108 protein-coding genes, 1 tRNA gene and 1 pseudogene (2 of these 110 cut by a window edge) are annotated in these 112821 nt (G+C 66.4%); 67 read left to right on the top strand and 43 right to left on the bottom strand.

The annotated features are described in order from the left end of the window. Both rpoC and rpoB read right to left on the bottom strand, forming a co-directional pair. Positions 1 to 4230, bottom strand: partial view of a DNA-directed RNA polymerase subunit beta' gene (gene rpoC, locus BR78_RS0105715; RefSeq protein WP_029935578.1) — the 5' portion only. The gene continues 57 nt to the left of window position 1, outside the view; 4230 of the gene's 4287 nt are visible here — the first part of the coding sequence; it begins with the start codon at positions 4228 to 4230; its stop codon lies off the left edge, out of view. A gap of 80 nt (positions 4231 to 4310) precedes the next feature. Beyond that, complete coding sequence (gene rpoB, locus BR78_RS0105710; protein ID WP_029935576.1) at positions 4311 to 8465, bottom strand: DNA-directed RNA polymerase subunit beta; 4155 nt, start codon at positions 8463 to 8465, stop codon at positions 4311 to 4313. 370 nt (positions 8466 to 8835) lie between these two features. On the opposite strand from rpoB, the gene BR78_RS21610 reads away from it, so the two are divergent. The 6 genes from BR78_RS21610 to BR78_RS20845 all read left to right on the top strand — a co-directional run bounded on the left by BR78_RS21610 (position 8836) and on the right by BR78_RS20845 (position 17972). Next, positions 8836 to 10146 (top strand): hypothetical protein, encoded by a 1311-nt coding sequence (locus BR78_RS21610; protein ID WP_156022230.1) that lies wholly within the window; start codon positions 8836 to 8838, stop codon positions 10144 to 10146. A gap of 108 nt (positions 10147 to 10254) precedes the next feature. Then, positions 10255 to 12177 (top strand): CocE/NonD family hydrolase, encoded by a 1923-nt coding sequence (locus BR78_RS0105700; protein ID WP_029935571.1) that lies wholly within the window; start codon positions 10255 to 10257, stop codon positions 12175 to 12177. Between the two features lie 95 nt (positions 12178 to 12272). Then, positions 12273 to 13850, top strand: coding sequence for a hypothetical protein (locus BR78_RS0105695; protein WP_029935569.1), 1578 nt, complete (start codon positions 12273 to 12275; stop codon positions 13848 to 13850). 97 nt (positions 13851 to 13947) lie between these two features. Continuing rightward, positions 13948 to 15336: a M16 family metallopeptidase gene (locus BR78_RS0105690; RefSeq protein ID WP_037565982.1), complete on the top strand. Its 1389-nt coding sequence runs from the start codon at positions 13948 to 13950 to the stop codon at positions 15334 to 15336. Next, positions 15336 to 16745: a M16 family metallopeptidase gene (locus BR78_RS0105685; protein ID WP_029935565.1), complete on the top strand. Its 1410-nt coding sequence runs from the start codon at positions 15336 to 15338 to the stop codon at positions 16743 to 16745. Before BR78_RS0105690 ends, BR78_RS0105685 begins: the two co-directional genes overlap by 1 nt. Positions 16746 to 16814: 69 nt before the next feature. Next, a complete protein-coding gene (locus BR78_RS20845) occupies positions 16815 to 17972 on the top strand; it encodes a hypothetical protein (RefSeq protein WP_231478166.1) in 1158 nt (385 codons plus the stop codon). A gap of 9 nt (positions 17973 to 17981) precedes the next feature. On the opposite strand, the gene BR78_RS0105670 is transcribed toward BR78_RS20845, so the two are convergent. Then, the gene (locus tag BR78_RS0105670; RefSeq protein ID WP_029935559.1) at positions 17982 to 18338 is read right to left on the bottom strand and encodes a VOC family protein; all 357 of its coding nucleotides are present in this window, start codon (positions 18336 to 18338) and stop codon (positions 17982 to 17984) included. Positions 18339 to 18480: 142 nt separating this feature from the next. On the opposite strand from BR78_RS0105670, the gene BR78_RS20840 reads away from it, so the two are divergent. After that, complete coding sequence (locus BR78_RS20840) at positions 18481 to 19005, top strand: TetR/AcrR family transcriptional regulator (RefSeq protein WP_231478165.1); 525 nt, start codon at positions 18481 to 18483, stop codon at positions 19003 to 19005. Between the two features lie 43 nt (positions 19006 to 19048). Then, positions 19049 to 20113, top strand: a complete 1065-nt coding sequence (locus BR78_RS0105660) for a winged helix-turn-helix domain-containing protein (protein WP_037565979.1) — start codon at positions 19049 to 19051, stop codon at positions 20111 to 20113. A 260-nt stretch (positions 20114 to 20373) separates the two neighbouring features. Here the strand turns inward: BR78_RS0105660 and rplL are convergent, their stop codons facing one another. Next, a complete protein-coding gene (gene rplL, locus BR78_RS0105655) occupies positions 20374 to 20754 on the bottom strand; it encodes a 50S ribosomal protein L7/L12 (RefSeq protein ID WP_029935553.1) in 381 nt (126 codons plus the stop codon). A gap of 53 nt (positions 20755 to 20807) precedes the next feature. Continuing rightward, positions 20808 to 21323 carry a 50S ribosomal protein L10 gene (rplJ, locus tag BR78_RS0105650; RefSeq protein WP_029935551.1) on the bottom strand — a complete coding sequence of 172 codons (516 nt, stop codon included), beginning with the start codon at positions 21321 to 21323 and terminating at the stop codon, positions 20808 to 20810. A 622-nt stretch (positions 21324 to 21945) separates the two neighbouring features. Between rplJ and BR78_RS0105645 the strand changes: the two genes are divergently transcribed. Next, positions 21946 to 22455, top strand: a complete 510-nt coding sequence (locus BR78_RS0105645; RefSeq protein ID WP_231478164.1) for a L,D-transpeptidase family protein — start codon at positions 21946 to 21948, stop codon at positions 22453 to 22455. Here BR78_RS0105645 and BR78_RS0105640 read toward each other — a convergent pair. The 10 genes from BR78_RS0105640 to BR78_RS0105595 all read right to left on the bottom strand — a co-directional run bounded on the left by BR78_RS0105640 (position 22452) and on the right by BR78_RS0105595 (position 29825). Continuing rightward, complete coding sequence (locus BR78_RS0105640) at positions 22452 to 22850, bottom strand: GFA family protein (RefSeq protein WP_037565977.1); 399 nt, start codon at positions 22848 to 22850, stop codon at positions 22452 to 22454. The two genes, BR78_RS0105645 and BR78_RS0105640, sit on opposite strands and share 4 nt — an antisense overlap. A gap of 29 nt (positions 22851 to 22879) precedes the next feature. After that, positions 22880 to 23569, bottom strand: coding sequence for a PilZ domain-containing protein (locus BR78_RS0105635; RefSeq protein ID WP_156022227.1), 690 nt, complete (start codon positions 23567 to 23569; stop codon positions 22880 to 22882). A 157-nt stretch (positions 23570 to 23726) separates the two neighbouring features. Further along, positions 23727 to 25463, bottom strand: a complete 1737-nt coding sequence (locus tag BR78_RS0105630) for a tetratricopeptide repeat protein (protein WP_029935543.1) — start codon at positions 25461 to 25463, stop codon at positions 23727 to 23729. A gap of 104 nt (positions 25464 to 25567) precedes the next feature. Then, positions 25568 to 26260 carry a 50S ribosomal protein L1 gene (gene rplA, locus BR78_RS0105625; RefSeq protein ID WP_029935541.1) on the bottom strand — a complete coding sequence of 231 codons (693 nt, stop codon included), beginning with the start codon at positions 26258 to 26260 and terminating at the stop codon, positions 25568 to 25570. A gap of 4 nt (positions 26261 to 26264) precedes the next feature. Beyond that, the gene (rplK, locus tag BR78_RS0105620) at positions 26265 to 26696 is read right to left on the bottom strand and encodes a 50S ribosomal protein L11 (RefSeq protein WP_029935539.1); all 432 of its coding nucleotides are present in this window, start codon (positions 26694 to 26696) and stop codon (positions 26265 to 26267) included. Between the two features lie 225 nt (positions 26697 to 26921). Further along, on the bottom strand, positions 26922 to 27461 hold the full coding sequence (gene nusG, locus BR78_RS0105615; protein WP_029935537.1) for a transcription termination/antitermination protein NusG: 540 nt from the start codon (positions 27459 to 27461) through the stop codon (positions 26922 to 26924). Positions 27462 to 27475: 14 nt separating this feature from the next. Then, positions 27476 to 27682 (bottom strand): preprotein translocase subunit SecE, encoded by a 207-nt coding sequence (gene secE / locus BR78_RS0105610; protein ID WP_037565975.1) that lies wholly within the window; start codon positions 27680 to 27682, stop codon positions 27476 to 27478. 246 nt (positions 27683 to 27928) lie between these two features. Then, entirely contained in the window at positions 27929 to 28198 is a 270-nt protein-coding gene (locus BR78_RS0105605) for a hypothetical protein (protein WP_029935533.1), read from the bottom strand. Positions 28199 to 28214: 16 nt separating this feature from the next. After that, a complete protein-coding gene (locus tag BR78_RS0105600) occupies positions 28215 to 28793 on the bottom strand; it encodes a YqaA family protein (RefSeq protein ID WP_029935530.1) in 579 nt (192 codons plus the stop codon). A gap of 96 nt (positions 28794 to 28889) precedes the next feature. Further along, positions 28890 to 29825: a LysR substrate-binding domain-containing protein gene (locus BR78_RS0105595; protein WP_029935528.1), complete on the bottom strand. Its 936-nt coding sequence runs from the start codon at positions 29823 to 29825 to the stop codon at positions 28890 to 28892. 92 nt (positions 29826 to 29917) lie between these two features. Here BR78_RS0105595 and BR78_RS21940 point away from each other — a divergent pair, with 92 nt between their 5' ends. The 3 genes from BR78_RS21940 to BR78_RS0105580 are packed head-to-tail and all read left to right on the top strand — an operon-like array spanning position 29918 to position 32373. Continuing rightward, on the top strand, positions 29918 to 30994 hold the full coding sequence (locus BR78_RS21940) for a hypothetical protein (RefSeq protein ID WP_197021281.1): 1077 nt from the start codon (positions 29918 to 29920) through the stop codon (positions 30992 to 30994). A 4-nt stretch (positions 30995 to 30998) separates the two neighbouring features. Next, positions 30999 to 31895 carry a TolB family protein gene (locus BR78_RS0105585; protein WP_197021280.1) on the top strand — a complete coding sequence of 299 codons (897 nt, stop codon included), beginning with the start codon at positions 30999 to 31001 and terminating at the stop codon, positions 31893 to 31895. Position 31896: 1 nt separating this feature from the next. Then, positions 31897 to 32373 (top strand): anthrone oxygenase family protein, encoded by a 477-nt coding sequence (locus BR78_RS0105580; RefSeq protein WP_029935522.1) that lies wholly within the window; start codon positions 31897 to 31899, stop codon positions 32371 to 32373. A 10-nt stretch (positions 32374 to 32383) separates the two neighbouring features. Here BR78_RS0105580 and BR78_RS0105575 read toward each other — a convergent pair whose 3' ends face one another. The 7 genes from BR78_RS0105575 to BR78_RS0105545 all read right to left on the bottom strand — a co-directional run bounded on the left by BR78_RS0105575 (position 32384) and on the right by BR78_RS0105545 (position 40657). Beyond that, positions 32384 to 32707 (bottom strand): hypothetical protein, encoded by a 324-nt coding sequence (locus tag BR78_RS0105575; RefSeq protein WP_156022226.1) that lies wholly within the window; start codon positions 32705 to 32707, stop codon positions 32384 to 32386. A 79-nt stretch (positions 32708 to 32786) separates the two neighbouring features. Further along, the gene (locus BR78_RS0105570; RefSeq protein WP_029935518.1) at positions 32787 to 33191 is read right to left on the bottom strand and encodes a MerC domain-containing protein; all 405 of its coding nucleotides are present in this window, start codon (positions 33189 to 33191) and stop codon (positions 32787 to 32789) included. Positions 33192 to 33318: 127 nt separating this feature from the next. After that, positions 33319 to 35505 (bottom strand): TonB-dependent receptor, encoded by a 2187-nt coding sequence (locus tag BR78_RS0105565; RefSeq protein ID WP_029935516.1) that lies wholly within the window; start codon positions 35503 to 35505, stop codon positions 33319 to 33321. 86 nt (positions 35506 to 35591) lie between these two features. Beyond that, positions 35592 to 35948, bottom strand: coding sequence for a DUF2946 family protein (locus BR78_RS0105560; RefSeq protein WP_029935514.1), 357 nt, complete (start codon positions 35946 to 35948; stop codon positions 35592 to 35594). Positions 35949 to 36262: 314 nt separating this feature from the next. After that, positions 36263 to 36339 (bottom strand) — tRNA-Trp (locus BR78_RS0105555). A gap of 47 nt (positions 36340 to 36386) precedes the next feature. Next, entirely contained in the window at positions 36387 to 38744 is a 2358-nt protein-coding gene (locus BR78_RS0105550) for a putative bifunctional diguanylate cyclase/phosphodiesterase (protein ID WP_029935511.1), read from the bottom strand. Between the two features lie 140 nt (positions 38745 to 38884). Then, on the bottom strand, positions 38885 to 40657 hold the full coding sequence (locus tag BR78_RS0105545; protein ID WP_051683198.1) for a fatty acyl-AMP ligase: 1773 nt from the start codon (positions 40655 to 40657) through the stop codon (positions 38885 to 38887). A gap of 121 nt (positions 40658 to 40778) precedes the next feature. Here BR78_RS0105545 and BR78_RS0105540 point away from each other — a divergent pair, with 121 nt between their 5' ends. From BR78_RS0105540 to BR78_RS22345, 5 genes and pseudogenes are all read left to right on the top strand, one after another. Then, on the top strand, positions 40779 to 41327 hold the full coding sequence (locus BR78_RS0105540) for a regulatory protein RecX (RefSeq protein ID WP_029935506.1): 549 nt from the start codon (positions 40779 to 40781) through the stop codon (positions 41325 to 41327). A gap of 84 nt (positions 41328 to 41411) precedes the next feature. Next, positions 41412 to 41996: a cold-shock protein gene (locus BR78_RS0105535; RefSeq protein ID WP_029935504.1), complete on the top strand. Its 585-nt coding sequence runs from the start codon at positions 41412 to 41414 to the stop codon at positions 41994 to 41996. Positions 41997 to 42024: 28 nt separating this feature from the next. After that, positions 42025 to 42504 (top strand): DUF192 domain-containing protein, encoded by a 480-nt coding sequence (locus tag BR78_RS0105530; protein WP_443027667.1) that lies wholly within the window; start codon positions 42025 to 42027, stop codon positions 42502 to 42504. A 53-nt stretch (positions 42505 to 42557) separates the two neighbouring features. After that, entirely contained in the window at positions 42558 to 42950 is a 393-nt protein-coding gene (locus BR78_RS0105525) for an NADH:ubiquinone oxidoreductase subunit NDUFA12 (RefSeq protein WP_029935501.1), read from the top strand. Further along, positions 42947 to 43375 (top strand): annotated as a pseudogene (locus tag BR78_RS22345) (DUF2155 domain-containing protein); the annotation flags it as partial. The gene BR78_RS0105525 and the pseudogene BR78_RS22345, both read left to right, overlap by 4 nt. A 35-nt stretch (positions 43376 to 43410) precedes the next feature. Here BR78_RS22345 and aat read toward each other — a convergent pair. The 4 genes from aat to BR78_RS0105505 form a co-directional block, all read right to left on the bottom strand. Further along, positions 43411 to 44163: a leucyl/phenylalanyl-tRNA--protein transferase gene (gene aat / locus BR78_RS0105520; RefSeq protein WP_029935498.1), complete on the bottom strand. Its 753-nt coding sequence runs from the start codon at positions 44161 to 44163 to the stop codon at positions 43411 to 43413. Between the two features lie 7 nt (positions 44164 to 44170). Next, positions 44171 to 44896, bottom strand: a complete 726-nt coding sequence (locus tag BR78_RS0105515) for a ParA family protein (protein WP_029935496.1) — start codon at positions 44894 to 44896, stop codon at positions 44171 to 44173. A gap of 93 nt (positions 44897 to 44989) precedes the next feature. Next, complete coding sequence (locus tag BR78_RS0105510; protein ID WP_029935494.1) at positions 44990 to 45376, bottom strand: hypothetical protein; 387 nt, start codon at positions 45374 to 45376, stop codon at positions 44990 to 44992. Between the two features lie 114 nt (positions 45377 to 45490). After that, a complete protein-coding gene (locus BR78_RS0105505; protein WP_081855613.1) occupies positions 45491 to 46906 on the bottom strand; it encodes a Y-family DNA polymerase in 1416 nt (471 codons plus the stop codon). Between the two features lie 90 nt (positions 46907 to 46996). On the opposite strand from BR78_RS0105505, the gene BR78_RS0105500 reads away from it, so the two are divergent. After that, positions 46997 to 47482: a hypothetical protein gene (locus tag BR78_RS0105500; protein ID WP_051683197.1), complete on the top strand. Its 486-nt coding sequence runs from the start codon at positions 46997 to 46999 to the stop codon at positions 47480 to 47482. A 180-nt stretch (positions 47483 to 47662) separates the two neighbouring features. Here BR78_RS0105500 and BR78_RS0105495 read toward each other — a convergent pair whose 3' ends face one another. The 5 genes from BR78_RS0105495 to BR78_RS21935 all read right to left on the bottom strand — a co-directional run bounded on the left by BR78_RS0105495 (position 47663) and on the right by BR78_RS21935 (position 52903). Next, positions 47663 to 49105: a CehA/McbA family metallohydrolase gene (locus BR78_RS0105495; RefSeq protein WP_029935487.1), complete on the bottom strand. Its 1443-nt coding sequence runs from the start codon at positions 49103 to 49105 to the stop codon at positions 47663 to 47665. Continuing rightward, the gene (locus BR78_RS0105490) at positions 49105 to 51603 is read right to left on the bottom strand and encodes a TonB-dependent receptor (RefSeq protein ID WP_029935485.1); all 2499 of its coding nucleotides are present in this window, start codon (positions 51601 to 51603) and stop codon (positions 49105 to 49107) included. Before BR78_RS0105490 ends, BR78_RS0105495 begins: the two co-directional genes overlap by 1 nt. A 144-nt stretch (positions 51604 to 51747) precedes the next feature. Further along, positions 51748 to 52254 (bottom strand): DNA-deoxyinosine glycosylase, encoded by a 507-nt coding sequence (locus tag BR78_RS0105485; RefSeq protein WP_029935483.1) that lies wholly within the window; start codon positions 52252 to 52254, stop codon positions 51748 to 51750. Then, positions 52251 to 52640, bottom strand: coding sequence for a type II toxin-antitoxin system VapC family toxin (locus BR78_RS0105480; RefSeq protein ID WP_029935482.1), 390 nt, complete (start codon positions 52638 to 52640; stop codon positions 52251 to 52253). Before BR78_RS0105480 ends, BR78_RS0105485 begins: the two co-directional genes overlap by 4 nt. Next, the gene (locus BR78_RS21935; RefSeq protein ID WP_029935480.1) at positions 52637 to 52903 is read right to left on the bottom strand and encodes a type II toxin-antitoxin system VapB family antitoxin; all 267 of its coding nucleotides are present in this window, start codon (positions 52901 to 52903) and stop codon (positions 52637 to 52639) included. The genes BR78_RS0105480 and BR78_RS21935 overlap by 4 nt, the downstream gene beginning before the upstream one ends. A gap of 69 nt (positions 52904 to 52972) precedes the next feature. Between BR78_RS21935 and BR78_RS0105470 the strand changes: the two genes are divergently transcribed. The 21 genes from BR78_RS0105470 to BR78_RS22300 all read left to right on the top strand — a co-directional run bounded on the left by BR78_RS0105470 (position 52973) and on the right by BR78_RS22300 (position 75877). Beyond that, the gene (locus BR78_RS0105470; protein WP_029935478.1) at positions 52973 to 53302 is read left to right on the top strand and encodes a DUF962 domain-containing protein; all 330 of its coding nucleotides are present in this window, start codon (positions 52973 to 52975) and stop codon (positions 53300 to 53302) included. A gap of 45 nt (positions 53303 to 53347) precedes the next feature. Further along, a complete protein-coding gene (locus BR78_RS0105465) occupies positions 53348 to 54340 on the top strand; it encodes a cysteine synthase A (protein ID WP_029935476.1) in 993 nt (330 codons plus the stop codon). Positions 54341 to 54424: 84 nt separating this feature from the next. Then, the gene (locus BR78_RS0105460) at positions 54425 to 54697 is read left to right on the top strand and encodes a hypothetical protein (protein WP_029935474.1); all 273 of its coding nucleotides are present in this window, start codon (positions 54425 to 54427) and stop codon (positions 54695 to 54697) included. A 496-nt stretch (positions 54698 to 55193) separates the two neighbouring features. After that, positions 55194 to 55679, top strand: a complete 486-nt coding sequence (locus BR78_RS21600) for a division/cell wall cluster transcriptional repressor MraZ (protein WP_029935472.1) — start codon at positions 55194 to 55196, stop codon at positions 55677 to 55679. Further along, positions 55676 to 56620: a 16S rRNA (cytosine(1402)-N(4))-methyltransferase RsmH gene (gene rsmH, locus BR78_RS0105450; protein WP_029935469.1), complete on the top strand. Its 945-nt coding sequence runs from the start codon at positions 55676 to 55678 to the stop codon at positions 56618 to 56620. Before BR78_RS21600 ends, rsmH begins: the two co-directional genes overlap by 4 nt. Then, positions 56620 to 57189, top strand: coding sequence for a hypothetical protein (locus BR78_RS0105445; RefSeq protein ID WP_029935468.1), 570 nt, complete (start codon positions 56620 to 56622; stop codon positions 57187 to 57189). Before rsmH ends, BR78_RS0105445 begins: the two co-directional genes overlap by 1 nt. Continuing rightward, positions 57186 to 58895 carry a peptidoglycan D,D-transpeptidase FtsI family protein gene (locus BR78_RS0105440; protein WP_029935465.1) on the top strand — a complete coding sequence of 570 codons (1710 nt, stop codon included), beginning with the start codon at positions 57186 to 57188 and terminating at the stop codon, positions 58893 to 58895. Before BR78_RS0105445 ends, BR78_RS0105440 begins: the two co-directional genes overlap by 4 nt. Next, positions 58892 to 60307 carry a UDP-N-acetylmuramoyl-L-alanyl-D-glutamate--2,6-diaminopimelate ligase gene (locus BR78_RS0105435; RefSeq protein ID WP_029935463.1) on the top strand — a complete coding sequence of 472 codons (1416 nt, stop codon included), beginning with the start codon at positions 58892 to 58894 and terminating at the stop codon, positions 60305 to 60307. Before BR78_RS0105440 ends, BR78_RS0105435 begins: the two co-directional genes overlap by 4 nt. A gap of 88 nt (positions 60308 to 60395) precedes the next feature. Continuing rightward, positions 60396 to 61772, top strand: a complete 1377-nt coding sequence (locus BR78_RS0105430) for a UDP-N-acetylmuramoyl-tripeptide--D-alanyl-D-alanine ligase (RefSeq protein WP_029935461.1) — start codon at positions 60396 to 60398, stop codon at positions 61770 to 61772. Then, a complete protein-coding gene (gene mraY / locus BR78_RS0105425; RefSeq protein ID WP_029935459.1) occupies positions 61772 to 62842 on the top strand; it encodes a phospho-N-acetylmuramoyl-pentapeptide-transferase in 1071 nt (356 codons plus the stop codon). The genes BR78_RS0105430 and mraY overlap by 1 nt, the downstream gene beginning before the upstream one ends. Next, positions 62839 to 64239 carry a UDP-N-acetylmuramoyl-L-alanine--D-glutamate ligase gene (murD, locus tag BR78_RS0105420; RefSeq protein ID WP_029935457.1) on the top strand — a complete coding sequence of 467 codons (1401 nt, stop codon included), beginning with the start codon at positions 62839 to 62841 and terminating at the stop codon, positions 64237 to 64239. The genes mraY and murD overlap by 4 nt, the downstream gene beginning before the upstream one ends. Positions 64240 to 64328: 89 nt before the next feature. Continuing rightward, positions 64329 to 65465 (top strand): FtsW/RodA/SpoVE family cell cycle protein, encoded by a 1137-nt coding sequence (locus tag BR78_RS0105415; RefSeq protein ID WP_081855673.1) that lies wholly within the window; start codon positions 64329 to 64331, stop codon positions 65463 to 65465. After that, on the top strand, positions 65462 to 66613 hold the full coding sequence (gene murG / locus BR78_RS0105410; protein ID WP_029935453.1) for an undecaprenyldiphospho-muramoylpentapeptide beta-N-acetylglucosaminyltransferase: 1152 nt from the start codon (positions 65462 to 65464) through the stop codon (positions 66611 to 66613). Before BR78_RS0105415 ends, murG begins: the two co-directional genes overlap by 4 nt. Next, positions 66610 to 68028: a UDP-N-acetylmuramate--L-alanine ligase gene (gene murC / locus BR78_RS0105405; protein ID WP_029935451.1), complete on the top strand. Its 1419-nt coding sequence runs from the start codon at positions 66610 to 66612 to the stop codon at positions 68026 to 68028. Before murG ends, murC begins: the two co-directional genes overlap by 4 nt. Next, positions 68025 to 68219, top strand: coding sequence for a hypothetical protein (locus BR78_RS0105400; protein WP_029935449.1), 195 nt, complete (start codon positions 68025 to 68027; stop codon positions 68217 to 68219). The genes murC and BR78_RS0105400 overlap by 4 nt, the downstream gene beginning before the upstream one ends. Continuing rightward, positions 68183 to 69151: a UDP-N-acetylmuramate dehydrogenase gene (gene murB, locus BR78_RS0105395; protein WP_231478162.1), complete on the top strand. Its 969-nt coding sequence runs from the start codon at positions 68183 to 68185 to the stop codon at positions 69149 to 69151. Before BR78_RS0105400 ends, murB begins: the two co-directional genes overlap by 37 nt. Positions 69152 to 69156: 5 nt before the next feature. Beyond that, a complete protein-coding gene (locus tag BR78_RS0105390; protein ID WP_443027670.1) occupies positions 69157 to 70065 on the top strand; it encodes a D-alanine--D-alanine ligase in 909 nt (302 codons plus the stop codon). A gap of 89 nt (positions 70066 to 70154) precedes the next feature. Continuing rightward, positions 70155 to 70961: a cell division protein FtsQ/DivIB gene (locus tag BR78_RS0105385; RefSeq protein ID WP_231478161.1), complete on the top strand. Its 807-nt coding sequence runs from the start codon at positions 70155 to 70157 to the stop codon at positions 70959 to 70961. 4 nt (positions 70962 to 70965) lie between these two features. Further along, positions 70966 to 72228: a cell division protein FtsA gene (ftsA, locus tag BR78_RS0105380; RefSeq protein ID WP_029935441.1), complete on the top strand. Its 1263-nt coding sequence runs from the start codon at positions 70966 to 70968 to the stop codon at positions 72226 to 72228. 110 nt (positions 72229 to 72338) lie between these two features. After that, positions 72339 to 73823 (top strand): cell division protein FtsZ, encoded by a 1485-nt coding sequence (gene ftsZ / locus BR78_RS0105375; RefSeq protein ID WP_029935438.1) that lies wholly within the window; start codon positions 72339 to 72341, stop codon positions 73821 to 73823. Positions 73824 to 73912: 89 nt separating this feature from the next. Beyond that, a complete protein-coding gene (locus BR78_RS22300) occupies positions 73913 to 75877 on the top strand; it encodes an SPOR domain-containing protein (protein ID WP_029935436.1) in 1965 nt (654 codons plus the stop codon). A gap of 39 nt (positions 75878 to 75916) precedes the next feature. Here the strand turns inward: BR78_RS22300 and BR78_RS0105365 are convergent, their stop codons facing one another. Beyond that, positions 75917 to 76759 (bottom strand): hypothetical protein, encoded by an 843-nt coding sequence (locus BR78_RS0105365; protein WP_029935434.1) that lies wholly within the window; start codon positions 76757 to 76759, stop codon positions 75917 to 75919. Next, the gene (locus BR78_RS0105360) at positions 76759 to 76968 is read right to left on the bottom strand and encodes a helix-turn-helix transcriptional regulator (protein WP_029935433.1); all 210 of its coding nucleotides are present in this window, start codon (positions 76966 to 76968) and stop codon (positions 76759 to 76761) included. The genes BR78_RS0105365 and BR78_RS0105360 overlap by 1 nt, the downstream gene beginning before the upstream one ends. Positions 76969 to 77156: 188 nt before the next feature. Here BR78_RS0105360 and BR78_RS0105355 point away from each other — a divergent pair, with 188 nt between their 5' ends. Beyond that, positions 77157 to 78323: a deoxyguanosinetriphosphate triphosphohydrolase gene (locus BR78_RS0105355; RefSeq protein WP_029935430.1), complete on the top strand. Its 1167-nt coding sequence runs from the start codon at positions 77157 to 77159 to the stop codon at positions 78321 to 78323. 49 nt (positions 78324 to 78372) lie between these two features. On the opposite strand, the gene BR78_RS0105350 is transcribed toward BR78_RS0105355, so the two are convergent. Continuing rightward, positions 78373 to 78651, bottom strand: a complete 279-nt coding sequence (locus BR78_RS0105350; protein ID WP_029935426.1) for a hypothetical protein — start codon at positions 78649 to 78651, stop codon at positions 78373 to 78375. Positions 78652 to 78869: 218 nt separating this feature from the next. Here BR78_RS0105350 and BR78_RS0105345 point away from each other — a divergent pair, with 218 nt between their 5' ends. Then, entirely contained in the window at positions 78870 to 80357 is a 1488-nt protein-coding gene (locus BR78_RS0105345; protein WP_029935424.1) for a DUF1800 domain-containing protein, read from the top strand. A 4-nt stretch (positions 80358 to 80361) separates the two neighbouring features. Next, positions 80362 to 81513 (top strand): DUF1501 domain-containing protein, encoded by a 1152-nt coding sequence (locus tag BR78_RS0105340; protein ID WP_029935422.1) that lies wholly within the window; start codon positions 80362 to 80364, stop codon positions 81511 to 81513. A gap of 4 nt (positions 81514 to 81517) precedes the next feature. Here the strand turns inward: BR78_RS0105340 and BR78_RS22120 are convergent, their stop codons facing one another. Next, complete coding sequence (locus BR78_RS22120) at positions 81518 to 82801, bottom strand: HNH endonuclease (RefSeq protein WP_051683192.1); 1284 nt, start codon at positions 82799 to 82801, stop codon at positions 81518 to 81520. A 67-nt stretch (positions 82802 to 82868) separates the two neighbouring features. On the opposite strand from BR78_RS22120, the gene argS reads away from it, so the two are divergent. The 8 genes from argS to tatC all read left to right on the top strand — a co-directional run bounded on the left by argS (position 82869) and on the right by tatC (position 89423). Then, positions 82869 to 84593, top strand: coding sequence for an arginine--tRNA ligase (gene argS, locus BR78_RS0105325; protein WP_029935420.1), 1725 nt, complete (start codon positions 82869 to 82871; stop codon positions 84591 to 84593). Next, positions 84593 to 85318, top strand: coding sequence for an SPOR domain-containing protein (locus tag BR78_RS0105320; RefSeq protein ID WP_029935419.1), 726 nt, complete (start codon positions 84593 to 84595; stop codon positions 85316 to 85318). Before argS ends, BR78_RS0105320 begins: the two co-directional genes overlap by 1 nt. A 46-nt stretch (positions 85319 to 85364) precedes the next feature. Then, positions 85365 to 86372 (top strand): beta-N-acetylhexosaminidase, encoded by a 1008-nt coding sequence (gene nagZ / locus BR78_RS0105315; protein WP_029935417.1) that lies wholly within the window; start codon positions 85365 to 85367, stop codon positions 86370 to 86372. 144 nt (positions 86373 to 86516) lie between these two features. Next, the gene (locus BR78_RS0105310) at positions 86517 to 87254 is read left to right on the top strand and encodes a segregation and condensation protein A (RefSeq protein ID WP_029935415.1); all 738 of its coding nucleotides are present in this window, start codon (positions 86517 to 86519) and stop codon (positions 87252 to 87254) included. Then, positions 87251 to 87829, top strand: coding sequence for an SMC-Scp complex subunit ScpB (scpB, locus tag BR78_RS0105305; RefSeq protein ID WP_029935412.1), 579 nt, complete (start codon positions 87251 to 87253; stop codon positions 87827 to 87829). The genes BR78_RS0105310 and scpB overlap by 4 nt, the downstream gene beginning before the upstream one ends. Before the next feature lie 90 nt (positions 87830 to 87919). Beyond that, on the top strand, positions 87920 to 88162 hold the full coding sequence (locus BR78_RS0105300) for a twin-arginine translocase TatA/TatE family subunit (protein WP_029935411.1): 243 nt from the start codon (positions 87920 to 87922) through the stop codon (positions 88160 to 88162). 62 nt (positions 88163 to 88224) lie between these two features. Beyond that, entirely contained in the window at positions 88225 to 88659 is a 435-nt protein-coding gene (gene tatB, locus BR78_RS21260) for a Sec-independent protein translocase protein TatB (RefSeq protein WP_081855611.1), read from the top strand. After that, entirely contained in the window at positions 88656 to 89423 is a 768-nt protein-coding gene (tatC, locus tag BR78_RS0105290) for a twin-arginine translocase subunit TatC (RefSeq protein WP_029935407.1), read from the top strand. The genes tatB and tatC overlap by 4 nt, the downstream gene beginning before the upstream one ends. A gap of 54 nt (positions 89424 to 89477) precedes the next feature. Here tatC and BR78_RS0105285 read toward each other — a convergent pair whose 3' ends face one another. The 3 genes from BR78_RS0105285 to BR78_RS22115 all read right to left on the bottom strand — a co-directional run bounded on the left by BR78_RS0105285 (position 89478) and on the right by BR78_RS22115 (position 91553). Next, positions 89478 to 89612, bottom strand: a complete 135-nt coding sequence (locus BR78_RS0105285; RefSeq protein WP_029935404.1) for an entericidin A/B family lipoprotein — start codon at positions 89610 to 89612, stop codon at positions 89478 to 89480. Between the two features lie 274 nt (positions 89613 to 89886). After that, positions 89887 to 91455 (bottom strand): sensor histidine kinase, encoded by a 1569-nt coding sequence (locus BR78_RS0105280; protein ID WP_051683191.1) that lies wholly within the window; start codon positions 91453 to 91455, stop codon positions 89887 to 89889. 8 nt (positions 91456 to 91463) lie between these two features. Beyond that, complete coding sequence (locus tag BR78_RS22115) at positions 91464 to 91553, bottom strand: NepR family anti-sigma factor (protein WP_231478160.1); 90 nt, start codon at positions 91551 to 91553, stop codon at positions 91464 to 91466. A gap of 353 nt (positions 91554 to 91906) precedes the next feature. On the opposite strand from BR78_RS22115, the gene BR78_RS0105270 reads away from it, so the two are divergent. The 3 genes from BR78_RS0105270 (at position 91907) to BR78_RS0105260 (ending at position 93657) form a co-directional block, all read left to right on the top strand. Further along, positions 91907 to 92710 carry a response regulator gene (locus BR78_RS0105270; RefSeq protein ID WP_029935400.1) on the top strand — a complete coding sequence of 268 codons (804 nt, stop codon included), beginning with the start codon at positions 91907 to 91909 and terminating at the stop codon, positions 92708 to 92710. Positions 92711 to 92772: 62 nt separating this feature from the next. After that, on the top strand, positions 92773 to 92910 hold the full coding sequence (locus BR78_RS21920; protein WP_197021279.1) for a hypothetical protein: 138 nt from the start codon (positions 92773 to 92775) through the stop codon (positions 92908 to 92910). Between the two features lie 96 nt (positions 92911 to 93006). Further along, positions 93007 to 93657, top strand: coding sequence for a sigma-70 family RNA polymerase sigma factor (locus BR78_RS0105260; RefSeq protein ID WP_029935399.1), 651 nt, complete (start codon positions 93007 to 93009; stop codon positions 93655 to 93657). Between the two features lie 227 nt (positions 93658 to 93884). Here BR78_RS0105260 and BR78_RS0105255 read toward each other — a convergent pair whose 3' ends face one another. Next, positions 93885 to 94139, bottom strand: a complete 255-nt coding sequence (locus BR78_RS0105255; RefSeq protein ID WP_197021278.1) for a hypothetical protein — start codon at positions 94137 to 94139, stop codon at positions 93885 to 93887. A 19-nt stretch (positions 94140 to 94158) separates the two neighbouring features. Here BR78_RS0105255 and BR78_RS0105250 point away from each other — a divergent pair, with 19 nt between their 5' ends. From BR78_RS0105250 to BR78_RS0105215, 8 genes are all read left to right on the top strand, one after another. After that, entirely contained in the window at positions 94159 to 96834 is a 2676-nt protein-coding gene (locus tag BR78_RS0105250; RefSeq protein WP_029935395.1) for a bifunctional [glutamine synthetase] adenylyltransferase/[glutamine synthetase]-adenylyl-L-tyrosine phosphorylase, read from the top strand. Positions 96835 to 96845: 11 nt separating this feature from the next. Further along, complete coding sequence (locus tag BR78_RS0105245) at positions 96846 to 97310, top strand: peroxiredoxin (RefSeq protein ID WP_029935393.1); 465 nt, start codon at positions 96846 to 96848, stop codon at positions 97308 to 97310. Then, a complete protein-coding gene (locus tag BR78_RS0105240; protein WP_029935391.1) occupies positions 97307 to 98104 on the top strand; it encodes a ferritin-like domain-containing protein in 798 nt (265 codons plus the stop codon). The genes BR78_RS0105245 and BR78_RS0105240 overlap by 4 nt, the downstream gene beginning before the upstream one ends. Positions 98105 to 98224: 120 nt before the next feature. Next, positions 98225 to 99409, top strand: a complete 1185-nt coding sequence (locus BR78_RS0105235) for a M23 family metallopeptidase (protein ID WP_029935389.1) — start codon at positions 98225 to 98227, stop codon at positions 99407 to 99409. Positions 99410 to 99511: 102 nt separating this feature from the next. Then, positions 99512 to 99853, top strand: a complete 342-nt coding sequence (gene erpA / locus BR78_RS0105230) for an iron-sulfur cluster insertion protein ErpA (protein ID WP_029935387.1) — start codon at positions 99512 to 99514, stop codon at positions 99851 to 99853. Between the two features lie 4 nt (positions 99854 to 99857). After that, positions 99858 to 100631, top strand: a complete 774-nt coding sequence (xth, locus tag BR78_RS0105225) for an exodeoxyribonuclease III (RefSeq protein WP_029935385.1) — start codon at positions 99858 to 99860, stop codon at positions 100629 to 100631. A gap of 256 nt (positions 100632 to 100887) precedes the next feature. Beyond that, positions 100888 to 101157 carry a hypothetical protein gene (locus BR78_RS0105220; protein WP_029935383.1) on the top strand — a complete coding sequence of 90 codons (270 nt, stop codon included), beginning with the start codon at positions 100888 to 100890 and terminating at the stop codon, positions 101155 to 101157. Positions 101158 to 101205: 48 nt separating this feature from the next. Next, positions 101206 to 101451 (top strand): hypothetical protein, encoded by a 246-nt coding sequence (locus tag BR78_RS0105215; RefSeq protein ID WP_029935381.1) that lies wholly within the window; start codon positions 101206 to 101208, stop codon positions 101449 to 101451. 48 nt (positions 101452 to 101499) lie between these two features. Here the strand turns inward: BR78_RS0105215 and BR78_RS0105210 are convergent, their stop codons facing one another. Then, complete coding sequence (locus tag BR78_RS0105210; RefSeq protein ID WP_029935379.1) at positions 101500 to 102651, bottom strand: hypothetical protein; 1152 nt, start codon at positions 102649 to 102651, stop codon at positions 101500 to 101502. Positions 102652 to 102785: 134 nt separating this feature from the next. On the opposite strand from BR78_RS0105210, the gene BR78_RS0105205 reads away from it, so the two are divergent. Beyond that, positions 102786 to 103889 (top strand): fatty acid desaturase family protein, encoded by a 1104-nt coding sequence (locus BR78_RS0105205; RefSeq protein ID WP_029935377.1) that lies wholly within the window; start codon positions 102786 to 102788, stop codon positions 103887 to 103889. 174 nt (positions 103890 to 104063) lie between these two features. Here the strand turns inward: BR78_RS0105205 and lptG are convergent, their stop codons facing one another. Both lptG and lptF read right to left on the bottom strand, forming a co-directional pair. Further along, complete coding sequence (gene lptG, locus BR78_RS0105200; protein WP_029935375.1) at positions 104064 to 105161, bottom strand: LPS export ABC transporter permease LptG; 1098 nt, start codon at positions 105159 to 105161, stop codon at positions 104064 to 104066. Then, entirely contained in the window at positions 105158 to 106363 is a 1206-nt protein-coding gene (gene lptF / locus BR78_RS0105195) for an LPS export ABC transporter permease LptF (RefSeq protein ID WP_029935374.1), read from the bottom strand. The genes lptG and lptF overlap by 4 nt, the downstream gene beginning before the upstream one ends. 156 nt (positions 106364 to 106519) lie before the next feature. Here lptF and obgE point away from each other — a divergent pair, with 156 nt between their 5' ends. The 3 genes from obgE to BR78_RS0105180 all read left to right on the top strand — a co-directional run bounded on the left by obgE (position 106520) and on the right by BR78_RS0105180 (position 109698). Beyond that, positions 106520 to 107569 (top strand): GTPase ObgE, encoded by a 1050-nt coding sequence (gene obgE / locus BR78_RS0105190; RefSeq protein WP_029935372.1) that lies wholly within the window; start codon positions 106520 to 106522, stop codon positions 107567 to 107569. Positions 107570 to 107585: 16 nt separating this feature from the next. Continuing rightward, positions 107586 to 108692, top strand: a complete 1107-nt coding sequence (gene proB, locus BR78_RS0105185; protein WP_029935370.1) for a glutamate 5-kinase — start codon at positions 107586 to 107588, stop codon at positions 108690 to 108692. 100 nt (positions 108693 to 108792) lie between these two features. Then, positions 108793 to 109698, top strand: a complete 906-nt coding sequence (locus BR78_RS0105180; protein ID WP_029935368.1) for an NAD-dependent epimerase/dehydratase family protein — start codon at positions 108793 to 108795, stop codon at positions 109696 to 109698. A 312-nt stretch (positions 109699 to 110010) separates the two neighbouring features. Here the strand turns inward: BR78_RS0105180 and BR78_RS0105175 are convergent, their stop codons facing one another. After that, on the bottom strand, positions 110011 to 111636 hold the full coding sequence (locus tag BR78_RS0105175) for an NAD(P)/FAD-dependent oxidoreductase (RefSeq protein WP_029935366.1): 1626 nt from the start codon (positions 111634 to 111636) through the stop codon (positions 110011 to 110013). Positions 111637 to 111766: 130 nt separating this feature from the next. On the opposite strand from BR78_RS0105175, the gene BR78_RS0105170 reads away from it, so the two are divergent. Beyond that, on the top strand, positions 111767 to 112009 hold the full coding sequence (locus BR78_RS0105170) for an acyl carrier protein (RefSeq protein WP_029935363.1): 243 nt from the start codon (positions 111767 to 111769) through the stop codon (positions 112007 to 112009). A gap of 1 nt (position 112010) precedes the next feature. Continuing rightward, positions 112011 to 112821: the 5' portion of a serine palmitoyltransferase gene (gene spt, locus BR78_RS0105165; protein ID WP_029935362.1), read on the top strand. Its footprint extends 452 nt past the window's final position; only the first 811 of its 1263 coding nucleotides appear in the window; its start codon is at positions 112011 to 112013; the stop codon falls past the right edge of the window.

Raw genomic sequence — 112821 nt, 5'->3', positions numbered from 1 at the left:
GACCACGCTCGCCAGCGCATCGTCGCCGGTGCCGCCGGCGTCGCGGGTCGAGCGGGCCAGTTCGGCGGCATGCTCTTCCGCGGCGCTGTTCGGCGCGATCAGCGTCGCTTCGTTCATGCGGCGCTGGGCCACACGAAGCGCCGCGTCACGCGACGAGGCCGCCACGCGCAGGCGGTTCATGCCCGCGCCGGTACCGGCGGGGATGAGACGACCGACGATCACGTTCTCCTTGAGGCCGAGCAGGGTGTCCTGCTTGCCCTGGACCGCCGCTTCGGTGAGGACGCGGGTGGTCTCCTGGAACGACGCCGCCGAGATGAAGCTGCGAGTCTGCAGCGACGCCTTCGTGATGCCGAGCAGGATCGGCTTGCCCTGTGCGGGGGCCTGACCCTTTTCGAGCTTGGCGTTCTGCTCGTCCATCTCGTCGCGATCGAGCTGCTCGCCCACCAACAGGGTGGTGTCGCCGGACTCGGTGATCTCGACCTTCTGCAGCATCTGGCGAACGATCACCTCGATGTGCTTGTCGTTGATCTTCACGCCCTGGAGTCGATAGACTTCCTGGATTTCCGACACGAGATATTCCGCGAGCGGCTCGATGCCGAGCACCTCGAGAATGTCGTGCGGATCGGGCGAGCCGCCGATCAGGTTGTCGCCACGCTTGACGTAGTCGCCTTCCTGGACGTCGATCACCTTCGACTTCGGAACCAGATACTCGACGACCTCGCCGCCGTCCTCGGGCTGGATGCCGATCTTGCGCTTGGCCTTATAGTCCTTGCCGAACACGACGCGGCCCGAGACCTTCGCGATGATCGCGTTTTCTTTGGGCTTGCGCGCCTCGAAGAGCTCGGCGACGCGCGGCAGACCGCCGGTGATGTCGCGGGTCTTGGCGGACTCGCGGCTGACACGGGCCAGAACGTCGCCGCCCTGAACCTGTGCACCGTCCTCGACCGAGAGCACTGCGCCTGCCGCCAGCATGTAACGGCCGGCCTCCTCGGCGCTTTCGCCGGTGAGGGTGAGGCGCGGACGCAGATCCTCCTTCTTGGCGGAGATGCCGCGGTTCTCGGTGATGACGCGCTGGGCGATGCCCGTCGCTTCGTCGACCTGCTCCGACATCGTCTTGCCTTCGATCACGTCGACATACTTCACCGTGCCGGGGTTCTCGGTGATCACCGGCATGGTGAACGGATCCCACTCCGCCATGCGGTCGCCCGCAGAGACGATGTGGCCGTCATCCATCAGCACATAGGCGCCGTAGGGGATGCGGTGCACCGCGAGCTCGCGGCCGTCCATGTCGACGATCGCGATTTCGCCCGAACGGCTGAGCACCACGCGGCGGCCACGCTGATCGACGATGATGCGCAGATCGCGATACTCGATCGTGCCGTCGACCGGCGCTTCGAGGTTCGACTGCTCGTTGAGCTGCGCCGCGCCGCCGATGTGGAAGGTCCGCATCGTCAGCTGGGTGCCCGGCTCGCCGATCGACTGCGCCGCAATGACGCCGACCGCTTCACCGATGTTCACCGGGGTACCGCGGGCAAGATCGCGCCCGTAGCACTTGCCGCAGACACCGATGCGCGCTTCGCAGACCAGCGGCGAGCGGATCTTCATCCCCTGGATGCCGATGGCTTCGATCTGCGTGATCATCGCCTCGTCGAGCAGAGTGCCCGACGGGATGATGACTTCGTTGGTCTTGGCGTCGACCACGTCCTCAGCCGTGGTGCGGCCGAGGATGCGCTCGCCGAGCGACGCGATGGTCGAGCCGCCCTGGACGATGGCGCGCATCTCGAGCGCGCGCTCGGTGCCGCAATCCTCCTCCATGACGACGCAATCCTGCGACACGTCGACAAGGCGGCGCGTGAGGTAGCCCGAGTTCGCGGTCTTCAACGCAGTGTCCGCGAGACCCTTGCGGGCGCCGTGGGTCGAGTTGAAATATTCGAGGACGGTCAGGCCTTCCTTGAAGTTCGAGATGATCGGAGTCTCGATGATCTCGCCCGACGGCTTGGCCATCAGGCCGCGCATGCCGGCGAGCTGCTTGATCTGCGCCTGCGAACCGCGGGCACCCGAGTGGGCCATCATGTAGATCGAGTTGATGTCCTTCTCGCGGCCCGTTGCCGGATCGCGCTTCACTGCCTTGATCTCGTCCATCATGGCGCTCGCCACCTGATCGCCGCAGCGGCTCCAGGCGTCGATCACCTTGTTGTACTTCTCCTGCTGCGTGATCAGGCCGTCCTGATATTGCTGCTCGTAATCCTTCACGAGCGCGCGGGTCTCGTCGACCAGGCCTTCCTTCGCGTCCGGGATGATCATGTCGTCCTTGCCGAACGAAATGCCCGCCTTGAACGCGTGACGGAAGCCGAGCGCCATGATCGCGTCGGCGAACAGCACGGTCTCCTTCTGGCCGGTGTGGCGATAGACCTCGTCGATCACGTCGCCCACGTCCTTCTTGGTGAGGAGGCGGTTGACGGTCTCGAACGGCACCTTGTGCGACTGCGGCAGCGTCTCGCCGAGCAGCATGCGGCCCGGTGTCGTCTCGAAGCGCTTCATGTACTGGTTGCCGGCCTCGTCGGTCTGCGGCACGCGGCTGATGATCTTGGTGTGCAGCGTGACCGCCCCGGCGTTGAGCGCCTGGTGGACCTCCGACATGTCACCGATGATCATGCCCTCGCCGGGCTCGCCTTCCTTGAGCATCGACAGATAATAGAGACCCAGCACCATGTCCTGCGACGGCACGATGATCGGCTTGCCGTTCGCGGGCGACAGGATGTTGTTGGTCGACATCATCAGGACGCGCGCTTCCAGCTGGGCCTCGAGGCTCAGCGGGACGTGCACGGCCATCTGGTCACCGTCGAAGTCGGCGTTGAACGCCGAGCAGACCAACGGGTGGAGCTGGATCGCCTTGCCTTCGATCAGCACCGGCTCGAACGCCTGGATGCCCAGACGGTGAAGCGTCGGCGCGCGGTTCAGCAGAACCGGGTGCTCGCGGATCACTTCGTCCAGGATGTCCCAGACTTCCTTGCGCTCCTTCTCGACCCACTTCTTGGCCTGCTTCAGGGTCATCGAGAGACCCTTGGCGTCCAGACGGGCGTAGATGAACGGCTTGAACAGCTCGAGCGCCATCTTCTTGGGCAGGCCGCACTGGTGCAATTTGAGCTCAGGCCCGGTCACGATGACCGAGCGGCCCGAATAGTCGACGCGCTTGCCGAGAAGGTTCTGACGGAAGCGGCCCTGCTTGCCCTTGAGCATGTCGGACAGCGACTTGAGCGGACGCTTGTTGGCGCCGGTGATCGTGCGGCCGCGGCGGCCATTGTCGAACAGCGCGTCGACGGCTTCCTGTAGCATGCGCTTTTCGTTGCGGACGATGATGTCCGGCGCGCGCAGCTCCATCAGCCGCTTGAGGCGGTTATTGCGGTTGATCACGCGGCGATACAGATCGTTGAGATCCGAGGTCGCGAAGCGGCCGCCGTCCAGCGGCACCAGCGGGCGCAACTCGGGCGGGATGACCGGAACGACGTCGAGGATCATCCACTCGGGGCGGTTGCCCGAATCGATGAAGCTCTCGACGACCTTGAGGCGCTTGATGATCTTCTTGGGCTTGAGCTCGGACTTGGTGACCGCGAGCTCGTCGAGAAGCTCCTTGCGCTCGCCTTCGAGGTCGAGGTCCATCAGCATCTGCTTGACGGCCTCGGCGCCGATGCCGGCCGAGAAGGCGTCCTCGCCATATTCGTCCTGCGCGTCGAGCAGTTCGTCCTCGGTGAGAAGCTGGTACTTCTCAAGCGGGGTGAGGCCCGGCTCGATGACGATATAGGCTTCGAAGTAGAGCACGCGCTCGAGCTGCTTGAGCTGCATGTCGAGCAGCAGGCCGATGCGCGACGGCAGCGACTTCAGGAACCAGATGTGCGCGACCGGGGCGGCGAGCTCGATATGGCCCATGCGCTCGCGGCGGACCTTCGAGACGGTGACCTCGACGCCGCACTTCTCGCAGACGATGCCCTTGTACTTCATGCGCTTGTACTTGCCGCACAGGCACTCGTAATCCTTGATCGGACCGAAGATGCGCGCGCAGAACAGGCCGTCACGCTCGGGCTTGAACGTGCGGTAGTTGATCGTCTCGGGCTTCTTGATCTCGCCGAACGACCAGGAGCGGATGCGGTCCGGGGACGCGATGCCGATCTGAATCTGGTCGAAGGTTTCCGGCTTTGCCACCGGGTTTGCGAAGTTGGTCAGTTCGTTCATTTCTGTTTCCTCATGGGAGGACAATTTCTCAGGGAAAGTGGGAACAAGGTGTCAGCCGAAGTTGACACCCTGCATTCCCTTCATTCCGCCGCGATCTGGACGCCGTCCGCGTCGAAGCCCGGCTCGTCGTTCTTGAGTTCGACGTTGAGGCCCAGCGAGCGCATTTCCTTGACGAGCACGTTGAAGCTCTCGGGGATGCCGGCCTCGAAGGTGTCGTCGCCCTTGACGATCGCTTCGTAGACCTTGGTGCGGCCGACCACGTCGTCGGACTTCACCGTCAGCATCTCCTGCAGGGTATAGGCTGCGCCGTACGCCTGCAGTGCCCAGACCTCCATTTCGCCGAAGCGCTGGCCGCCGAACTGCGCCTTGCCGCCCAGCGGCTGCTGCGTGACGAGCGAGTAGGGCCCGATCGAACGCGCGTGGATCTTGTCGTCGACCAGGTGGTGGAGCTTGAGCATGTAGATGATGCCCACGGTCACCTTGCGGTCGAACGCCTCGCCGGTGCGGCCGTCGAGCAGGGTCGACTGGCCCGACGTGTCGAGCCCGGCGAGGCTCAGCATGTCGGAAACGTCGGCCTCACGCGCGCCGTCGAACACCGGAGTCGCCATCGGCACGCCCGGCTTCAAATTGGTCGCCAGCTCGACGATCTGATCGGCGCTGCGTGCCTCGATCTCGGCGACATAGTGATCGCCATAGACTTCCTTGAGGCGCGACTTGACCGCATCGGGCATCTCGCCGCCGACTGCGTCGGGATTGGCATGGCGCCAATCCTCGAGCGCGACGCCGATCTGCTGGCCGAGCTGACGCGCGGCCCAGCCGAGATGGGTCTCGAAGATCTGACCGACGTTCATGCGCGAAGGCACGCCCAGCGGGTTGAGCACGAGATCGACCGGGGTACCGTCCTCGAGGAACGGCATGTCTTCCTGCGGAAGGATCCGCGAGATGACGCCCTTGTTGCCGTGACGGCCGGCCATCTTGTCGCCCGGCTGCAGCTTGCGCTTCACCGCGACGAACACCTTGACCATCTTGAGCACGCCCGGCGGCAGCTCGTCACCGCGCTCGAGCTTCTCGCGGCGATCCTCGAACTTCTCCTTGATGCGCTTCACGGCCTCGTCATACTGGCCCTTCACCGCTTCGAGGTTCGACTGCATCGCGTCGTCCTGGACGGAGAACTTCCACCATTCGTGACGATCGACGCTGTCGAGCAGGTCTGCGTCGATGGTCGAGCCCTTCTTGAGGCCCTTCGGCGCCGCGGTCGCGACCTGGCCGATGAGCATCTCCTTCAGGCGCGACCAGGTCGCGCGGTTGAGGATGTTGCGCTCGTCGTCCGAGTCCTTCTTCAGGCGCTCGATCTCCTCGCGCTCGATCGCCAGCGCGCGCTCGTCCTTGTCGATGCCGTGGCGATTGAAGACGCGGACGTCGACGATCGTGCCGGCAACGCCCGGGGGCAGGCGCAGCGAGGTGTCGCGCACGTCCGAGGCCTTTTCGCCGAAGATGGCGCGGAGGAGCTTCTCTTCCGGCGTCATCGGGCTCTCGCCCTTCGGCGTGATCTTGCCGACGAGGATGTCGCCCGGCTCAACCTCCGCACCGATGTACACGATGCCCGCCTCGTCGAGGTTGCGCAGCGCTTCCTCGCCGACGTTCGGGATGTCGCGCGTGATGTCCTCGGGCCCGAGCTTGGTGTCGCGGGCCATGACTTCGAACTCGTCGATGTGGATCGACGTGAACACGTCGTCCTTCACGATCCGCTCGCTGATGAGGATCGAGTCCTCGTAGTTGTAGCCGTTCCACGGCATGAACGCGACGAGCGCGTTGCGGCCGAGCGCGAGCTCGCCGAACTCGGTCGACGGGCCGTCGGCGATGATGTCGCCGGCGTTGACCACGTCGCCCACCTTCACCAGCGGACGCTGGTTGATGCAGGTCGACTGGTTCGAGCGCTGGAACTTCATCAGCGTGTAGATGTCGACGCCGCTCGCGGTGGCTTCGACATCGCCCGAGGCGCGGATCACGATACGAGTCGCGTCGACCTGGTCGACGATGCCCGAGCGCTTGGCGCCGATCGCGGCACCCGAGTCACGCGCGACGGTCTCTTCCATGCCGGTGCCGACGAAAGGCGCTTCGGCCTTCACCAGCGGCACGGCCTGACGCTGCATGTTCGAGCCCATCAGCGCGCGGTTGGCGTCATCGTTTTCCAGGAACGGAATGAGCGACGCGGCGACCGAGACGAGCTGCTTGGGGCTGACGTCCATCAGCGTGATCTGCTCGGGCAGCGCCATCAGGAACTCGCCTGCCTGACGCGACGAGACCAGCTCCTCGGTGAAGCGGCCTTCGCCGTCGAGCTCGGCGGATGCCTGCGCGATCGTGTGCTTGGCCTCTTCCATCGCCGACAGATAGACGACGTCGTTGGTCACCTTGCCGTCGATGATGCGACGATAGGGCGTCTCGATGAAGCCGTACTTGTTGACGCGGCTGAACGACGCCAGCGAGTTGATCAGACCGATGTTCGGGCCTTCCGGCGTTTCGATCGGGCAGATGCGGCCATAATGGGTCGGGTGAACGTCGCGGACTTCGAAGCCTGCGCGCTCACGGGTGAGACCGCCCGGCCCGAGCGCCGAGACGCGACGCTTGTGCGTCACTTCGGAGAGCGGGTTGGTCTGGTCCATGAACTGCGAGAGCTGTGACGAGCCGAAGAATTCGCGAACCGCGGCGACGGCCGGCTTCGCGTTGATCAGGTCGTTCGGCATGACGGTCGACACGTCGACCGAGCTCATGCGCTCCTTAACGGCGCGCTCCATGCGGAGCAGGCCGACGCGATACTGGTTCTCGAGCAACTCGCCCACCGAACGGACGCGGCGATTGCCGAGATTGTCGATGTCGTCGACTTCGCCCTTGCCGTCCTTGAGATCGACCAGGGTCTTGACCACCGCGAGGATGTCCTCGGTGCGGAGCGTCGTGACGGTGTCCTCGGCATCGAGGTCGAGGCGCATGTTGAGCTTGACGCGGCCGACGGCCGAAAGGTCGTAGCGCTCCGGATCGAAGAACAGGCCGGCGAACAGCGATTCCGCGGTCTCGAGCGTCGGCGGCTCGCCGGGGCGCATGACGCGGTAGATGTCGCTCAATGCCTGCTCGCGCTCCTCGGCCTTGTCGACCTTGAGCGTGTTGCGGATCCACGGACCCGTCGAGATGTGATCGATGTCGAGCAGCTCGAGCCGCTCGATGCCCGCCTTGTCGAGCAGTTCGAGATTCTCGGCCGACACTTCGTCGCCGGCCTCGATGTAGATCTCGCCGGTCGACTCGTTGATCAGGTCATAGGCCGAATAGCGGCCGAAGATTTCCTCGGTCGGGATCAGCAAAGTCTCGAGGCCGTCCTTGGCCGCCTTGTTCGCGGCGCGCGGGCTGATCTTCTGCCCGGCGGCGAACACGACTTCGCCCGACTTGGCGTCGACGATGTCGAACATCGGCTTGGCGCCGCGCCAGTTCTCGGCGGCGAACGGGATCTGCCAGCCACCCGGACCGCGGACATAGGTCACGCGGTTGTAGAAGTGGTTGAGGATGTCCTCGCTGTTCAGGCCGAGGGCGTACAGCAGCGTCGTGACCGGCAGCTTGCGCTTGCGGTCGATACGGACGTTGACGATGTCCTTGGCGTCGAACTCGAAGTCGAGCCACGAGCCGCGATACGGGATCACGCGGGCGGCGAAGAGATACTTGCCGCTGGCGTGGGTCTTGCCGCGGTCATGATCGAACAGAACGCCCGGCGAACGGTGCATCTGCGAGACGATGACGCGCTCGGTGCCGTTGATGAAGAAGGTGCCGTTGCCCGTCATCAGGGGCATGTCGCCCATGTAGACGTCCTGCTCCTTGATATCGAGGACCGAGCGGGCTTCCGTATCGGGATCCACCTCGAACACGATCAGGCGCAGCGTCACGCGCATCGGCGCCGCGTACGTGATGCCGCGCTGACGGCATTCCTCGACGTCGAACTTGGGGTGCTCGAGCTCGTAATTGACGAAGTCGAGTTCGGCGGTGCCGGCGAAGTCGCGGATCGGGAATACCGAGCGCAGGGTCTTCTCGAGGCCCGAGACGTAGCCGATCGAGGGATCGCTCCGCAGGAACTGTTCGTAGGATTCGCGCTGAACCTCGATCAGGTTCGGCATCTGCACCACTTCGTGGATGTCGCCGAACACCTTGCGGATGCGGCGCTTCATCGTGCCGCCCTCGATTGCTTTGGTAGCCATGGGTGTTTTGTGCCTCGTCAGCCGTAAAATCGCTGCCCCTTCCCGGGGCCGGGACGTGCGAAAAGACGCGAAAAGGCCGCGCGACTCCCTTCCGGGTTTCGGCAGCTTTCAGCGTCCTATGAACCCCACAACTCCAATTCGCACGATGCACTGCGCGACGGCGCATCATTTCCCGGTGCTGTGGTGTGGAGGCGATATAGGGAACGGGGTCGCGTCTGTCAAACCGGAAGCGGAACCTTTTTGCCTTTGGAAAGTGCGGCGATTTTGCGGCTGAACGCTGAATTAACGTCGTTATTCGCCGCTCGCCGGCCACGTTTCGGCGCAGGCCGCGGTGCCGAGGCCGGGTTCCATTCATTTAACCTTCGTTATGATGAAGAAACCATCCCTCAGCCCCCGCGCCGCGCTGTTTATCGGTGCCGCGCTTCTCGCAACCCCGGCCTTCGCGCAGGAAACGCCCGCGACCCAGACCGTGACGCCGCCGCCGATCCTGGTGACGCCGGCGCCCGCTCCGGCACCCGCGACGGCGCCGCGCGTCGAGATGGCGCCGTCGACGCCGATCGTCCAGCCCGCGCCGCCCCCCGGGCCGGTCCCCGGTACCGAAGTCGCGCCCCGCGCCGAGACCCGCGCCGCCGCCCGGCCTGCGCCCGCGCGCCAGGCGACGGCGACACGAACGACGACGCGGACCACGACCACGCGTCAGGCTGCTCCGGCACCTGCGCCCGCTGCCGCGCCGGCGGCGCCCGTCACTCAGGCGCCTGCGCCAGCGCCCGTCGCCGAGCCGGCCGCTCCGACCGCGGTGACTCCGGCGCCCGAGGCCGCCGCGCCGCCGCCGGTCGTCGAAACCACGCAGACTGAGACCAGCAACGGCCCGGGCCTCGCCTGGCCGTGGCTGCTCGGCGGCTTGCTGCTCGTCCTCGCTGGCGCCGCCGCTCTGCTGCTGATGCGCCGCCGCCGCGAGGAGCCGGAATATGTCGAGGAGACGACGGTGTATGAGACCGAAGCGCCGGTTGCCGCCGCTCCGATCACCGCACCGCGCCGCGAGCCCGAGCTGAGTCCGTTCATGGCCGCGACCGCTGCCGCCGCCGCGGCGCCCGCGGTCGCCGCCGAGCCGGAAACCGAGATCGTCGAGGCGCGCACCGAGGCCGAACTCGCCGAACCCGAGCGCGAGGACCTTGCCGGCGTCACCGACGCCCCCGCGCCGGTCTCGAACCGCCCGTGGCTCGAATTCGGGCTGCGCCCGGTCCGCGCCGGCACCAGCGAGGAAGAGGCTCTGGTCGATGTCGAGTTGACCGTCGGCAATGCCGGCGACGTGCCCGCCCGCGACGTCCGCAGCTCGACCTTCATGCTCGCCGATGCCGAATCGAGCGAGATGGAGAGCCTGCTGACCGAACATCGCGGCGACACCGCCGTGCCGCCGGTCACGATCGCGCCGGGTGACGGTACGCGCATCGACGCGCACCTCGCCGTGCCCAAGGGAGAGATGGGGCGCGTGTTCAATCCGGTCGTAGTCGCCGAGGCGCGGTACACGCTCCCCGACGGCAGCGAGGGCCGCACCTCGGCCATGTTCAAGATCGGCCGTCCGTCGCCGGTTTCGGAAGGCGTGGGCCCGATCGGCGCCACCCGGCCGCACATGGTCGACGATGTCGAGGCCGAGCTGCTGGGCGCGCCCGAACACGCCTAGAAAAACCGGGGAAACAGGAGCCTGCCCTTGCTGCGCGCGGGGGCAGGCTCTTTCTTTCGATGCGGCTTTGGACGTATCGGTCTGACTTCCCAGGGAGATACGGACCAAATGAAAAAGTCGCTCGTCGCACTCCTCGTCGGCACCGCCGTGCTCGCATCACCGGCGCTGGCGCAGCAGGCCCAGCCCTTCAACGACATCCCCGCCAAGTTCCAGCCGCCCGAGCAGCCCGGCGACTTCATCAAGCGCGAAGTGATGATCCCGATGCGCGACGGCGTGAAGCTCTACACCGTCATCATCATCCCCAAAGGCGCGAAGAACGCACCGATCCTGTTCACCCGCACCCCCTATGACGCCGCCAATCGAGTCAAGCGCACCGCGAGCACGACGATGATCAACGCGTTGCCCCAGGGCGACGAGGTGTTCGTGCGCGACGGCTATATCCGCGTCTTCCAGGATATTCGCGGCAAATATCGTTCCGAGGGCGACTATGTGATCACCCGCCCGCCGGTTGGTCCGCTCAATCCCACCAAGGTCGATCACACCACCGACGCGTGGGATTCGATCGACTGGATGGTCAAGAACATCCCCGAGAGCAACGGCAAGGTCGGCATGCTCGGCTCCTCGTACGAGGGCTTCACCGTCGTCATGGCGCTGCTCCATCCGCATCCCGCGCTCAAGGTCACTGCGCCCGAAAGCCCGATGATCGACGGCTGGATGGGCGACGACTGGTTCCATTACGGAGCGTTCCGGCTCGCCAATATCGGCTGGATCGGGTCGCAGACCGGCTACAAGGGCGACGGCAAGGCGCCCAACCGCCCCGATTGGGATGATTACGACACCTTCCGCCGTGTCGGCTCGGCGGGGGATTGGGCGAAGCAGTTCGGTTACGACCAGCTGCCGGCGTGGAACAAGATGTCCACCCATGTCGCCTATGACGAATTCTGGCAGGGCCAGGCGCTCGACAAACTGCTCGCCGCCAATCCCTCGAACGTGCCCACGCTCTGGGAGCAGGGCATCTGGGATCACGAGGACATGTATGGCGCGATCCACGCCTTCGAGGAACTCCAGAAGACCAATCAGGCCGACAAGAACTTCCTGCTGATGGGGCCGTGGCGCCATTCGGGGTTCAATTATAACGGCTCGTCGCTGGGCGTGCTCAACTTCGAGGGCGACACTGCGCTCCAGGCGCGCCGCGACATCCTGCTGCCTTTCTTCAATGCCTATCTGAAGGACGGCGCGCCCGCGTTCACGCCGGCGAAGGCGAGCTTCTACAATACCGGCGAGAACCGCTGGGATTATCTGAGCAAATGGCCGCTCGCCTGCGAGACCGGCTGCGACGCCAAGCTTACCCCGATCTATTTGAAGCCGGCCGAGGGGCTGGGCTTCGACAGACCGGGGCAGGGCTCCGACAGCTATGTTTCGGATCCCGCCAAGCCGGTTCCGCATCTGCCGCGTCCGGTCAACTTCGAGGACGGTCGCTGGTCGACTTATCTCGTCACCGACCAGCGCTTCGCCGACGGTCGGCCCGACGTGATGACCTATGTCACCGAACCGCTGACCACTCCCGTCCGCGTCTCGGGCGCGCCGCTGGCGGACCTCTTCGCCAAGACCACGGGCACCGACGGCGATTTCGTGGTCAAGGTGATCGACGTCTATCCGGACGAGAACGCCACGAAGAAGGAAATGGGCGGTTTCCAGCTGCCGATCGCGATGGACATCTTCCGCGGCCGCTACCGCAATTCCTTCGCGAAACCCGAGCCGATCCCGGCGAACAAGGTGCAGGAATACAAATTCCGCCTGCCGACGGTGAACCATGTCTTCTTGCCCGGCCATCGGATCATGGTCCAGGTCCAGTCGAGCCTGTTCCCCGTCTATGACCGCAACCCGCAGAAATACGTCCCCAACATCTTCTTCGCGAAGAAGGAGGATTACCAGAAGGCGACCGTGACGCTGATGTACGGCGGCGCGCAGTCGAGTTCGGTGCTGTTGCCGGTGGTGCCGCTCGACCAGTCGGCGGCGAAGGCGAAGTAACCCAGTCTGGAGTTCCGGCGGTCCCGGCTCTCGGGACCGCCGGCTTGCCCGGCACCGCCTTGCCGGATACGCTTTTCCCAAGGGGGAGCAGCGGCATGTTCAAATTTTTGCTGGCGCTGGCGCTGACGATTGCACCGTCCTCGGCGGTCGCCGCATGGAACGTGGCGACGTCCGAGCATTTCACTGTCTATTCGGCGGGCAGCGACGCTTCGGTGCGCGAGGCTGCGGCCCAGCTCGAGAAATTCCATGTCGCATTGCGCTACTTGTCCGGAGCCGGCGCTCCCTCAAGCCCGATAAGAGTGACGGTGTTCCTGGTTTCGGACGTCGACGCGGTGCAGGCGGCCATGCCGTTCGGCGGCGGAGGCGTGGCCGGCTTCTACGCGGCGACGCTCCGCGGGCCGTACACGATCATGTCGCGGACGAAGATCCAGGGAAGCAAGGGTTCGCGCGGCGAGTTCTATGTGGCGGACATGGCTGCACAGCAGATCCTTTTCCACGAACTGACCCATCATTTCATGCGCCAGTATTTCCCAGCGGCGTACCCGGTCTGGTATTCAGAAGGCTTCGCCGAATATCTTGGATCGATCCAGATCGAGTCGAACGACACGGTCGTGGTCGGAAACCTCCTCGATTCCCGATATGCCGCGTTCGAGAACAACGAATGGCTCTCCGTCCGGCAATTGCTTACCGCGAAAAGCTATCGCGACGTCAGTACGAACGTCTACCTGCTCTATTCGGAGGGCTGGCTCCTCGTTCATTATCTCAACAATGCAGGGGTGCGGCAGGGGCAGTTGCGGAAATATCTGGACGCGGTGAACAAGGGCACCGCCTTCGACCAGGCGGCGCGAGAGGCGTTCGGGGATCTGGATCAACTCGATCGAGAGCTGCGGGGCTATGCATCGAAATCGCGACTCAAGGCGCTGGCGTTGCCGTTCAAGAAGCTGGAGTCCGGTGCGATCGCCACGCGCAAGGCGAGCCCGGCCGAAGAGGCGATGCTTTCCTACGACATGCGGATGTACGCGGGCGTACCGGCGCGCGATGTGGGCACCTTTGCCGACAAGGTCGCCGACGCCGCGCGGAGTCATATGGCGGATCCCTATGCGTTGCGGCTCGCGGCCGAGGCGCAACGATTGGCCGGCCGTAACGATCGCGCCGCCGAGTTCGTCGATCATTGGCTGGAGGTCGCGCCCGACGATGGTCGCGCGATTGCGGCAAAGGCGGACCTTCTGATCGATCGGCTCGCTGCCACTGGGGACAAGGATGCCGAGCGCTGGACCGCGGCGCGGAAGCTATATGCCGAGGCCGCGAAGAAGACGCCCGACGACCCCCGCATCCTCCGGGGCTTTTACATGAGCTATGTGAAGGCGGGCCGCCTGCCTCCCGAGGCGGCACAGAACGCGCTCTACCGTGCCTTTGAGCTGATGCCCCAATATGACGATATGCGCGCGCAAGTCGCTTCCGATTTCGAGGCGCGGGGAATGATCGACGCGGCCATCGCCACCATCCGCCCGGCCGCCTTCCTGTCGGTCGATCCGTCGGGACTGAGCGAGTCCGAGAAGCGCAAGCGCGACAAGGAAAAGGTCCGGTACAGGATCGCCGGCGAGACCGATGGAGAAACCGCGCGCGAAATGCTGATTCGTCTCGAAGCGCTAAAGGCTAAATCCGCCAAATGATCTCTGCCCGATGCCAGCCGGCATCCGCCGGACAACCCGCTTCCACGCGGTGTGGCGGTGAGATAAACCGGTACGACTCACCCGAGGGGAGATTCGAATGAAGAAGTGGCGCATCGCGCTGGCTCTGGCGGCTGCCGTGGTTCCGGCGGCGGCCTCCGCCCAGCCGGCGGGGCAGGCGGCGAAGCTGCATGTCGACATGCAGTATTTCACGCTGCCCAATGGTCTCAAGGTCGTGCTGGCCAAGGACCAGATCGCGCCGACGGTGACGATCGCGGTCTATTACGGCATCGGCTTCCGCGTCGAACCCAAGGACCGCACCGGCTTCGCGCATCTGTTCGAGCATCTGATGTTCCAGGGATCGAAGCACGCGCCCAAGGGCGTGTTCGACAAGACCGTCACCAATTCGGGCGGGATCAACAACGGCTCGACCCGCTTCGATTTCACCAATTACTATGAAGTGCTGCCGTCGAGCGCGCTCGAGCGGATGCTGTGGCTCGAGGCCGATCGCATGGCGAACCCGGCGATCGACCAGACCGTACTCGCCAACCAGCAGGGCGTGGTGGGCAACGAGGTCAAGGTCAACGTCCTCAACCAGCCCTACAGCACCTGGCCGTGGATCGACCTGCCGATGCTGGCCAACACCAACTGGTATAACAGCCACAATTTCTACGGCGATCTGAAGGAGATCGAAGCGGCGACGGTGCCCGACGCCAAGAGCTTCTCCGAGGCATTCTATCGCCCCAGCAACGCCGTGCTCGTGATCGCCGGGGACATCGACTATGCCGCCACCCGCGCGATGATCGAGAAATATTTCGGCCCGATCGCCAAGAAGCCCGCGGTGGTCCAGCCCGACATCTCCGAGCCGCGCCAGACCGCGGAGAAGTTCAGGAGCCGGGTCGACGCGCTCGCGCCCAAGCCGGGCTATGCCGCCGGCTATCATGTCCCCGATCGGGGGACGCCCGAATGGTATGCGATGGGGCTGATCGACCAGATCCTGCTTCAGGGCGACGACAGCCGGCTGTACCGCAAGCTGGTGCAGGAAGAGGGGATCGCCGGCGAAGTGGGCGGCGGGATCAATGCCGATCTCGGCGACATGTTCGATTATCGCGGGCCGATGCTGTGGAGCTTCAGCTTCACGCACGATCCGACGCACAGCCGCGCGCAGATCACCAAGGCCGTGGACGAAGTCATCGAAGGCATCCGCACCAAGCCGGTGACTGCTGCCGAATTGGAGCGCGCGCGCACGAAAATGCGCTCGGATCTCTATGGCACGATCGACAGCGGCGGGCGGATCGGCCTGATCAACCTACTCGCGGTCTATGCCCTGTTCGACAATGATCCGCAGGCAGTGAACCGCATCGAGGAGGGCTTCGCCAAGGTGACGCCCGCGCTGATCCAGAAGACCGCGCAGGAATATCTGCGCAGCACCAATCGCTCGATCTACGTCATCGAACCCGGCGCCGCTGCCGCCAAGGGAGGCAAGTGATGAAGCGCGTTCTGCTCGCGAGCCTGCTGGCGCTCACCGTCGCTGCTCCTGCGCTGGCGCAGGATTTCCCGCCGCCCCCGCCGGTGGGCGAGCCCAAGCCGTTCAAGCTGCCCGCGACCGAGACCTTCACGCTCGCCAACGGCATGCAGGTGACTTTGGTGCCCTATGGCATCGCCCCCAAGGCAGTGGTGTCGCTCCGCATCCGCGCGGGCAACGCCGTCGAGGGCGAGCAGACCTGGCTCGCCGATCTCACCGCCGAGATGCTCAAGGAAGGGGCGGGGGGCCGCTCCTCGGCCGATCTCGCCACTGCCGCGGCGGGCATGGGCGGCGAGCTCGGTGTCGGCGCCGGCACCCAGACCACGCAAATCGCGATCAACGTGCTGTCCGAGCATGCGCCCGAAGCGATCGCGCTGATCGGCGACGTCGCGATCCGACCGACTTTGCCGCCCGGCGAGCTCGCCCGGATCAAGGCGAACCTCGCCCGCCAGCTCTCGGTCGCCTTGTCGCAGCCGGGCACGCTCGCCGATGCCGCGCTCGCCCGGACGATCTATGGCCCCAACCATCCTTATGGCCGCACCATTCCGAGCCAGACGCAGCTCGCCGCTTATACGATCGACGATGTGAAGCGCTTCCATGCCGGCCAGTTCGGGGCGAAGCGCGCGCATCTCTACATCGCCGGGCGCTTCGATGCTTCGGCGGTCAAGGCGGCGGTGACGAAGACGTTCGGGGGCTGGGCCGCGGGCCCCGCGCCGCTCGAACTGGCCGCGCCGCACCAGCCGGGTCCCCGCGTGGTCCTGATCGACCGCCCCGATGCACCGCAGACCACGCTCCGGCTTGCTTTCGATGCCTCGCTCGCGGGCAGCGAGGCGGACATCCCGCAGCGCGTGACCAACGAACTGCTCGGCGGGGCGTTCAGCTCGCGCATCACGACCAATATCCGCGAGAGCAAGGGCTATACCTATTCGCCCAATTCGGGAGTGGCGTTCGGCCCCAGCGACGCATTGTGGAGCTTCGACGCCGATGTGACCACCAACGTCACCGGTGCGGCGCTGACCGAGGTTTTCAAGGAAATCCGGCGGATGCAGACCGAACCCGCGCCCATCGATGAATCGAAGGGTATCCGCACCTATATGGCGGGGCTGTTCGCGATCTCGAACTCGACCTCGTCCGCTTTGGTCAACACGCTGGCGACGCGCGACATGCTCGGACTGCCGGGCGACTGGACCGATCGCTACGTGCCATCGGTGCTCGCGGTCGAGCCCGCGGCGATGATGGCATCGGCCAAAGCGGGCTATCCGCTGGAGAAAATGACTCTGGTTGTGGTCGGCGATCTCAAGACCGTCGAGCCCCAGCTCAAAGCGCTGCCCGAGCTGGCCAATGTTCCGTTCCAGCGCGTAACCGTGCCATAAGCGGCGAAGCGGTGCACGAATGCGCCGCGTGCAGCTGAAATTCACGTTGGAACGGCTAGAGACGCTGTGGTGAATCGCGGGAGGTATCGGATCGGCGGCCAGTTCGGGCTCGCCGCGGCGGCTTTGGCTGTGAGCATCGCCGCGCCCGTCGTGCATGCGCAGCAGACCGCCACGCCAGCTCCGACGCCCACGCCAGCGCCCAGCCGCCCGCCCAACCTGATGTACTTGCCCAATGTGACGCCCGAGCGCTTCACCTTGGGAACGCCGTCGCCGACTCCCGCGCCGACACCGGCGATCGTTCCGCCCCCGGCGCCTGTCGCGACGGATACCCCGCGCGCAAGTGCACCGGCCCGCACCGCGTCGAGGCCGAGCGCCGCCCGGGCGCCTGTCGCCCAGCCGACACCCTCCGCCAGTCCGACGGCCGTCGAGACACCGGCCCCGGTCCCGAGTCCGCTTGCCACGGCCGCGCCGATGCCCGCGCCCCAGACTGTTCCGGCGGCGCAGCCGGCTGGAACGCCCGGCTGGCTATGGATGCTGATCGGGGCGGGCGCGACTGCGTTGGTGTTCGGCGGCGTCTGGGCGTTGCGCCGCCGCCGCGGCGTGGAGCAGGTCGAAGCCCATGAAGCTCCGGCCGCTTCGCCTCCGCCCCCGCCTCCACCAGCGCGACCCGTCGCGCCGCCCCCGGGACTAGCGCCCAAGGCCGCGTCGCCGCCTGCCGCCGCGCCCTCGGGCGAGCCCTTCGAGATTGTCCTCCGCCCTGCGCGCATCGAAGTGACCGAGCGCGACATCATGCTCGAATGCGAGCTGCTGATCGGCAACACGCATGGCTCGGCGGCCGAGAATGTCCGCGTCACCCTGGCGATGATGACCGCCAGCCCCGATCAGGACCGCAACATAGCGGGTTTCCACGCCAATCCGATGGTCGATCCGGCGGGGACGCCGTTCGATCTCGCCGCAGGCGCGGGCGGGCGGATGCCGGTGCGGCTGGCGCTGCCGCGCGAGCTGGTGCACGTCGTCGAGGTCGCAGGGCGTCCGATGTTCGTGCCGATGGTGATGATCGAGCTCAAATGGCGCGCCGGGATCAGCATCCGCCGCTTCGGCGTCGACTTCATGGTCGGCACCGCGGGGCAGGGCGGCAAGGTCGGGCTGATCTGGCTCGATCGCAACCAGCAGGCGCGCGAACTGGCCGCCACCCGCTACCTCCCGCGTCAGGCCGTGGCGGCTTGAGGGTTCTCGTCAGTCGAGCACACGGCCGATGCGAACCAGCGTTCCGCTCGGGTCGCTGACCGCGAACTCATAGGTGCCCCACGGCTTTCGGTGCGGTGCGCCTTTCTCGATGATCAGCTCGCGCACCCGATCGGCGACTGCATCGACATCCTCGACATAGAGATAGAGGCCGAACGGGTTGTCCTCGACGTTCTCCGGCCATCCCTCCATTTGGTTGAGGTGCAGATGCCAGCCGCGGCCGTCGGCGAGAATGCGGTAGTGGCCGTGGTCGCTGGTCACCTCGAAGCCGAGCCGCTGGTAAAAGGCTTCGCTCGCGTCGAGATCGCTGCTCGGCACGATCGCTACCACGCGATGTTCGTCGGTCATTGGCTCGCTCCCGTGAATTCGTGCGCACCGTGCATCAGAGGCGGGCTGGGGGCGAGGGCGAAACCGAGCGAAAGCACCGCTGCCGGACGGAACCATGCAAAAGTCCGGAATTCGCACAGGCGGATGCGCTATGGGTCTCACGATGGACAATCGCCAGGATCCGCGCACGAGGCGCACCCGTGACGCGGTCGTTGCTGCATTCGTAGAGCTTGCCTTCCGCCAGCGCTACGACACGATCCGCACCGCCGACCTGATCGCAGCGGCGGGCGTCGGCCGCTCGACCTTCTACGAGCATTTCCGCGGCAAGGACGAAGTCCTGCTGGCGGCAGTGGCACCGATCCTGCAGCCGCTGGCCAGCGCGGCGTTGGGCCGCGCGAGCAAGGTTCAGGTGCGCGTGATGCTCGAGCATGTCTGGGAGCGAAGGGGTTTTGCGCGGATCCTCCTCGCCGGCGGGACGGGGATGAAGCTCCAGCGCCGGCTGGCCGCGATGATCGAGGCCCGGCTGGTGCCGACTCCGGGCGCCGCACCCCCGGCGATGATTGCGATGTCGGCTGCGGCGGCGCAACTGACGATGCTGCGGATGTGGATCGCCGGCGAAGCGGCGTGCCCGCCTGCGGACCTCGCGGTGCAGATGCTCGCCTGCGCGCGCCTGCTTCCCGAGGCCTGATTTGCCATTGCCTTGATCGAGGCGATGCGGGAGGCTTCGGGCAATGACGAATTTTCGCTTCGACCGCTTCGAGCTGGACATGGCCGATCGCCAGCTCAAGCGCGAGGGCGTGCCGGTGGAGCTCAACGCCCGCTATCTCGACGCGCTGGCCCTGCTGGTGCGCGAGCAGGGCCGGCTGGTGTCGAAGGATCGCTTCCTCGACGAAGTCTGGCGCGGTGTGCCGGTCACCGACGAAGCGCTCACCCAATGCGTCAAGACGCTGCGTAAACAGTTGGGCGACAGCGCCGCCAATCCGCGGCTGATCGAGACGGTGCCCAAGCACGGTTATCGCTTCATCGCGCCGATCGTGGACATCGAGCCGCCCGCGGCAACCGCGACGCCGGAACCGTCGGGGCTCCAGCCTTGGCGGCGTTTCCTGCTGCTCGGTGGCGCAGGCATGGTCGGGGCGGGGATGGCGGGACTGATCGGCGGCATCTTCTACGGGTTCGCCGGAGCCTCGCAGCCGCTCCAGCCGGGCATGGGCGCAGTCTCGGTGTTGCTGGTCGTGACCTGCCTCACCATTCTCGTCGCATTGGTGGGCGGAGCCGGAGTGGCGTTCGGCATCGCGGCGGCGGATTTCGCACCCGCGCGCCGCGGGCACTGGAGCGCGGCCGGGGGCGCGATCGGCGGGCTGGTCGTCGGCGGCATGGTCAAGCTGCTCGGGCTCGACGCTTTCAACCTGCTGCTCGGCCAGTCGCCGGGCGACATCACCGGCGCGGCGGAAGGCGCGGTGCTCGGCGGCGCAGTTGGGCTGGGAAGCTGGCTCGGCGTGCGCTGGGCGGGGGGCTCGCTGCGCCGCGGCGTCGCGGTTGCGGCGCTGGTCGGCGCTATCGCGGGCGTGCTGATCCCTCTGCTCGGCGGGCGGCTGATGGCGGGCAGCCTCGACTTGCTCGCGCGCCGCTTCCCCGCGTCGCGCCTCCGCCTCGATCAGATCGGCGGACTGTTCGGCGAGGCGGGGTTCGGGCCGATCGCCCAGCTTGTGACGGGCGCGCTCGAAGGCGGGCTGTTCGCCGCCTGCATTGTCGGCGCAATGCTCCTCGCGCGGCGGGATCTCGACGGACGGCGCTGAGTAGCAGGGGCGTCTGTAATTGGTGGTGAGCTGCCAAAAGGATCGTGCTCCTGCGAAGGCAGGAGCCCAGGATCGCGGAGTACCGAACTACCCTGGGCTCCGCAGGAGCGCTGAATGACTGATATCAAGTCGTAAGCCGCTTTCCTGGCCACCGTCCGCCTATCCTGCGGCGCTGCGCACAGGTTCGGCATACAGACCAACGAAAAAGGGCGGCCCCATCGGAGCCGCCCTTTCGTTCTCTGCCGTGAAGCAGAAGAAGCTTACTTGACCTCGACGGTCGCGCCGGCTTCTTCGAGCTGCTTCTTGATCTTCTCGGCCTCGTCCTTGTTGACGCCTTCCTTGACGGCCTTGGGAGCCGACTCGACCAGCGTCTTGGCTTCGGTCAGACCGAGGCCGGTGATGGCGCGGACTTCCTTGATGACGTTGATCTTCTTGCCACCGTCGCCGGTGAGGATCACGTCGAACTCGGTCTTCTCTTCGACGGCGGCAGCGCCACCGGCGGCGCCACCGGCAGCCGGAGCGGCGGCAACGGCAGCAGCAGCCGAAACGCCCCACTTCTCTTCGAGAAGCTTCGAGAGCTCGGCGGCTTCGAGAACGGTCAGCTCGGAGAGCTGGTCAACAAGTGCGTTAAGGTCAGCCATGATAAACTCCAATCAAATCAGATAGGTTAGGGAATAGTCTCGAAGGGGGCCGCTTACGCGGCTTCCTTCTCCGCATAAGCGGAAAGAACACGTGCGATCTGCGCAGCCGGTGCCTGGGTGATCGTCGCGAGCTTGGTCGCGGGAGCAACGATGAGCCCCACGATCTTCGCACGCAGTTCATCCAGCGACGGCAGCGTGGCGAGCGCCTTCACACCCTCCACGTCGAGCAGCTGCGCGCCCATTGCTCCGCCGACGATCTCGAGCTTGTCGTTCGTCTTGGCGAATTCCGCGATGATCTTGGCCGCAGCCACGGGATCGGCGGAAGTGGCGAGCGCCGTCGGACCCGTGAGCAGGTCCGCGATCACCGAATAATCGGTGCCCTCGGCAGCAATCTTGGCAAGCTTGTTCTTCGAGACCTTATAGCTCGCACCGGCGTCGCGCATCTTGTTGCGGAGGTCCGTCGATTGCTTGACGGTCATCCCGAGATTGCGGGTGACAACCACCACGCCGACCTCGTTGAAGGTGCGGTTCAGCTCGGCAACGGCGTCGGCCTTTTGGGAACGATCCATGCCGGTCTCCTCTTCATGAAGCATCCTTGCGGAGGCTTCGGTTACAAATTGTCCGAGGGGCACGATCGTCGCGGCCAAGGGCTTCCCCTGGCGTGACCCGAACGCTCCGCGCAAGCGGACCGTCGGTGAAAAATCTGTCCCCGTCTTGGCGAGAAATCAAGACCGGCAAATCCCGGTCACTCGCTGTCTCGGACGGAACGCAGGCGAGGCAAGCCCCATCTGCGAAGGCGCGCACATAACGAAATGTGGCGCTGAGTCAACCAGTCCATACTCGTCACCCCCGCGAAAGCGGGGGCCCATCTCCTGAACTGTCCACGAACGCGCCGGTGCATTTGGCCGCACGCTTGGGAGATGGGTCCCCGCTTTCGCGGGGATGACGAAGAAAGGGTCAACCCGGATACCCACCCATTCCACGCTTGTCGTCGATCACGCGGCCTTGCCGCGCACCTCGGCGACGATCCGCTTGTCTACGGGCTTGCGGTTCGAGATCACATGCCATGCTTAACGAAAGGCCAAGCTGTGCCCCTGCGGAACAGTCGAAAAACCATGCTGGTCAGGTGCGGTTTCGCCAGCAATATCGCTGCGCATGACGACTCGATCCTCGCTCCTCCGAGGCGCTCTCATGCTCCTCATCGCATTGACGGCGATGCCTTCCGCCGTCTTCGCCGCTCCCGCCGGGGGGCCGATCGTGCTGGCGATCCTGACGCCCGACAGCCCGCTCGAAGAGGGCGAATATCTCTGGGAGCCCGAGCGCGCGCCGAGCGGCAAGCTCGAGATCGTCGCCGACGTCGCCCGCGACACGCTCTATGTCTATCGCGGGGGAGTGGAGATCGGCCGCACGATCCTGATCTACGGCGCCGACGAGAAGCCGACGCCGCTGGGCAGCTTCCCGATCCTTCAGAAGAAGGTTCACCACATCTCGAACCTCTACAACGCGCCGATGCCGTACATGATGCGGCTGACCTGGGGCGGCGTTGCGCTCCACGGCAGCGGCGAGACGGTCGACAACCGCTACGCGACGCATGGCTGCATCGGCCTGCCCGACGAGTTCGCGGCGTTGCTGTTCCGCGCCGCCAAATTGGGCGATCGAGTGACGGTCACGCGCAACTGGCTGCCGCAATTCTATAGCTAAGCCGACGGGTCGCGCTGGTTCTGCGGCACGTCGAGCGCGGCGAGCCAGGGTTCGCGACGGATCACCCAGCTCTCATATTGCGGCGTGATGCGGCCGATCTCGTCGAGGCTGCCCAGGGAAATCTCCACCTCGGGATCGCCGGGATAGCCGCCGAAGACGCGGGAGCCGCATGTGGGGCAGAAGAACAGCTCGAAGCCGTTTTCGGTCCGCCAGCTCTGCAGAGTCCCGTCGACTTCCATTTGCGCGCGCAGATAGACCGCGAAGGGATTGAACGCCGCGGCATGCGCCTTGCGGCAGGTCAGGCAGTGGCAGAGTCCGGCGCGGATCGGCGTGCCGCGCATCGTAAAGCGCACTGCCCCGCAGGCACATCCGCCGGTGATTTCGTCGGTTTCCATGGAGCCCAATACGCCTCCGGTGCCGCGGGTCAGAAAATGGCCTTGCGCAACAGGCGTTCGCGCAGATCCTGCATCACCACCGCCTGCGCGGCGGCGACGCGATCGTCTTCCCCCAGCACCTTGCCGAGATGCTCGAGCACCTGGCTGGCGCGGTCGAGATTCTGGAGCACCCGCGAATGCCGCTGCAGCATCACCGGATCCTCGATCAGTTCTTCGCCCAGCGCGTCGATCAGGCGCTGCACATAGATGATCTCCTCGGCGATGCGCCGCTCCAGTTCGGCGGCGGATATCGCGGCGCCGGCGGGAGCGGCCGCCTCGGATGGGAGTGCCGCGCCCGACCGGATGACGCTCTGGATCGCGTCCACGCGCGCCTGGCCCTGCTGACCGGCGAACACCGCTGCGCGCTTGCCAGTGACCCATTCGTCGACCGAAGCGGCGATATTGTCGAAGCGAATCCCGCAGCGCCCGCCCGCGCACCAGACCACGCTGGCCGAAACCTGGATATCGGCGCGTATCAGGAGGAGGGAGGCACCGGGCGCCGGCAGCGCAGCGCCATCGAGCATCGCGCCGGTTTCGGAGAGATTGCGGATGCGCACCGGAGCCCTGGTGCCGGCGGACTCGATCGCGGCCGCCAGCATCAGGTTCTTGCGCGTCGCGCGCGGCTGATCCCCATGCTCGGTGGGTGCGGACCCCGTTTCGTCGGACTGGGAACTCGTCACGCTTCGTCCCGTTCTGCGCGCGCACCTCGGCAGGCGGATGCGCCGCCGCCGACATCGTACATGGTTGGCGCCACACCCATCAATCCATTGTATTGCACCGGAGGCGCCAACGGTCTTCTTCCATGAAAATCCCCAGTGCGGCAGCGGATCAGTGGATTTAGCCGGTCACTTCGCCCGCGAGCAGCGCTTGCGCCCGCACGCGCTCGGGGGTTTCATAAGCACCGTTGGCGACGGGTAGCAGCGCGCGACGCGCGGCTGCGGAATTGCCGCGGCGGACGAATGCTTCGCCGAGCAGCAGGCGCGGACCCGGCGCCGTGGGAACGGTGTCGACCGCCTTCATCAGTCCTTCGATGGCCAGGTCGGGCGGCGCTTCCCCCGCCTCGGCGAAGCTGCGATAATAAGCGAGGAGCGGCAGCGGATTGTCGGGGTCGGCGCGATTGGCGCGGGCGATCTCGGCGCGCGCCGCCTTGAGCCGCATGGCCCGCTCGGCGGTGGGCGCGGCGAGTGCCTGGGCGAGCAGGGCGCTGCCCCGCCATGCCCGAGCGTCGCTATTGTTCGGATCCGTGGCGAGTGCGCGGTCGGACGCGGTCAGGCATTCGGGCGCATTGCCGCTGCGGCATTCGGCTTCGGCGAGCAGCAATTGAGCCTGAAGGTTCGCGGGATAGCGCGCGGTATCCTTGCGCAAGTCTCTCAGCCACGCGTCGCGCGCCGCGGAGGGCAGGGCGACGCGCGAGCCGAGCTCCAGCCGTCCCTTGACGAAGGCGGCTTCGCCCTCGGTCAACTGCCGCACCATCGGTTCGGCAACGCGTTCGGCGGGATAGGTCATCCGCTCATACGGCATCTTCCGGTTGTCCCATGCGGCGAGGTCGCGCTGGAGCTGGTCGAGGTCGCCGAACGCCGCGGCCGCCTGCGCAGGCGCCTTACCGGCGGCAATTTCGGCGAGATACGCGCGCAGCTGTGGCCGCCGCGCCTCGTCGAAGAACAGCATGTGCGCCAACGCCCAGGCATGGAACGGCGTCCACCGGCTGTCGGCGCTGCTCTTCGCCGGATAATCGCCGGTCAGGACCTCTTTCACGGGAGCGCCGTGCACGCTGTTGAGTACGCGGGCATAGCCTTCGGGCGCCCGGCCATAGGAGATCTGTCCGTCGCCCTTGACTTCGATCGTCGCGAACAGCTCGCCGAAGCCGTCGACATACCAACGCGGATAGGCGTTGGGAAAATGAGTCAGCAGCCAGTTGCGCGCGAAGGCTGCATAGATCCGGCCCTCCGCCGCGACCGGCACCCAGACCTCGTTGACTGCGACTGCGAAGGGATCGTCCTTTTTCGCGAAACCGGCACTGGTGCCGATCGGACCGGCGAGATGCGCGCTCAGCCCTGCGTTGTTGGCAGTGGGATCGGGCGCGCCACCGCTGGTTGCGCGGATCAGGTCGGGCAGCAGCCCGGCGAGGCTGGTGCCGCGTTCGAGCTGGACACGGGTGTCGTAACGGGTGGCGGCGAGGACCGGCCCATCCTCGCGCGGATCGTAATAGCCCTGCACTTCGAAGCCGCTGCGCCAGGGGCCGGGCGTGAAGCGCAGATTGCGCAAGCCCATCGCATCGAACTCGCGCGAATCTCCGACCAAGGTCACGCGCAGTTTCCGGGTATCGTCGGGCTGGTCGACTCGTCCGAGGAGCACCGAGAGCAGGAAGTGCAGGCGCTCGAGATTGTGCGCGATGCGGCACAGTTCGGCCTCGCTGCCGTCGCTGGTGACGACGACATGATCGGTTTCCGCCTCACGCCAGTGGCTGAGCTTCTCCAGCCTGCCCTGCACGACGATCGCGTCGTCCTGCGGCGCGATCTGGGCGAACGCGGGAAGGGGCAGGGCCAGCAGCGCCAGCGCGATCCCGAGCCGCATTGCATAGTCTCCTGCCGTTCCAGCAACAGACTATGCGCCGCTGGGGGCAAAAAGAAAGGGCCGGAGTTTCCTCCGGCCCTCCCATTATCCGTTTGCTTCGACGATCAGGCCGCGGCGACTTCCGCCGTGTCGACCTTGACGCCCGGGCCCATCGACGAGCTCAGCGCCACCTTGCGGAGGTACTTGCCCTTGGCGCCGGCCGGCTTGGCCTTGATCACCGCATCGACCAGCGCGTCGAAGTTCGCGCGCAAGTCTTCCGCGGGGAACGACGCCTTGCCGATGCCCGAGTGGATGATGCCGGCCTTCTCGACGCGATACTCGACCTGACCGCCCTTGGCGGCCTTGACGGCCTCGCCGACGTTCATGGTGACGGTGCCGAGCTTCGGGTTCGGCATCAGGCCCTTGGGGCCGAGCACCTTGCCGAGACGGCCGACCAGGCCCATCATGTCGGGCGTGGCGATGCAGCGATCGAAGTCGATCTTGCCGCCCTGGATGATTTCCATCAGGTCCTCGGCACCCACCACGTCCGCACCTGCGGCCAGCGCTTCCTCGGCCTTGGCGCCCTTGGCGAACACGCCGACGCGGACGGTCTTGCCGGTGCCCTTGGGCAGGGTGACGACGCCGCGGACCATCTGGTCTGCGTGACGCGGATCGACGCCGAGGTTGAGTGCGACTTCGATGGTCTCGTCGAACTTGCTGGTCGCGTTCGCCTTGACGATGCCGATGGCTTCATCGACGCCGTGCAGCTTCTCCGTGTCGACGGTCCAGGTCTTCTGCTTCTTGGTCAGCTTTGCCATCGTATCAGCCCTCCACCACTTCGAGGCCCATCGCGCGGGCAGAGCCTTCGATGATCTTGGTCGCTGCCTCGATGTCGTTGGCGTTCAGGTCCTTCATCTTGACCTGGGCGATCTCGCTCAGCTGCGAGCGCTTGATCTTGCCGGCGACCTGCTTGCCCGGCTCCTTGGAGCCCGACTTGAGGTTGATCGCCTTCTTGATCAGGTACGTCGCCGGCGGCGTCTTGGTCTCGAACGAGAACGAGCGGTCCGCATAGACGGTGATCACGGTGGGAAGGGGGGTGCCCTTTTCCGCGTCGCCGGTCTGGGCGTTGAACGCCTTGCAGAATTCCATGATGTTCACGCCGCGCTGACCCAGAGCAGGGCCGATCGGCGGCGAGGGGTTCGCGGCGCCCGCTGGCACCTGCAGCTTGATATAGCCGGTAATCTTCTTTGCCATGTCACTCTCTTTCAGGGGGCCTTGCGGACCCCGATCAAGTTTAGCGGTTCAGACGGACGCCGAGGCGCCCTCCCGCAGGGTTTCCATTGCTATAGCTTTGGAAGCCGGCGCCCCTAGCGCAAAGCGGGACGATGCGCAACAGAAGAGAGAGCGTGCGGACAACGGAAAAGGCCGGAGCTCTCGCCCCGGCCTTTCGTATCTTGCAAAAGCTGAAAATCAGCCCGGTTACTTGATGCGTTCGACGTCCTCGAATCCCAGCTCCAACGGCGTGGCGCGACCGAAGATCGAGATCGAGACCTTGACCCGGCTCTTGTCGAAATCGAGCTCCTCGACCACGCCCGAGAAGGTCGCGAAATTGCCCGAGGTGACCTTGACCGTGTCGCCGATGTCGTAATCGACATGTACCCGCGCCTTGGGCGCGGCGGAGGCGGCCTCTTCCTTGGTGTTGAGGATGCGCGCGGCCTCGGCCTCGCTGATCGGCTGGGGCTTGCCCGAGCTGCCGAGGAAGCCGGTCACCTTCGGCGTGTTCTTGACGAGGTGATAGACGTCGTCGTTCATCTCGAGCTTGGCGAGCACATAGCCCGGGAAGAACTTCCGCTCGGACTGGATCTTCTTGCCCCGGCGAACCTCGGTGACGGTCTCGGTCGGGACCTCGACGGCCTCGACCAGACGATCGAGGCCGAGACGCGTCGCGTCGGCCATGATCTGATCGCGAACCTTGCCTTCGAAGCCCGAATAGGCGTGGATGATGTACCAGCGCGCCATGTTTGCCGTGTTCCTTACTGGGCGAGACGGAGGAGGCCGCGGACGACCGCGTCGAAGATCGAATCCACGCCCAGGAAGAAGATGCCGAGCAACGATGCCATGATCAGCACCATCACGCCGGTCATCACGGTTTCCTTGCGCGACGGCCAGACGACCTTGCCGGTCTCGGCGCGTACCTGGCGCATGAATTCGAGGGGATTGGTCTTTGCCACCTTGGGCATCCTCGTCAAAAATTGGCTCCTTCAGCGAGGCATGGGTCCGCTGCCGGCTCCTTCGGGGAAGGACCGGCATGTTCCCATCACGCTGTCGGATTGGGACGGGTATCTAGCGAGGCGAGGGGGCAAAAGCAAGCGCGCTCGCGAGGGGGCGGCGTCGCCGTTTTACCCGCCGGGAAGCGGGCAATCCGTCCGAAGAAAGGCGCCCCGGACGAAGCCGGGACGCTACTGGTCTTGCGATCCTTCGGAGCCTTACGGGCTGTCGGGCGAATCGTCGTCGCCGCCGAAGATGTTGATCACTTTGGTCGCTTCCAGCAGGGCGACGATGGCGACGATGCCGATCACGGCGTAGAGCCCGACCCCCGGTAGCAGCTTGTTCTCCCTGGTCGCGGGCGTGCTGGCGCGTGCCTCGACGGCCGGGGCGTTACGCAGGCTCAGGGCCGAGGCCGATCCAGCCTGTGCCGCGGTCGATGCGAAGATCATCGTCGATGCGGCGGCGATTACAGCCAGTTTCTTGTACATGCACAGGATCCTCCGCCTAGATCAGCGCCACTGCGGCAAAGCCGCCGGCAAGCAGGATCAGAAATCCCCATGCAAACAGGTTCAATCGTTTTTCGATGAATGCTTGCACAGGTTCGCCGAACCGCTTGAGCAATGCCGCGATGATGAAGAAGCGCGCGGCGCGCGTAATGGTTGCGAGGACCACGAACAGCGGGAAATTGAAATGGAAGAGACCGCTGGCGATGGTGACCAGCTTGAACGGGATCGGCGTGAGCCCCTTCAGCAGGATGATCGCAGCGCCATATTGGTCGTAGCCGTGGCGCAGCGCCTCGATCTTGCTTTCCATGTGATAGAGCTGGACGAGCCATTGGCCGATGCTCTCCATCAGATAATAGCCGATGGCATAACCGAACATGCCGCCGATAACCGACGCGACCGTACAGACCGTGGCGATCAGATAGGCCTGGTCGCGCCGGGCGAGAACCATCGGCACGACCATCACGTCGGGCGGGATCGGGAAGAAGCTGCTCTCGGCGAAAGAGACCACGGCCAGGCTGCGGAGTGCGTGGCGGTGATGCGCCATGCGCAATACCCAGTCGTACATCGGGCGGAACATGCGGACTCCAGCGAATATGTGCGGCGCGTTCCTGCCCTATTCGCACTCGCAGCGAAAGCCGCAATCCGGATGAAGCGATGGCGAAGCGGGCTCGGTCTACGGGTCGGCGGTCGAAGGCTCGCAGCAGAACCGTCTCGCTGCATCGCGGGCGGCGGCGGCCTCGCCGCACAGCCATTCGCGAAACAGGCCGATCTTGCGGCTGTTCTGGCGCGAAACCGGATAGGTCAGCCAGAAGGATCGCCCCGCAGGCACGACCAGATCGTGCGCCGGCATCAATCGCCCGGCATCGATTTCGCCGCGGAACAGGATCGGCGAAGCGATGACCACGCCGTGGCCGGCGAGCGCCGCCGCCACGTCGAGATGTTCGGCGGAGAAGCTGGTGCCGAAGCGTGACGGCGGCGGGCACTCCTCCCGACCCAGCGCCCTATACCAGAGCGACCACCAGTCCGGGCGGCCGAGCAACGGCACCGTGAGCGGGGCCAGCGGATCATCGATCCCGGCGGCGGCGGCCTTCAATTCGGGAACGCAGAGCGGCATGAAGATGCTCGGGAAGAGTTCGATCGTGCGCAGGCCCGGCCAGCGGCCGTCGCCATTGCGGATGGCGATGTCGAAACGGCCGGCGGTGAGGTCCTCGGGCGCGTCCGAAACGTCGAGATCGACGAGGATGTCGGGGTGGGCCGCGCGGAAGAGACCGAGCCGCGGCGTGAGCCAGCTGGTGCCGAACGTGGGCAATGTCGTCAGCGACAGCCGTTCTTCGTCCATCTCGGCGGCGCGCGCGAAGCTGGCGCGGAGCGCAGCGAACGCCTTGCCCGCCTCCGTGGCGATCAAACTACCCCCCTCGGTGAGCTCCACGCGGTGGGGAAGGCGCCGGAACAGCGTGACGCCGAGCTGCGCCTCGAGCTGGCGCACATGATAGCTCACCGACGCCGAGGATGTGCCGAGCTCGTGCCCCGCCTTGGTGAAGCTCCCGAGCCGCGCCGCCGCTTCGAAGGCGCGAATTGCGGCAAGCGAAGGAAGCGGCTGGTCGAGCATAAGTGTGACTTAGCCTCCCGGCCCAAGCTTCGCATAGCCAGAATTCGTATTGCGATGTCTTCTGCGCGCCGGACGATACGGGAGGAGAGCCGATGCCGGCGGAAGATTTGCACGGTGGATGGAGACGCAGGGATCTGATCCTCGGCGCAATGGCGGCAGGCGGAGCGTTCGCGATCCCGGGGTCGGCCTCGACACTGCTGGGCGCCGTGCCTGCGCACGACTGGGACTGGCTCGTCGGAAACTGGGATGTCTGGCACCGCCGCCTCAAGGATCGGCTGGCCGGCAGCAACGAATGGCAGGAGTTCACCGGCAAGAGCGCCTTGTGGCTGGCGCTCGACGGGCTCGCGACGATCGACGACAATATCATCGACATCCCCAGCGGCTCCTATCGCGGCCTCACCGTGCGCGCTTATGATCCGAAGCGGGAACAATGGGCGATCTGGTGGGTCGACGGACGGAACCCCACGGTGATCGATCCGCCGGTGCGTGGCGGGTTCCTGGGCGACAAGGGCGTCTTCACCGGCCCCGACACCTTCAAGGGCAGGCCCGTCACTGCGCGCTTCCGCTGGCTCGATATCCACAGCGCACGCCCGCATTGGGAGCAGGCGCTGTCGACCGATGGCGGAAAGAGCTGGGAGATCAACTGGGAGAATTTCTTCACCCGCACCGCGCCCGTGGCGATGCCGCTGCCGTCGGTAGCGGACCGTCGGCGCGATTTCGATTTCCTTCATGGCAGCTGGTCGGTCCAGCACCGCCGCCGCAAACAGCGGCTCGCGGGGAGCGACGACTGGGAGGTATTCGCAGGGAGCTTCACGAACTGGCCCGTGCTTGGCGGCCAGGGCAATATCGGCGACAATTACTTCGCACGCACAGGCGGGGCGCATCGGGGGATTGGGTTGCGCACCTTTGACCCAGCCACCGGCGAATGGTTGAGCTGGTGGCTGGATGGGCGCGATCCGACCGCGTTTGCGACGCCTGTGCGGGGCCATTTCGTCGACGGCGTCGGCATTTTCGAGGGAGACGATGTGCAGGACGGCCGCCCGGTGAAGACGCGCGTGCGCTGGTCCGGGATCACACCGACCACCGCGCGCTGGGAGCAGGCCATGTCCGGCGACGGCGGCGCGACATGGGAGACCAACTGGATCAGCGATTTCCGACGGAAGGGATGATCGCATGATCCTCGTTCGATATGCATTGAAGGCGGCGACGTGCCTCGTCCTGCTCGGCGGGGCGTCCGCGGGCGAGCAGCCGGCGCGCGTGACGATTACCGGCGCAGCCGAGCCGTTCGCTCCGGAAATCGCCTCGACCCGCTATTCGGAAATCCGCCTGACGCTCAGCCCCGACGGCCGGACCGCCTTGTGGTTCAGCCGTGACCGGCCCGGCGGTCCGGGCGGCTATGACATATGGGTCTCGCGCCGATCCGGCGGCCGATGGCGTCCCGCCACGCCGGTATCGTTCAACAGTGCCGGGCGCGACTTCGATCCCGCATTCTCGGCCGACGGGCGGTTCGTCTACTTCTGCTCGGACCGCGCCGGAGGATCGGGGGCCGACGATATCTACCGGGTGCCGGTGATCGGCGACGGCTTCGGAACGCCGGTCAATCTGGGGCCGGAAGTGAACAGCGCGGGCAAGGAGTTTGCGCCGATGCTTTCGCCCGACGGGAGCACATTGCTGTTCTCGAGCGACCGGAGCGGTGGGGCGGGCGGCCACGACCTCTTCACTGCGCATCGGTCTCGTGACGGTTTCGCGGTCGCCCGGCGGCTGGCCGGCGCGCTCAACACCGCGGCGAACGAGTTCGACGCCACCTTCCTGCGCGACGGCGCGACGATCGTCTTCGCGCGGGCGATGGATTTCCGCAAAGACCGCGTCGACCTGCTTTTTGCCGTTCCCTCCGGACGGGGTTATGATGCCGGAACCAGGCTTCCGGCGGCGGTCAACAATGATCACGACACCTACGGCCCGATGCTGGACTGGTCCGACCGAAGCCGGCTGACCTTCTCCGGGGAGCGCGGCGAAGGCGGAATGGACCTCTATCGCGTTCGCTATCGTATCCTGCATTCGGGAGGGTGAAATGGTCGAGATCGTGGTGCGCGGCCTGCTCTGGTTTTCCGCGATCGGCTGCGGGCTGATCGGCGGGCTCTATTTCGCCTTCTCGACCTTCATCCTGCAGGCGTTCGACCGTCTGGGCGCGGAGCGTGGCGCGCAGGCGATGAACGCAATCAATGTCGAGATCGTGCGATCGCTCTTCATGCCGGTCTTTCTCGGAACGACGCTTGCCAGCCTGGCGCTAATCGTGATCGGACTGGTCCGTCGCGAGGCCGGCTGGCAGGCGATGGCGGCCGGCGGCGCGATCTACGTGATCGGGATGTTCCTCGTGACTCTCGTCTTCAACGTGCCGCTCAACAACGCGCTGGCGGCGGCGGGCGGCCACGATGGCGGCGCGACCTGGTCCGTTTACCTGCGAAGCTGGGCCTTGTGGAACCACGTCCGCACGCTCGCCTCTCTCCTTGCATGCGCGCTTTTCGTGGTTGCGATCGCCGCCGATTGACCGGGCAGCATCATTGACGAAAGCGGGCATCCGCCTCGCGCTCCAGGCAATGCGCGCATCGCCCCACCACTTCCACGATCGGCCGCGTCACGCGAAATCTGCGGCGTTCGGCGGCGTCCTCGATCTTGAGGAACGTTTCTTCGTTCGCGATCCGTCCGATCTCGCCGCAGGCGGTGCAATGGAGATATATTTCGGCTGGCGAACGCGTCGGCACATATCCGCGGCTCAAGAGCAGCTTGTGTAAGGTCCCGCATTCGACGAGCTTGCGCAAAGCGCGGAAAACGAGGCTGACGGCGACGATCTCGCCTTGTTCCCGCAGCATCTCGGTGAGCATCAGGCCAGTCAGTGGGCGCCCCGCACGCTCGAGAAGCGCGACGAGAGATTCGTCCAGCTCGCCCGCTGCGCGCCGCTTCCTAGCCATGGCGATGCGGCCAATGGCGCCTGCGCAAGTTTACGATGTGTGCGCATGCGAGGCACAGGCTTCCACCGATCGTCATCGCCGTTTCGGCAGGCGTCTCGGCGAAAGCCAGGGCGCCGGCCAGCATCAGCACCAGCCCGGTGCCGCCCAGCACCAGCGTTTCGCCCCGGCCATGATGACGAAGGCCCGCCACCAACGCGATGGCCGAAGTCGGAATCGCGAATGCCAGCATCCATAGATGGAAGCTCTCGGGTATCGCGACCACGCGCGACAATGCGGGCAAGGCCGCGAGGAGGAGGGGGAGCCCGGCGCAATGGATCAGGCACAGGAACGAAGCGCCGATCGCGGTTCGATCGAGCCAGGTGATGACGGAAGCACGCGCAACCTGTTCGTGGTGCATGCTCTTCTCCAAACATGAGTGCCGGGTGGCGGCGCCGTCGTCGCGCCGCCGCGGATTACGGCGGCGCCAGCCGCGTCGCGCGTGAAGCGCGAATGCGGACCGGTACCGCCGCCCCCTTTAGCTTCGCCTAGAAGCCGACGCGCACCGTCGCCCGCAGGTCGCGCCCGGCGAGCGGGGCGAAATCCTTGAGGAAGCTCGAATGCCGCCGCGCCTCCACGTCGAAGATGTTGTTCGCGCTAAGCAACAGCGAGATCTTGTCGTTGCCGGAGAACGGCTTGAACCCGATCGAGGCGTTGACGAGCGTATAGTCGGCCGTGGGAGTCTCGAACGGCGCGATGCGGTTCTGCTCGAAGACATGCTCGGCCTCGGCGCGTGCAGTGATCCGATCGGACTGCGCCTCGATGCCGCCCATTACGCGGGCGGGCGGAATGCGCGGCACCGGGCCCGCATCGACGATCGAGGCGTGCACATAATCGCCCAGGGCGTCCACGTTGATCGCGTAGCTGCCCAATTGGGCAAGACGGAACGACGCATCCGCCTCGAAGCCGTAATAGCGGGCGTCCGCCTGCTGATATTGGAAGCAGGGCAGATCGACTTCGCGACCGCTGGGTGCCGCGGCCGCTTCGCAGACCGCCGGATCGACCTGGTTTTCCGAGATGTAGTTGGAGAACCAGTTGTAATAGGCCGACGCATCGAGGCTGAAGCGATCCTGGTGGACGTGGAGCGTACCCTCGAGGCCCCAGGACTTTTCGAGCTTGAAGTCCGCATTGCCGACCTCCCACGATTGGGTGCCGGCGTGGCCGCCACGCGCGAAGAGCTCCTCGCCCGACGGCGCGCGCTCGGTGCGCGAGGCGTTGAGCCCGATCCGCACGCCGTCCGCCAGCTCATAGGAAAGCCCGGCCGATCCGGAGATCGCATCGAAATGGCGCGTGCCGGAGAAGAAGCGGCTGTCGCCGAGGAGCGGCATGGCCGCGAGATCGGTCGACTCATAGCGCAGGCCGCCTTCGGCCCGGAGCGGGCCGAACTCCAGCTGCTGCAGCGTGAACACGCCCAGCTGGCTGGTGCGGTTCTTGGGGAGGAAAGCCTCGTCGCCGACCACGTCGAAGTCGCGGTGGAAATATTGCACGCCCGAAGCGCCGCTCCAGCCGCCGCGCTTCGACTGGACCAGTTCGAGGCGGCTTTCGATGCCCTTGTTGTAGAAGGCAGTGCCGATCTCGCCGTCTTCCTCGAGCTCGAAATGGCGATAATTGGCATAGCCCGCGCGGACGCGGATCTTGTCGAGGAAGCCGCCGCCGGTTTCGACTTCGCCTCGCAGGTCCACCCGGTTCTGGACGACGCTCAGCCGCGGGGCTTCCTGCTCCTGTCCGGACTCGGTCGCATAGCGGATGGGCACGCCGTACAGGCTGTCATAATGGCTGTACGAGATGCCGAGATTGCCGGTGTCGGTGATCAGCGCCGCGCCGACACCCGCAGTCCAGGTTCGCGCGGCGGTGTTGGGGAGGGTATCCTTGAGCGCCGCGGACGCCGCGAAATCCGGATCGTCGGGGGTGGTCGGCCCGGCAGCCGCCGCGAGCGCCGCGGCCCGCGCAGCCGGCGACAGGACATAGCCGCCGATGTCGAGGTCGTCGCTCTTGAGATACGAGCCATCGGCGTGCAGCACGATCTTGCCGAGCCCGACATCGCCGGCGGCCCCGACCGAGCGCTCGTTCGCGGCCGAGCCGTAGCTGCCGATCGCGTTGACGCGGTAGCCGTTCTCGGGGACTGCGCGCGGAATGCGGCTGTCGATCACGTTGACCACACCGCCGATCGCCGAAGACCCGTAGAGCAATGCCGACGGGCCGCGAACGATCTCGACACGGTCGGCGAGCAGCGGATCGATGACCACGGCGTGATCGACCGAAGTGTTCGACACGTCGATCGAGCCGATCCCGTCGGTCAGCACGCGGATGCGCTCGCCCTGGAATCCGCGCAGGATCGGACGCGACGCACTGGGGCCGAACGAAGTCGCCGAAACGCCGGGTTGCCTGGCGAGCGTCTCGCCGATGCTCGGCCGTAGATCGCGTGTGAGTTGCTCTCCCGAGACCACCGAGGTGCCCGCGAGCACGTCGCGCTCGCTGGTGGGCAGGATGCCGGTGACGACGATCTCGTCGCCCTTGCTCACGCCCTTGTCCTGCCCGTCAGGCGCGGCATCGGTGGGTGCCGCATCGGCGGGCGTAGCCGGCGAGGCGGGGGAATTGTCGGGATCGGCGGACCGCGCGGCGGCGGGAAGGGCAAGCGCTAGCGACGCTGCGCTCAGCAGAAACAGATGACGCATTTGTTCAACTCCAGGAACCTTGTCAGTTTTCTCGGAGGTGCCGCATGCGGGTACGCGCGACGATGCGCGCACCCGTCAGGGCATCCTCAGGCCTGAAGCTGGTGGGGTGGCGCCCGGCTCTGCCAGACATGCGACCGGCTCGAGCGTTGAAACTGTCGCGGCCGGAACGCGGCGATGAAGAAGGCGGGCGCGGCGGGCGGCGCGATAGTAGCCGGTGTCGGCAACAGCGCCGGACCAAGATTCGCCGTTTCGAGGCAAATCGGACAATTTGCGGGTGAATCGGGCGCGGAATCATTGCGCCCGCTCTTGTTCGCAATGCTGCGCTCGGACTGCGAGGTGCCGAGCCCGACCGATCGGTGCTGATGCGCCTGGGTGAGAACGCTCTGCCAAAGAAGCGCGAGCAGCAACGCGAAAAGCACGGCGAACTGCTTCGCCGGGCGCATATTCCCCTGCGGCCGACCTGCGGCAAGAGCCTTATCGGCTCGGTGGAGAGAAGGGATGCGAGTCAAACGGAACCGGTCTCAGTTCAGGGTGCAGTGCAGCGTATTTGATATGTTGTAAAGTCTCATCACGCAAGCCGCAATCCGGCTGTGCCTCCATTTGAGGAACGCCGTGGCGCAGCAATTCGCGGATTGATTCCGCTTGATTCCGCGCGCAACGCGGCTTCAGCCGCCATGTCGAACGGTGGATCGGTTTCGGGATCATCTAGCTTGTCGTAGCTGCCGGGGCCTTCGCGGGAAGGGCGAAATCGGCGAAATGGCAGGGGCGCTCGGATTCGAACCGAGGGCCTTCGGTTTTGGAGACCGACGCTCTAACCAGCTGAGCTACGCCCCTGTGCGGCCGCAGCCCTTAGCGGGCCGTTGCGGCGCTAGCAAGACTTGTCACGCCGCAGCGCTGTCGCCGATCGGGCGCATCGCCAGCGCACGGGCCTCGTGGACCGGAAGGGGGCGCCCGAAATAATAGCCCTGGACCTTCGTGCAGCCCAGTTGCTGGACCATGAGGTGCTCTTCCTCGGTCTCGACGCCCTCGGCGGTCGTGGCCATGCCGAGGCTGTCGGCGAGCGCCACCACCGCGCGAATGATGGCGATCGCTTCCTTGGTGCCTTTCGATGCGCCCTGCACGAAGCTGCGATCGATCTTGATCGAGCTGAAGCGCGTGTGGGCGAGATAGCCCAGCGACGAATAGCCGGTCCCGAAATCGTCGAGGCTCAGCCGCACGCCCAGATCGAGGATCTTTTCGAGCACTTCGATCGCCACCGTGCCTTCGCGCATGAACACGCTCTCGGTGACTTCGAGTTCGAGCCGGTCGGAGGGCAGGCCGGATTGGGCCAGCGCCTGCGCGACGATGCCGACAAAGGCGGGATTGTGGAGCTGCTCGGGGCTGACATTGACCGCGATGCGGGCGGGGAAGTCCCAACGCGCCGCTTCGTCGCACGCGGTGCGCAATACCCATTCGCCGATGGGAGCGATCAGCCGGGCTTCCTCGGCAAGCGGCACGAATTTCGCGGGCGAGACGTTGCCGAATTCGGGGTGAGTCCAGCGCAGCAGCGCTTCGAAGCCCGTGAGCTGGCCACTCTCGGCGTTGACTACCGGCTGGTAGTTGAGATGCATCTCGCCTTGTTCGACGGCGTTACGCAGCGCGATCTCGAGCACGCGGCGTTCCTCGGCAGCCATGTGGAGCTGGGGCTCGTAGGCGTGGAACGCGCCGCCGCCGGCATCCTTGGAGCGATAGAGCGCGAGGTCGGCCGAGCGGATCAGCATCTCGGCGCTGCGCCCGTCGCGCGGGCCGACCGCGAGACCCACCGAAGCACCGATATAGAGCGTATGCTGATCGACCTCATAGGGGCGGGAGAGCGAATCGATGATCGTCTGGGCGAGCTGCTCGACGCGATGGGTATCGGTCGCGTCACGGACGACCACGGCGAACTCGTCGCCGCCGAGTCGGCCGATCATCTCGTTCTCGGTCATCAGCAGCTTGAGGCGTTCGGAAACCCGGCCGAGCAGGCGATCGCCGACCGGGTGGCCGAGCGTGTCGTTGACTGCCTTGAAGCGATCGAGATCGATCATCATGAAGGCGCAGCGCGATCCCCATTTTTCGGCATCGGCCATCGCGCGCGCCAGCGACTCGTTGATCAGCAGCCGGTTTGGCAGCCCGGTCAGCGTGTCGTAGCGCGCCATGTGATTGATCTTGTCCGCGGATTTGCGCGCCTCGGTGACGTCCGAGCCGACGCCGCGGAAGCCGATGAACGCGCCGCGCTCGTCATAGCGCGGGCTGGCGGACATCTCCCACCAACGCTCTTCCTGAGCGACATAGACCGGGAGCAGCAGATCGCGGAACGCCTCACGCCCCTTGAGCTTCTCGGCGAGATCGCGCAGCGCGGGCGCGAAATTGCCCGCTTCCCAGGTGGGACCGGCGAGGATCTGCAGGAACGGCGTGCCGTTGATCGTCTTGGGGTCGGCGCCGAGCGAGACGGCGAAACGCGGATTGGCGCGGGCCACGCGGCGTTGCGCGTCGATCTCCCACAACCAGTCGGAGCCCGAATCCTCGAATTCGCGCAGCAACAGGCTCACGGTCTCGTCGCGCTCGGCGAGCGCCAGCTCGTTGGCGCGGTTGACCACCAGCGCGCGGCCGCGCCCGAAGGTGGCGATCACCAGCAGCACGGTGAACAGGGAAGCCGCGGCCGCGAGCACGGGCGCGGCGACCAATGCGAGCATCGTCGTGACCGAAGCGCCAACGATGGTGACGAAGGCGATGGTGGCGAGCGGCAGCGCCGCCATGGCGACTGCGGAGGCGGTCATCAGCAACGAAATGATGACCCACAGGCCGAGCGCCATGCCGGCGTCGGCGGCATGACCGAACGCGAGCGGCGGGATCGACCAGACCGCGCCGAGCGATATGCCGTCCAGCAAGGTGTCCCGGACGTCCTTTAGCGACGCGGTGACGGCCGATCGGTGGCGTTTCGAGAGACGACGGAAGACGATCGCGCAGCCGACAGCGGCGACGAGCGCGCCCCAGCTCGCCAGCTGCCACAACGGTATGCGCGGCGCGAGCAGCATCGTGACGAGCGACGCACCGACGAGGTTCGCGGTGAGCATGAACAAAGCGAGCTGGCTGCCGGCATGGAGCTGTGCGGCCCGAATCGGTCCCCAATCGATGGCATCAGCGGGATCGTAGAGACCAAGAAGCGCACGCGCGTCGATGCGCGGCCGGGCAAATTGAGAAATCGTCTGGCTGGTCACCGGACGGGAATAGCCCAGAGAGGGTTAGCGAGAAGTTAGATTTGCTGGCGAAACGGAGGAAATTTACGTGCGCAAGCCGGCTTTGCTGAAAGCCGGGCGTGGCGGGGCGGACCGGATTGCCGATCCGCCCAAGCCCGTTTTCACGCCGCGAGATCGTAAGGCTTGATCTCGCCGTTGAGATAGAGGTTGCGCGCCTTGGCGCGGCTGAGCTTGCCCGAACTGGTGCGCGGCAGCGTGCGCGGCGGCACGAGCTCGATCACGCAGTTCATGCCGGTAACCGAACGCACCCGCTCGCGAATCTCGTCGCGCAGGCGAATGCGCTCTTTCTCGTCCGAAGTGCGGCACTGCACGAGCACTGCGGGGGTCTCTTCGCCGCCGGGCGTGGTGATGGCGAAGGCGGCGATGTCGCCCTGCTTGAAGCCGGGCAATTGCTCGACCGCCCACTCGATATCCTGCGGCCAGTGGTTGCGGCCATTGACGATGATCATGTCCTTCGCCCGGCCGACGATATAGACGTAACCCTCTGAAATATAGCCCATGTCGCCGGTGTCGAGCCAGCCATCGGCCATGCATGCGGCAGTCGATTCGGGATCGCGGAAATAGCCGACCATCACCGAAGGGCCGCGGCACCAGACCTTGCCGATCGCCTTTTCGGGCAGCGGCGTGCCGTCTTCCTCGCGGATCTGGACTTCCATGTCCTTCACCGGCTTGCCGCAATTGACGATCGCACGGAAGCGCTGCGGCCGATCCTCGCGTGCGACGTCGCCGCCGGAGAGCTGGGTTTCCTCGACCAGTTCGACGACGATGCCTTCGCCCGGAGGCATGATCGACACCGCCAGCGTCGCCTCGGCGAGGCCGTAGCTGGGGAGGAAGGCGCTGGCCTTGAACCCGGCATCGGCGAAGGCGTCGACGAACGACTGCATCACGTCGGGGCGGATCATGTCGGCGCCGTTGCCCGCCACGCGCCAGCGCGACAGATCGAAGCGGTCGCTCGCCTTGGTCTGCGAAGACATGCGGCGCGCGCAGATGTCGTAGCCGAAGGTTGGCGAATAAGAGAGCGTGGTACCCTGATTGCGGCTGATCAGATCGAGCCACGCCAGCGGCCGCCGAGCGAAATCCTCGGTCTTGAGATAATCGGTCGAGACTTGGTTGGCGACGACCGAGAGGAAGCAGCCGACCAGCCCCATGTCGTGATACCAGGGCAGCCACGAGACGCAGCGGTCATGGTCCTGGAGCTGCATGCCGTGGCTATGCGCCGAGAGATTGTTGAGCAGCGCATGGTGCGTGATCGCGACGCCGTGCGGAAACCGAGTCGAGCCGCTCGAATATTGCAGATATGCGATATCATTGGTGTCAGCCTGGGGCAGCGCGACCTCGGGAGCCGCGCGCTTGCCGAATTCAGACCAGTCCACGCCCTGTACGCCAGTGATCCGCGCCGCTTCCGCGCACATCGCGCCGATCTCGGGCGGGAAGATGAGCATCGACGGGTCGCAGCTTTCGAGCTGGACGCGAAGCTGATCGATATAGGATTGCGCGCCGCCGAAGCTGGTCGGCAGCGGCAGCGGCACCGGCCAGGCGCCGGCATAGATCACGCCGAAGAACAACGAGGCGAATTCGGTGCCGGTCTCGGCGATCAGCGCGATCCGGTCCTCGGGCTTCACCCCTGCGGCGATCAGGCGATGCGCCTGGGCCAGCGCGTCGTGGCGCAATTCCGAGAAGGGATAAGGCCGCGTCAGATTGCCGCGAGCGTCGTGGAAGTTCAGCCCGCGAACGCCCTCCGCCGCATAATCCAGCGCCTCGCCGAGCGTGGCGAAGTCCGCGAGGCGGCGGGGGTGACTATCGTCGGTGGGGGTAGGAACGGGTTTTCCCGTCTCCATGATACCCTGGTGCGATCCCGTTTCGTCCAATACCATTCTTTGTCTCGTGCCCCTGTGAGCTGACAGAGCCGTTGTGCCCCCACAACGCATACCAGCGGACGGCTCTGCTACGCACTGGCGTTCAAAATCGGTTGCTACTGTGGCACAATCATGGCGCATGACCCGTCCGAGGCGCCCGCTCGCTCCCCTGAACGCCGCCGATCTGGAGCGTTTCGCGCTGCGCTATGTCGAGCGCTACGCCACCACACGGGGGCGACTGGCCGATTATCTGAGGCGAAAGATCCGCGAGCGGGGCTGGGGTGGGGAAGCGGCTCCGGACCTTGCCGGGCTGGCCCAACGCATGGCCGATCTCGGTTATGTCAACGATCGGCTCTTCGCCGAATCCAAAGCGAGCGCGATGGGGCGCAGGGGTTTGGGCGCCCGGCGCGTAACCCAGGCGCTGCGCCACGCCGGCATCGAGAACGAGGACGCCGAGGCAGTGGCGCCCGCCGTGGAGGCGGATGCGCCAGCGAGCGCGATCGCCTTTGCCCGGCGCAAGCGGATCGGACCCTTTGCGCGCGAAGCCGCGGACCGGCCGCAGCAGGAGAAGCATTTGGCCGCCATGCTGCGCGCGGGACACGCGCTGGACCTCTCGCGGAAGATCGTCAGGATGGCGCCCGGCGAAGACGTGGAGGGGCTAATCGTCCCTTCGTGGGACCGCTTCTAATTAAACCTGAAGACGGACTCTAACAAAGCAATTCCACATTTGGAAAATGCTGTGTTAAATGCAGTCGCTTGGGGGGCCAAGATAATGCGTGCTGAACAACAGCTTGCGCCTCGCGACGAAAATGTCGCGCCGCCAGGGGAAGAGGGTTTCGGGGCGGAAACGGCGTTGGAAGACAAGGTTTATTGCGGCGTCGTCAAATGGTTCGACGTAACCCGGGGGTTTGGGTTTCTCGTTGCCGATGATGCCACAGTGGGCGACATTCTGATTCATTTCACCGTGCTGCAGGAGCATGGCAGGCGGAGCCTGCCCGAAGGGGCGCGAGTCGAATGCGTCGCCGTGAAACGCCAGCGCGGGCTACAGGCGAAGGAGATTCGCTCGATCGACCTGAGCGAAGCGGTCGAGGCGCCCAAGCGACAATGCGAACGCATCGATCGGGTCAAGCTGATCGACGATGCGGGGCCGTTCGAGGCAGTGACCGTCAAATGGTTCAATCGCCTCAAGGGCTATGGATTTCTGGTGCGCGACGCGGACTCGGCCGATATATTCGTCCATATGGAGACGTTGCGTCGCGCTGGGATCGAGGAAGTCGAACCCGGCCAGTCCCTGAGCGCACGCATCGTCGAAGGTGACAAAGGGCCGCTCGCTGTGGCGGTCGAAAGGACCGGCTGAGACAATGATTCGCAGGCGTGGAGTGAGGGTGGCGTTCGCCGCCGCGGCATTGCTCGTATCCACAGCATGCATGGTCGATGCGGGCGCGAACGCCGATCCGCAGCAGAGCGCGGCGGCCAAGGTCGCAGTGACGATCCGCACCAAAAGCGGGCCTCGGCAGTTCAATGTCGAGGTCGCCCGCACCGCTGCCGAGCAGGAGCGGGGGTTGATGTTCCGCACCAATCTGCCCGCGGATGGCGGCATGCTCTTCGCGCCCTATCCCGCAGAGGGCGGCGGCCCGCGCGAGGCGAGCTTCTGGATGAAGAACACGCCGAGCCCGCTCGACATCCTGTTCATCCGGCCCGACGGAACGATCGCGGCGATCGCCGCGAACGCCGTTCCCTATTCGGAGAAACCGCTGAAATCGGGCGAGCCGGTGAGCGCGGTCCTCGAGATCAACGGCGGCAAATCGGCCGAACTGGGAATTTCCGCCGGCGACAAGGTAAGCTGGGCCACCCGAGAGCAGTGAACGGCATCGCGGATTCGATTGCCTCCGTCCGCCACCGGAGCTAATCGGCGCGCATGAGCCTGAATCGGAATCCCTTCACTTGGTGGAACGGCGCCACCCTCGGCACGTGGTTCGGCCTTCGCGGCAAGACGAAGGTAGGCGAGGATGCGCTGGGGAACGTCTATTGGGCGGGCGGCAAGGATCCCAATGGCGTGACGCGTCGCTGGGTGATCTATAGCGGCTCGAACGATGCCAGCCGCGTTCCGCCCGAATGGTTCAGCTGGCTTCACCACCAGATCGACGCTGCGCCCGATCAGGCGCTGCCGGCGCCGCGCGTGTGGGAAAAAGCCCCGGAGCCCAACCAGACCGGCACGCGCCTGGCCTATAGGCCGCCCGGCGCGCTCGAGGCGGGTGGCCGGCGGGCGCGCTCCACCGGCGATTACGAGGCCTGGACCCCCGACGCATGAGGCAAGGCGCCGCAACTGCGGCGGCAGCGCTGCTGCTGCTCGGACTTGGCGCGTGCAAGGGCGGCGAGGGAGCGGGCAATAACAGCGCCGACGATCTGATCATCACCACCGGACCGGGCAATGCCACGGGCGGCGCGGAAGTCGTGGCGGTCGGCCCCGATACCAGCGCGCTGAACGCCGCCGCCACGCCGATGAACGAGCGCGAGGCGGTGCTCGGCCTGCTCAACAAGCGCAACGGCGTCGCGCGCGAATTCAAGCTCAAACCCGGTCAGGCGGCGCGGATCGGCGACGTCATCGTCCGGCTGCGCGCTTGCGACAAGACCGCGCCCTGGGAAGCCGATCAGCTCACCGGTGCCTTCGTGCAGGTCGATGTGCAGCAGCTCGACAAGAGCTGGCGGCGAGTCTTCTCAGGCTGGCTCTACAAGGAGCGGCCGGCGCTCAACGTCGTCCAGCACCCGATCTACGACGTGTGGCCCAAGAGCTGCGCGATGACCTTCCGCGACAGCGGACCCGACACGGTGCCCGCACCTTCGGCTGGCGGCGGCTCCGGCAACCGTTCCAGCGCGGAGAAATCGCCGTCGACCGAAGGTGCGCCCACCGAGAGCCCCGCCGTCGAATCGCCGAGCGCTGCGCCCAGCAACACCACGTAATCGTCGCGGGGCACTTCGACCGCGCCGAGCGTGGCGAGATGCCCGGTCTGGAACTGGCAATCGAGCAAGGTGAAGCCGCCCGCCTTCAACCGCGCGACGAGATGCGCGAACGCAACCTTGGAGGCATCGCGTACCCGGGTGACCATCGATTCGCCGAAGAACGCCTTGCCGAGCGCGAGGCCGTAGAGCCCCCCGGCGAGCCGATCGCCGTCCCAGCACTCGATCGAATGCGCGAAGCCGCGGCGATGGAGCTCCATGAAGACGCGCTCGATCGGGCCGTTGATCCAGGTATCGGGCCGGTCGGTCGCGGATTCGGCGCAGAGCTGGATGATGCGTTCGAATGCCGTGTCGGCGGTGACGCGGAATCGCTCGGCGAGGATCGTCTTGCGGAGCGAGCGCGACAGATGGAAACCGTCGAGCGGGAGGATGCCGCGCAGCTTGGGCTCCACCCAATAGACGCTCGACGCCATCCGGTGATCCGCCATCGGGAATACGCCCATTGCATAAGCGCGCAGCACGAGATCGGGATCGAGATCCGGCTGGGGCGGGAGCGCGCGAGTCATCTCCGCCTCAACGCGCGGAGGCCAGCCGGCGTTCGATCGCTTGCCAAAGCGATGCGAATGCCTGCGTGGCCGGGCTGCGCGGTGCGAAGGCGCCGAGCGGCCGGCGGTGCACGGTCATGGTTTCGACGACGCTCGCCATCGGGATTACCGGCCAGTCCGGATGCGCGGCGAGCGCCTCGCCGTGCAGCTTGCGGCGCCGGTCGACCATCGAATGGACGGGCATCAGCGGCACCTTGCCGCGCCGTCCGAGATGGTTCTCGACTTCGGCCAGCGCGCGCATCGAGAGCGGCGAGGGGATGACGGGGACGACGATCAGGTCGGCGGCGCGCATCACTTGCTCGCTGGTTTCGGTAAGCCCAGGCGGACAATCGAGCAGCACGCGATCATAGGATTCGGCCAGCGCGCCGAGCAATTTGGCGAGGCGCTTCTTCTTGTCGAGTTCGTGGAAGGTCCGATCGAGCGAGCGCAGTGACGTGTCGGCGGCGATCAGGTCGAGCCGATCGATCCCGGTATGCCGGGCGAGCTTGGCGGGGCCGACATCGCGGGTGAAGATCGCCTGCGCCTCGTTGCGGCCACTCGCCTGGCCTTCGAGCAGGAAAGTCGACGCCGCCTGGGGATCGAGGTCCCACAGCAAGGTCCGCCGCGCCGAGCGCGCGGCGGCCCAGGCGAGGTTGACCGTCAGCGTGGTCTTACCGACGCCGCCCTTCAGGCTGTACACTGCGATCGTAGCCAAGCGAGTCCCTCCCGGCGCCGCGCGCACGCTGGCATGAAAAAGGGCCGGCGGGGAAGCCCCGCCGGCCCTTGGAAATGACTAATCGGTCGCGTTTCAGGCGTGACAGGTCTTGGCGGGCTTGCCGGGAAGCGTGACGCTGACGTTCTTCGAGGTGCCGGTGAGCTTGTAGCCGCCTGCGGCCTCGAAGGGCTGGCCGGCTTCGGGCGCCTTGAGCATGGTGGCGGGGCCACCCTTCTCGGTCTTCAGCTGGACCTGCTTGTTGCCCTGGAAGAAGTCGACATAGACGAGGCTGTTGTCGCCGCAGCGCAGCGTAACGCTCTCGGCGATCGCAGGCGGAAGCTCGATCGGCGCGGCATTGGCGAGCTGCGACGCCATGGGATCGGGCGCGGTGCTGCTCACTTCCTCGGGAGCCTGGCTGCCGCATGCGGCAAGTGACAGAAGCGCAAAAGCGGCGGCGGCAATAAGGGAGGGGTTCTTCATAGCGGGAATTGCTTTCGGACAGGTGGCAAGAATCGTCAAGCGATTCGTGATACAAGGTCACATTATTGTGCTGCGCCGCAACGTAACACGCCGATTGTTTCCCCCATGTGAACTCTATTCGTGAAATTCGTCCAGATCCGGGATTCTCCCGAAGGCGATCTTCGTCCCCACTGCGTCGATGCGCCCGCCGTTCAGCGGGCCGACGCTGACGGCATGGCGGCCGAACTTCTCGTTGATCCGGTCCATCGCGCGGCTGAGCGAGAGCGTGCGCGTCTCGCGCGCCAGCGGATCGTCGGGATCGAGCGCGGCGAACAGCGAGCCCTGCTCGCCCTCGACCGTCTCGATCTCGCAGAGCGTGACGCCGACCATGCGGAGGCGAAAACCACCGGCACGCGCGCGCCCGGCCTCGGCGAGGCGAGGGAAGAGCGTATCCAGCGCCGAGAGGATGACGAAACTGTCCTGCGTGCTCGGCAGCTTGATCGCGGCGCGCCAGTTGGACTTGTCGTCCTCGAACTTGCCGTGGAGCACGAGCAGGCGGCTGCGATAGCCCTTGCGGCGCAACCGGCTCGCGGCCTTGAGCGCGAGGCGGCGCGCAGTCAGGCGGGTCGGCTCGAGCCCGCGCTTGCTGGGCGAAAGGACGTGGCTGTGGCCGATCGTCCGGCTCTGCGTCGGCTTCTCGGGCAGCTCGACGCCGTGGAGCAGATACCAGAGCCGATCGCCATTGGTACCGCCCCAGGCAGTGCCGGCGTCGCGCGGGCGCCGCTCGCAGAGCTGGCGGATGTCGAGGATGCCGTCCTGCGCGAGCCGGCGCTCCATCTTGGCGCCGATCCCGGCGATCTCGCGCAGCTTGAGATCGTAGAGCCGATGCGGGAGCTGGTCGGCAGTAAACACCACCAGCCCGTCGGGTTTCTGCAAGTCGGAAGCCAGTTTGGCGAGCAGCCGGTTGGGCGCGATGCCGACCGAGCTGGTGAGGCATTCGCCGACCTGCGCGCGGATGCCAGCCTTGATCCGCTTCGCCAGCGCGACCGCGGCTTCGGGCGAATTCTCGTTGTCGAGCAGGCGGCATGCCACTTCATCGATGCTGCACACATGGGTGACGGGAATGTGCTTCCAGATCTCGGCGATGATCGCGTCGTGGAACTCGACATATTTCTCGTGCCGCGCCGGGGCGATCAAGATGTCGCGGCACTTGCGCTTCGCTTCCCACACCGGGGTGCCTGTGGAGATGCCGTAGCGCTTGGCCTCGACCGAGGCGGCGATCGCGACGGTGGTGTCGGCATCGACGGGCGCGACGATCACCGGCTTGCCGCGGAGCGCCGGATCTAGCTGCTGCTCGACGCTCGCGAAATAGCTGTTCAGATCGAGGAACAACCAGCGCAGCGGGCGGGGCGGGAAGGCCAGGATGTTGGAAATGCCGAGCTTAACTTCGCACTTTTCCCGCGAATCGTGAACAAAAGTTTCAACTGCGGGATCGATTATTGCGCTGCGCGGAACGGCGCCCAAGGCCGAAGCGGGGACAGCGCGACTCATATCTGGGAACAATAGCAGAACATCGTCTTGTAGGAAACCGACTTGACCCGCGCGCGCCGGCTTCGCAGGACAGGAGCGATGGAGAAACGCATGCGGCTGTTGCTGACGATGGGACTGGCGCTGACGCTCGCGGCATGCGGCGGCGGCGAGGACGTGGCGAACAACAGCGCGGTGCCTACTCCGACGCCCACGCCGGGCCCGATGCTGGGCGGAGTCGATCTCGACAAGCCGATCCGCGCGACCGGAAGCGCGCCCTATTGGGCGATCTACATCGCGCCGGGGACGATCGCTTTCGCGGATGCGCCCAAGGCGAGCCCCACGGATTTCTATCCGATCTCGCCGAAGCTGGCGGGCGACACCGCGCGTTTTGAGACGCAGACGCCGAAGGGCGAGCCGGTGACGATCACGCTAACCGCCAAGGCGTGTCAGGCAGGCAAGGAAACGCTGCCGCTGACCGCCGAGGTGCGGATCGGCGACCGGACGCTGAGGGGGTGCGCAGGACCGGGCGCCTATGACTGGGCGGCGCGTAGGGCGTCTCCCACGCCTGCGCCGACGCCGTCGTCGAAAGCGCGATAGGCCGGGATTCTTCCTCCTCCCTGTAAGGGAGGGGTTAGGGGTGGGTAGCACGGGCTGGGGCTCGATGCCCCGGCCCGTGCCAATTTGCTGCCGGTTGGAGATTCTTTTTAGGCGCGCAGACGCGCGCACCCACCCCCAGCCCCTCCCTGCGAGCAGGGAGGGGAGATAGTTGTTTCCGCCCTATGATCGCCGGCAGGTCAGATAGATCGGGTTTCCGACCAGCAGCGGACGCCCCTCGCCGTCGCGCACGTTGACCGCTGCCCAGCCGCAGCTTCGCGGCGCGAGCGGGAATTCGACATGCGCGTCGTCGCCGGCGACCGGCGATTGCGCCGCCACCGCGCCGTTGACGACAAGCTCGGCGCTGGCCCCGCCGACGCCGACGGCATGGGCGTGGATGCGCAGCCCGGCATCGCCGGCGATCGTCCCGCCCATCACCGCCTTCGACTTGCCCGCCGCCGCAGTCACTTCGAGGAGACGGTTGCGCGTGCCGGCGACGTCGATGAAGACATTGCCTGCCCGGATCCCCGCGAGGATGCCCGCGAGCGACAGTTCGGGCGCATGGACCACCGTGGTCGGGCGGCCGATCGGGGCCTTGCCTTCGGGTGCGTCTGGATCGTGATTGTCGCTCCCGGCGATGCCGGTCAGGCGATGGCCTTCGTTGAGCCGGGCATACCAGAAGCCGATGCCGGCGAGCGGGCCGGTCGTGATCGTGCTGTTGATCGCCTCGATCGCAGTGACGCGGTTCCAGTCGGTGTTCGGCCAGATCCAGCCGCAGCCCATGCAGGCTTCGCCCGAAGGCAGCGCGGGGTGGTTGATCGACAGGATCGCGCCCGCTGCGGCGACGTCGCGAGTCAAAGCGGCGATGTCGGGAACGGCGGCGCCGACGCGGAAATCGACGAAGCGGCGCTCGCCAAAGATGTTGGCGTGGCCGCCGAAGGTGGTGATCTCGGTCCCGGGGATCAGCAATGTCCGGTCGAAATAGGGCTGGAGTTCGCGCAGCCCGCCGAAATGCGCCGTCGTGTTGTGATCGGTGACCGCGGCGAAATCGAGCCCGGCCTTGGCCGCGGCCTCGACGGTGCGGAACAGCGGGCAGGGGACACGCTTGCCGCTCTGGCTGGAGCAGCTGCCGTCGCTGTTGGCGTCGTGCATGTGAAAGTCGCCGCGATACCAGCCGGACGCGGGATTGAGCGGCGCGTCGGCGATCCGCTCGCTCGCATGGGTGCCGCCGGCACGGTCGAAATCCACCGTCACGCGATAAGCGGCGCGGCTGTTTGCGCGCGCATTGGGGACGCCGAGCATCAGCTGCCAGCGGCCCGCGGGCAGCGCGCCGGTGAGGTAGCCGGGCGTGGCGTCGCTGGGGGCGAGGGTGAAGCGGTCGCGCGTGCCGCCGCTCCAGCCGCGGAAGCGCTCCGGGTCCCACACGCCCATGTCGACGACGGTCTTGTTGGCTTTGTCGTAGGTCAGAGTGACGGTGATCCGTTCGACGCCCGCGGGGACATCGAACGGAACCGGCTTGTAGTGCTGATGGTCGGCACCGGTGATCTCGCCGGTGAAGACCGCGTCCTGCGCCGCCGCCGCGCCGGGAACGAGAAGGGCGAGCAGCGCAGGCGCGAGGAAGCGCATCAGAACTTGAAGTCCACCGCGAAGCGGACATTGCGGCCCACGATCGGACGGCCGATGAACAGCAGGTCGTTGGCCTGGCCGCTGGTCAGTTCGCCCGCGCGCGGATTGCCCTCGGTCAGGCCGATCGTGTTGGTGAGGTTGTCGCCATAGGCCCAGAGGCTGATCTGGTCGGTCACACCCAGACGGACGCTGGCGTTGATCACGGTGTAAGCGGGCAGCTGCGAGGTGTTGGCCGCATCGGCATAGCGCTTGGTATAATGCTCGACGTCCACCTGTGCGCGGAAGCGATTGTCGAACAGCGTGACCGCCGGAGTGGCACGCAGTGCGAGGCGGGGAACGCGGAGGAGCTGGTTGCCGCTATAATCGCGCGGGATCAGCGTGGTGCCCGACAGCTCGTTATATTTCAGGTTGCGGAAGGTGGGGTTCTGCCAGGTTCCGTTGAGCGTGAAATCGAACCAGGCGACCGGGCGCAGCGTGCCCTCGAACTCGACGCCGTAGGCGCGGGTATCGGTGTACACGGTCTGCTGAGTGTAGCCGTTGGTCGCCGGATTGAACTGGGTGTTGCCGATCGAATAAGAGTCGAAGTCGGTCAGGAACGCAGTGGCGTAGAGGCTGACCAGAGGCGAAGCGTATTTGAGCCCCGCTTCCCACATCTTTATCCCCTGGGTCACCGGCTGCGCGGTGGCGTTGGTGATGAAGCTGCCGACGCTCGGCAGGCGGAAGGCCGAGGTGTAGCGTGCGAACAGCCCGGCGCCGCGGGTGAACTGCCAATTGGCGCCGAGCGTCCAGCCCACCCGGTCGAAGTCGCGATTATAAGGCGTGAACACGCCGTTGCCGGTGAGCACCGTGTTATCGGCGAGCGTGGTCGGATCGCCGAGGTTGACGGTGCGGTTGCCTTCCTGCGCGCCGCGCGTGCTCACCTTCTCCCAGCGCACGCCGCCGTCGATGCGCAGCGCCGGCGTGAGCTGCCATTCGTCCGAAGCGTAGAGTGCGATCGTGTTCGACGAGCCATAGCCGTTGGCGAATTCGGAGCCGTAGCGCGCGACGCCCTTGTCGGTGAGCGCGCCGACGATCTGGCCCGCGGCGTTGAGCGCGACCAGATCGAGCAGGCGTGAATTGCCCGACACGTCCTGGAGCGTCGAGGCGGAATAGCGCGTGAAGGTCTCCTTGATGTAGGCGTAATAGGCGCCGATCGCGAAATCGTGCGTGGTGCCGCCCATCGCGAAGCTGCGGGCGAGGCGCAGATCGTCGAGCAATTCGCTTTCCTCGACCGTCACCGGGCGCGCGGCGTTGATGAACACGTCGCCATTGCCGTTCTGGCCGGTCACGTCGAAGGGCGTGCCGCCATCCACATAGCGCAGCTGGATGCTGGTCGCGCCCGGATAGGCGGCGAGCACCTGGCTGCGATAGGTGTCGAGGAGCGCCGTCGCGGTGCTCACCGACGCTGGATAGACGCCGTTGCGCACCGTGCGCGAATCCCGGTAGCGCAGATTGTTCGAGATCTTCCAGCCATCGCCGAACTCCCAGTCGCTCAGCCAGCTGAGCTGATCGAGCCGGATGCTGGTGCCGTCGGATTCGCGGAAATCGACCGGGCCGGTGGCGCTCTTGAGCGTCATCCGCTCTACCGCGCGGCTCGCAGTGGTGCCGTAATGCGGATCGAAGCCGGGCAGGCCGACGATGTCGCCCTTGCTGTCCTTGGTCAGCGGGATGCCGGTGTAGAAGATCGCGTGGTCGTCGAGATGCTTGTAGCTGAAGGTGGTGCTGCCGTTGCCGAAATCGCCATGCAGGTCCGCGCGGATCTGGCCGCCCTTGTTGCCGGTGAAGCCTGGATCGCGCACGCCCTGCTCGTTGCGGTAGAAGCCGCCGACGCTCAGGCCCCAGCCGCCGCCGATCGGCGCACCGACCCAGCCATCGAAACGGTAGAGCTCGGCGGTCGGGCCATAGAGGACGCGTGCGACGCCCGAGATCGAATCGCCGGGCTTGCGGGTGATGAAGTTGACCACGCCGCCGGGAGCGTTGGGATAGAAGATCGACGAGGGGCCGCCGCGGACGACTTCGACGCGCTCGATCGATTCATCCATACGGAACGCTTGGTCGGCGTTGAGATAGCCGAGCGAGGGGTCATGCTGCACCGGCAGCCCGTCCTCGAGCAGGTTGATCGAGCCGAAACCGTCGACCGGGATGCCGCGCGCGCGAACATTGCCGCTGCCTTCGCCGCCCGAAGCCTCGACCCAGAAACCGGGGACCGACTTGAGCGTCTCGGTCACGCTCGATGCGGCGCGCGAGCGCAGCGCGTCATTGTCGATCGACGTGAGCGCGTAGCTGGTCTCGACCCGCGTCCGCTCGCCCGCGCCGGCGCGGCCGGTGACGACGATTTCGCCGTCCTGCGCCTCGGCTTCGGGCGCGGCGCTTTCGGTGCTGGTTTGCGCGAGCGCGGCGGTGCTACAGCTGACGAGCAGCGCGAACAGCCCGGCACGAACAGGATATGCGACCTTCATTTTGATTGTTCCCCGACAGGACCGCTGAGTGCGGCGAGCGGGGCTTAGGGGTGGGTGATGACCGGTCGGTGGCGGCGTTGCTGCAGTGCGATGACAGTCCCGTGTCGGCTTGTGTCACGATGCCGGGGGGCGCGGGGGCGGACCTCAGTTCGCCTCCGTGAGCCATGCCGACAGTGCATGCCATGCCGGCAACTTTGCATCGACTCCGACGGTGTGGAGCGGGCTGCTCGAAGGGAGCGCGACGATCTCGTAGCGCGCCGCCGCGGCACCGAGCTGCTTCAGGCCGTGGCGCAGGGCGGTGCCGCCGTTGAACGCGATGGCGCGCAGATCGGGCAAGGTTGCTGTGAGCCCGGCGACATCGTGTCCTTCGATGTCGCGCATCGCCGCGTCGGTGCTGCCGGGGCGGGTGGCGCTGGCGACGACGTCCCACAGGCCGATATGCGCGGCGAGCAGGGCTTCGAGGCGCGCTTCGTAGGGAAGGGGAGGCAGATCGATTCCGGCAGCAGGCGAGATCAGCCGCCAGAACTGGTTCTGCGGGTGCGCATAATAACGCCGCTCGGCCAGCGAGCGCTCGCCGGGAAGCGAGCCGAGGACGAGCAGGCGGACATGGGCGTCCACGACAGGCGGGAAGCTGTGCTTGCGTTCGCTCACAGCGCGGGAGTGACGTCCGTGTGCACGAAATCGTTCCCCTTGAAGAGCAACGGCTCGTCCGTCGCTTTGGCAAGGGCGTAGGCGAAGCAATCGCCGAAGTTGAGATAAGCGAGGTGGCCTGTCCCGCGACCATAAATTCGATAGCCATCCCGCCCGAGCCGGGCTTGCTCGGGCGTGACATCCGCGATCGTGAGCCTGATGCTTCGGAGGAGAGCCTCTATCAGATGCGCCTTTTCAGGATGTCGTCGGGCGACGACAGTCGCCAATTCCATCCAGGTGCCCGCGGAGATGCGGCGCTCGCGCGCTTCGAATATCCTGCGTAGCATCGCATCCCGTTCGGGCTCTTCGAGTGCGATCGCCAGGATTGCCGACGTATCGACGATCACTTGGGCAAGCCATCCTCGTCATACATGTCGTCCATCCATTCCTTCGAGGATTTGCCGCGCATCTCGGGCGGTATGGACGCGACGAACTCGCGACTGATTTCCTTCACTTTCCCCAGGAACTCGGCGAACTCTTCCTCGCGCCGCTGCAATTCGCGCTCGAGCGCCAGGCGGATCACTTGCGTGACGGGCTGACCTGTAGCGTCGGCCAGCTGCCGCGCGAGGCGAACGGTTTCGGCGTCCTTGATGTTCAACTGCACGCCCATCGTTCTACCTCCGTCACCGTCCTTTCTACCACGGCTTGCAGGACCGACAAAGTAGGGTAATCTCCCCCCATGGCGCGCACGATCACCCGTTATGGCGATTTCTGGCCTTATTATCTGCGCGAGCATGCGAAGCCGGAGACGCGGCGGCTGCATTATATCGGGACCGCGCTGACCTTCGTGTTTCTCGCGGTTGCGCTGGCATATGGCGGCTGGTGGTGGGCGCTGGTGCCGCTGGCAGGCTATGGCTTCGCCTGGGGCGCGCATTTCGGCGTCGAGAAGAACCGGCCGGCGACGTTCACCTATCCGCTCTGGTCGCTCTTCTCGGACTATCGCATGTTCTTCCTGTGGTTGAGCGGGCGGCTGGAGCCGCACCTCAAGCAGGCCGGCGTATCCGCATAGTTTCACTTGCTTGCGGTACGGGCCTCGACGCCCCTATCTAGCTTCATGCATGTGACATCCGATACGCTGGGCCTGATCGGCAATACTCCGCTGGTGCGGCTGAAGGGGCCGAGCGAGGCGACCGGCTGCGACATCTTCGGCAAATGCGAATTCGCCAATCCGGGCGCGTCGGTGAAGGACCGGGCGGCCCTGTTCATCGTCCAGGACGCCGAGGAGCGCGAAGCGATCGCGCCGGGCGGGACGATCGTCGAGGGGACGGCGGGCAATACCGGGATCGGTCTCGCGCTGGTGGCCAATGCCAAGGGCTACAAGACGATCATCGTCATGCCCGAGACGCAGAGCCGCGAGAAGATGGACACGCTGCGCGCGCTGGGCGCCGAATTGGTGCTGGTGCCGGCGGCGCCTTATTCGAACCCCGGCCATTTCGTGCACACTTCGCGTCGGATCGCCGAAGAGACGCCCAACGCGATCTGGGCCAACCAGTTCGACAATATCGCCAATCGCCGCGCCCACATCGTCGGCACCGCCGAGGAGATCTGGCGCCAGATGGAAGGCCGGATCCACGGCTTCACCTGCTCGGTCGGCACCGGTGGGACGCTCGCCGGCGTCGGGCTGGGGCTCAAGGCCAAGGACGAGGCGGTCTGCATCGCGCTCAGCGACCCCTATGGCGCGGCGCTCTATGACTATTATGCCTGTGGGGAGCTCAAGTCCGAAGGCTCCTCGGTCGCCGAGGGGATCGGGCAGGGGCGGATCACCGGCAATCTGGAGGGCGCGCCTGTCGACGCCCAATTCCGCATCTCCGACGAGGAGGGGCTTGAATGGGTCGAGCGGCTACTCAAGGAAGAGGGGCTGTGTCTCGGGCTCTCCTCGGGGATCAACGTCGCCGGTGCGGTGCGGCTGGCGAAGCAGTTGGGCCCGGGCAAGCGCATCGCGACGATTCTCTGCGACACCGGCTTTCGTTACCTCTCGACGCTGTACAATGGCGAATGGCTGCGGTCGAAGGGATTGCCCGTGCCGGAGTGGCTCGGCGCCGCCTGACCGTCCGCCTCGACACGGGCGTGACGATGCGTTACATTTATGCCACAGCTTATGAAGTCGGGATCGCGAGACTCAGAGCAGGCGATGCAACGTGTCCGGGTCGGTATGACCGGGCTGGCGATGGTGCTGGTTCTCATCGGACTGGCGAGTGCGATCTTTTCCTCCGCCAATCGTGACGATCCGGTATCGGCCGTCGGAGCCCCCAACTCGGCAGTGGTCGCCAACATGATCGTCGAACCCGTCAACCTCGAGGGTGAGAAGGAAAAGGACGAGCCGCTCGCCGAGCTGGGCGTCGCGCCGAGCGCATCCTCCACCGATCAACCGGCCGAAGCCGAGGGCGGAACCCCCCAGCACTGATCCCCTCCATGGTGTTCCTGCGAACGCTGGAACCCGAGTTACCTGATGCATGGCTTGCCGCCCTGAGCTTCCGCTTTCGCAGGAGCACGGTTGATGGCGCGGCGGGTGGGGAAACGCATTTTCGGGTCTTCACGAGTCGCCGGTTTTTGAGGCGCGTGGCGCCTGATTAGGGCGGGTTTTCGCTCAAGCTTCGGAAATTTCACCACAAATCCAAGAAATTGGTCGGTGCGGCCGGCATGTCGCTCGCTTCAGCGTGCTTGCGAAACAAGGATAGAACATATCAAGTTCATATATGGAATATTGCATTTTCTGGGGACAAAGTGGGGCTAATTCCCGCTAAATCCCCACTTTACCCGTTGTGTCCCGGCGCCATTTGTGATCAAACAGGACGGCTAAGGGGGCACGTCCCTTTTCACCGTGAGATGATGCGCCGGAGGACCAGCCGGGAAACCGCGATTCCGGAGACGGGGAAGGCGTGCCCAAAAGGGGTTTGGGCGTGGCGGACAGGGAGCTCTTCGAAGGATTTGCGCTCCAGGCGGTGGACCTGAAAGGTCGCGTCGCCATTCCCGCAGACCTGCGCGCCGCCGCCGAGCGCAATTCCGACATCCGCCAGATCGTCGTGGGCCTCCATCCGGAGGACCCGTGCCTCTCCGCGCATGATCTGAGCTGGTCGAAGGAGAAATACGACCGGCTCGATCGCAAGGAGGCGCTTGCCGAGGAGCGTGGTTCCGAAGTCGACACGCGCGCAAAACGCCGTGCCTTCGGTCAGGTCGAGAAGGCACCCTTCGATGACTCGGGCCGCTTCGTGATCCCGCCTTTCTTCCGGATGAAGGCGAAGATCGGCAAATGGGCGTTCTTCAACGGCAGCGGCGAGACGTTCGACGTCTGGGCGCCCGAAGTGCTGCTCGCCGACGAGAATGCCGATCCCGGCCTGCGCGAGATCTGCGAGTATCTCTGCCAATCCAAGGGCGTGAAGCTGTGAGCGCGCCCCACATCCCCGTGCTGCTAGACGAAGTGGTCGACGGACTCGCCATCGTGCCCGGCGAACGCCATGTCGACGCGACGTTCGGCGCGGGCGGCTACACCAACGCCATCCTCGAGCGGGGTGCCGAGGTGGCCGCCTTCGATCGCGACCCCCAGGCGATCGAGGGCGGCCAAACCCTTGTCACGAAGGCCGGCGGGCGGCTGATCCTGATCGAGGCGCCGTTCAGCCAGATGGAAGGCGAGTTGACGCGCCGGGGGCTCGTGCCGGTCGACGGCGTGACGATGGATATCGGCGTCTCGTCGATGCAGCTCGACCAGGCCGATCGCGGCTTCAGCTTCCAGAGCGACGGCCCGCTCGACATGCGGATGAGCCAGTCGGGGACGACTGCCGAGGAATGGCTCAACAATGCCGATGAAGAAGAAATCGCTAACGTTTTATTTACCTTCGGCGAGGAGCCAAGATCTCGCCGAGTCGCCCGCGCGATAGTCTCCGCACGACCCCTTAAGCGGACTTCCGAACTGGCGAACGTGGTAAGAAAATCGTTAAACCATAAAGACTACGACAAGAAGGACCCGGCCACCCGGACCTTTCAGGCGATCCGCATCCACTTGAACCGCGAGCTCGACGAGCTCGCGGAAGGGCTTGCTGCGGCCGAGCGCGTGCTCAAGCCCGGAGGCAGGCTGGCGGTGGTCACCTTCCACTCGCTCGAGGACCGCATGGTGAAGCGGTTCCTGCGCGAGCGTAGCGGCAGCGAGCCCGCCGGTTCGCGGCATCGTCCGATGGCAGGCCCCAAGGCCGCGCCGAGTTTCGAAATGCCCGCCAAGGCCATTCGGGCCGGCGAGGCGGAAGTGGCGCGTAACCCGCGCGCCCGGTCCGCGACGCTCCGAGTAGCGCGTCGCACGGCCGCGGCGCCCTGGGGCAGTGAGGGAGTGAACTGATGGCAGTGCAGGGCTTCAAGGGGCTGGGATGGTTCCTGTGCGGCGTTGTCGTGGCGCCGGCATGCTACCTCGTCAATTCGCATGGCGCCGCCGAGCAGGCGAAGCTCAACGCGACCAGGCTGGCGATCGTCCAGGCGCAGCGCGACATCCGCGGGCTCGAGACCGAGTTCAATACGCGCGCCAACCTGGCCCAGCTCGAGCGCTGGAACGGCGAAGTACTGGCGCTGGCCGCGCCGGTTGCCCAGCAATATCTGGCGAGCGAGAGCGCGTTGGCGAGCCTCGACCAGCAGCCGGCCGATGTTCAGGTCGCCGCATTGGTAGTGCCGGCTGGCGCACCCGCCGTGCAGGCGGCGGCGGTGGCAGTGGCGCAGGTGACCAATCCGGTGCAGGAGGCTCCGCAGGATGCCGTGGCCGCGAAGAGCGTGGCCCAGCAGGACGGGGAGCTTCGCAAGCTGATGAAGAAGGCAGACCGCCGGGCGATCGCCTCGGTGGATCGTGGCGTATTGAGCGCATCGACGATCGACGACCTGCAGAAGCTGGCGAAGCGCGAGAAATTGGCGCTCCGTTGATCGTCGTCGTCGCCCCGCCGGCCCGGCAGGGCCGTACGGGCGGTGCCCGTCAGGCGCTCGTCGCCGTCGCCCAGTTGCGGCTGATGGTGCTTTCGCTGCTGTTCAGCTTCGGCATGCTGGTCGTCATCGGCAAGCTGGCGCTGCTCGCGCTCTGGGCCGAACCGGCGACTGCGCGCGACATCGCCGCCTCCCTGATCCCGCCGCGCGGCGACATCGTCGATCGCAACGGCGCGCCGCTTGCGCGCAGCATCGACGCCTGGTCGATCGCAGTGCATCCCGATCAGGTGATCGGCGACAAGGCGGCGCTGGCGCAGAAGCTCGCCGAATTGATCCCCGAGCAGAGCGCCGGCCATTATTATGCGATGCTCAATTCGGGCGGCAGCTTCGCCTATCTGAAGCGCCGGGCGATGCCCGAGCTGGTGACCGCCGTGAATGCGCTCGGCGAGCCGGGCATGGAATTCCAGCGCGAGCCCGACCGGCTCTATCCGCAATCGACCATGGCCGCGCACATCCTCGGCTTCCTCGACGCCAAGGGCGCTGGCGTATCGGGAATGGAGAAAGTGCTCGACCGCCAGCTGACCGATCCGGCGAAGCGCGGCGCACCGGTGGCGCTGTCGATCGACACGCGCGTGCAGGCGGCGCTCGAGAACGAACTCGGCCGGGCGATGACCGACTTGCAGGCGCGCGGCGCGGCAGGCGTGATCCTCGACGTGCATACCGGCGAAGTGCTCGCGATGACGTCGCTGCCGAGCTTCAACCCCAATGCGCTCGGAGGCGCGGCGCCGCCGAACAACGTCACCCAGAGCGTCTACGAGCTCGGCTCGACCTTCAAGCCGCTCGCCGTGGCGGCGGCGATCGATTCGGGCACGATCACCAACATGGCGCGGCGCTTCGATGCCACGCGGCCGCTGCAGGTCGGCCGGTTCATGATCCACGACGATCCGGGCGACGAACAGTTTCGCTGGCTGAACATCCCCGAGACACTGGTCTATTCGTCGAACATCGCCACTGCGCGGATCGCCGACGAACTTGGCCCGGAGAAGCTGCAGAACATGTTCCGCCGGCTGGGCTTCGATCGCCGCCCCGGCATCGAAGTGGGGGGCGCGAAGCCGCTCTGGCCGAATTACTGGGGCCGGATCACCGTGATGACCACGGCCTATGGCCACGGCATCGCAGTGACGCCGCTCCACCTCGCCAATGCCTATGCGACTCTTGTCAACGGCGGCATCCTGCGCCCGACGACGTTGCTCAAGGTCGATCCGAACAAGGTTCCCGCCGGGGAACGCGCGCTGCAGGAATCGACCAGCGCGCGGATGCGCCAGCTGCTGCGGCTGATCGTGCTCAAGGGCACCGGCCGCAAGGGCGAGGCGCCGGGCTTCCGGATCGCGGGCAAGACCGGCACCGCCGAGGCCGCTTCGGGAGGCGGTTACGACAAGCATCGCAACGTCTCGACCTTCGCGGCGGCTTTCCCGATCGACGCGCCGCGCTATGTGATGGTCGCCATGCTCGATTCGCCCAAGGCAAACCCCGCTATCGGGGTGTACCGCACCACCGCCGCCTGGACGGCCGCTCCGGTCGTGTCCCGCGTCGTCAGCCGTACCGGCACGTTGCTCGGCGTCAAACCCGATGCCGGGCGTGACATCGACGAGCGCGAATTGCTCCCGCTGATCTGGACGGGACCCGATCCCAAGCTGGGCGCCGAATGAGACTCGGCGCGCTGACCGGCGGAGAGGAAAGCGCCGTCGTCACCGGGTTCGCGATCGATCACCGCAAGGTCGCTCCGGGAACCGTGTTCGGTGCGTTCGAGGGCGCGCGGGTCAATGGCGAGGATTTCATTCCCGCCGCCGTGAAGGCCGGCGCGATTGCGGTCGTGGCACGGCCCGAGGCACGGGTCGAAGGCGCGCTGCACATCGCCGACATCAATCCGCGCGAGCGCTTCGCCCGGCTGGCGGCGAGGTTCTTCGCGCCGTTCCCCGAAACCGCGGTGGCGGTGACGGGGACCAACGGCAAGACCTCCACCGTCGAGATGACACGCCAATTGTGGCGGATGTCGGGGCATCACGCGGCGTCGATCGGCACGCTGGGGGTGACCACTTCCGACGATACCGTATCGACCGGCCTGACCACGCCCGATGTCGTCACCTTCCTCGCCAATGTCGCCGGGCTCGCGCGCGAGGGCGTGACGCATGTCGCGTTCGAGGCGTCGTCGCACGGGCTCTCGCAATATCGCACCGAGGGGCTGCCGGTGCACGCGGCGGCGTTTACCAATCTCAGCCGCGATCATCTCGATTATCATGGCGACATGGCGGCCTATTTCCACGCCAAGCTTCGGCTGTTCGCCGACGTGCTCGACATGGACGGCGCCGCGGTGGTCTGGGCCGATGATCCGCATGCGATGCGCGTGGAAGAGCTTGCCCGGATGCGCGGCAACAAGCTGATTACGGTGGGTGAGCATGGCGAGACGCTCAAGCTCGTCGAGCGCGATCCGACCTTGCTGGGGCAGGGGCTGATGATCGAGGCGGGCGGCACCACGCACAAGGTGATGCTGCCGCTGATCGGCGCCTATCAGGCCGCGAACGCGCTGACCGCGGCGGGGCTGGTGATCGCGACGGGCGGCGACGTTGCCGCGACGATCGCCAATCTGGCGCGGCTGCAGCCGGTGCGCGGACGGCTCGAGCGCGCAGTGATCACGCGCAGCGGCGCGCCGGTCTATGTCGATTATGCGCATACGCCGGATGCGCTGGAAGCGGCGATCGCTGCCTTGAAGCCGCACACCAGCGGCCGGCTGATCCTCGTCTTCGGCGCGGGCGGCGATCGCGACACGGGCAAGCGCGAGCCGATGGGGCAGGCGGCTGCGGCGGGCGCGGATGTGGTGATCGTCACCGACGACAATCCGCGCGGCGAGGATCCCGCGGCGATCCGCGCCGAGGTGCTGAAGGGCGCTCCGGATGCGACCGAGATCGGCGGGCGGCGCGAGGCGATTGCCGCGGCGGTGGCGATGGCCGAAGCCGCGGACATCGTGCTGATCGCGGGCAAGGGCCACGAACAGGGCCAGATCGTCGGCGATCGCGTGCTTCCTTTCGACGATGTGAGCGTTGCCCGGGAATGCGCAGCGTGACCGGGACCCCGTTCGCTTCGAGCGAAGTCGAGAAGCCTTTCCTCTCGGCCTCGTTTCTCGACTGCGCTCGAAACGAACGGAGGGGCTCATGACGTCTCTCTGGACCTCGGCCGAGATCACCGCCGCTACGGACGGGACGGCCTCGTCAGCCTTCGACGCCAACGGCGTGACCTTCGACTCCCGCGAAGTCGGCCGCGGCGACTTGTTCCTCGCCTTGAAGGGCGAGACGACCGACGGGCATCGCTTCCTCGACCAGGCATTCGCGCAGGGCGCGGCCGGTGCGGTGGTCTCCGAGCCGACGCCGCACCCGCATGTACTGGTCGCCGACACCACCGCGGCGCTCGATGCGCTGGGCGTGGCGTCACGCGCGCGCATGCAGGGCAAGGTGATCGGCGTCACCGGATCGGTGGGGAAGACCGGCACCAAGGAAGCTCTGTTCGCGGCGCTCGATCGGGTCGACCCGGGTTGTGCGCACCGTTCGGTCAAGAGCTACAACAACCATACCGGTGTGCCGTTGAGCCTTGCCCGGATGCCGCGCGACGCGCGTTTCGGCGTGTTCGAAATGGGAATGAACCATGCCGGCGAGCTCGCCCGGCTCACCCGGCTGGTGCGCCCGCATGTCGCCTTGGTCACCACGATCGCGCCGGCGCATATGGGCTTCTTCGCGAGCGAAGCGGCGATCGCCGACGCCAAAGGCGAGATTTTCGAGGGGCTGGAGCCCGGCGGGACCGCGATCGTTCCGTACGACAGCCCGCATCGCGACCGCCTCATCGCCGCTGCGAAGCCGCACGCCGGCCGGATCGTCACCTTCGGGCTGAACGACGGCGCCGATTTCCGCGCAGTCGAGCGGATGCGGACGCGCACCGGCGGGACCTTCGTCACCGCGCGGTTCGATGCGCGTGAGCTGAGCTTCACCATCTCGCAGCCGGGCGAACATTGGGTCTCGAACGCAATGGCGATCCTCGCCGCGGTCGACGCCGCCGGCGGCGATCTCGAAATGGCGGGCCTCGCGCTCGCCGAGATGGGCGGTCTGGCGGGACGCGGCGCGCGGTTCATGGCCGAATTGCCTGGCGGCGAGGCCCTGGTGATCGACGAGAGCTACAACGCCAATCCCGCCTCGATGCGCGCGACATTGGCCGTCCTCGCCAACGAGCCAGGCCGGAAAATCGCAGTGCTGGGCGAGATGCGTGAGCTGGGCGAGCATTCGGACGCGTTCCATGCAGCGCTGGCCGAGCCGATCGCGGCCGCGGGCGTCGGCTACGCCATCCTCGTCGGCGAGGCGATGGGCGCGCTCGCGAATGCGCTTGAGAGCAAAGTGGAATTCGTCCATGTGCCCGACGCCGCAACCGCGCGCGACCGGCTGAATGCCGTGCTGGCGCCGGGCGATGCGGTCCTCGTAAAAGGCTCTAACGGCGTGCGTCTCTCGACGGTCGTGGCGGCATTGGCGGAAGGGGCGATGGCCTGATGCTCTACTGGATCGCGGAACAGCTGGGCTTCCCCGGTATCCTCAATCTCATCCGCTATCTCTCGTTCCGCACCGGTGCCGCGGTCGCCACCGCTTTGCTGCTCGGGCTGATCATCGGGCCGAAGTTCATCGGCTGGCTGCGCGTCCGCCAGGGCAAGGGGCAGCCGATCCGCAGTGACGGGCCGCAGAGCCACCTCGCCAAGCGCGGTACGCCCACGATGGGTGGGCTGATGATCCTGACCAGCCTGATGATTTCGCTGTTTCTGTGGATGAACCTCTCAAACCCCCTGGTCTGGGCGTGCATGTTCGTGACCTTCGGGTTCGGCGCGATCGGATTCCTCGACGATTACGACAAGGTTCGAAAGGCGAGCACAGCGGGCGTATCGGGCAGGGTGCGGTTGCTCGGCGAGTTCGTGATCGCGGGCATCGCCAGCTGGGTGATCATCTCGCAGACGGGGACGGAGCTCTATGTGCCCTTCTTCAGCTGGATCCACCCCGATCTCGGCTGGTTCTACATCCCCTTCGCCGCCTTCACGATCGTCGCATTCGGCAATGCCGTGAACCTCACCGACGGCCTCGACGGGCTCGCGACGATGCCGGTGGTGATCGCCAGCATGGCGTTCATGCTGATCGCCTATGTTGCGGGAAACAAGGTGTTCGCGACCTATCTGGGCATCCCGCACGTGCCGGGCGCGGGCGACCTCGCGATCTTCTGCGGCGCGATCGTCGGCGCGGGGCTGGCCTTCCTGTGGTTCAACGCGCCCCCGGCGGCGGTGTTCATGGGCGATACCGGCAGCCTCGCGCTGGGCGGCGCGCTCGGCGCGATCGCGGTTTCGGCGCAGCACGAGCTGGTGCTGGGCATCATCGGCGGGCTGTTCGTCGTGGAGGCGCTTTCGGTCATCATCCAGGTGTTCTTCTTCAAGCGCACCGGCAAGCGCGTCTTCAAGATGGCGCCGATCCACCATCATTTCGAACAGCTCGGCTGGTCGGAGCCGACGGTGGTGATCCGCTTCTGGATCATCGCGTTCGTGCTGGCGCTGGCGGGGCTCTCGACGCTGAAGCTGCGGTGATCACGAGCACGGCCTGGCGCGGCGAACGCTATGCGGTGCTCGGGCTTGCGCGGTCGGGGCTGGCGACGGTCGACGCGCTGCTGGCGTCAGGTGCGCGGGTCGTTGCGTGGGATTCGAAGGAAGAGGCGCGCAACGCTCTTTCTCCCTCTCTCCGCTTGCGGGGAGAGGGTCGGGGAGAGGGGCCTATCGATAACGCACCCCACTTGCCCCTCTCCCCGGCCCTCTCCCCTGAAGGGGAGAGGGAGTTGGTGCTCGCCGATCCGCTCGATCTCGATCTCACCGGTTTCGCCGGTGTCGTCGTCTCGCCGGGCGTGCCGCTCAACAAGCATCCGATCGCGGCGCACGCGGCGAAGTTCGGGGTGCCCGTCATCGGCGATATCGAGCTGTTTGCGCAGGCGCGTGCCGAGCTGCCATCGCACAAGGTGGTCGGCGTCACCGGCACCAACGGCAAGTCGACCACTACTGCGCTGATCGACCATATCGCCCGCACCGCGGGACTGCCGAGCCTCGCCGGTGGCAATATCGGCTTGCCGATCCTTGGTCGCGATCCGCTGCCCGAAGGCGGAGTCTATGTGCTCGAACTGTCGAGCTACCAGATCGACCTGACCTTCAGTCTCGACTGCGACGTCGCGGTGTTGCTCAACCTCACGCCCGATCATCTCGATCGCTATGACGGGTTCGAGGGTTATGTTGCTTCGAAAGAGCGACTGTTTACGATGCAGTCTTGGGAGCACACCGGCATCTTCGGCGTGGACGATCCAGTGGCGGCAATGCTGGGCGGGGCGGCGAAAGGCGAGTTCGAGTACCGCAACGCCATAAGCTATACCGAATACGCTCGACGGGCGGACGCCAAGGGCCAGGAGAACTGGCCCGCGCTGCAGGGCCCGCATAATGCACAGAACGCGGCGGCTGCGATCCTGGCCTGCCAAACTTTGGGTATCGCTAAGGATCTGATCGAGCAGGGACTACGCAGCTTCCCCGGCCTGCCGCACCGCATGGAGCGCGTCGCGACGAAGCACGGCGTGCTGTTCGTCAACGACAGCAAGGCGACCAACGCCGATTCCACCACCCCGGCGCTCTCGGCCTATCCGTGCGTCCACTGGATCCTCGGCGGGCGCGCCAAGACCGACAGCCTCGAGGCGTGCCGCCCCGGCTTCGGCCATGTCGTCAAGGCGTACACGATCGGCGAGGCGGGCGAATTGTTCGCCAGCCTCCTCGAAGGCGAGATGCCGGTCGAACGCTCGGGCACGCTCGAAGCCGCAGTGAAGAGCGCCGCCGGGCAGGCGAAGCCGGGCGAAACCGTGCTGCTTTCCCCCGCCTGCGCCTCGTTCGACCAGTTCAAGGATTACGAGGCGCGCGGGCAGGCCTTCCGCGACGCAGTGGAGGCGCTCGGGTGAGCGACACCGCCGATACCGAAAGGCCCAATGGCGACGTCCGGCGTCGGGTGAGCAAGCAGCTCGGCCGTGCCAACACTTCGCGTGCGGGCATGTGGTTCTGGGAAGTCGATCGCGTATTGCTGCTGCTCGCGATGCTGCTGATCGCCATCGGGCTGGTCGCCGTCGCCGCGGCTTCGCCCGCAACGGCGCGCCGCTATTCGGACGCGACGCACATCATGCCGGCGATGCATTATTTCTGGCGCCAGCTGATGTGGGTTTGCCTGTCGGTGCCGGTGCTGATCGGCGTATCGATGCTGCCGATCACGATCGCGCGCCGCTTCGCGCTGATCGGCGCGGCATTCTTCCTGCTGCTGCTCGCGCTCGTGCCGATTATCGGCTCCGAGGCCAATGGCGCGCGGCGCTGGCTCGATCTCGGCGTCTCCGACCTTCAGCCTTCGGAGTTCCTCAAGCCGTTCTTCATCGTCGCCACTGCGTGGATGCTCTCGTTTCGCGCCAAGGATCCCGAACTGCCCGTCCTCTTCATCACCGGCGGACTGACCGCGGTGATCGCAGTGCTGCTGATGCTCCAGCCCGATTTCGGCCAGACGATCATATTCGGGACGGTGTGGCTGATCCTGCTGACGATCTCGGGCATCTCGGCTTTGGCGATCGGCGGGCTGATCGGCACCGCGCTAGCGGGGGTGGTCGCGGCCTATCTGTTCTACAGCACCGCCCGTACCCGTATCGACAATTTCCTGTTCCCCACCAAGGAAGCGGCGCTCGCCGACCGCTATCAGGTCGAGATGGCGCACCAGACGCTGAGCGCGGGCGGGCTCACCGGCGCCGGCCCCGGCAGCGGGCAGGTCAAGTTCAAGCTGCCCGAGGCGCATACCGATTACATCTTCTCGGTGATCGGTGAGGAATTCGGGCTGATCTCCTGCGCAGTGATCGCGTTGCTCTATGCTGCGATCGTGATCCGCGTGTTCATGAAGATGCTCGACGAGGAAGACGCGTTCCGCCTGCTCGCGGCTTCCGGCCTCGCCGCGCAGTTCGGCGTGCAGGCGATGATCAACATGGCGGTCAACACCGGCATCGCGCCTTCGAAGGGCATGACCTTGCCGTTCATCAGCTATGGCGGATCGTCGATGATCGCGCTGTCGATCGGATACGGGTTGCTGCTCGCCTTCACGCGTCGAAACCCGTATCTGAAGCGCTCGCCATATACGGGTCGGTGGAGCAAGGGATGACGAATTCGCGCAGCTATGTTCTGGCAGCAGGCGGGACAGGTGGACACATGGTGCCCGCCGCCGCGCTCGCGGCCGAGCTCGCGAGCCGGGGGCACAAGGTTTCGCTGGTCAGCGACGATCGCGGTGTGCGCTTTCCGGGATTGTTCGACGGAATCGACACGCACGTGCTGCCCGCTGGGCGGCTGGGCGGTGGCCCGCTCGGCTATATCCGCGCGGCGGGGCGTATCATGGCGGGACGGTCGATGGCGCTGCGGCTGTTCAAGGAGCTGCGCCCTTCGGCAGTGATCGGCTTTGGCGGCTATCCCGCTTTGCCGACCTTGCTCGCCGCTTTCCGTGCGGGCGTGCCCACGGTGATCCACGAGCAGAACGCGGTGCTGGGGCGAGTCAATCGTTTCGTCGCGGGCCGGGTGAGCGCAATTGCGACATCCTATGATGAAGTCGAACGGATGAAGCCGCGTTGGGCACCCAAGACGCATTTGATCGGCAACCCCGTGCGGGAAGCAGTGCTGGCGCTCCGCGACCGGCCTTACCCGATCCTCGACGAGGAAGGCATCTTCCGCGTGCTCGTCACCGGCGGCAGCCAGGGCGCGACGGTGCTGAGCCAGGTCGTGCCCGACGGACTGGCGCTGCTTCCCGTCCATTTCCGCCGCCGGCTCCAAGTGACGCACCAGGCCCGGATCGAGGATATCGATGCGGTACGCGCCAAATATCAGGCGCACGGCATTCCCGCCGACGTCTCGACCTACATCACCGACATGCCCGAGGCGCTGGCCTGGGCGCATATCGTCATCGCCCGCGCGGGCGCCTCGACGATTGCCGAGCTGACCGCCGCGGGTCGCCCGGCGATCCTCGTGCCGCTACCGAGCGCCACCGACGATCACCAGACCGCCAATGCGCGTGAGATCACCAATGCCGGTGGGGCGCGCACGATCTCGCAGCGCGCCTTCACTGCGACCGAGCTCGCCAAGCAGATCCAGAAGCTCGGGCTCGACGCCCAAGGGCTCGAGAACGCGGCGACGCGCGCGAAGAGCGTCGGACGTCCGCACGCGGCGAGCGATCTTGCCGATCTCGTCGAATCGATTCATGCCCCGACCGCGCCGATCAAGGTGCGCCGCGCGGCAATTCAGGGAAGGCTCGCTCACGCATGAAGGGTGTCGCAACCGACATCGGCACGATCCATTTCGTCGGGATCGGCGGCATCGGCATGTCGGGCATCGCCGAAGTGATGCACAATCTCGGCTACAAGGTGCAGGGTTCGGACGTTGCCGAGGGCTATGTCGTGCAGGGCCTGCGCGACCGCGGCATCCCGATAGCGATCGGTCACAAGGCCGAGAATATCGGCGAGGCGGCGGTGGTGGTGGTTTCCACTGCGATCGTGCGGACCAATCCCGAGGTCGAGGCTGCGTATGCGCGCCGCGTGCCGGTGGTGCGCCGGGCCGAGATGCTCGCCGAATTGATGCGGCTGAAGTCCACCGTCGCGGTGGCGGGGACGCACGGCAAGACCACGACGACCTCGATGGTCGCGGCGCTGCTCGACGCGGGCGGAGTGGATCCCACCGTGATCAACGGCGGCATCATCAACCAATATGGCTCGAACGCCCGGCTGGGCGACAGTGACTGGATGGTAGTCGAAGCCGATGAGAGCGACGGCAGCTTCCTGCGCCTCGACGGGACGATCGCGGTGGTCACGAACATCGATCCCGAGCATCTCGATCATTACGGCTCGTTCGATCGCGCCAAGGACGCCTATGTCGAGTTCGTCGAGAATGTGCCCTTTTATGGCGCGGCCTTGCTCTGTCTCGACCATCCCGAGGTGCAGGCGATCATCCCGCGCGTGCGTGATCGCCGGATCATCACTTACGGCTTCGCTGCCAGCGCCGATGTGCGCGGCGTGAATGTGACGCCGCATTCGGGCGGCAACCGTTTCGAGGCGATCATCCGCAACCGCGACGGCACCGTGCGCTCGATCGAGAATATCGAGCTGCCGATGCCCGGCCGTCATAATGTCCAGAACGCGCTCGCCGCGATCGGCGTGGCGCTCGAGCTGGGCATCCCCGACGTGACGATCCAGAAGGGCTTTGCCCGCTTCGGCGGGGTCAAGCGCCGCTTCACCAAGGTCGGCGAGACGCAAGGCGTCACGATCATCGACGATTACGGCCACCATCCGGTCGAGATCCGCGCGGTGCTCGCCGCTGCGCGCGAAAGCGCCGAGGGCAGGGTGATCGCCGTGGTCCAGCCGCATCGCTATTCGCGGCTCGGCAATCTGATGGACGACTTCGCCCAGGCCTTTAACGACGCCGACATGGTGCTGGTAACTCCGGTCTATGCAGCCGGCGAAGAACCCCGCGAGGGCGTCGATTCCGACGCACTGGTCGACGGAATCCGGCGGCGCGGGCATCGCTCGGCGGCGGCGGTAGCCGATGCGGAGGCGCTGGCACGCACGCTCGCCGAAGTGACCGTGCCGGGCGACATGGTCGTCTGCCTCGGTGCGGGCGACATCACCAAATGGGCCGCGGGCCTCGCCCCGGCGATCGAGGCGGCGCGGCAGGGGGCGGCGGCATGAGCGACTGGTTCTCGACCGCAGTCGAGATGCAGCGCGAGATCCTGCGCGCGCAAAAGGCGCAGATGGACGCGGCGCAGAAGATGCTCGATGCCGGCAAGCAGATGAGCGCGCTCCAGCAAGCCGGGCAGAAGGCCGCCGAGGCGAACCTCGCGGCATGGCAGCAATGGTCGAAGCTCTGGGGCTGGAAGTGAGCGTCTGCTACGCTTTGCCCCCTGTCCGCGGAAAACTGACTCACGGTGCGCCGCTCGCGCCTTTGGTGTGGTTCAAGAGCGGCGGCGCCGCCGAATGGCTCTTTGAGCCCGCCGATACCGACGATCTCGCCAATTTTCTCTTCGCGCTCGATCCCGCCGTGCCGGTGATGGGGCTTGGCCTCGGCTCCAACATGATCGTCCGCGACGGCGGCGTGCCCGGCGTGGTGGTGCGGCTCGGCAAGGCCTTCGCCACAGTCGAGCAGATCGATCCGACCGCATTGCGATGTGGCGGAGGCGCGTCGGGCATCCTCGTTTCCTCCAAAGCGCGCGATGCGGGGATTGCCGGCGTGGAGTTCCTGCGCTCGATCCCCGGCACGGTCGGCGGGTTCGTGCGGATGAACGGCGGCGCCTATGGCCGCGAGACCAGGGACATTCTGGTCGCGTGCGAGGTCGTCCTGCGCAGCGGAGAGCGCCGGACGCTGCAGCTCGACGAACTCGGTTACACCTATCGCCACAGCGAATTGCCCGCGGGCGCGATCGTCGTCAGTGCGACTTTTCGCGGCGAAGCCGGCGACCCGGCCGCTATCCAGGCCGAGATGGACCGCATCGCCGCCGCGCGCGAGGAATCGCAGCCGCTACGCTCGAAGACCGGTGGCTCGACCTTCAAGAATCCCGAGGGGCACAAGGCCTGGGCGCTGATCGACGCGGCGGGTTGCCGCGGGTTGCGGCGGGGCGATGCGCAGGTCAGTGAAAAACACTGCAATTTCCTGCTCAATCTGGGCAATGCTGCATCCGCCGACATTGAGGCGCTGGGCGAAGAGGTCCGCGCGAAAGTGAAGGCCCAGTCCGGCATCGCGCTGGAATGGGAAATTCAGCGTGTCGGCATGGTTGCCGACGACGCCGTCAAAGAGCGTATCGGGGTTGAGAAGTGAGCAAGTTGCACGTCGCCGTTCTCATGGGCGGGTGGTCCGCCGAGCGCGAGGTCTCGCTGATGTCGGGGAACGGCATCGCGGACGCGCTGAAGAGCCTCGGTCATCGTGTCAGCCGCGTCGACATGGATCGCGACGTCGCGGTGAAGCTGGCGGAACTGAAGCCCGATATCGTGTTCAATGCGCTGCACGGCACCCCCGGCGAGGACGGCACGGTGCAGGGCACGCTCGATCTGATGGGCCTCAAATATACCCATTCCGGCCTGGTCACCTCCGTGATCGCGATCGACAAGCAGCTCACCAAGCAGGCGCTGGTGCCGCATGGGATCCCGATGCCGGGCGGACGGATGGTGCGCAGCGAGGAGCTGTACGAGCGCGATCCGCTGCCGCGGCCTTATGTGCTCAAGCCGGTCAACGAAGGGTCGTCGGTGGGCGTCGCGATCGTCACCGCCGAGGGCAATTATGGCAACCCGATCAGCGCCGAGGCGCGGGGCCCGTGGCAGGAATTCGACGAACTGCTCGCCGAGCCCTTCATCCGCGGGCGTGAATTGACCACTGCCGTGCTCGGCGATCAGGCGCTCGGCGTCACCGAGCTCAAGCCGAAGAGCGGCTTCTACGACTATGACGCCAAATATACCGACGGGTTGACCGAGCATGTCTTCCCGGCCGACATCCCAGAGGAGGTCGCCGACGCCTGCAAGCGGATCGCGCTCGACGCGCATCGGCTGCTCGGCTGCAAGGGGTGTTCGCGCTCGGACTTCCGCTGGGACGACAATCAGGGCGTCGACGGGCTGTTTCTGCTCGAAGTGAATACCCAGCCCGGCATGACTCCACTCAGCCTCGTGCCCGAACAGGCGCGGCACCTCGGCATTTCCTATGCCGAGCTGGTGCAGCGCATCGTGGACGAAGCGCTTTGAGCCGAAGGTCCACCCAACGCACCGCCACGCGGCGCGGCGCGGCGCCAAAGAAGCGGAAGGCGAATTCGCGGCGTCCGAAGCGCCCTGGCTTGCTCGATCAGGCGGTTGCGGCGCTGCCGTTCAGCCAGGCGACGCTGACCCGCATCGCGACATGGGGCATCGTCGGCACTGTCGGTGCGGCAGCGCTGGGCGTGGCGATGTGGTTCGGCGTGCCGGCAATGGCCGGCGTCGCGATCGCCAATGTGGTGGGCGATGCCGGGCTCAAGGTCGACGAGATCCAGATCGACGGCATCAAGCGCATGGACAAGATGACCGTCTATACCCAGGCGCTCGACCAGGACTCGCGCGCCATGCCTTTGGTCGACCTCGCTTTAGTCCGCGAACGGCTGCTCAAATATCCCTGGGTCAAGGACGCGCGCGTCTCGCGCCGGTTGCCCAACACGCTGCGCATCTTCATCATCGAGCGCGAGCCCGCGGCGATCTGGCAGAGCCACGGCCAGTTGATGCTGGTCGACCCGACCGGCGTTCCGCTCGAGCCCGTCTCGACCGACGCAATGCCCGATCTTCCTTTGCTGGTCGGCGAGGGCGCCAATGCACAGGAACCCGCGCGCAAGAAGCTGCTCGACGAGGCGCCGTCAATCGAGCCCCTGGTCAAGGCGGCGACCTGGGTCGGCAACCGCCGCTGGGACCTGACCTTCGCCAGCGGCGAGAAGCTCCAGCTCCCCGAGGGTGAGGAGGAGGCGGCCAAGTCCTTACGCAAATTCGCAGAGTTGGATGCCGCGCAAGGTCTGCTACGAAAGGGCACGATACGCTTCGACATGCGCGTGCCGGGGAATATGGTGATGCAGCGGCCGCCGGGGCAAGCCGCGACCACCAGCGTCGAGACAGGGGAGTAAGACGATGGCCAAGGCAGTTCCAGAAGGACTGATCACCGCGCTCGACGTGGGATCGTCCAAGGTCTCTGCGCTGATCGCGCAACGCACGGACGACGGCCAGCTCGTCGTGCTCGGCACCGGCCAGCGCGAGAGCCGTGGCGTCAAGCGCGGCTATGTCGCCGACATGCACGCCACCGAACTCGCGATCCGGGAGGCGGTGGAGCAAGCAGAGCGCATCGCCGGCACCAATATCGAGGACGTCTGGGTCAGCTTCTCGGCGGGCGGTTTGCTCTCCGACGTGGTCAAGCTCGAGGCCGATCTGGGCGGCCACCGCGTCGAGCAGACCGATATCGACGAATTGCTCAAGGCCGGCCGCGACGCGATCGATCCGCAGGGCAAGATGGTGCTCCATGCCCAGCCGACCTGCTACACGATCGACGGCCTCGCCGGGATCAAGCGCCCGCTCGGGCTGCACGCCGATAGGCTCGGCATTGATATTCACGTCGTGTCGACCGAAGGCTCACCGGTCCGCAACCTCGATCTCTGCGTCCGCTCGGCACATCTCGAGGTTCGCTCGATCATTGCCGCGCCGGTCGCGACCGGGCTCGCCTGCCTCACCGACGAGGAGCGCGAGTTGGGCGTTGCGCTGGTGGAGATTGGTGCAGGTGTGACCAACGTCTCGGTGTTCGCGGGCGGCGTGCTCGCGGGACTCGCTTCGATCTCGATGGGTTCGGCAGATATCACCGACGACATTGCTTCGGCCTTCGGTACCGCCCGGACCTGGGCCGAGCGCACCAAATGCTTCCACGGCTCGGCGAATCTGAGCCCGCGCGACAATCACGAGATGATCGACGTGCAGCCGGCGATTCCCGATGAAGGCGTCGAAGGCCCGCGCATCACCAAGGCGCAATTGAACGCGACGATCCGCCAGCGGCTCGAACGACTGATGGCCGAGATCCAGAAGGAGTTGCGGAAGCTCGGCTTCCAGGACCCGATCGGCCGCCAGATCGTCCTCACCGGTGGCGGCGCCGAGCTGAAGGGCATTGCCGATTATGCGCAGCAATCGCTGGGCAATGCAGTCCGCGTCGGTCGTCCCAAGGGGCTGATCGCGCTGCCCGAGGCGCATGCCGGTCCGGCTTTCGCGACGCTCGCGGGCCTGGCGCGCTTCGCCGCGGCCGATCCGATCGATCTGCGCGCGCTCGAGCCCACGGGACACCAGATCGTCACCAAGGCCAGTCCCGGCGCGATTCTTCAGCGGCTGATGACGGCCTTTCGGTCGAATTATTAAAGAAATACGACCGGCGACCCTGTTTCCACTAGAGTCGGTTGCAACCATAGTGCATCAAAGCGTTCAACGGTGCCGTCCCAGCGCGATGGCGGCGCCATGGAGATAATGGAATGAGCATCGAATTTCTTCCAGCTGACGTCGACGAACTGACGCCCAAGATCACGGTGATCGGCGTTGGTGGCGCCGGCGGCAACGCGATCGCGAACATGATCCGGGCCGATGTGCTGGGGGTCGAGTTCCTCGTGGCGAACACCGACGCGCAGGCGTTGAAGCAGTCGTCGGCCGGGCATCGCATCCAGCTGGGCGCGAAGATCACGCAGGGTCTCGGCGCGGGTTCGCGTCCCGAAATCGGCCGTGCTGCTGCCGAAGAGACGATCGACCAGGTCCAGAAGGCGCTCGAGGGCGCGCATATGTGCTTCATCGCCGCCGGCATGGGCGGCGGCACCGGCACCGGCGCCGCGCCGGTGATCGCCAAGGCCGCGCGCGACATGGGCATCCTGACCGTCGGCGTCGTCACCAAGCCCTTCGCCTTCGAAGGCCGCCGTCGCGCGCAATCGGCGGAATCGGGCATCGAAGAGCTCCAGAAATATGTCGATACGCTGATCGTAATCCCCAACCAGAACCTGTTCCTGATCGCCAACGCCAACACGACGTTCAAGCAGGCGTTCGAGATGGCCGACGAGGTCCTCCAGCAGGGCGTTCGCGGCATCACCGACCTGATGGTCATGCCGGGCCTCATCAACCTCGACTTCGCCGACGTCCGTTCGGTGATGCAGGAGATGGGCAAGGCGATGATGGGCACCGGCGAGGCCGAGGGCGACGACCGCGCGCTGATCGCCGCGCAGAAGGCGATTGCCAATCCGCTGCTCGACGGCGTCTCGATGAACGGCGCCAAGGGCGTGATCGTTTCGATCACCGGCGGCGAGGATATGCGCCTGCTCGAAGTCGACGAGGCTGCTAACCACATCCGCGAGCTGGTCGACGAGGATGCCAACATCATCTGGGGCTCGGCGTTCAATCCGGACCTCGAAGGCAAGATCCGCGTATCGGTCGTCGCGACCGGTATCGATGCCGATGCCCAGGCGCGCGCTGCGCCGGCGGTCGAGCAGCCACGCGTCTTCTCCTTCTCGAATCCGCGCCGCAATGCCGCCGCGGCCGCAGCGGAGCCCGCTGCCGCCGAGGTCGCAGAACCTGGTTTCTCCGAGCCCGGTTACGAAGCCGAAGCGCAGGAGCCTGAGGAAGAGGCGCTCGTTCTCGAGGCTCCCGACGCGATCGAAGCCGAGGCTGAGGATGAGCCCGCCGCGGCCTATGACGAAGCCGGAGACTCCGACGAGCTGCTGCTCGGTGAGGGCAGCGCGGTGCCGATCGAAGAGCCGGTCGCGGAGGAAGCGCCCGCACCCGAGCTGACCAGTCGTCGCCGCTGGCTGACCGGCGGAAGCGACGAGGAAGCCGCGCCCGAAGCCAAGCCCGCACGCCGTGCTGGTGGCACGTTGTTCGAGCGCATGGCCTCGCGCGGTGCCGCCAAGGCCAATGAAGAGGATGACAAGGATCCGCTCGATATTCCGCGGTTCCTGCGCAGCCAGAACAACCAGTAAGGCGTTCGTCGCCGGCGGATCTCGCTTCGGCGAGCCACTGGCGGCGCGTCATTGGCGGTTCAGCCAATCGCGCCTCTAGCTGATCCCGAATGAAGCAGATTCGTCCCTTGCGCAGTATCGCGCTGGCACTGGCCCTCGCCGCGGGCTCGGTTGCCGCGCCGGCGCTTGCCCAGAGCGGGTTTGTTCCCGCCGCCAATCCCGAGGCTGACCAACTCGCTCAGGAGATGCGTGTGCTCGCGGCGAATCCGCGTGACATACGCGCGCTGCTGGAGGCGGGGAATCTGAGCGCACGGCTGGGTGATACCGCAGCGGCGCTCGCCTTTTTCGCGCGGGCCGAGGCGATTGACCCCACCAATCCCGGCATCCTTTCCGGCCGCGGCTCGACGCTCGTCCGGATGGAGCGGCCGGGCGAGGCGCTGCGCCTGTTCCAGGGCGCGGAGGCGAAGGGGCTTCCAGCACGTGAATATGCTGCCGATCGCGGTTTTGCCTATGATCTGCTCGGCCAGCCGGTGCTGGCGCAGGCGGACTACAAGCTCGCCCTGCAGAGCGAGCGCGATGACGAGACGGTGCGCCGCTACGCCTTGTCGCTGGGCATTACCGGCAATGTCGAGGAGGCGATGCGTCAGCTCGACCCGCTGCTCCGCAAGAGCGATCGCGCGGCGTGGCGCGCGCGCGCCTTCATCCTCGCGATGAACGACGATATCCCCGGCGCCGAGCGGATCGCGGCGAGCATGATGCCCGGGAATATGGGGGCGTCGCTTGCGCCCTTCTTCCGCCGGCTTGCCAATCTCGCGCCGGCCGACCGCGCCTTCGCCGTACATTTCGGCCAATTCTCCCCGACCGCGGCACGGCTAGCCGATGCGCGCCAGGCGCCTGCGTTCCCACGCTATGTTCCCGCGACGCGGGGACTTCAGCCGGCGCAGGCACAGGCGGCCCGAATGCCGGCGACCCAGGTCGCATCGCAACCCGATCGTCGTTCGCGCCGTGAACGCGAGCGCGATGCACGCGATGTGGCACCCCCTGCGCGTCGCGTCGTGCCGATACAGCCAGCTCCCGCCGCCCCGGTGCAGACCGCCGCCGCCGAGCCGCTCCCGGGACCGCCTCCCGCATCCCGGCAGGAAACGCCGATGGTCCAGCCGTTGCCCGCGCCGCGCGCGGAAGAGATCGATGCGCCGATCCGCGAGGCCGCGGCGCCCGTCCAGGTGGCGCGTCGCGAAAGCACGCCGGAGCACAGCCCGATCACGCCGTCCGCTCAAGGAGGACCCGAGGGGCCATCGACTGGTGGGGCCAAGCCTGAAACGGCGGCGCAACCGGCGCCGGCGCCTTCTACGCCCGCACCTGCGCCAGCCACTGTCATTGCGCAGCCCGCCGCGACGTTACCCGATAGCGCGCGTCCCGTGGCGAGCGGCCCCGAAACAGCCCCCGCTGCACAACCGGCCGCCACGGCCGCGCGGCCCGAGCCGGCGCCACCCGGTCCGGCGCGCGTGGGGCAGGAGGATTCGGTACTCGCCGCGATCGTTGCCGGCATCACCATTCCCGGCGAGGAGCTCCAGATCGTGACGGCGACTCCGGTCGATCTGCCGCCGGAGCCCGCGCGTGTTGCCGCCACGCCGGAAGCGGCTCGCCCGAGGGCGAAACCCGAGGCGGTCAAACCTCCGCCGGCCATGAAGCCCAGACCGGAACCGGCCAAGGCGGAAGCGGCCAAGGGCAAGGACGCGAAAAAGGCGGAACTCGCCAAGGCGGATCCCAAAGCGAAAAAGCCCGAACCGAAGACCAAGGCCGAACCCGCGCGCGTCTGGGTCCAGGTCGCCGGCGGCGCGAACGAAGCGAGCCTGTCCAAGGCGTGGAAGGCCGTGGTCGCCAAGGCGCCCGCGCTGAAGGGCAAGGCCGGCTGGTGGACGCCGCTGCGGGCCACCAATCGCGTGCTGACCGGCCCGTTCAAGACCGCCGCCGAGGCGCAGGCCTTCGTCAACACGCTAGGCAAGTCGGGCGTGTCGGGCTTCGTCTTCACCAGCGAAGCCGGGCAGAAGGTGACCAGACTGGGCGCGGACTGAGCTGCCTCCTGGGCACTGCCGTCGGTCCAGTTGCGAAGTTCAGTGCGTGAGCAATTTCCTCCGCCCCAGCACGATGAAACTCGCAGCGAACAGGAGCACGGTGAATATCGTCAGCCAGTCGAGCGGCGCGGGCGCAGCGACGAAGCCGAGATGGGCCAGCATCGCCCAGCCGCCGCCGAGCACCAGGATCAGGTAGAAGGCCATGTTGCCGGTCTCGTGCGACAGTGTGCGCCCCAACTCATCCGACAGCCGCCACGCCGCGATCGTCAGCAGCGTCAGGATGGCGATGAGGACCAGCGCGCCGGCCAGGGCCGCTGCCGGGGAAAGGACGCCGGCGCCAGCGAGGCCCAGCCCGATCAGCAACAGGCCGTAGCACGCCACCCAGGTGAAGCTGCAAAGCATCAGCCGGCCGCGTTCGCGCAGGTCCTCGGCAGCCATTTCGTCGTCGACGAGGTGGAGGCCGGTGTGGACGCTCGCGGTAGTGAGGCCGCCGAGGACGGCGACGACGACAAGCGTCGCGCCCGTCACGGCGGCGATCCACTCCGAGACACCCACGTCGGTGCGGGCGAGCGCGGTGAAGCCCCAGATGACGAGCAGGAAAGCCAGGATGGCCACTGCGTTCTGGATCAGGAAATTGCGAAGCGTTCCGAGATTGAGCGATCGTTTGCGGCTGGTGAAGCCGACTACCACCATCGAGAACAGCATCGCCAGCCCCAGCTGCGCAGTGACTCGGCTCGGCCGGACGACCGCGTCCATGATGTCCTGATGCAGGAACCGCATGGCGCCCCAGAGGGCGAGGAGGTAGAATACCGCACCCACCGCGCTCCACGCCGCGAAGTTGCGCCAGCTGGGCGCGGACTTTTCGTTCGCCATCGCCGTCATCATTCCTCTCCCGGTTCCCAGTGATCGACGAACAGCTCGGGCACGGCCACGTCGAACAGCTTTGCCATGCGCAGAGCCAGCGGCAGGCTGGGGTCGTATTTGTCGGTTTCGACCGCGTTGATCGTCTGCCGCGAAACGCCGAGCCGCCGGGCAAGCTCGCCCTGGCTCCATCCCCGACCCTCGCGCATCGCCTTCAAGCGATTTTCCAAGACGACTCTCCTGCCTGTAAAGAGTTCTTTACAGGTGTCCGGCAAGAGTGTCAAGAGCTCTTTACAGGCCCGCTTTCAATCGGCTGGTTTGCAGTGTCTGTTGTCCACCAGACGGCAAGCTATCGGACCGGCGCCCGGACGCGTCGAACCCTTCGACAAATACCCTCCGACCCGCTAGTGCCGCTCGCGTGAGAGCGACTTCCTCTTGGGCGAGCACACCGGATCTGAGCCGCGGCCGCCTCCATGAAGAACAAAGTGGGACTGTCCGCGGCCCGCGCGACGCCTTTCAGCGCGACCGCGACCGGATCATCCATTCGATCAGCTTCCGGCGCCTGCGACACAAGACCCAGGTCTTCATGGCGCCCGACGGCGACCATTTTCGGGTACGGCTCACCCACAGCCTCGAAGTGGCGCAGATCGGCCGGACCGTCGCGCGGGCGCTCGGGCTCAACGAGGATCTGACCGAGGCTCTGTGCCTCGCGCACGATATCGGCCATCCGCCCTTCGGCCATGCCGGCGAGGATGCGCTGGAAGCGGCGCTCGCGGGGCGGGGCGGGTTCGATCATAACGGCCATACGCTGCGCACGCTGACCGAGCTGGATCGGCCCTATCCCAGCTGGAACGGACTCAACCTGACCTGGGAGACACTCGAGGGACTCGCCAAGCACAACGGGCCGATCGCTGCGCCGGAATGGGCCCTTGCGGCGGCGGATGCACAGTTCCCGCTCGAGCTCGATCGCTGGCCGTCGCTCGAGGCGCAGGTCGCGGCGCTCGCCGACGACATCGCCTATGACAATCACGACATAGACGACGGCCTGCGCGCCGGGCTGCTCAGCCTCGACCAGCTCATGCAGGTGCCGATGATCGCCGAGGGCTGGCGACGCGTCGAGGCGAAGTTCCCGGGCGTGCCGGCGCGGCGGCTGATCGGCGAGCTGATCCGGTCCCAGATCGGCGAAATGGTCAACGACCTGATCGCATCGACGCAGGCGCGGCTGGCCGAAAGCGGAGTCGAGACGCCGGCGGACGTGCGCGCGGCGGGCCGCTGCCTCGTGACCTTCTCGGAGGCGATGCGCGAGGCCGAGCGCGGGCTCAAACGCTTCATGTACGCCAATCTCTATCACCACCCCAACCAGATGGCGGCGGCGGAGGCTGCGCACGGCGTGGTGGCGGGACTTTTCGCGGCCTATGCCGCCGATCCGGCGCAAATGCCGGCGGAATGGCGCGAGGCGCTGCCGGCTGAGGAACCGTGGCGGGGCCGGCACATCGCGGACTTCATCGCCGGGATGACCGATCGTTACGCGATCGCGCGCTACCAGGAAGTCGTGGGCCCTATCGCGCTTCCCGAAGGGTTCTGACGCGCTGAAAGCGGGGCCTCCGCCAACTGGCGAAGGCCCCTGGTTCGATTTAACGCTGCGCGACGACGACCGCGCCGGCGCCTTCGCGCTTCGGTGCGCGGAACGATACGCGCGCGCCGCCGGCATAGCCGTCCACCCAATCGCCCTTGACGACGAGGCGGAACTTGCCGCCCTGCGAGGCCTTGCCCTCGAGGACGAGCGTATCGCCCTTCGGCGTCGCGGTATAGGCGTAGGTCACGCCTTCGTGCGTGAACACGCGCTCTTTGGCAGTGGCGGGAGCCGCAAAGGCGATTACGGCGGCGGCGGTGGCGATAAGAAGCTTGGTCACGATCTATCTCCTTCAAAAGCTCGAAAGAGCCAGACCGGCATCCCTGTGTGTCTTGTTCTGTTCTCGAAACCAAAATGCTGCGTCGCAACAAAATCGGCAATCGCAAAGGACGGAGGGCATGATTGCAATCCGTGCAAGAATCACGACGAACCGATCGCCTGACAAACTTCTGCGACAGGTCGTGCGTATGAACCAACCTGCGTAACCAGAGGTGGGTCATGGCGAAGGCTAGCATCGCGCTCAATCGGTTCGGCTTGGGCGGCCGTCCTGGCGACACGCCGGGAGCCGATCCGGCGCGATGGGTGCTGGGGCAGCTCGATCGCTACGAAGCCCGGCCGCAGGCGATCGCCGCGCTTGCCCCGAGCGGCCGGATCGTCGGCGAGATTTCCGACTATATGCGCGACTTGCGCGAGATACGGCGCGGAATGCGGCAGGGCGCTGTCGCTAAGCCCGAGATGGAAGCCGAGCCCGCGATGCGCGGATCCGCGATGCAGCCGATGCCGGAGCGACAGGAGAAAGCGAACGATCCGGTCGCGCAATTGCGTCGCGCCGCGCGCCTGCAGGCGCGCGATCATTATGCAGGCGCGGTCTCGGCGCGGGCACTCGTCGCGCTCAATTCGCCGGCGCCCTTCGTCGAGCGACTGGTGCATTTCTGGGGCAATCATTTCGCGGTGTCCGCGGACAAGCTGGAGATGATCGGGCTTGCCGGCAGTCTCGAGTTCGAGGCTGTGCGGCCGCACGTGCTCGGCAAGTTCGGCGACATGCTGAACGCCGTCGAACGCCATCCGGCGATGCTGATCTATCTCGACCAGGCGCAGTCGATCGGGCCCAACAGCCCGTTCGCGCAGGCGGGCGGGCGGCGCGGGCAGAAGGCAGGGCTCAACGAGAATCTCGCGCGCGAGATACTGGAGCTGCACACGCTCGGCGTGCGCACCGGCTACAGCCAGGCCGATGTCACTGAATTCGCGCGGGCGATGACGGGCTGGACGGTCGCCGGGCTGGGGCGGGGCGGGGCGGCTGCTTACGCGGGTGGCGAAGGACAGGCCGGCAGCTTCGTCTTCGCCCCGCGGCTGCACGAGCCGGGCACGCGGACAATCCTCGGCAAGAGCTGGGCGGAGCAAGGCGAGGCGCAGGCGGCTTCGGTGCTCGACATGCTTGCCACGCATCCCGCCACCGCTCGGCATATCGCCACCAAGCTAGCGCGCCATTTTGCCGGGGACGAACCACCGCCCGCGCTCGTCGGCAAGCTGGAGACTGCATTCCTGCGCTCCGGCGGCGACTTGCCGACCGTCTATCGAGCATTGATCGAGGCGCCCGAATGCTGGGTGGCGCAGCCGGTCAAATTCAAGTCGCCCTGGGAGTGGACGATCTCGGCGCTCAGGGGTCTCGGCGCGCAGCAATTGCCGCCGATGGCGATGAACGGGCTGATGACCCAGCTGGGCCAACCGGTGTGGAAACCGGGCTCGCCGGCTGGGTGGGACGACGTCGCGGCAAGCTGGGCGGGGCCGGATGCCATCATGCGCCGCGTCGAGGCGGCCGAGCGACTGGCGCAGCGGACGCGCGACACGGTGGATGCACGGCAGCGCGCAGCCGAACTCTTTCCCGACGCGCTGAGCGAGAGCACTGCGCAATCGATCGCGCGGGCCGAAAGCCCGGGGCAGGGTGTCGCGCTGATGCTCGTCGCCCCCGAATTCATGCGGAGATAGGTTCATGCTCAACCGTCGCAGCTTCGTCGCACTCGGCGCCTCCGCGGTCCTCACCTCCGCCTTCGGTGCGCGGATGGCGCTCGCCCGGGCGGCGACCGAACGCCGCTTCGTGTTCATCATCCAGCGCGGCGCCGCCGATGGCCTGGGAACGCTCGCACCGGTCGGCGACCCTGCCTTTGCCGGCCAGCGTGGTGTGCTGGCGCAGGACTTCGCCGCGGCACCCAAACTCGATTCGATGTTCGCGCTCCACCCCGCGATGACCAACGTCTACGGTCTCTGGCAGGCGAAACAGGCGCTGTTCGTTCACGCGGTCGCCTCGCCCTATCGCGAGCGCTCGCATTTCGACGGGCAGAACGTGCTCGAGACCGGCGGCAGCAGCGCCTATGCGCTCAAGGACGGCTGGCTCAATCGGCTGCTGTCGCTGCTCCCCGCCGATGACCGCGCCATCGCGCTCGCCGCGACGATCCCGATGGCGCTGCGCGGGACCGTCGAGGTGGCGAGCTATGCCCCCTCGGCGCTGCCCGACGCGTCGGACGATCTCCTCGCCCGCGTTTCGACCATGTACCGCGACGATCCGCAGCTCCATGCGATCTGGGAGCAGGCGACCGCCACGCGGATGCTCACCAGCGATCTCGCTTCGGACAATGGCCGCAACGCCGCCGCGACGGGGTCGCTCGCCGCCAAATTGCTCACCGCCGAGGGTGGCGCGCGGATCGCGATGATCGAGACCGGCGGCTGGGACACGCATGCCCAGCAGCGCGGCCGGCTCACCGGCCAGCTCAAGGGGCTCGACGCGATGGTCGGCGCGATCCGCGAGGGGCTCGGGCCGCTCTGGGCGGACACGATAGTGGTGGTGGCCACCGAGTTCGGGCGCACGGTGAAGGTCAACGGCACGCAAGGCACCGATCACGGCACCGGCTCGCTGGCGATGCTGTTGGGCGGTGCGGTCAATGGCGGGCGGGTGGTCGCCGACTGGCCCGGACTGGGCGATGCCGCGTTGTACGAGGGCCGCGATCTGCGGCCTACCACCGGGCTCGACACGCTGCTCAGCAGTGCGGTCGCTTCCCATTTCGATCTGGCGCCGACGCGGACGGCGCAGAAGCTGTTTCCCGACATGAAGAGCGCGGGAATGATGAAGGATCTGGTGCGGGCATAGGCCGTTACAGAAGCTGCATGCGGGCGCGGTGGTGCGCCAGATAGACTCGGTGGCGCGCGTCGAGCCCCGATATGCGGGCGTTGACCGGATCGATCGCGAGACGCCGCAGCAAGGTTTCGCTCAACCGGGCTGACAGCAGCAATCGTCCCTCGTCCGAGAAGCTGATCAGATGTCTGTCGAACAGTGCGTCGACATGGGCTGCGAGCAAGAGGCCATTGAAAGGATCGAGGCGTTCGCCGTCGTCGGAGTCACCCCATGATTTGATGTGGGATGCACGAAGCAATTCCTGGAGCTCGATGCCGGTCAGCGCGCAGCGCCAGTTCCATGCTTGATTCAAGTCCAGGCGAAACTTGCCTTGGCCTATCCGCGCGAGACGATAGCTCGCCCGCTCCGTGGTTCCATTGTCGCCGGCTCCCACAATTACGTCGCCGGAGGGGGTCGAGATCGTACGATATCTTTCCAACAGTAATATGAGCCGACCGAGTGACGCTGCATCTTTCGCTTCCAGGGCGATGCCGTAGCGGCTGGAAGTGGCTCGTGATGGGTCCTGATAGACCGGGAACGCGCTCATGTTGCTGTTGATGTAGAAGACACGATCCGGATCACGAGCGACGCCAGGCAGGCTGTGCAGTCTATCCGCTATCGCGTCGTACCAGGGGTGGATGACCATCGGATAGCGCGTGGTGTCGTTCTTGAGATAGGCTATCATGCCGGCGGCGTGCTCCAGCATCGTGAGCTTTTGGGTTCGATGTCTCGTCTCGAAGCCCAGAAGCGACAGCGTCTTGGCGAGCGCTGAATTTGCGTTCGGGGCAGATGCTGGGGCGCGGCGTTGAACACCGCCGGCGATGCTCTTGTCGTCATTGGCCGCATATTGCGTCCATTGGCGTTGGGCATTGCCCCATTCGATTTTCAGCCTTCCGATCCACTCCGAAAGCTGGGGTATCGGTGTGCACTGATAATAGAGATAGGGCTTGTCTTTCCCGTCACCCACTGGACCGCCGCCCAGGGGGTCATCCCAGTCGATCACAACGTCTGGCCGCACGGCACATTCGAAGAGCCCGACGAACAGCGTCTGGTGCTTCGACGGTGACACGAAACTCGCCCAGTAACGAGAATTGCGAAAGACGGGTCGGTCCAGCTGGGTGGACTGATAGCGGTAGAAACCCTCGCGGTCGTTCTCCCATAGCCAGTTGGGTGTCCGCCCACCGCGCTCGGTTTGATGGCGCAGCAAACTCACCTCTGCGGGGTGGATGCCGGCGCCACGCAGCAGCTGGTTGAACGTTCGCATGAATTCCCCCTCCCGATGGCTTCTCTAATGGGCTAAGGCCCGCCGATCCAATTGAACCGGGAACACAATGACACTCTACGTCCGTTTCGCCGCGCACCTTGATGCCGCCCTCGACGCGCTCGTCGCCGCGGGCGACCTGCCCGCCGGCCTGGAGCGACGCGCGGTCACGGTCGAGCCGCCGCGGGACGCCACGCACGGCGATCTCGCGACCAATGCGGCGATGGTGCTCGCCAAGGCGGCGGGAACCAATCCGCGCGCTCTGGCGGAGAAGATCGCCGCCGAGCTTGGGAAGCTCGACGAGGTCTCGGCCGTGTCGGTCGCCGGCCCGGGCTTCATCAACCTGACCCTGACCGACGATACCTGGCGCGGTGAATTGACCGAGATATTGAACGCCGAGGGCGACTATGGCCGCTCGACGATCGGCGCGGGCGCGACGGTCAATGTCGAATATGTCTCGGCCAACCCGACCGGGCCGATGCACATGGGGCATTGCCGCGGTGCGGTGGTGGGCGACGCGCTCGCCAGCCTGCTCGAATTCGCCGGGCACAAGGTCGTGCGCGAATATTATGTCAACGATGCGGGCGGGCAGGTCGATGTGCTCGCGCGTTCGGCGCACCTGCGGTATCGTGAGGCGCTGGGCGAGACGATCGAGATCCCCGAAGGTCTTTATCCGGGCGAGTATCTGAAGCCGGTGGGCGAGAAGCTCGCCGCCGAATATGGCGACGCCTATGTCGGCAAGCCCGAGGCGGAATGGCTCGCGCTGTTCCGCAAGGAAGCCGTCGCGTCGATGCTGGTGATGATCAGGGCCGATCTCGCCTTGCTCGGCATCCATCACGACCTGTTCTCGTCCGAGGCGGAGCTGCAGGCAGCGGGCAAGCCCGAGGCGGCCGAGGCATGGCTGCGTGAACGCGATCTCGTCTATGACGGCGTGCTCGAGGCGCCCAAGGGCGAGACGCCTGAGGATTGGGAGCCGGTCGAGCTGCCGCTGTTCCGCGCGACGCAATTCGGGGATGACCAGGATCGCCCGATCAAGAAGTCGAACGGGCAATGGACTTATTTCGGCGCCGACCTGGCATACCATTTCCAGAAGGCGCAGGCGGCCGACCAGCTGATCGACATCTGGGGCGCCGACCATGCCGGCACGGTCAAAAGGATCGTCGCCGCGGTGCAGGCGCTGACCGGCGGCAAGACGCGGTTCGATGTGAAGCTGGTGCAAATGGTCCGCCTGCTGCGCGCCGGCGAACCGGTGAAGATGTCCAAGCGTTCCGGCAACTTCGTGACGCTTGCTGACGTGGTGAACGAAGTCGGCAAGGACGTGGTCCGCTTCACCATGCTGACGCGGAAAGCCGATGCGCAGATGGACTTCGATTTCGCCAAGGTGGTCGAGGCGTCGAAGGACAATCCGGTCTTCTATGTGAACTATGCCCATGCCCGGATCGCCTCGCTCCACCGCAAGGCCGCGGAGGCAGGCATTTCGTGCCCGAGCGCCGATCTGTCCCTGCTTGATACGGAAGAGCTGGCGCTGGTGAAGCTCGCGGCGCAGTTTCCGCGCGTCGTCGAAGGCGCTGCGCTGGCGCGAGAGCCACATAGAATTGCGTTCTATCTCTATGACTTGGCGGCGGCTCTACATGCTCTGTGGAACGTCGGTAACGACCGTCCCGAGCGTCGCTTCCTGCTCCCCGATCAGCCGGGCCTGACCTGTGCGCGGCTTTTCTTGGCGCGCGGCGTCGGACAGATTATCCGTAACGGATTGGGCCTCATGGGTGTCGAGGCGGTCCAGGAGATGCATTGATGAGCCTGCGTTCGGGCCAGGGCTATGACGAGCAGGATCGCCTTCCCTGGCTGGAGACGGCCGAGGAAGACTATCCGCAGGACCATTCGGTCGCGCGCTTCATGCTGCTCGCGGTGCTGGCATTGGCGGTGATCGGCACTGCGGCGCTCGGCTGGTTCTGGTACCAGCGGACGCAGAATCCGATCAACGGCAATGGCGAGCTGATCAAGGCGCCCGCAGGTGATTACAAGGTCAAGCCCGACGAGCCCGGCGGCATGAAGGCCGAGGGCGAGGGCGATACCGTGTTCGCGACGAGCCAGGGCGCGGCGAGCAATGCGAGCATCAATGTCGGCGCGCTTCCCGAGTCGCCGGTGGAAGGGACGCGGGCGACCGTTCCGGGCAGTACTGTTCCGGGCACCAAGAACGCCAAGCTCGCGATCCCGGGCCCCACTCTCGTCGGGCCGAATGTGCCGGCTGCGGGGACGAACCCTGCGCCGCGTCCCGGGTCTGGCGCGCTGATCCAACTCGGCGCCTTTCCGAACGAGGCCGGCGCCAATGTCGCCTGGGCGCGGCTGTCGAAGCGGTTCGCCTATCTCGCGCCGCTGGGCAAATCGGTCGAGCGCGGGGAGGCGGCCAATGGCAGCACCGTCTGGCGGCTGCGCGTCAACGCCGGCAGCAACCCGCAAGCACGCGAGCTGTGCGGGCGGCTGAAGGTCGCGGGCGAGAATTGCTTCATCGCGAATTGAGTCCGGGGCCTTTCCGCCTGGTCCGCGCCTGGTCTAAAGCGGGCGCATGAAACCCGTCATCTTCGGCGTCTCCGGCCATGAACTGACTTCGGACGAGCGCGCCTTCTTCCGGGAAGCCGACCCGCTCGGCTACATCCTCTTCAAGCGCAATTGCGGCGATGTCGCGCAGATGAAGGCGCTGACCGACAGCCTGCGCGACTTGTCGGGCCGCGCCGACCTGCCGCTCCTGATCGATCAGGAAGGCGGACGCGTCGCGCGGATGGTGCCGCCCGAATGGCCTGCTTTCCCCGCCGGCGCGACGTTCGACGCGCTGTACGATGTCGCGCCGATCTCGGCGATCGAGGCGGCGCGCGCGAATGCGCAGGCACTGGCGCTGATGCTCGCCGAAGTCGGTGTGAACGTGAATTGCGCGCCTTTGCTCGACGTGCGCCAAGCCGATGTCACGCCGGCGATCGGCGACCGATCGTTCGGCGGCGATCCGATGCGCGTCGCGGCTCTGGGGCAGGCGATGCTCGAAGGGATGCGCCGCGGCGGCGTGGTCGGGGTGGTCAAGCACATGCCCGGCCATGGCCGCGCATTGGTCGACAGCCATTACGATCTGCCGCGCGTCAAGGCCGATGCCGAGGCGCTGGAGACGGATCTGGAGCCGTTCATCCGGCTGGCCGATGCGCCGATGGGGATGACCTGCCACGTGGTGTTCGAGGCATGGGATGCCGAGCGCCCGGCGACGCTCTCGCCCAAGGTGGTTTCCGAGATCCTCCGCGGGCGGATCGGCTTCGACGGGCTGCTGATGACCGACGACATCGATATGAAGGCATTGTCGGGCACGGCGGGCGAGAAGGCTTCGCAGGCGCTCGCCGCCGGGTGCGACGTCGTGCTCGATTGCTGGGCGCGGATGGACGAGATGGTCGAGATCGCGGGGCTGATCGGCGACGCCACGCCCGAATGCGTCGCCCGGCTCGATCGCGCGATGGCGACGATCGCGGACGGATCCGCCGCCGCCGATTTCGGCGCACTGATTGCCAAGCGGGACGAACTGCTGGCGCTTGCTTAGCTCCCTCTCTCCGCTTGCGGGGAGAGGGCTGGGGAGAGGGGGATGAACCGGCCGTGCGCCGCGCTGCCCCTCTCCCCAACCCTCTCCCTTGAAGGGGAGAGGGAGTAGGTGACATCGCCTTGCTCGCCTGCTTAACTCTGCCCGATGAGCGAAGCCGATCCTTCCGACACTCTCCAAATCGACATCGACGGCTGGGAAGGCCCGCTCGACCTGCTGCTCGCGCTTGCGCGGAACCAGAAGGTCGATCTGCGGCAGATCTCGATCCTCGAACTGGTCGAGCAGTATCTCGCTTTCGTGAACGAGGCCCGCGAGCTGCGGCTCGAACTGGCCGCGGATTATCTCGTGATGGCGGCGTGGCTGGCCTATCTCAAATCGGCGCTATTGCTGCCGCGCAATCCCGAAGAGACGCCGAGCCCCGAGGAACTGGCGCTCCGGCTCCAGCTCCGGCTCGAACGGCTCAATGCGATGCGCGAGGCGGGCGCGCGGCTGGTGGCGCGCGATCGGCTGGGGCGCGACGTCTTCCTGCGCGGCACCCCCGAAGGGCTGCGCGTGGTACGCAAGGGCCGCTACGAGGCCGAGATCTACGACCTGATCGCCGCTTATGGCCGGATCAGCGCGCGCACCCGGCCGGTGATGCACGTGGTCGCGGTGCGCGACGTGATGACGCTGGAGGAGGCGATCGATCGCGTCTCGGCGCTGATCGGCGCGCGGATCGAGTGGAGCACGATCGAGACCTTCCTCCCCGAAGGGGCGAGCGGCACTTATCGCAAATCGGCGCTGGCCTCGTCGTTCGTCGCGGCGCTCGAGCTGGCACGGCAGGGGCGGCTCGAGCTCAAGCAGAAATCGGCATTCGCGCCGCTCTATCTCAAGGCGAGCGCATGACACCGCAGGACGATCTCGGCCGCGCCGTCGAGGCGGTATTGTTTGCCTCGGAGCATCCGATGACCGTCGACGAGATCAAGGCGCATGTCGGCGCGGAAGCCGATGTCCGCGGTGCGCTGGCGGGGCTGGAGGCACTGTATGCGGGGCGCGGGATCGAACTGGTCCGACGCGGCGAGCGCTGGCATTTCCAGACCGCCGCCGATCTGGCGCATCTACTGCGGCGTGATCGCGAGGAGTCGCGCAAGCTCAGCCGCGCGGGAATCGAGACGCTGGCAATCATCGCCTATCACGAACCGGTGACGCGCGCCGAGATCGAGGCGATTCGCGGCGTCCAGATTTCCAAGGGCACGATCGACGTGCTGATGGAGGCGGGCTGGGTGCGGCCGGCGGGGCGTCGCGAAGTGCCCGGACGCCCGCTCACCTACGCGACGACGGCGGGCTTTCTCAGCCAGTTCGGGCTCGCCAGCCGGCGCGATCTGCCGGGGATCGACGATCTCAAGGCGGCGGGCCTGCTCGATCCGGTCGACCTCGCTTTCGAGGCCGAAGCGAGCGAAACTGTCATGGAAGACGAATAGGGCTCGCCAACCGATTTTCGGGGTAGCGGAGCTAGCCGTTGCCCCCGGCGCCCGCCGCGCCTAGATAGACCCCGATAGAGGAGAGTTCCCATGGGTAGCATGAGCCTGATGCACTGGCTGATCGTCGGTGTCCTGGTCATTTTGTTGTTCGGCGGCAGCCGTTTCTCCAACATGATGGGCGACGTCGCGAAGGGCATCAAGCAGTTCAAGAAGGGTATGGCCGAGGACGACGAAGCCACGCCGACGCCGCCGACCCGGATCGAGGGCAAGCCTGCGCCGACGCCGGACGCGAGCTTCCAGACCGAAGCCGAGCGTACCCGCGAAGAGCGCTGAGCTCCGATTCCATCCACCGTTGATTCGCGCCTCGCTTCGGGGCGCGCCCGAGGCAGTGCCGAATGTTAGACGTAGCGCCGACCGAGTTGCTGCTTGTGGCCGTGGTGGCGCTGCTGGTGATCGGACCCAAGGACTTGCCGCGCGCGATGCGCTTCGTCGGCAAATGGGTGGGCAAGGCACGCGGCATCGCGCGCCAGTTCCGCTCGGGGATCGACACGATGATCCGCGAATCCGAGCTCGCCGAGATGGAGAAGCAATGGGCCGCGGAGAATGAGCGGATCATGCGCGAGCATCCGACTCCGTCGCTGCCCGCACCCCGGCCCGAGCATTTCGCGCAGGATCCCGCGGCCGACGAAAGTCCCGTGATGGTCGAACAGCCGGCATTGTTCCCCGCCGAGGCGACGGAAGAGCCGGCTGCGGCGAAGCCCAAGCGCGTGCGCAAGCCCAAGGCCGCGGCGCCGGACGCGCCCCAGACGCCGGACGGGCCGCAATCGTGAACGACGAGATCGACGACACCCAGGCACCCTTGCTCGACCATCTGATCGAGCTCCGGCGCCGCCTCCTCTGGTCGCTGGGCGCGCTGGTATTGGCGTTTGCGGGCTGCCTCTATTTCGCGCGGCAGATTCTCGGCTTCCTCGTCGCGCCGCTCAAGGTCGCCGGACAGGTGACGATCATCAATACCGAGGTTTTCGGGGGTTTCCTCGTCGAGATCAAGGTCGCCTTTTTCGCCGCGCTGATGATCGCGTTCCCGGTGATCGCCAACCAGCTGTGGCAGTTCGTTGCGCCGGGCCTCTACCGCAAGGAAAAGAAGGCGCTGCTGCCTTTCCTGCTCGCGACGCCGGTGCTGTTCATCGCCGGTGCCTCGATGGCCTATTTCGTGGCGATTCCGGTGGCGCTCAAATTCCTGCTCGGCTTCCAGGGCGATCTGGGCGGAGTTGCGCAACAAGCGTTGCCGGACGTGAACAACTATCTGAAGTTCGTGATGCAGTTCATCTTCGGCTTCGGGATTTCGTTCCTGCTGCCGGTGCTGCTGATGCTGCTCGAACATGCCGGCATCGTCACGTATGAGCAATTGAAGGGTGCATGGCGCTATGCGGTGGTGGGCGCGTTCGCGCTGTCCGCGGTGCTGACGCCGCCCGACGTGGGGTCGCAGCTGCTGCTCGCAGTGCCGCTGGTCGGCCTCTATTTCCTTGCGCTGGTGGCGATCTGGTTCACCCGGCGGCGGCGTGAGCGCGCGGCGGAGACCGAAGCCGCGTCCTGATACGAAAAACCCCTCCACAAGGGGAGGGGCTTTCCTGAAATCCGGCTGAACGATCTATTTGTTGTCGTCGGCAGCGCCGGCGACCGTGTCGCCAGCCGAGGCAACGTCGCGGCCAACACCTTCGATGGTGTTGCATGCCGAAACCAGGATCGCGCCGGCAAGCGCGGCACAGGTTAGAATCTTGCGCATCGAAACTTCTCCAATTTTACGCATTGGTTCAGGGAAGAAATGCCCGGATCCACCAAATCGTTCCGCGAAAGGCACGAAGCCGCGGCGAGCGATCAGAATTCCGCTGGCAAGAGAAAGTGTTAGGCCCGGAAGCGTCACCGGGGGGGGGAGGGTTGACGCTTCCGGGCCCATGTCTTGGATAGCGAGAGCGGGGGGGCAAAAGGTCACTATCCGAGGTGCAGAACGTACATTGCGGAAACGGGTTCCCTGGTTCCGAACTTTTTTGCGAAAAAATTCAGGGCCGCCCGGTGATCGCGATCGAGGCCTCATAGGCCCCGACCAGCGGGTCGTGATGGAGGCGTGTGCGCAGCTGGCGCGCGAGCCCCGCGATGACGCGGCCGTAGCGGGTCTCGAGAAGTATCTCCAACTCGGCGCTCTCGACTAACGCGGGTGAACTGACGCGGAGAGTGGCGCGGTCATCCTCCTCGCCAGCCTTGATCGAGAGGCGGACGTGCGTTGTCGGGCTGCAATTGACCGCCAGTTCGACGATCTCGGTGATCAGGAAGGCGACTGCGATCGCGACATCCTGATTGACCAGCAGCGGCTCGATCTCGAGTGTGATGCCAAGCCCCGCCGCCCGCTCCGGCGCGGTGGCGCGGATGTTGGCGGCGAGCTCGCCGATCACCGAACGGAGCTCGAGCCCGCGATTCTCCTCCATCTCGGCATAATGGTGGCGATGCACCACCGCGAGCGCGTCGACGCGGCGCTGGATCGAGGCATAGGCCTCACTCGCTTCCGCGCTCTTGGCGGCGCGTGCGTGGAAATTGATCAGGCTGGAGATGACCTGGAGGTTGTTCTTGACCCGATGATGCACTTCGCGAGTCAGCCTCGTCTGGCGGATCAGCCCTTCGGCCAGGTCGGCCTCGTGGAGCTGGACAGTGCGGGTGATCTGCTGAAAGGTCTCGCCGAGATCACGGATCTCCAACGCCGGCATCGCGCCAAAGCGCTTCATGTCGAGGATCTCGCCGGGGCGGTATCTGCCGACACTGGTGCGCAACGTTCTGAGCGGACGGATCAGCAGGATGTTCACCACGAACCATCCGATCATGGCGGCGGCGATCCACATCAGCACCAGCAATGCAGTGGTGATGATCATGGGCGAGGTGATCGGCGCGCCGGGGATCGACATCTCGAGATCGAGATTGTCGATAGAGAGATCGCTGGCGACCTTCTCGCTGCGCCCGAGCGGACCGGCGGTGCCGAGATCGCGCAGGGTCAGCCGCTGGTCTCCCCGCACGAGCGCTGCGCCGTAATCGGGCACGAAGCCGCTCGGGCGGGCCAGCGCCGCCAGTGCCGACACGGGATAATAAGCGGTGGCGCTCATTCCCGCATTGCCGCCGATCCGAATGGCGAGCCCGTCGGGCAGGAACGCGACGCGGATGTCGGACGGACGGAGAGCCGATGCGCCGGGAAGCGAGAAGCGCTGGCCGCAGAGCACGCGGCCGTTCCTGTCGGCGATGGCGAAGCGGACGCTGCCTTGCGCCGCGAATGTGCCCGCAAGCTGGGTGCAGCTCGGCGCGTCGCCCGGATTCTGCTCCAGCGCGGCAAGCGTCTGGCTCATCTGCCCGACCTGATTGGTCAGGGCATTCTCGACCACGCCCGAACTCTCGTCGGCGATCGCGCGCAGCCGCGTACGCGCTTCGGTATCGGCGGTCCGCGTCGTCTGGAGCGTGGTGAGCAGAGCGATGAGCGCGAGCGGGAGCAGCGCACCGACGAGGATCAGGAACACCTTCGCACCGGTCGGCATGTGCGCCATCGCAGCCGCGGGACCCCTGGCACGCGGCTTCAGATCCGTGCTGTCCATGCGCTTGGCTAGTCGAGCTTCTTCAGCAAGTCGAGCAGGTCGTTGGGCACAGTTTCGCGAACGGCCTCGTCATAGGCCTGGCGCAGTGCATCGCCCACGCTGCGGTTGGGTTTGTTGCTCTCCGTCCCGCCTTTTGGCTTTGGCGGCCTTTTTGTTTCACCCTTTGCGGAACGCACCAATTCCCCCCGTGAGGACCCGATTGTCCGGGACCCGGACTGTGAACGCATGAGCACCAGGTGCCCGATTAACGCCATGACGCCAGAGCGCAAGCGCTCGCATAGTGCGCGGAGCGCCACATGGCCCGGCCGATGAAACCAAATAGCGCGTCGATTGTTCCACAGGCGATGCGAAATCCGGGGAGGGGCTCCCTTCGGAGAGCAGAAACGATTGCAATGCGGATGGCGGGGCGCGACAAAAGCGACCCGCGCCCACGAAGGAGAAAAATTCCCTTATGTCGCTTGGACAGCAACTCGCGCCGCACCTTCCCTTGCTGCGCCGTTATGCGCGCGCACTCACCGGCGCCCAGAGCGAAGGCGACCGCTATGTGCGCGCCGCGCTCGAAGCCATCGTTGCGGCGCCCGACCAGTTTCCCCGTGACGTAGATCCGCGGCTCGGGCTCTACCGGACTTTCCAGGCGATCTGGCAATCGACTCATCTCGAAGAGGACGACATCGTCGAGGATAGCTCGAACCAGGCTGAGATGATTGCCCGCAAGCGGCTCGCGCGGCTGACGCCCTTGTCGCGCCAGGCGCTGCTGCTGACCACCGTCGAAGGCTTCAGCATCGAGGACGCCGGCTATCTGATCGAGGAGGACCCCGCTTCGATCTCCCGCCTCGTCGGCGAAGCGGTCGCGGAGATCGAGCGCCAGACGCGCACGCGGGTGATGATCATCGAGGACGAGCCGCTCATCGCCATGGATCTCGAGCAGATCGTCCGCGATCTCGGCCATGAGGTCACCGGGGTCGCGGTCACGCGCGACGAAGCCGTGGCGCTGGCGATGGAGGACCGTCCGGGCCTGGTGCTCGCCGACATCCAGCTCGCCGACGACAGCTCGGGCATCGACGCGGTGAAGGACATCCTCGCCGAGTTCAGCGTGCCGGTGATCTTCATCACCGCGTTCCCCGAGCGCTTGCTCACCGGCGAGCGGCCCGAGCCGACCTTCCTGATCACCAAGCCCTTCCAGCGCGAGACGGTGAAGACCACGATCAGCCAGGCGTTGTTCTTCGATCAGGCGACGGTGCCCGCCGGCGTCTGAAAAATTCCGGCGCGGGTTCCATATGATACGGACCCAAAACGGTTTTCGGGGGTTGAGGGGGGATGGCTGAGAATGACGAAACCATCCATATCTCCACCGATCGCGCCCGCGCCGGCACGACGCCACACATGACTCGCTATGTGCTGGGCTTCGGCCTGGCATTGGTGATCATCGCCTTCGCGATCATCCTCTGGCTCTGAGCCTCGGGGCCGTCCGCAATAATGCTGGCAATCGCGCGGGCTGCGCCTATCTCCAATCAGCGCCGCAACGCGGCACGCGTAAGTGAACGGGGCCGAATGACTGAGTCCGAACAGCCTGACGATCACGAGGAAGCGGCAGCCGAGCCGCCGCGTGAGCACGTCGCGCTCTCCGATCCCGAGTTCAAGAAGCAGCTCGCGACGGTGATCCCGCATCTGCGCGCGTTCGGCCGCTCGCTTTCGGGCAGCCGCGACCTGGCCGACGATCTGGTGCAGGAGACCTTGCTCAAGGCCTGGGCGGCGCGCCAGCGCTTCCAGGCGGGCACCAACATGCGCGCATGGACCTTCATCATCCTGCGCAATCTCTATCTCTCGCAAATGCGCCGCGCGCGCTTCAAGGGCGAATGGGACGATCTGGTGGCGGACCGGCTGCTCGCCGCGCCCGCGAGCCAGGACCGGCATGTCGAGCTGAACGACATGCAGCGCGCCTTGCTGCATCTGCCGCAGCCGCAGCGCGAGGCGCTGATCCTCGTCGGCGCGGGCGGGTTCGCCTATGAGGAAGCGGCCGAGATCTGCAACGTCGCGGTCGGCACGATCAAGAGCCGGGTCGCGCGCGGCCGCGTCGCGCTCGAAACGCTGCTGACCGAGGGACAGCTGCCGTCGCGGCGCGACAGCCTGCCCAATCCGGGCGGCAAGAGCGCGCTCGATACGATCATGGGCGAAGTCGACGATCTCAGCCGCGACCGCTGAGGGCAGATCGGTATTCAGGATTTTGGAGAGGTACCCCCAAATCACGCCGTCACCCCGGCCGAAGTGCCCGGGGTCCACTCAGCCTCACCGGCAGCGCTCGAGCCTCTTGTGCAGCCCTTGCCTCCCGGTGGACCCCGGCACTTCGGCCGGGGTGACGGTTGCGGGGTAGGGCCAACCGCCTACTCCAAAGGTGATTGTGATAGCCTGACGCGATGCAGGCCTGCCTCTCAATGCGCGATCGGGGTCTCGTGCCGATTGAGGCAGTGCAGCATCGCGGCCATGTCTTCAGGCAGGCCCGGCTCGCGCGAGTAGGCGTCGCGCAGCGATAGCGCGATCGCATCGCTGGCGCGAGGCGGTTCGACGCGATAAGCGCGCTGATTGGCCTCGGAAACGGAACGGGATGACGAGCGGGTCACGATATAAAAACGCCCTAACTTCACATTTGTTGCTTGACTCGCCAAAATGTGTTGTTCCCTGCCCATGTCGGCAAGGGCTTATCCGATGAATTCCGGTGACTTGCAGCGCGCTGTTGATCTTGCGCGGTCGCATGCGCCTTTTCTCGCGATGCTTGCCGATCGCGAGTCGCAACTGATCGAAAACCTCGGGCAGGCGCTCGAAGACCCACTGGCGACTGCGCGTTCTTTCGAAGGCGAAATGGCGGAGTCGCGGCGCTTGCGGCTGGAGCGGCGACGGCTCGCGTTGCTCGTCGCGCTCGGGGATCTGTCGGGCCGGTTCGACCTGACGCGGGTGACGCACTTGCTGAGCGACTTTGCGGACGACGCGCTGGACCGGGCGATCCGGACGGCGATCCGGGAGCGCACGCCCGATGCCGAGCCGATCGGCTTCGCCGCGATCGCGCTGGGCAAGCTCGGTAGCCGCGAGCTGAACTATTCGTCCGACATCGATCCGATCCTGATCTTCGATCCCGCGACCTTGCCGTGCAAACCGCGCGAAGTGCCCGAAGAAGCCGCAGTGCGGATCGGCCGGCGGGTGATCGAATTGCTCCAGTCGCGCGATGCCGACGGCTATGTGATGCGCGTCGACCTGCGGCTGCGGCCCTCGCCCGAGGCGACGCCGATCGCCTTGCCGGTCGAGGCGGCGATCTCTTATTACGAATCGCAGGCGCTGCCGTGGGAGCGCGCGGCGTTCATCCGCGCCCGCGCCTGTGCCGGCGACACCGCGTTGGGCGAGGCGTTCCTCGCGGCGATCCGGCCGTTCGTGTGGCGCCGCGCAGTCGATTACGGGACGATCCGCGAGATCCGCGACATCTCGCGCCGGATTCGCGACCATTATGCCCAGGCGCAGGCGTTCGGCCCCGGCTACGACCTCAAGCGCGGGCGCGGCGGCATCCGCGAAGTCGAGTTCTTCGCGCAGATCCACCAGCTCATCCATGGCGGGCGCGATCCCGCGCTGCGCGTGCCGGCGACGCGCGACGCGCTGGCGGCGCTCGCCGCCGACGGACGGATCGACGCCGACGATGCCGCGGCGCTGACCGCGGCCTATGTCGAGTTTCGTACCGTCGAGCATCGGCTGCAGATGGTCGACGACCTGCAGACCCACACATTGCCGACCAAAGCCGAAGCGCTCGACAATGTCGCGGCGCTGCACGGGCTGGCGGACGGCGCGGCGCTGATCGAACGGCTGCGGCCGCATGTCGAGCGGACAGGGCGGGTCTATGATTCGCTCGCCGGCGAGGAGGAGCCGCGGCTGCCCGCCGATCCGGAGACGCTAAAGGCGCGGCTGGAGGCGGCCGGATTCGACCATCCGGCAGGCGCGCTCCGCATCGTCGAGGGCTGGCGCGGCGGCGGCTATCCTGCGCTGCGTTCCCCCCAGGCGCGCGAGGCGCTGGAGGCGTTGCTGCCCGGCCTGATCGCCGCCTTCGCGCAGGCGCCCGACAGCACGCACGCGATCACGCGCTTCGACGCGATGCTCTCGCGGCTGCCGAGCGCGATCAACTTCTTCCGGCTGCTCGAGGCGCAACCGGGGCTTCGCCAGCTTCTCAGCACGATCCTGTGCCACGCGCCGACCTTGGCCGAGCAGCTGGGGCGGCGCGCCGAATTGCTCGACGGGCTGATCGACGCGAGCGCGCTGGAGCCCGTCGCCGATATCCCCACGCTGGTCGGGGAAATGGCGGCGCGCGAACGCGGTGCCGATTATCAATGGCAGCTCGAGCATGTCCGCCGACTGGTGGGTGAGAAGCGCTTCGCGCTGGGTGCGCAGATCGTCGCGGGGGCGAGCGATCCGCTCGACGTATCCTATGGCTATGCGCGGATCGCCGAGGCGGCGATCGAAGTGCTCGCACGCGCCACGGTCGACGAGTTCGAGCGCGCGCATGGCCGGGTGCCCGGGAGCGAATTGGTGATCCTCGCGCTCGGCCGGATGGGCGGGCAGGCGCTCACCCACGCTTCCGATCTCGACCTCGTCTATCTGTTCACCGGCGATTACGCTGCGGAATCCGATGGCCCGAAGCCGCTCGGCGCAGTGGTCTATTACAATCGGCTCGCGCAGCGGGTGACCGCCGCGCTCTCGGTCGCGACGGCGGCGGGGCCGCTCTACGAAGTCGATACGCGGCTGCGGCCCTCGGGCGCACAGGGGCCGCTGTCGGTCTCGCTCGACGGGTTCGCGCGCTATCAGCGCGAGGATGCGTGGACCTGGGAGCATATGGCGTTGACCCGGGCGCGGCCGATATTCGGTTCGTCGGGCGCGCGCGACGCAGTGCAGGCGATCGTCGACGACGTGCTGAACGGCGCGCGGCCCGAGCGTGACATCCTGGCGGACGCGATCAAGATGCGCGAGGAGATGGCGACGCACAAGCCGCCCGCCGGGCCGCTCGACGCGAAGCTGCTCCCCGGTGGGCTGGTCGACCTCGAATTCGCGGTCCATGTGCTCCAGCTGCGCCACAAGACCGCCTTCACGCCGCGGCTGCGCGAGGCGATCCGGCTGCTCGCAGCGAAGGGACTGATGTCCGAGACGATGGTCGAGGCGCATGCATTGCTGTCGCGGCTGCTGGTCACGCTGCGCCTCGTCGCGCCCGACGCGCAGCCGCCCGCCGAGACCACGCAGGCGCTGATCGCGCGGGCAGTGGGGCTGGAATCATGGGACGCAGTGGTTGCCTCGCTCGAAGCGACCCGGCAGGAGGTGGCGGCGTGCTGGGCGGAGATCCGCGCCGGCGGCTGACGGAGGCGAAGATGATCGAGCAGGGCGACAGGCTGCCAGAGGTGGAGCTGGAAGGTGCCGACGGGCCGTTCACACTGTCCGAGCGGAAGGGGCCGCTGTTGCTCTATTTCTACCCCAAGGACGATACCGCGGGATGCACGCGCGAGGCGCAGGATTTCTCGGCGTTGCTTCCTGAATTCAAGGCGTTGGGCGTCGACCTTCTCGGCGTGTCGAAGGATAGTGCTGCCAAGCACAGGAAGTTCGCCGCGAAATACGACCTCACCGTGCCGCTCGCCACCGATGCCGAGGGCGTGGCGATGGAAGCATTCGGCGTGTGGGTCGAGAAGCAGCTCTACGGCCGCAAATATATGGGGATAGACCGCTCGACCTTCCTGTTCGCGACGGACGGCACGTTGTTCCGCGCGTGGCGCAAGGTGCGCGTGCCCGGCCATGCCGAACAAGTGCTTGCGGCGGCGCGAGAAATGCTCGGCAAGTGAGGCGCAGCGTTGCCGAGGCGGCGCGCGCGGTGCTGATCGCGGCCGAGCCGCTCGCCAAGGTGAAGGCCGCGCGGTCGGCCGCGCGCGACTGGCGGCTGGGCCGGCTCGACCATCGTTTCGACATGGCGATGCCCGATCGGCCGGCGCGCCCGGATTGCCCGGAGCTGCTGCCACCCAACCGGATGCCCAAGCGCGGCAAGGGTGGGTCCGAGCGCGGGCGCACCGCATTGATCCACGCGCTGGCGCATATCGAATTCGCGGCGATCGACCTCGCTTTCGATGCCGTGGGGCGGTTCGGCGGCCAGTTCCCGCGCGGCTTCACCGACGACTGGATGCGGGTCGGCGCGGACGAGGCGATGCACTTCGCATTGCTCGACCGGCGGCTGAAACAGCTCGGCAGCCATTATGGCGCGATGCCTGCGCATGATGGTTTGTGGGACGCCGCGGCCGCCACCGCGCACGATCCGCTGGCCCGGCTGGCGGTGGTTCCGATGGTGCTGGAAGCACGCGGACTCGACGTCACGCCGGCCACGATCGAGCGCTTCGCGGGCGTCGGCGATACCGCTACCACACGCATCCTGACGCGCATTTTGAACGACGAGATCCGCCATGTCCGGGCCGGCACGATCTGGTTCGAATCGGCATGCGAGCGGCACGGTTTCGTACCCGAAACGATGTGGCAAGACCTTGTCGCCACGTATTTTCGCGGAGTCTTGAAGCCTCCCTTCAACGACTCGGCGCGCGACTCAGCCGGTCTGACGCGTGGCTACTACGCGCCTATTGCAGTCTCCTGATTTCTCAGGGCAAACCCCGACACGTCCAGACGCGGAGGGGGCTCTGCCGGGACAATGGAATTATCGTAGGCCGAACACCGGGTCGCATCGGTGCGCGCTTGCTTGAACCGCCGGGGACTCATGGCTGACGTTTCGAACTCTAAGAATGCGAACCTGGGCAAGCGGTTCCGTAATTTCTTCACCACCCGCGATTTTATTTTTCATGACGGCCGCGATCTGCGCCGCTTCAGCATTGCCGGCCGCACCCAGGCGCTGTTCGCCGGCGTCGCGGCGGTCACGGTGCTGTTCTCCGGCTATGGCGTGTCGCAGGCGATGGCCGGCGCGATCGCCGTCAGCGGCGTGAGCGCCGTTCCGGGTTCGCCCGAGGCGCAGGTCGCCAAGATGCGCGCGCAAGTCGCGAAGATGCAGGCCGAAGTCACCGCCGCCAAGGAAGCCGCCAAGCTGCAGGCCGCCCGCGTCGAGCAGCGCCAGGCGCTGATCTCGGCAGTGCTCTCGGGCAAGACCGATCCCGCCGCTCTCGATGCCGCGCTCGCCGAAGTAGAGCCGCTGACCAGTGCCGTCGCCGCCGAGATGCTCGCGCCGCTGCGCGAAGTCGAGCAGCGCCAGGTCGCGCTCGCAGGCAAGGCCCGCGTCGCCGGTGAAGCGCGCTACGAGCAGACCGCCAGCCATTTCCGCCGTCTCGGCCTCGCGCCCGAGCGTTTCGTCAAGGGCGGCATGGGCGGCCCGTACGAGCCGATGGACGACAATAACGATCGCGCCGCCGGTTCGGATTCGGCCGAGAGCGCCGATGCCCAGTTCCGCGCGCTCTTCCTGACCTGGAAAAAGCTCGACGCGCTCGAGCAGACGGTGATCTCGATCCCGTCGATGCAGCCGGTCGACAAGATGCTGTTCACGTCGAGCTTCGGCGTGCGTTCGGATCCGTTCCGCGGCACTGCGGCGATGCATGCCGGCGTCGACATTCCGGGCACGATCGGCACGCCGATCTACGCGACCGCGGATGGCGTCATCAGCCATGCCGGCCGCCAGGGCGGCTATGGCAATCTCGTCCAGATCAACCACGGCCGCGGCATCGAGACGCGCTACGGCCACCTTTCGAAGATCCTCGTCGCCGACAACGCCCGCGTCCGTCGTGGCCAGATGATCGGCCTGATGGGCTCGACCGGGCGTTCGACCGGTAGCCATCTCCATTACGAAGTCCGCGTCGACGGGAAGGCGGTCAATCCGATCCCGTTCCTCCAGACCGGCGAATATCTGACCGTGGCCCAGGGCCGCGCGCAGGGCGGCGTAGGCGGCCCCGCGAAGTAAGAGGCAGGAGAGGAGAGGGGCTGCCCATCGAGGCGGCCCCCACCCGCACCGCCCCATCTGCACCGCATTGCCTCGCCGCCCCTCCACCACTATCTCGGCAGCATGGCAACGATCACCCAGCCTGACATCGCGCTCACGCCTGCCGCCGCCGCGCGTGTGGCGGCGATCGCCGCGAAGCAGTCGAAACCCGCGATCCTGCGGCTCTCGGTCGAGGGCGGAGGGTGCTCGGGCTTCCAGTACAAGTTCGGCTTTGCCGATGCGGTCGAAGCCGACGACACCGTCGCCGAGCTCGGCGGCGTCCAATTGGTGGTCGATTCGGTGAGCCTCGATCTCGTCCGCGGCGCGCAGGTCGATTTCGTCGACTCGCTGGGCGGCGCACATTTCAACGTGACCAATCCCAATGCCGCATCGGGCTGCGGCTGCGGCACCAGCTTCTCGGTCTGATCGCTTGCCCAAGATCGTCACGTACAACGTCAACGGGATCAAGGCGCGCATGGAGCGCCTGCTCGAATATCTCGACGAGCAGAAACCGGATATCGTGTGCCTCCAGGAGCTGAAGGGCGCCGACGAGACGCTGCCGGTCAAGGATATCGAGGCCGCGGGCTATGGCGCGGTGTGGCACGGGCAGAAGGGCTTCAACGGCGTCGCCGTCCTCGCGCGCGGCCAGCAGCCGATCGAGCGCCAGCGCGGGCTCGAAGGCGATCCCGAGGATGCGCACAGCCGCTATATCGAAGTCGAAGTCGGCGATCTGGTGGTCGCCTCGATCTATCTGCCCAACGGCAACCCGCAGCCCGGCCCCAAGTTCGACTACAAGCTCAAATGGATGGAGCGGCTCGCCGATCGCGCCCGCGCGCTGCTCGCCGAGGAACGCCCGGTGGTGCTGGCCGGCGACTACAACGTCATCCCCAATGACGACGACACCTTCTCGTTGCGCGCGATGGCGAGCGATGCGCTGATGCAGCCCGAATCCCGGCAGCGCTACCGCAGCCTGCTCGCCCAGGGCTGGACCGACGCGCTGCGTACGCGCTTCCCGAGTGGCGGCATCTGGACCTTCTGGGACTATCAGGCCGGCTGCTGGCAGCGCGATGCGGGGTTCCGCATCGATCACTTGCTGCTCAGCCCCCAGGCCGCCGACCGGCTGGCCGGCGCCGGCGTCGACAAGGACTATCGCGGTCGCGAACGCGCCAGCGATCATGCCCCTACCTGGGTGAGCCTGCGCTAGGCACTGCGCTTTCCGTTACGGAAACGAACACGGGCGGCCGATTCCGGACACATGCCACTGTCCCTTTCCGGACACTCCCGCGCGCCATCCGCCAATTCTTGGCGTGTATTGCTGTGTTATAGCGGTGACTTGGAAGTGTAATACAGCTAAGTCGTTGAAATCCCATATTCCTGGAAACTGGCACGACCGATGCAAAGCATTGGAGGCAGGCGGCACGAGGGAGCGCCTGGTGTCACAGTAATCAGGAGTCAGGGATATGTTCAGTACTCGCACCACCGGCCGCGTCTCCAGCTTCGCCGCCGCCATGATCGCCGCCGCCGTCCTCGTCGCCGGCGCGACCGCGCCGGCTTATGCCTCGGATCCGACCACCGACGCGCCCAAGGCGTCGGCCAAGGCCAGCCAGGGCAAGCGCTATTGCGTCAAGCCGCAGGTGACGACGGGGACGGTGCTCGCGCGCACGATCTGCATGACCCGCGAACAATGGATCGCCAAGACCGGACGCGATCCGGCCGCCCCCCAGAAGTGAACCCAGCGCGGCCCGGCTCCTCGGGCCGCGTCACCAAAGGATAATGAAATGACGATATTCGCCCTTTCCGCGGCGGTGCTTCTCGCGCTCGCCGGCGCCGATCCCGTGACCGAAACCCCCACTCAGCCCGCCCCGCAGCAGTCGGCACAGAGCGGCGAACAGCCTTCGGCGCGGAAGCTCTACTGCGCGGTCGAAACCCAGACCGCCAGTCGGCTTCGCAAGAAGCAGTGCCGCACGCGCGCCGACTGGATCGCGCTCACCGGGACCGACCCGGCCGAGGAAGCGCGCAAGTAGCGTGGAATTGCCCGCGGCGCAGTTGCGTATCCGCCGCGGGCGCTTTCCTCAGAGCGGCTTCTGGTAGATCACATATTCGCGGTTGATCCGGCTCTCGATCGTATCGGCGATCGCGATCATCCCCTGATTGTCGTCGAGGATCCAGCCGATCTCGCCGCGCTCCGCGCCATAATTGGGCACGGCGGAGCGGCGGATATATTCGATCAACATGAAGGCCAATTGGCTCGCCATGCGCGAGCTCTGCAGCCTTTTGACCACGCCCATCAGCGGCACGCGCATCGTCCGCGCCTTCGGCTTGCGCAGCCATAGCAGCAGCTTGGCCCAGCCGAACGGGAAGAGCTTGCCCTTCAATGGCTTGAGCGGCTCGTTGAAGTCGGGGAGCGTGACCATAAACGCCACCGGCTCGCCTTCGAGCTCGGCGATCATGATCAGATCCTCGAAGACCAGCGGCTTGAGCTTCTTGCCGACATCGTCGATCTCGGGCTGGGTGAGCGGCACGAACCCCCAATTGTCCGACCATGCATCGTTGAGGATGGCGAGGATGATCGCCGCTTCCTCGTCGAAACGCGCCTTGTTGACCTTGCGGATGCGGATCTTCGCATTCTTCTCGCCCGCCGCGATGATCCGCTGGACGAGCGGAGGGAAGCCCTGGGTGATGTCGAGCTCATAGGTCAGCAGCTTCTTGGCGGGGGCATAGCCCAGCGCCTCGATCCAGCCCTGATAGCGCGCCGGATGATGCCCCATCAGCACCGTCGGCGAGTGATCATGACCCTTGACCAGCAGCCCCGGCTCTTCCCAGATCGACAGGCTGACCGGCCCCAGCGCGCGGGTCATGCCCTTGTCCTTCAGCCACGCCTCGGCCTGGCGAATGACCGCGACGGCAGTTTCCTCGTCCTCGGCCTCGAACAGGCCCCAGAAGCCGGTGCCCGGGCCGAAGCCCTGCTCGGGCGGCATTTCGAGCGCGAGCCGGTCGATATGCGCCGAGATGCGGCCGACCACCTTGCCGTCGCGCTCCGCCAGGAAGAGCTGCGCCTCGGCATGGCTGAACCAGCCGTTCTTCTTCGGGTCGATCGTCGCCTTCACTTCGTCGCGCAGCGGGGCGACCCAATGGGGATCGTCGCCGTTCAGGCGATAGGCGAGCTCGACGAAAGCATTGATATCCGCCTTGGTGACGACGGGACGGATGGAGGGTGCGGGCATGAAGTCGAGCCTTTGACAGAGGTGCGCCGAAGTCCTGCCTGAGGGCGGTGCTTGTCAAGCGGAACCTGTCGGGCCTCGCCCCGCCCCTGTTGTTGCCCATATTGAGCCACTATCTACGGGCAATGCACGTACCCATGAACAGTTCTATCGCACTGGATTTGCGCGAAGTCGCGGCGGCCGACGCCCCGGCCGCGCGCGCCGCGGCGGGGCGCATCGCCGACGACAAGGCGATGCTGCGCGCTGCCGCCGAGATCGCGCGCGACCTGCACAAGGCGCGCCCGGCGATCTATTGGGCGGATACGCTCGCCTCGGTCGTCGTCGGTTATGGCGCGCTGGCGCTGGCGATCACGCTGACCTCACCCGGCCTGGCATTGCTCGCCGCTTTCGTGGCGGTGCTTGCGCTGTACCGGGCGGGCAGCTTCATCCACGAGATCACGCACATGAAGCACAGCTCGGTGCCGGGCTATCGGCTGGGCTGGAACCTGCTCGTCGGCGTGCCGTTGATGGTGCCGTCCTTCATGTACGAGGGCGTCCACAACCTCCATCACGCCCGCACCCGCTATGGCACGGTCGAGGATCCCGAATATCTGCCGCTCGCGCTGATGAAGCCGTGGTCGCTGCCCTTGTTCGTGCTGATCGCGGCGCTGGCGCCGATCGGGTTGCTGATCCGCTATGGCGTGCTCGCGCCGCTCTCGCTGATCGTTCCCGCGCTGCGCAAGCCGGTGGTCGAACGCTATTCGGGGCTGGTGATCAACCCGTCCTTCCGCCGCCGCCCGGCCGAGGGCGCCGCGCGCACGCAGTGGCTGTGGCAGGAAACCGCGACCAGCGTCTGGGCGGTCGCGCTGATCGGCCTCACCGTCGCCGGCGTGGTCCCGCTGCGTGCCTTCCTGATCTTCCTCGGCGTGATTTCCGCAGTGACCGTGATCAACCAGGTCCGCACGCTGGTCGCGCATCTCTGGGAGAATGAGGGCGAGGCGATGACCGTCACGGCGCAGTATCTCGACAGCGTCAACGTGCCGCCGCCGGCTTTGCTGCCCGCGCTCTGGGCGCCGGTGGGCCTGCGCTATCACGCGCTCCACCATCTGCTGCCGAGCGTGCCCTATCACAATCTCGGCGTGGCGCACCGCCGCCTGACCGCGATGGTCGAGCAGGATTCGCCCTATCACAAGGCGAGCTATGCCGGCCTGCCGGGGCTGGTGAGCCAGCTCGCGCGCAGCACGATGGGCTTGCGCCGCTAAAGCTGGCTGTTCGAGCTGAAACGATACCGGGCCGGTCCCTCGCGGGCCGGCCCGTTTCATTTGGTGTTGGAGCTATCGGCGGAAGGCGGAGGTTCCGCAGGAACTGCACCGGCGGGCGCTACCAATGCGCCCGGCAGGCGAGGCGGCGCGATCGGGCCGATAGCGGGCGTTCCGCTACTCCTCGGTCCTGAGCAAAACCGCCTCGCCGATCATCAGGAACAACAGGAACGGCGCCCAGGCGGCGAGGAAGGGCGGGTAGGCGCCGAGATTGCCCATCGCCAGCGCGAAATTGTCGGCGACGAAATAGAGGAAGCCCAGCGCCATGCCGATCACGGCGCGGACGAACAATTTGCCCGATCGGGCGATGCCGAACGCCGCGACGGCGCCGAGCAACGGCATCAGCACCGAAGAGAGCGGCCCCGACAATTTGTGCCACAGCGAGCCTTCGAGTGCCTTGGTCGGGCGGCCAGCCAGCTCGAGGTCGTGGATCACTTCGCGCAGCGCAGTGAACGACAGGCCGTCGGCATTGATCTGGGTGAGCGTGAACTGGTCGGGGCGTACGCCATCCGCGATGCGGTGCGGCGCGAGCGGAGTCATCGATCCCGTGGCGATATCGAAACGCTGCGCGCCGTCGACTTTCCAACCGGAGCCGTCGCGCACGCCGTGCTTCGCGGTCAGGATCGCGCGCAGCGACCGGCCGGCGCGTTCATAGACGGTGATGCCGTAAAGCTGCGCCGCATCGCCGCGGCCGCGTATCTGGTCGACGACGATCAGGTCGTTGCCGTCCTTGACCCAGACGTTCGAACGGTCGCCGCGGTCGATGGGCAGCGGGCCGTATTCGACTTTCTTCCACTGCTCGAGCGTCGCGGTCGCGCGCGTGACGATACGTTCGTTGAAGGCGAAGGACAGCGCGGCGACGCCGAGCGCAGTGAGGATCAACGGCGCGAGCACCTGGTGCGCCGAGAGCCCCGAGGCTTTCATCGCGATGACTTCGCTGTTCTGGTTGAGCTGCGACAGCGCGAGGATCGTGCCGAGCAGCACCGCGAAGGGCAGGAAGGTCGCGATGAGCTGGGGCGTGCGCAAGCCGATATAGCGCCAGACCTCGGCATCGCCATTGCCGGGATACGCCACGATCTTCGCCGATTCGCTCAGCAGATCGAGCGACTGCAGGATGAGCACCAGCCCCGCCAATATGGCGAAGGTGCGCACGAGGAACATCTTGCCCATGTAGAGCGACATCGTGCGCGACGGGAAGAAATTGACGAGGCTCATGCCGGGATCTCGATGGTCTTGCGGCGGCGGCGCCCGGGCAGGCGCTTGCGGATCGCGCTCCATATCTTGGCGAACGCCTTTTCGAGCGCGCCGATCGGCTGGCCGCCCGGCACATAGGCGACGGTATGGTACATCCAGAACACCAGGCCCGCGAAGATCGTGAACGGCACCCACAAGGCGATGATCGGATCGATCCCGCCGAGGCTGCCGACCGCCTGCGCATATTCGTTCACCTTGTGATAGGTGACGATCATCACGATCGACAGGAACACGCCCAGCGCCGAGGTGGAGCGCTTGGGCGGGATGCCGAGGGCCGCGGCGAGCATCGGCAGCAGGAACATCGACACGACTTCGGCGAGGCGGAAGTGGAACGCCGCGCGGCTGGTGGTGCGCTGCACCGGCGTCGCGTCGGCGCTCTTGCCGATCACCGCCAGCTCGGGAAGCGTGCGCTCGAGGCTCTTGTCGCCGCGCTTGCGGAACTGCTCATATTTGGGAAGCGGGATCGGCAAATTGTGCGTGTCGAAGGTGAGCACGCGCGGAATCGGCGATCCCTTCGCAGTGTGGACCAAAGTACCCTTGGTCAGCCGGAAGATGATCGTGTTGGGATCGTCGGAACGGAGGAACTGGCCCTTCTCGGCCGTGACCGCGACCGGCCCCTCCTTGGTCGTCATCCGCACGAAGATGCCCGAGAGATCGCGGCCCTCGTTCGCGCTGCTCTCGATCCGCAGCGTCATCTGGGTGCCGAAGGTGGTGAACTCGCCGACCTTGATCGAGGCGCCGAGCGCGCCCGAGCGCAGCTCGAAGCGCAATTGCTCGTAATTGTAGCGCGCGCGCGGCTGGACATAGCCGACGATCGCGAGGTTCAGCAGCGCCAGCGCGATCGCATACATATAGGGCACGCGCAGCAGCCGGGTGTAGCTGAGCCCCACCGCGCGCATCACGTCGAGCTCGGACGTGGTCGCGAGCCGGCGAAAGGCGAGCAGGCAGCCGAGCATCAGGCCGATCGGAATGCCGAGCCCGAGATATTCGGGAAGCAGGTTGGCGAGCATCCGCCACACCACGCTCACCGGCCCGCCTTCGGTTGCGACGAAGTCGAACAGCCGCAGCATGCGATCGAGCACGAGCAGCATCGCCGAAATCAACAGCGTCGAGATCAGCGGAACCGCGATCAGCCGCGCCATGTAGCGATCGATCGATTTCATGCGGTGCGGCGGTCGCCTTGTCCTGTCTTGCAGCGCGACGTGCGCCGCTCAGCTAAAGCAAGAGCCTATACCCGCGGTTCCGGCCTGCGCCACCCCGAAACGACCGGCTGCCCTTCATGGGGTGACGGATGGGCGGCAACGTCTATATGACGCTCCATGCATTTTCTGGATCAGGCGAAGATTTTCGTGCGCTCGGGCGCCGGTGGACCCGGCGCAGTGAGCTTCCGGCGCGAGAAGTTCATCGAATATGGCGGCCCCGACGGCGGCAATGGCGGCAAGGGCGGCGACATCATCTTCGAGGCGGAGGCGGGGCTCAATACGCTGATCGACTTCCGCTACACCCAGCATTTCCGGGCGCCGCGCGGGCAGGGCGGCTCGGGCTCGAACCGCACCGGCGCGGGCGGCGACGATCTGGTCATCAAGGTGCCGATCGGCACCCAGATCCTCGCGGACGACGACGAGCGGACCTTGCTCGCCGATCTGACCAAGGAAGGCGAGCGCATCGTCTTCCTGCGCGGCGGCGATGGCGGGCGCGGCAATGCCAGCTACAAGACCTCGACCAACCGCGCGCCGCGCCAGCACGGCACCGGCTGGCCCTACGAAGAGGCCTGGGTGTGGCTGCGGCTCAAGCTGCTCGCCGACGCGGGCCTTGTCGGGCTGCCCAATGCCGGCAAGTCGACCTTCATCAATCAGGTGACCAATGCGCAGGCCAAGGTCGGCGCCTATGCCTTCACCACCACGCGGCCGCAGCTCGGCGTGGTCCGGCACAAGCAGCGCGAGTTCGTCGTCGCCGACATTCCGGGGCTGATCGAGGGCGCGGCGGAAGGCGCGGGGATCGGCGATCGCTTCCTCGGTCACATCGAGCGCTGCCGGGTGCTGCTCCACTTGGTCGACGCCAACGACGACGATGTCGCCGAGAGCTATCGCATCGTCCGCGACGAACTGGAGAATTACGGCGCCGGACTGACCGACAAGCAGGTGATCGTCGCGCTCAACAAGATCGACACGCTCGACGACGAACTGATCGCCGCGCTCTCCGCCGAGCTGGAAGAGGCCAGCGGCGCGGAAGTGATCCCGCTCTCGGGCGCCGCCGGCACCGGCGTCGACTGGGTGCTCGACAAGCTGCTCGAGGCGATCGGGCCGGAGGCGAGCAAGGTGAGCGACGACGACGAAGGCGAAGACGCGATCGAGTGGTCGCCGGTCTGAGCTCAGGACGACGCACATGTCTCTCTTCCCGCCCGCCTCCTGTCCGCGCATCGTCGTCAAGATCGGCTCGGCGCTGCTCGTCGATCCGGACGGCAGCGTGCGGCGCGGCTGGCTGGAGGGTATCGCCGCCGACATCGCCGCGCGCTGCCGCGCCGGCCAGCAGGTCGCGGTGGTTTCGTCCGGGGCGATCGCCCTGGGCGCGCGTCGGCTGAAGCTTCCCCGCGGCGGGCGTGCTTCGCTGGAGGACGCGCAGGCGGCCGCCGCCACGGGCCAGATCGCGCTGAGCCAGGTATGGGCCGAGACGCTGGGTGCCAACGGGCTCACCGCGGCGCAGATGCTGGTGACGCTCGACGATTTGGAGGATCGCCGCCGTTACCTCAATGCCGCGGCGACGCTCGACCGGCTGCTCGGTCTCGGTGTCGTCCCGGTGCTCAACGAGAATGACAGCGTCGCCACTGAGGAAATCCGCTTCGGCGACAACGACCGGCTCGCTGCGCGGGTGGCGCAGGCGGCGGGGGCGCAGGGGGTGGTGCTGCTTTCGGATGTGGACGGGCTCTACGATCGCAACCCGGCGCTCCCCGGCGCCGAGCATATCGCGCGGGTCGAGCGGATCGACGGCGTGATCGAGGCGATGGCCGACAAGGGCTCGGCGTCGGGCATGGGTTCGGGCGGGATGGTCTCCAAGATCGCCGCCGCGCGGATCGCCAATGCCGCGGGCGCGCATCTCGCCATTGCTTCGGGTCGGGTCGAGCATCCGCTGTCGGCCGAGGTGCGGCACACTCTGTTCGTCGCCGAGAAATCGGCGCCGGCCCGCAAGGCCTGGCTGGCGGGTGGGTTGACCGCGCGCGGCACGATCCATGTCGATGCCGGCGCGGCCAAGGCGCTTGCGGGCGGCAAGAGCCTGCTGGCCGCGGGTGCCACGCGGATCGAAGGCGATTTCGTCCGCGGCGACCTGGTGGTGATCGCCGGGCCCGAAGGGCGCCCGCTGGCGCGCGGCCTCGCCGAATATCCCAGCGACGACGCCGCCCGCATCGCCGGCCGCCGCAATGACGAGCAGGCCGGGATCCTCGGCTACGCCCCGCGTTCGGCGCTGGTCCATCGCAGCCATATGGCGCTGCTGTGAGGGCTTTCTTGCTTCTTTGTGCTCCTGCGGAGACAGGAGCCCAGGGCCCCAAAGGAATCGCTTGCGACTCTGGGCTTCTGCTTTCGCAGGAGCACGGATGATGGCCACCATCGCCATCACCGGGGGCACCGGTTTCGTCGGCTCGCGGCTGATCGCACTGGCTGTCGAGGCCGGGCACGATGTCCGCGCGCTCACACGGCGCGAACAAGCAGAGCGCAAACACGTCGCGTGGATTCCCGGCGATCTCGACGCCACCGACGCGCTCGCGAGGCTCTGTGAAGGCGCCGACGCAGTGATCCACGTCGCCGGGGTGGTCAACGCCCGCGATCGCGCCGGTTTCGCCGCCGGCAACATCCATGGGACGCGCAACATACTCGCCGCGGCCGAGGGCGCGGGTGTGCGGCGCTTCGTCCATGTCTCGTCGCTCGCCGCGCGCGAGCCCGGCATGTCCGATTATGGCTGGTCCAAGGCCGAGGCCGAGCGGTTGGTCGAGGATTCGCTGCTCGATACCGCGATGGTACGGCCGCCGGCGATCTACGGCCCGGGCGACATGGAGATGCTCGAACTGTTCAAGCTCGCGAAGAGGGGGATCGCATTGTTGCCGCCGGGCGGGCGGCTGTCGGTGATCGAGGTCGGCGATCTCGGCCGCCTGTTGCTCGCTTTGGCCGGCGGCAACAATGCGGGGCGGTCGTTCGATTGCGACGACGGCCGCGAAAACGGCTGGAGCCACAAGGAGTTCGCCCTCGCGATCGGTACAGCCACCGGCAAGCGTGTCGCCGCACTCGCGCTGCCGCGCCCGTTGATGATGGCCGGCGCGCATCTCGACCGGCTGGTGCGCGGCAAAAGTGCCAAGCTCACGCCCGATCGCGTGGCCTATTTCTGTCACGAGGACTGGGTGATCGACTCCGCCCGCCGCCCACCTGCGGATTTGTGGAAACCGCAGGTGGAGACCGAGGCTGGATTGGCGGCTACTGCTGCCTGGTATCGCGAGCAGGGGCTGCTCTAACCCATGGGCATGACACGTTGCTCTTCGTCACCCCGGCCTTGTGCTGGGGTCCACCGCGAGGCTGGACGAATAGCAAGAGCCTCGAGGCCTTTCCGTTGCCGCACCGTGGACCCCGGCACAAGGCCCGGGTGACGGGAGTTAGCCCTTGAAATGTAGGATTCCATCTGCTTGCCTGAACGCCGGCGCGGCCAAGCCAGCGCCCGCTCTTTGACGTCGTCGAAATTTGCAGCCGCGCGCAACAAGATGTCGCTGCCACGCAACGGAATTTCACATTTCGCGAGAAAAGTGCGAAGTTAAGCTCGCCGAATCCAACTACGCCACGCTCGTCATGCTCCGCGCCACCGCCTCGGCGGTCTTGATCCCGTCGATCGCCGCCGAGAGGATGCCGCCGGCATAGCCCGCGCCTTCGCCCGCCGGGAACAGCCGTTCTACGTTGAGGCTCTGGAAGTCCGCCCCGCGTGTGATCCGCAACGGTGACGAGGTGCGCGTCTCGACGCCTGTCATCACCGCGTCGGGATGGTCGTAATTGGCGATCTGGCGGCCGAACACCGGCAGCGCCTCGCGGAACGCCTCGATCACGAAGCCGGGCAGGCACGCCGAGAGATCGGTCATCTTCACGCCGGGCTTGTACGAGGGGATGACTTCGCCGAGTTCGGTGGAGGCGCGTCCGGCGAGCAGATCGCCCACCTTCTGCCCCGGCGCGTGATAGTTGGAGCCCCCCGCAATAAAGGCGAGGTCCTCCCAATGGCGCTGCAGCTCGATCCCCGCCAGCGGCCCGCCCGGATAGTCGCGCGCCGGATCGATCGCCACGACCAGCCCCGAGTTCGCGTTGAACTCGGCGCGCGAATATTGGCTCATCCCGTTGGTGACGACGCGGCCTTCCTCCGAGGTCGCCGCCACCACGCGGCCGCCCGGACACATGCAGAAGCTGTAGACCGTCCGTCCGTTGGCGCAGTGGTGCGCCAGGCTGTACGCCGCCGCGCCGAGATCCGGATGACCAGCGCATTTTCCGAAGCGCGCCCGATCGATCCAGCTTTGCGGATGTTCGATCCGCACGCCGATCGAGAAGGGCTTGGCCTCCAGATGCACGCCGCGGCGATGGAGCATCTCGAAGGTGGGACGCGCGCTATGGCCCACCGCAAGGACGACATGCTCGGCCTCGAGGAAGCTGCCGTCGTGCAGGTGCAGCCCGCGCAGCTTCTGGCGCCCGTCGGGCAGGCGTTCGAGTTCGAGATCGTCGACGCGCGTTTCCCAGCGATATTCGCCGCCGAGTTCCTCGATCGTGGCCCGCATGCTCTCGACCATGGTGACGAGGCGGAAGGTGCCGATGTGCGGGTGCGCTTCCCACAGGATGTCGTCGGGCGCGCCGGCGCGCACGAACTCCTCGAGCACCTTGCGGCCGAGGAAGCGCGGGTCCTTGACCCGGCAATAGAGCTTGCCGTCGGAGAAGGTGCCGGCACCACCCTCGCCGAACTGGACGTTGGAGTCGGGGTTGAGCTCGCCGCGGCGCCACAGTCCCCACGTGTCCTTGGTCCGCTGGCGCACCACCTTGCCGCGATCGAGGATGATCGGACGGAAGCCCATCTGCGCGAGGATCAGCCCCGCGAACAGCCCACACGGCCCTGCGCCGATCACGACGGGGCGCAGGCCGCTCCAACCCTGCGGCGCCATCGCCGGGAACTTGTAGGTCATGTCCGGTGTCGGCCGCAGGTCCTTGTCACCCGCCAGACGTGCCAGCACCGCGGCCTCGTCGGTCAGCTCGACATCGACCGTATAGACCAACTGGATGGCGTTGCGCCGCCGCGCGTCGTTGCCGCGGCGATAGACCGAAAAGCCCTTCAGCTCCGCGGGTTCGATGCCGAGCCGTTTCGCAATCGCCTCGGGCATCGCCTCGGGCAGGTGGTCGAGCGGCAGAGTGAGTCCGGACAGGCGAAGCATGCCAAGCCCCTAACGGCTAGAGCGCCGCAATCCAAACGCATCCACGCCGCCGCACGTCGCCGCCCCTTCAGCGGCGCCTTTCCGCCGCATTCGCTTGGCAGGGTTCTCCGATCGCACTAAGGGACCGCGCATGACCGAACGCTCCGAAATCTTCGAAACCGTCACCGCCCAGATCGAGCCCTTCAACAAGAAGGGCGTGGCGCTCACCGACAGCACCACCTTCGCCGGCGATCTCGAATGGGACAGCCTGACGGTGATGGATTTCGTCGCGGCGATCGAGGACGAGTTCGACATCATCATCACGATGAATATGCAGGCCGAGATCGAGAATGTCGGCCAGCTGGTGGACGCGGTGCAGAAGCTGAAGGGCTGACATGACCGACGCCATCCAGACCGCCGACGCGCTTCCCGAGAACCCCGAGGACGTCGCTCCCGAGCGCGACCTGATGTCCAAGTTCGACGGGCTCATCGCCGAGCGCCAGGCGCTGATCGATACCGGCGTCACCGATCCGTTCGCGATCGTGATGGACCAGGTCAAATCGCCTACCGAAGCGGTGATCGCGGGCAAGGACACGATCCTGCTCGGCACCTACAACTACATGGGCATGACGTTCGATCCGGACGTGATTCAGGCCGGCAAGGACGCGCTCGACCAGTTCGGTTCGGGCACCAACGGCAGCCGCATGCTCAACGGCACCTTTCGCGACCATATGGAAGTCGAGGAGGCTCTGCGCGAGTTCTACGGCGTCTCGGGCGCGATCGTCTTCTCGACCGGCTATATGGCCAATCTCGGGATGATCAGCACGCTGGCGGGGAAGGGCGAGTATGTCATTCTCGACGCCGACAGCCATGCCTCGATCTATGACGGCTGCCAGCAGGGCAATGCCGAGATCGTCCGCTTCCGCCACAACAGCGTCGAGGATCTCGACAAGCGCCTCGGCCGCCTGCCGAAGGAGCCGGGCAAATTGGTGGTGCTGGAGGGCGTCTATTCGATGCTCGGCGACATCGCTCCGCTCAAGGAGATGGTCGCGGTCGCCAAGAAGCACGGCGCCATGGTGCTCAGCGACGAAGCGCATTCTATGGGCTTTTACGGCCCCAATGGCCGCGGCGTATATGAGGAGCAGGGCTGCGAAGGCGATGTCGACTTCATCGTCGGCACCTTCTCCAAATCGGTCGGCACCGTCG

This window comes from Sphingomonas sp. UNC305MFCol5.2 (genome assembly GCF_000712135.1).
GTDB lineage: Bacteria > Pseudomonadota > Alphaproteobacteria > Sphingomonadales > Sphingomonadaceae > Sphingomonas.
Note: the sequence above shows the minus strand (reverse complement) of the source record. Positions and strands in the feature narration are given on the sequence as shown.

Excerpts from the sequence above, each read along its gene's own strand:
- BR78_RS21940 (WP_197021281.1), top strand. The coding sequence starts at position 29,918 with ATGCCGGCGGAAGATTTGCACGGTGGATGGAGACGCAGGGATCTGATC.
- BR78_RS0105210 (WP_029935379.1), bottom strand. The coding sequence starts at position 102,651 with ATGCCCGCACCCTCCATCCGTCCCGTCGTCACCAAGGCGGATATCAAT.
- BR78_RS0105170 (WP_029935363.1), top strand. The coding sequence starts at position 111,767 with ATGACCGAACGCTCCGAAATCTTCGAAACCGTCACCGCCCAGATCGAG.
- BR78_RS22300 (WP_029935436.1), top strand. The coding sequence starts at position 73,913 with ATGAAGCAGATTCGTCCCTTGCGCAGTATCGCGCTGGCACTGGCCCTC.
- mraY (WP_029935459.1), top strand. The coding sequence starts at position 61,772 with ATGCTCTACTGGATCGCGGAACAGCTGGGCTTCCCCGGTATCCTCAAT.
- murB (WP_231478162.1), top strand. The coding sequence starts at position 68,183 with ATGGCAGCAATGGTCGAAGCTCTGGGGCTGGAAGTGAGCGTCTGCTAC.
- ftsA (WP_029935441.1), top strand. The coding sequence starts at position 70,966 with ATGGCCAAGGCAGTTCCAGAAGGACTGATCACCGCGCTCGACGTGGGA.
- BR78_RS0105565 (WP_029935516.1), bottom strand. The coding sequence starts at position 35,505 with ATGCGTCATCTGTTTCTGCTGAGCGCAGCGTCGCTAGCGCTTGCCCTT.
- BR78_RS0105260 (WP_029935399.1), top strand. The coding sequence starts at position 93,007 with ATGACTGAGTCCGAACAGCCTGACGATCACGAGGAAGCGGCAGCCGAG.
- tatB (WP_081855611.1), top strand. The coding sequence starts at position 88,225 with ATGTTAGACGTAGCGCCGACCGAGTTGCTGCTTGTGGCCGTGGTGGCG.
- BR78_RS0105575 (WP_156022226.1), bottom strand. The coding sequence starts at position 32,707 with ATGCTCACCGAGATGCTGCGGGAACAAGGCGAGATCGTCGCCGTCAGC.
- rplK (WP_029935539.1), bottom strand. The coding sequence starts at position 26,696 with ATGGCAAAGAAGATTACCGGCTATATCAAGCTGCAGGTGCCAGCGGGC.
- erpA (WP_029935387.1), top strand. The coding sequence starts at position 99,512 with ATGGCAACGATCACCCAGCCTGACATCGCGCTCACGCCTGCCGCCGCC.
- BR78_RS0105630 (WP_029935543.1), bottom strand. The coding sequence starts at position 25,463 with ATGCGGCTCGGGATCGCGCTGGCGCTGCTGGCCCTGCCCCTTCCCGCG.
- rplL (WP_029935553.1), bottom strand. The coding sequence starts at position 20,754 with ATGGCTGACCTTAACGCACTTGTTGACCAGCTCTCCGAGCTGACCGTT.
- BR78_RS0105500 (WP_051683197.1), top strand. The coding sequence starts at position 46,997 with ATGCGGCTGTTGCTGACGATGGGACTGGCGCTGACGCTCGCGGCATGC.
- BR78_RS0105595 (WP_029935528.1), bottom strand. The coding sequence starts at position 29,825 with ATGCTCGACCAGCCGCTTCCTTCGCTTGCCGCAATTCGCGCCTTCGAA.
- BR78_RS0105445 (WP_029935468.1), top strand. The coding sequence starts at position 56,620 with ATGGCAGTGCAGGGCTTCAAGGGGCTGGGATGGTTCCTGTGCGGCGTT.
- BR78_RS0105640 (WP_037565977.1), bottom strand. The coding sequence starts at position 22,850 with ATGGAAACCGACGAAATCACCGGCGGATGTGCCTGCGGGGCAGTGCGC.
- BR78_RS0105310 (WP_029935415.1), top strand. The coding sequence starts at position 86,517 with ATGAGCGAAGCCGATCCTTCCGACACTCTCCAAATCGACATCGACGGC.
- BR78_RS0105670 (WP_029935559.1), bottom strand. The coding sequence starts at position 18,338 with ATGACCGACGAACATCGCGTGGTAGCGATCGTGCCGAGCAGCGATCTC.
- BR78_RS21610 (WP_156022230.1), top strand. The coding sequence starts at position 8,836 with ATGAAGAAACCATCCCTCAGCCCCCGCGCCGCGCTGTTTATCGGTGCC.
- BR78_RS0105255 (WP_197021278.1), bottom strand. The coding sequence starts at position 94,139 with ATGGGCAGGGAACAACACATTTTGGCGAGTCAAGCAACAAATGTGAAG.
- BR78_RS0105525 (WP_029935501.1), top strand. The coding sequence starts at position 42,558 with ATGAGCCTGAATCGGAATCCCTTCACTTGGTGGAACGGCGCCACCCTC.
- BR78_RS0105685 (WP_029935565.1), top strand. The coding sequence starts at position 15,336 with ATGAAGCGCGTTCTGCTCGCGAGCCTGCTGGCGCTCACCGTCGCTGCT.
- BR78_RS22120 (WP_051683192.1), bottom strand. The coding sequence starts at position 82,801 with ATGCGAACGTTCAACCAGCTGCTGCGTGGCGCCGGCATCCACCCCGCA.
- BR78_RS0105535 (WP_029935504.1), top strand. The coding sequence starts at position 41,412 with ATGCGTGCTGAACAACAGCTTGCGCCTCGCGACGAAAATGTCGCGCCG.
- argS (WP_029935420.1), top strand. The coding sequence starts at position 82,869 with ATGACACTCTACGTCCGTTTCGCCGCGCACCTTGATGCCGCCCTCGAC.
- BR78_RS0105365 (WP_029935434.1), bottom strand. The coding sequence starts at position 76,759 with ATGACGGCGATGGCGAACGAAAAGTCCGCGCCCAGCTGGCGCAACTTC.
- BR78_RS0105430 (WP_029935461.1), top strand. The coding sequence starts at position 60,396 with ATGACGTCTCTCTGGACCTCGGCCGAGATCACCGCCGCTACGGACGGG.
- murC (WP_029935451.1), top strand. The coding sequence starts at position 66,610 with ATGAAGGGTGTCGCAACCGACATCGGCACGATCCATTTCGTCGGGATC.
- BR78_RS0105700 (WP_029935571.1), top strand. The coding sequence starts at position 10,255 with ATGAAAAAGTCGCTCGTCGCACTCCTCGTCGGCACCGCCGTGCTCGCA.
- BR78_RS0105585 (WP_197021280.1), top strand. The coding sequence starts at position 30,999 with ATGATCCTCGTTCGATATGCATTGAAGGCGGCGACGTGCCTCGTCCTG.
- BR78_RS0105345 (WP_029935424.1), top strand. The coding sequence starts at position 78,870 with ATGGCGAAGGCTAGCATCGCGCTCAATCGGTTCGGCTTGGGCGGCCGT.
- lptF (WP_029935374.1), bottom strand. The coding sequence starts at position 106,363 with ATGAAATCGATCGATCGCTACATGGCGCGGCTGATCGCGGTTCCGCTG.
- rpoB (WP_029935576.1), bottom strand. The coding sequence starts at position 8,465 with ATGGCTACCAAAGCAATCGAGGGCGGCACGATGAAGCGCCGCATCCGC.
- BR78_RS0105690 (WP_037565982.1), top strand. The coding sequence starts at position 13,948 with ATGAAGAAGTGGCGCATCGCGCTGGCTCTGGCGGCTGCCGTGGTTCCG.
- murG (WP_029935453.1), top strand. The coding sequence starts at position 65,462 with ATGACGAATTCGCGCAGCTATGTTCTGGCAGCAGGCGGGACAGGTGGA.
- BR78_RS0105340 (WP_029935422.1), top strand. The coding sequence starts at position 80,362 with ATGCTCAACCGTCGCAGCTTCGTCGCACTCGGCGCCTCCGCGGTCCTC.
- BR78_RS0105220 (WP_029935383.1), top strand. The coding sequence starts at position 100,888 with ATGTTCAGTACTCGCACCACCGGCCGCGTCTCCAGCTTCGCCGCCGCC.
- nusG (WP_029935537.1), bottom strand. The coding sequence starts at position 27,461 with ATGGCGCGCTGGTACATCATCCACGCCTATTCGGGCTTCGAAGGCAAG.
- BR78_RS0105495 (WP_029935487.1), bottom strand. The coding sequence starts at position 49,105 with ATGCGCTTCCTCGCGCCTGCGCTGCTCGCCCTTCTCGTTCCCGGCGCG.
- BR78_RS0105460 (WP_029935474.1), top strand. The coding sequence starts at position 54,425 with ATGCAACGTGTCCGGGTCGGTATGACCGGGCTGGCGATGGTGCTGGTT.
- BR78_RS0105270 (WP_029935400.1), top strand. The coding sequence starts at position 91,907 with ATGTCGCTTGGACAGCAACTCGCGCCGCACCTTCCCTTGCTGCGCCGT.
- BR78_RS0105205 (WP_029935377.1), top strand. The coding sequence starts at position 102,786 with ATGAACAGTTCTATCGCACTGGATTTGCGCGAAGTCGCGGCGGCCGAC.
- BR78_RS0105400 (WP_029935449.1), top strand. The coding sequence starts at position 68,025 with ATGAGCGACTGGTTCTCGACCGCAGTCGAGATGCAGCGCGAGATCCTG.
- lptG (WP_029935375.1), bottom strand. The coding sequence starts at position 105,161 with ATGAGCCTCGTCAATTTCTTCCCGTCGCGCACGATGTCGCTCTACATG.
- BR78_RS0105175 (WP_029935366.1), bottom strand. The coding sequence starts at position 111,636 with ATGCTTCGCCTGTCCGGACTCACTCTGCCGCTCGACCACCTGCCCGAG.
- rplJ (WP_029935551.1), bottom strand. The coding sequence starts at position 21,323 with ATGGATCGTTCCCAAAAGGCCGACGCCGTTGCCGAGCTGAACCGCACC.
- BR78_RS0105280 (WP_051683191.1), bottom strand. The coding sequence starts at position 91,455 with ATGGACAGCACGGATCTGAAGCCGCGTGCCAGGGGTCCCGCGGCTGCG.
- scpB (WP_029935412.1), top strand. The coding sequence starts at position 87,251 with ATGACACCGCAGGACGATCTCGGCCGCGCCGTCGAGGCGGTATTGTTT.
- BR78_RS20840 (WP_231478165.1), top strand. The coding sequence starts at position 18,481 with ATGGACAATCGCCAGGATCCGCGCACGAGGCGCACCCGTGACGCGGTC.
- BR78_RS0105605 (WP_029935533.1), bottom strand. The coding sequence starts at position 28,198 with ATGTACAAGAAACTGGCTGTAATCGCCGCCGCATCGACGATGATCTTC.
- obgE (WP_029935372.1), top strand. The coding sequence starts at position 106,520 with ATGCATTTTCTGGATCAGGCGAAGATTTTCGTGCGCTCGGGCGCCGGT.
- BR78_RS0105215 (WP_029935381.1), top strand. The coding sequence starts at position 101,206 with ATGACGATATTCGCCCTTTCCGCGGCGGTGCTTCTCGCGCTCGCCGGC.
- BR78_RS0105435 (WP_029935463.1), top strand. The coding sequence starts at position 58,892 with ATGAGACTCGGCGCGCTGACCGGCGGAGAGGAAAGCGCCGTCGTCACC.
- BR78_RS0105540 (WP_029935506.1), top strand. The coding sequence starts at position 40,779 with ATGACCCGTCCGAGGCGCCCGCTCGCTCCCCTGAACGCCGCCGATCTG.
- BR78_RS0105470 (WP_029935478.1), top strand. The coding sequence starts at position 52,973 with ATGGCGCGCACGATCACCCGTTATGGCGATTTCTGGCCTTATTATCTG.
- BR78_RS0105560 (WP_029935514.1), bottom strand. The coding sequence starts at position 35,948 with ATGCGCCCGGCGAAGCAGTTCGCCGTGCTTTTCGCGTTGCTGCTCGCG.
- BR78_RS0105505 (WP_081855613.1), bottom strand. The coding sequence starts at position 46,906 with ATGAGTCGCGCTGTCCCCGCTTCGGCCTTGGGCGCCGTTCCGCGCAGC.
- BR78_RS0105285 (WP_029935404.1), bottom strand. The coding sequence starts at position 89,612 with ATGCGCAAGATTCTAACCTGTGCCGCGCTTGCCGGCGCGATCCTGGTT.
- BR78_RS0105580 (WP_029935522.1), top strand. The coding sequence starts at position 31,897 with ATGGTCGAGATCGTGGTGCGCGGCCTGCTCTGGTTTTCCGCGATCGGC.
- BR78_RS0105490 (WP_029935485.1), bottom strand. The coding sequence starts at position 51,603 with ATGAAGGTCGCATATCCTGTTCGTGCCGGGCTGTTCGCGCTGCTCGTC.
- ftsZ (WP_029935438.1), top strand. The coding sequence starts at position 72,339 with ATGAGCATCGAATTTCTTCCAGCTGACGTCGACGAACTGACGCCCAAG.
- BR78_RS0105465 (WP_029935476.1), top strand. The coding sequence starts at position 53,348 with ATGCATGTGACATCCGATACGCTGGGCCTGATCGGCAATACTCCGCTG.
- BR78_RS0105600 (WP_029935530.1), bottom strand. The coding sequence starts at position 28,793 with ATGTTCCGCCCGATGTACGACTGGGTATTGCGCATGGCGCATCACCGC.
- BR78_RS0105235 (WP_029935389.1), top strand. The coding sequence starts at position 98,225 with ATGGCTGACGTTTCGAACTCTAAGAATGCGAACCTGGGCAAGCGGTTC.
- nagZ (WP_029935417.1), top strand. The coding sequence starts at position 85,365 with ATGAAACCCGTCATCTTCGGCGTCTCCGGCCATGAACTGACTTCGGAC.
- BR78_RS0105250 (WP_029935395.1), top strand. The coding sequence starts at position 94,159 with ATGAATTCCGGTGACTTGCAGCGCGCTGTTGATCTTGCGCGGTCGCAT.
- BR78_RS0105245 (WP_029935393.1), top strand. The coding sequence starts at position 96,846 with ATGATCGAGCAGGGCGACAGGCTGCCAGAGGTGGAGCTGGAAGGTGCC.
- BR78_RS21920 (WP_197021279.1), top strand. The coding sequence starts at position 92,773 with ATGGCTGAGAATGACGAAACCATCCATATCTCCACCGATCGCGCCCGC.
- proB (WP_029935370.1), top strand. The coding sequence starts at position 107,586 with ATGTCTCTCTTCCCGCCCGCCTCCTGTCCGCGCATCGTCGTCAAGATC.
- BR78_RS0105570 (WP_029935518.1), bottom strand. The coding sequence starts at position 33,191 with ATGCACCACGAACAGGTTGCGCGTGCTTCCGTCATCACCTGGCTCGAT.
- BR78_RS0105645 (WP_231478164.1), top strand. The coding sequence starts at position 21,946 with ATGCTCCTCATCGCATTGACGGCGATGCCTTCCGCCGTCTTCGCCGCT.
- BR78_RS0105545 (WP_051683198.1), bottom strand. The coding sequence starts at position 40,657 with ATGGTATTGGACGAAACGGGATCGCACCAGGGTATCATGGAGACGGGA.
- BR78_RS0105660 (WP_037565979.1), top strand. The coding sequence starts at position 19,049 with ATGACGAATTTTCGCTTCGACCGCTTCGAGCTGGACATGGCCGATCGC.
- BR78_RS0105180 (WP_029935368.1), top strand. The coding sequence starts at position 108,793 with ATGGCCACCATCGCCATCACCGGGGGCACCGGTTTCGTCGGCTCGCGG.
- BR78_RS0105510 (WP_029935494.1), bottom strand. The coding sequence starts at position 45,376 with ATGAAGAACCCCTCCCTTATTGCCGCCGCCGCTTTTGCGCTTCTGTCA.
- BR78_RS0105320 (WP_029935419.1), top strand. The coding sequence starts at position 84,593 with ATGAGCCTGCGTTCGGGCCAGGGCTATGACGAGCAGGATCGCCTTCCC.
- BR78_RS0105695 (WP_029935569.1), top strand. The coding sequence starts at position 12,273 with ATGTTCAAATTTTTGCTGGCGCTGGCGCTGACGATTGCACCGTCCTCG.
- aat (WP_029935498.1), bottom strand. The coding sequence starts at position 44,163 with ATGACTCGCGCGCTCCCGCCCCAGCCGGATCTCGATCCCGATCTCGTG.
- BR78_RS0105300 (WP_029935411.1), top strand. The coding sequence starts at position 87,920 with ATGGGTAGCATGAGCCTGATGCACTGGCTGATCGTCGGTGTCCTGGTC.
- BR78_RS21935 (WP_029935480.1), bottom strand. The coding sequence starts at position 52,903 with ATGGGCGTGCAGTTGAACATCAAGGACGCCGAAACCGTTCGCCTCGCG.
- secE (WP_037565975.1), bottom strand. The coding sequence starts at position 27,682 with ATGCCCAAGGTGGCAAAGACCAATCCCCTCGAATTCATGCGCCAGGTA.
- rplA (WP_029935541.1), bottom strand. The coding sequence starts at position 26,260 with ATGGCAAAGCTGACCAAGAAGCAGAAGACCTGGACCGTCGACACGGAG.
- BR78_RS0105415 (WP_081855673.1), top strand. The coding sequence starts at position 64,329 with ATGTGGTTCTGGGAAGTCGATCGCGTATTGCTGCTGCTCGCGATGCTG.